Raw genomic sequence first — 115,343 nt, forward strand, 5'->3', positions numbered from 1 at the left:
CCCTCTCTATGAGGGTACTACTTTTTTTTCATAACTTTCAATGAATTAATTACACAATACTTAAAGGTAGTGAATAGTGATTTAACGATCTCTTGAAGCTACCTTTAGGTTTAGTTCAACAGGCTATAAAAATAATATTCTAAAAAAACACTATTTTTATAGCTATCGTTGTGCTTAATTGTACAAAAAATAGAAATTAATGATAATTGGACATACGTTAAAAGGCATAAAAAACTTCAAACCATTTTCAATAATTGGATTTATTATAGCATATTTTGCTCTTAAAACATATTTTACCCAGAATTATAAAGAAAAAGATTTCACAGAAATAAGTGGAATAATAAAAACTAGTAAATTAGTAATTAAACCTAATTTGAGTTGACGTTTAAAAACGATTATGATAAAACTTACGAAATTAGTGGTACGAAACTTAATTTTATTGAAAACTATGAGAATTTATCAAACTAAATTTCAAGAAGTAATCAAATAACGATTAAAGTTTTAAAAGATAAAAAAAAATTGGATGACATAATTCAAGTATTTTATTTACAATCTGATGAAAAAGTTTTACTAAACCTTAAAGAATCAATTGCATATACAAATTCTAACCGACAAGCTGCTCTATGGGTTGGAATAGCATTCATTCTAATATCATTATTTATATTAACAGGCATAAATATTATCATTGATAGAAATGGAGTTACTATAACAAAAAATAACTAAGCACGATCGAGTGGATGGCTCCGCCATCGAATGACGGAGTACACCCCTCACACCACCTTGATAATTTACTTTCTCAATTGACTGATGTAAAAGGAGAAATACAAAACTGGGGAACCATTCTGTTTACTCTTTATTACCACAACATCATTTACAATTCAATAAAATCTGACAATGAAGAACAATGGTTAGAATATTTAAGACGGATTTTTTTTACGAGAAGTTTGAAATACAAGCTATACATAACATAAAAAAGGAAATTGAATTGCTTTGATAATGCTTAAATTGAAATAAAGCACATAAACTTTTAGGATGGGACAAAATAAATTAAAAAAGGCTTCACATTTCTGTGAAGCCTTGTCGTTACTAGTAGCGGGAACTGGACTCGAACCAGTGACCTTCGGGTTATGATTTTCAGGGGATTACGGAGGTGAGCAATATATGTATGCCGATTAGTACGCCTCGGACTTATTTTCGACTATCAATTGACAACTTCTGTTGTTTTTAATAAGTACCTGGAGAATGATTAAATGATTGGAGATATTCCCTAGGATTGAATTTATTTGTGTGTAATGACAGAGTTCAAATTCAAAGATGACTCTCATAAGAATTTCACCGTTATATTGGAGAACAACATTTTTTGAAAGCGGAATTCCGAATAGAGCTACAAAATCATTTTTTATGTATTCGTAATTCTCATATTCTAACCCATTTTCAAAAGTTGAACCTATGGATTGTAAATTAAACTCATTGAGTTCATATTGTTCTCCAATTTGAAACCTTAACTCTTTAAATAGTGATTCATGCATTCTATTTTAAAAAGAATATGTCTGTTCATCTATTGAAAAAGTATTGTCATTAACATTATAGGTAAAAGTAACTTCGTATCTGGAATCAGTACAATAATACAATTCTCCTAATCCTTCATTTAGAATTACTTCTCCCTGTTCATTCTCAATAGAAACATTGATGTCATAGATATCTATATCTTTATTTAAAATTTGAGGGTCGAAATCTGTTAACTCTAGTTTTACTGATACTAAATCTCCTGAAACAGTTTGTTCTTCATCTATTTGATAACCTGGAGGCATAGAGTAATTAAAGTCATTAACTATTTCTCCATCTGATGAAAATGTAAGTTTTGTGTTGATATTTTCTGTGCTAGATGATAATCCATAGCAAGAAGAACCCCAACTGGAATTCATTACGTTTCCTGTGTCTATTATGATTGTTAATTCATCATTATTGCTTTCGTTCACTTCTCCTTCTCTAAAATAGTCTCCTACATAAGCTGTTGACCCCGAAATGTCTGTTTCTTGGAATTCCACTATGTTTTCAGAAATAAATACAACTTTTTGGATAAAAGTTAGAGTAACACCTTCTGGAAAGGTCATTGTCATAATATCTCCATCAAAACTGTATGAGCCATCCTCACTAATATAAGATTCAGAATTTGGATTCCAATTTGTATAGGTTACTGTACCATTAGATGTGAATGTGAAAGAATTATTATGCTCTGGATTAGTACTAGGATTTTCAAAATACCATTTTCCTATTAATTGAGATTGTATTTCACTTAGAACGCTATCATCATCACTTGAACAAGCTACTATTGACAAAAACGCTATTAATGCTAAAAAGTTTTTCTTCATGATATAAATTTTATTGGTTTACTATGTATGTTCTTAGAAAGGCAAATCGTCATCACCTGGAATTTCAATAAAGCTGAGACCTTGGTGTTCTACTGTGGTTTCTTTCGCAGCTTTTGGGCTGTCTAAGGATTGAATTCTCCAACCTTGAATGGAATTGAAATACTTAGGAACTCCTTCTGGATTTATCCATTCTCTTCCTTTTAAGTTGATGTCAATTTTAACTAATTGGCCAACTGCGTAAGCATCTAGCATATCACATTGGTCTTTTATAAATTCCACAAGTATTTTTTGGGAATATTGTTCTTCTGTTGCAATAACTACTTCTCTTTTTTGAAAACCATTATTACCTATAATCTGTGTTTGGTTTAAGACTTTTATCTTTCCTGTTAATTCCATGTTTAATATTTTATGGCACTAAAAACCTTATCAAGATTCACTAATTTGTGAGTGTTACCTTGCTCTCTTAAATAGTCTGAAACTTCATCTAGCTTTTCATAAAGTTTGATAAATTCATAGTTTTTTTTGAATGTTCTGTCTTCTTTTAAAATATCCTTGGGAAATTCTGATTCCAGAATATTGAGAGTTTTCATGCAGGCGTGATACCTTCTTTCTTCTTTAAGTAACCACCAATCTATTTTTCCTCTAGTGTAGAATCCGTTTACTGATAATGATTTTAGCTCGTTGACTAAATCAATAAATTTCACTTTAAATAAGGTTTTGATTAGCTTTTTTCTTCCTGTTGAAAATAAGATATAGAATATTTATCCATGCTAATAATAGCATTGGTAATAAGATTAGAATGATGATTCTCATTTAATGATTTTTATAATTGAAATAGTTCAAAGATTAATATTGCTATCATCAATATTGATAATAACACGTAGGAGATAATTGTTTTTGGATAGGGATTAACTAAATGCTTTAATACTTTATTAGGTAATAGAAGTGAAAGTAATTTTATGACAATAGAAGGAACTAATATAAGTCCAATTAAAAATGAAATGATTGCATAAATCCAATATGTTTTAAGAAAGAGATTGATAGCTAATAAGATGTAACCTATAAAAGGAGTCGTTCTTAAAAGCAAGCTTAAAAATGTATTATAGTCAGCCGTTATTGTTCCTTCTTTAATCCTTGATGAAATTGAGTTATGAATTCCAAAGATTATGAAAGACAACAAGAATAGAGCGTAATAGTGTTTCATAGTAATGGTGTTTAATCTTGATTTACTTTAACAAACATACTTATTTTATCATATATGATAACCAGTTCAGGTTGTTTAATTATCATTTTTGATAACTATTCAATTAGTTATTTAAATGAGCAATAAAGAGCAACTACAGTTAGCAATTGGTAAGCGAATTAAGATGTTGAGAGAATCAAAAAAGATAACTCAACAAGACCTTGCTGCTAAGTGTAATATAGAAAAATCTAACTTTAGTCGCTTAGAAGCTGGAGGTACAAATCCTACTTTGTATACTCTTAAAATTATTGCCGATAATCTGGGGGTAAGTCTTTGTGATATTGTAAGTATGGAAGATACTAAATAAAAATTTAGCTATTAATACTAATCTGTACTTTTTCATTCTTTTATAAAAACTTCAAAAAACAGGGCATTCACATTCGTATGTAAACGAGTTAAGAATAAAAAGTCCTACTTTTTCCATTCTACTATATAGTTAAAAAGAAAAAATAGGATTTTTCTATAGCATCCCTTCATCTGCAAAGCTTAGATAATTGTCTTTACTGAGTATGATGTGGTCAAGTAGTTTAATATCTAAAAAATCAGCAGCACTTTTTAATCTTCGTGTTAAGGTTCTATCTGCTTCGCTTGACTTTAAATTTCCACTAGGATGATTGTGAGCTAAAATTATGGCAGAAGCATTACATTTGAGAGCTACACTAAAAACTAATTTAGCATCTACCAATGTTCCAGATACACCACCTTTTGATAGGGGATAGATGCCTAAAACTTGACTACCTCTGTTCAGCATAAGAATTTTAAATTCTTCCTGTAGCTCAATAGTTCCATCATTCCAACAAGCTCTTAGAATCTCATAAGAATGTCTACTACTTTTTATTTTTAAGCAACTATTGTTATTATTTGAGTACGAAACGTTTATTTCAGAAATTTCCATTTTAATACGATTTTTTCTATTGATTATGTCAAAAAATTTATATAACTTTGCTCAAAGAAAGTTTCTTTCGAAACACTTCGGAGAAATTCTTTCATCAAATTTTATATGATATAGGAGAAGGGAATAGTCTAAAGTTTCTTTCTTTTTGGTACTTTTTCTTTCTTTAGCAAAATTCAAAAACCCTTATTTAGATTATATTATTACCTATCCAGGTACAATACTAATTTTAAAAGACCTGGATAAAAAGAAGCCTAATCCATATTATTATAGATTAGGCTTTTTTATCTAAATAGAGTGTTCTAAAACACCATTGTTAGAGAATACTTCAGCTTTAGCTTTTACATTATTCTCCTCTCTAGGTTTTTGTTTTTGCTGAACAACTTCATCTGTAACATATACCCAAGTGTGATACAGTGTAATTTCTTCACCAGTCTCCTTGATAACGTAGTCAAAAGGCTCACACTCTTCTTTAATGATGCTTCCAGACATTTCTGTTCCCACTAGGGCAGAACAAGTCTGTTCGTCAAATGTAGAGGGGATAAATGCCCTTTTTGCAGTAGCGTAGAACTTCCCGGTAACTTTGCTCATTACCATTTCTATGCCTCCTTGCAGTTCCAGAACAAAGAATGATGTTCCATCCTCTTTCTGTCTTTCTTTGTAGTTAATGATTCTAACCATTTCTTTAAATTTTTGAGTTGAAGTACACCACGTAGCAGTTTAAAAAGACCTGGAGAAAAATAAATATCAACTATCACCTTGAATTTAATATTCCTGCCAACAAAATTTTCACGCTATATATTGTGGTGGGGGAGTTTCTCTTCCCAGAAATGGGTGGGGGTCTCCGAGATAGGTAGGTCAAGCGCTCACTTTAGGCTAGCTCCAAAAAATTTCGGAAAATTTTTTTAGCTTGTTGAAATTAACTGTACTTTTAGACAAGTTTTGACAAACTAGAAGATACCCCACTCATGACCCTATCACAATTATTAAAACACAAAAGGGAGACCAAAGGTTTACTTTTACGTGAAGTAGCATCTATAGTAACTGTAGACACGGCTTTGATTAGTAAACTTGAAAAGGGAGATAGGAAACCTACAAGAGAGCAATTAAAAAAGTTGGCCATAGCTTTAGAGATAGAGCATGTTCATCTTTTAAAGTTGTGGTTGAGTGAAAAAGTATATGAAGGTGTTAAAGGAGAAGATGTTGCTGTGGATGCTGTAGAATTAGCGCTTAAAAGATTAAAAGAACAAGGAGAATAACCTATGAATAGCAAAGAGATTCAACAGAATGTACAGGTATTGCTAGACAACTTTACCGAAGAAGAGTTTATCTATGATTTTTTGATTGCTTATGGCACCTCAAAATCAGTTACTACAAGACTTAAAAAGGGAGATTTTAATCTTTCAAAAGTTGATGGAGAAGTATTATATAAAAAGAAGATATTTTTTAAAGTAGAAGAAACTAGTAAACTTTTAAGTTCAATAGATACTATTTCTAAGGATGAAAGGATTTTAAAGCATAAACCACGTTTTGCTATTTTAACAGATTATGACCAGCTTGTAGCTAAAGACCTGAGATTAGGAACTACTAGAGATATTAAACTTAAAGAGTTAGTTAATCATTTCGATTTCTTTTTACCTCTAGCTGGTAGCGAAGTTTATAATTCTAGTAATGATAATCAGGCTGATAGAGATGCAGCTTACAAGATGGCTTTATTATATGATTATCTTCGAGAAGAAAACCCTGATATTTATAAGTCAAAGGAAAGTATTCATAACTTAAATATCTTCCTCTCAAGGTTGTTGTTTTGCTTTTTTGCAGAAGATACAGAGATTTTTGAGGAGGAGAGTATTTTTACAGATACTTTAGCGCAACACACCAATGGAAATGGTAGTGATACTCATGATTTTTTAAATGACTTATTTAAAAGGCTTAATACTAAAAAAGCTGATGGTTTTCCTGCTTATTTGCAAAAGTTCCCTTATGTAAATGGGGGGTTGTTTAATGATACCATAAGCTCTCCTCATTTTTCTGCAAAGGCTAGAAAAATTTTAATTGAGTTAGGTGAGCTTCAATGGAAAGATATTAACCCGGATATTTTCGGGTCTATGATTCAGGCAGTGGTAATAGATGAGTACCGTAGTGACTTAGGAATGCACTATACTTCGGTGCCAAATATATTAAAGCTTATTAAACCGTTGTTCTTAGATGAGTTGTATGAAGAGTTTGAAAAGTATGAAAACAATGTTTCTCAGTTAAGAAAACTAATAAATAGAATTTCTAAAATTAAATTTTTTGACCCTGCCTGTGGTAGTGGTAATTTCTTAATTATTACCTATAAGGAAATAAGAGTTTTAGAAATTAAAATTTTAAAACAAATAATTGATTTAACTCCAAACCCACAATTGGAGTTTACTCAGATTCGTTTATCACAGTTTTATGGTATAGAAATAGATGACTTTGCACATGAAATGGCAATACTTGCCTTGTGGTTAGCGGAGCACCAAATGAATAGAATATTCGAAGAGCAATTATTTGATTATGGTAAATCTGAACCAATCCTACCTTTAAAACAAGCAGGGCAAATTCAACAAGGGAATGCTACCAGAGTAGATTGGAAAGAAGTTTGTCCATCCAGAAGTAATGATGAAATATATATTGTTGGAAACCCTCCTTATTATGGTAGCAGAAAACAAAATGAGGAACAAAAAGATGACTTAAAGCTTATTTTTAAAACTAACTATAAAAGTTTAGACTATATCTCTGCATGGTTTTATAAGGGAGCCAACTACATTAATGGTTTTAACGCTAAATGTGCTTTTGTGTCGACTAATTCAATCTGCCAAGGATTATTAGTTTCTATAACTTGGAATAGAATTCTCACAGAAAAAATAGAAATAGACTTCGCTCATCAATCTTTTAAATGGACTAATAATGCTAAAGGTAATGCAGGAGTAACCGTAATTATTGTTGGCTTGAGAAATAGCTCTAGTAAACCAAAACATTTGTTTACAGGTAACTTAAAAAAGGAAGTTAAAAACATTAACCCTTATCTAGTTGAAGCTTCAAATATAGTTGTTACCAAAAGAGAAAAAACTCTGTCTAAGTTTCCAGAAATGAATTTTGGAAATATGCCTGCTGATGGAGGAAATCTATTATTTACTCAAGAAGAAAAGAATGAGTTTTTAAATAAAGAGCCTAATGCTGAAAAATGGATAAAACCAATAATTTCTGCTCATGAATTTTTGAATGGAAACAATAGGTATTGTTTATGGTTAGAAGACATAAAGGAAGATGAATACTCAAAACTGCCTTTGGTAAAAGAAAGAGTTGATAATAATTATAATGTAAGAATAAAATCTTCTAGACCACAGCTTGCTGAAGTGCCTCATTTATTTGCTCAAATAACACAACCTCGAAATAAAAGCTTTATTTTAATACCAAGACACTCTTCAGAAAATAGAGATTACATTCCTATTGGTTTTTTTGATTCATCATATAAAGCTGGTGATTCAAATTTAATAATAGCTACTGAAGAGCCTTGGCTTTTTGCTGTAATTACGAGTAGAATACATATGGTATGGGTTGATGCTGTTGGCGGTAAGCTAGAAACAAGGTACAGATATTCTGCTAAACTTTGCTATAATACATTCCCATTTCCAGAAATTTCTGAAAAACAAAAAGAAACTTTGAACCAATATGTGTTTGATGTACTTGATGAACGAGCCAACTTTCCTGAGAAAACAATGGCTTGGTTATACAACCCAGACACCATGCCTAAAGGCTTAAAACAAGCTCACAAAAACCTGGATGAAGCTGTGGAAAAATGCTACAGACTCCAAGAATTTAAAAACGACACAGAGCGTTTAGAGTATCTTTTTAAATTGTATGAGGAGATGGTGAAAAAAGATACCTTATTTGCAAAAGAGAAAAAAAGGAAAACAACTAAGAGTAAAAAATAAGTTATGCCTAATCTTATAGAAGTTACATATAAACAAACGGGGAAGAGTAAAAAAACAAATGAGTTAGGTATGCGTGAAATGCAGGCAGAAGCATTTAAAGCAAATTCAGCTCAGTATTTACTAATTAAAGCACCACCAGCTTCAGGTAAGTCTAGGGCTTTAATGTTTATAGCTTTAGAGAAGTTATATAAACAAGGAATTAAAAAGGTTATTGTTGCAGTGCCAGAAAAGTCTATTGGAGCCTCTTTTGGCACTACAGAATTGAAAAAGTTTGGTTTTTTTACGGATTGGGAACCAAACCCGAGATATAATCTTTGTACACCTGGACCCGAAAAAAGTAAAGTATCAGCATTTTTAGAGTTTCTAGACAATAATGAGCAAATTCTTATTTGCACGCATGCTACATTACGTTTTGCTTTTCAAGGGTTAGACGAAAAAAAATTAGACAACACATTGGTAGCCATAGATGAGTTTCACCATGTATCTGCTGAGGGAGATAATAGGTTGGGTGAAGTTTTAAAAAGCGTTATGGCTAAGTCTAATGCTCATATTATAGCAATGACAGGCTCTTATTTTAGAGGCGATAATATACCGGTTCTTATGCCGGAAGATGAGGCTAAATTTACTAAGGTTACTTATAACTATTACCAGCAATTAAATGGTTATGAGTTTTTAAAATCTTTAGGTATAGGCTACCATTTCTATACAGGGAGATATTTTAAAAAGCAACCAGACAAAAATATGTCTGCATTGGAAGAGGTTTTAGATGTTAACAAGAAAACAATAATTCATATACCAAGTGTAAACTCTGCGGAATCTTCTAGAGAAAAATTTGAAGAAGTAGGCCATGTAATAGATGTTTTAGGAGAAATTGACTATCAGGATGAACATACCGGAGTAATTTATGTTAAAAGTAAAAAAGCAGGACGAACATTAAAAGTAGCAGACTTAGTAAATGATGACCCAAAATCTAGAGACAAAATTGCAAATTATTTAAGAGGGGTTAAATCTCCTGATGATATTGATATTATTATAGCTCTAGGTATGGCCAAAGAAGGTTTTGATTGGCCTTACTGTCAACATGCTTTAACAATAGGTTACAGAGGTTCACTTACTGAAATTATACAGATTATAGGTAGAGCCACTAGAGATAGTTCTAATAAAACTCATGCACAGTTCACCAACTTGGTAGCAGAACCAGATGCAGAAAATGATGATGTAAAAGTTGCTGTAAATAATATGCTCAAAGCTATAACGGCATCTTTATTAATGGAACAAGTACTTGCTCCTAATTTTAAGTTTAAGCTTAAAAGAGATGATGAGGATGAAAGTGAAGATGATGACGATACAATAAGAATTAGGGAGTTTAAACTTCCTACTTCTCAAAGAGCAAAGGATATTATAGAAACAGATTTAAATGACCTTAAAGCACGAATTCTGCAAGATGACCAAATGCTTAAAGCTATGCCGGGTAATTTAGATGCAGAAACTATAAATACAGTGTTAATACCCAAAATAATACGTGAAGTATATCCTGATTTAGATGATGAAGATGTTGAAGCTGTTAGGCAACATGTTGTTGTAGATTCTGTTATAAAAAATGCTACTATAGAAGAGCAAGGAGACAAAAAATTTATTAGAATGGCTAATAGTTTTGTGAATATTGACGATATTCATATAGATTTAATTGACCAAGTAAACCCATTTCAAAAGGCATTTGAAATATTGTCAAAGGCTGTAACAGCACAAACGCTTAAATTAATAGATGAACATATTCAATCTACAAAGATTGCAATGACAGAGGATGAGGCTATTTTGTTATGGCCAAAGATTAAGGAGTGGGTGACAAAGACAGGGGAACAACCAAGTTTACAGGCTTTTGACCATAAAGAAAAGAGAATGGCGGAGGCAATTATATTTTTGAGAGAATTAAAACGTCAGAGAGATTTAAATGGATAAGAAGAAAACGACATTAGATGATATTTTTAATGATGATGAGTTTGGGTTGTTAGAATCTAAACCGAAAGTTTCTACCATAAAATCAGAGGAAGATAGGCTAATAGATTCATTTGAAGAAGTTAATGTATTTATAGATAAAAATAATAGAGAGCCAGGCAGGGGTAGTATGTCTGAATATGGACTACAGGCTAAGCTTAAAAATTTTAGACAAGACGAAGAAAAGAAGAAGTTGTTGAAACCTTTTGATAGGCATAATTTATTAGGTTATGTTGAGATTGATAACCCTAGTTTAGATGATATATTGAATGATGATGACTTAGGATTATTAGAAACAGATAAAGATTTATCTATTTTTCAATTTAAGCATACACCTAAACAAGAAGACAGAGCTGAAACTGACTTTGTTGCTCAAAGACAACCTTTGTCTGAAAATGAATTTGAATTATATGAAAAAATGTTTCATAAGGTTCATCAGGAAATTAAGGAAGGAAAGCGAGAAATTAAGGAGTTCCGTAACATAGAGAAGAATCTTCATGTCGGAAATTTTTATGTTATGGATGGAATTCTACTCTATTTGGAGTCTGCTGACCTAGAAAAAACAGAGTGGGAGCAAAAGTCCGGTAACAGGGTTAGGATTGAAGGTAGGACAAGAACCATTTTTGAGAATGGAACTTTTAGTAATATGTTGTATAGGTCTTTAGGAAAACAAATTCAGAAGAATGGAAAACTTATTACCAACTCTAATGAATATACAGAGAATCAGCTTTTTGTTAACTCAGGTTTAGTACAAGAAGAGGATATACAGACTGGGTGGATTTATGTATTGAAATCCAGGTCAACAGACCCTAGAATATCAGGTATAGAAGATTTACATAAAATAGGATTTTCTAGTACAAGTGTAGATGATAGAATAAAAAATGCTAAAAGGGAAGCTACCTATCTCTATTCCGATGTGAAAAAAGTGGCAACCTATAAGGTTTATAATAGAAATGCAGACAAGCTAGAGGCTTTACTCCATAGGTTCTTTGCATCGGTTTGTTTAGATGTTGAGTTCACCAATAGCAAAGGACAGAGACTTAATCCTAGAGAATGGTTTGTAGTACCCTTCGAAGTAATTGAAGAAGCCATTCAACTAATTTTAAATGGCAGTGTAGTTGATTATATGTATGACTCAGAAAGTAAGATTATTAAATTAAGAAATAGATAGTTAATAGTATAGAATAATGGCTACCGATTTGCATATTGTAAGTAATTCTAGGTCTTTCTCTAAAGTACAAATTGAGCAACTTAAAGATGAAATTTTAGAGAAACTAAAGTCTTTAAATCTTGAACCTATTGTGGTTATTGGTGTAGGTAAATTAGAAGGAGATTGGAGTTATGAGTTTCCTGAATATTACAATGCAGAGTTAGATTTATTTGAGCCAGATGAAAACGCACAGGAGCTAATTTCTTTTAATAGTCCTTTTGTATTCAACATAAGAGTTTATGAAAATTGTATTGAATTAATTACTATTTATAAGTATCGATTTTTATATGAAGATGAAAAGATTGATAATTTTAATCAATTCCGAAAAAATATCTATGATATAATTTCAATTTTTGGAGGTACTGAAATTATCTATCTGGCAGACAATAGTTGCAATAAACTTAGTGACTATTTAGAGTTACGGCTATGGGAACAAGGAGCTTCCTATGAAGATATTAAACAAGAAATTATAAATAAAGAATTACCATTTGTTTCTGATTATGGCAGATTGAAGTTAAATAATCTAAATTATAGAAGCATTAAAGAAGTGGTTTTTGACGAGTTTAAAGACATTTAATAATTATGGATGTAACAGAAATGTATAGTAGTTTAGAAGAAGTAAAAGCTGATTTTTCATTGTTGAATGAAGAGTTTGAAAAAATCAAAAGTAAAGAAGGAGTGTTTAAATATCCTGACTACACTAATGACAGATTCGCAGAGATAAATAATTTGATAAATAATTCTGATTTTGAAGAACCTGTTCGAATCAACAAAGCATGGTCTTTAATGAAAGAAATAAGAAAAATTCATTTTACAGGAAAACTAAGTGTAAAACATATCTTAACTTTTGCTAATTCTTCAGAGGTTTTACTAAGATTTTCAAAATATTGTACGGAATTAGATGATGAAGAATACTGGAGAGGTCTTGCAGATGCGTACATAACTCAAGATTATGAAAGTATCTCTTACGAAATTATAAGAAGCCTTTTTTGTGCTAACAGGAATAAAAAGGAGTGTTTAATGAATGAGGAAGAAAGTAGCTTTTTTAAAAGTCTACCCCAAAAAATAAAAGTTTATAGAGCAATGACTTTAAAAGAAAGTGAAAGTGGTAAATTTAGATTTAGTTGGACTTTAGATGAAGAAATTGCTGAAAATTTTTTAGAAAGAAATTCAATGATTTATGATGAAGAGATGACCATTCATGAAATGGAAATTGATAAGTCAGACGCTTTAGCATATTTTAAAAGTAGAAATGAAGAGGAAATTATTTATTTAAAAAAGTAAAAAATAAAGCTTTAATAAAGTGTTTGATACTAAAACAATTGAAAAATTAGGTTATTATGTTTATGCTTTGGTTCATCCGCAAACTAATGTTCCTTTTTACATAGGTAAAGGGCTTGGGAATAGAGTGTTTGAGCATAAGACACTGGCAATTTCTACAAAGGAAGATAGCCTTAAACTTGATTTAATTAGAGGTTTAATTTCAAAAGGGTTGGAAGTTAACCATGTAATTATTCGGCATGGATTAAGTGAGGCTGAGGCATTTGAAATTGAAGCGTCATTAATAGATTTTGGAAATTTTTTAGGGTTAAACCTAAGTAATTTGGTGGATGGCCATCATGTTAATTTTAAAGGATTAATGACCACCAATGAAATTATAAGGTTGCATAATTCACCTCCTCTACTTGAATTATTACACCCAGTAATTATAATAAATATTAATAAAAAATATAACAGAGGTATTAAGACTGATACTATTTACGCTGCCACAAAAGAAGCTTGGGTGGTAGGACAACATAAGCGAAATACTGTAAAATATGCTTTATCCGAATATTCAGGTATTATAATTGAAGTCTTTGAAATTATGGAATGGTATCCTGTGCCCATTACTAATGCTAATATTAGATGGGGGTTTCATGGTAAGGTGGCTGAAGATGATGTAAGAAGCCTTTATATTAATAAATCAATTGCACATACTAAGAAAAAAGGAGCGGCTAATCCTATTAGATATATTCTTTGACTTTAATTAGAAGTATTAAAATGAACTAATATACAACTCCGATTAATCATACATAAAATTTAATTTAAACATGCAAATAGAAGAGCTCAAGCTAATGTGGATATCTTCATTAATTATAACAGATAAGAGTAGCATTGTCTCAACTGAAACATTTCAAGATTTAGCCAATTACACTATAGAAAAAACAACCTTAAATATTAATATTTTGAGTAAAGATTTTTATCTTAATGAGGTTGATTTTAAGTCTTTTATAATAGATGAAATTACTAAGAAAATAATTTCTAGTGGTTTGGATTATGAACATAGTATTGATAATTTCAATTTAAGGTGTGAAAAAGATATAATTATTAGGGCCGACTTATAAGTCAGCCCTAATTTTTCAACTCAAAAACCAATGGCGGTTAGTATCACCACTGATAGCTTTTCCTAAGCCTTTAGAAAATTCAAAGGCATTCACATTTCTTGCAAGAAAAGAGTCGATATAAGAGCTCTTATTAGCTCCTGTAAACAAGTTGTATACTTTCCATAGATTGATGTTTCCATACTCATCTTTACAAAAGCTGTTATCTAAATAAAAGTCTTTTGCCACTGTAGAAATTTGTCCGTCATTGAGTAGTAATTCAGGGACTTGAGATTTCTCTTGTTTGGGTAGATAATTGTATAATCTGGCTCTACCTATGAGTTGAGCAAATTGGTTTTCGGTAATGCTTTGCTGAGATAGTTTTCTCATATCTTTCAAATGCTCCTTTGCATTGTAGTTTTCCAAAAGATTCAAAATTTTAGATTGCAGCTCTGTTTTACTTCCTGCTCTTATTTCATCTTGAAATCCATCTGTAGAGATGCATAAATTACAGCACACCATATTTTGAAAACCGACGAAGAACTTAAATTTTTCATAGCTCTTTCTATTGTACAAGTTTTCTTGGTTATAAGCTCTTACGCCACCAATGGTAAGAGCAACCTCATTACCGTTAATAGTTTCCGTAATAGAAGGGACACGTACAATAAATGCCATTCTTTCAAAATACTGAGTCTTTTCATGTTCTAGGAGCTCTTTTACCGGCTTGTAAATAGCATCGGCAGTTCTACCTTTAATTTGGTGAGATACTCTTATTTCAGGAGTTTGGATAGTATGATTAGAGAATGTTTGTGCTATACAGTCCTGAGCAACCTCAATAAATTCTTGATGTGCTAAAGTCTTCTCGTTGTCTTTTGAAAACACGGGAATGATACAATCATTTTGTAAACAAGAAAGGCTAACCTCTTTCGTGTTAGCCTCTATAAATGGATTGCTCTCATATATTTTATGCTCTCCAGGTACTTTAAGATTTGAAATAAATTCGACATTACCTGGAATGGAATTAACTATTCCGTGATGTGGCTTACTAAGCTCTGTTGTTGACATTGTTTCCATTATGTGAAAAGTTTTGTGGGTTAACTAATTTTTCTAATTGGACTTTTTTTGCTTGATATAAAGCTTGGAGTGGCATCTGAAAACTTGGATGCTTTCTGTAGAGTTCCATTAATTGACTAACCGATAAGCATTCTTCAATTTGTTGTTTTACCTCTTCTTCCTTAATTGGAGATACACACCATTCAAGGATACGTTTTCCTGTAGCTGAGTTAATCATAAATTCAGGTTTACCCGAAAATAGATTAGTTCTGTCTTTGCTTGCTCTGGCAAAATGCTTGGTGTCAATATCAAAGACAATGGTAAATTCATAAGAAACATCGTTTCTCTGTATAGCCTTCAATCCAACCTTTTCTGGTATATATTTACCATCTTTTTGTTGTAGAACGTAATCTTGCTTAGTCCTCATTGTTGCTATAACGTGAGTATTACATTGAAGTATTTTATCAATAAATGCCTTTTGTCTTGGAGTTACCTTATTCCAATTACTAAATGAGTTTCCAGGTAATTTCGAATGAAAATCTAAAAGCTCATCCCATACGTGAGAAATTGAATCTAGTATGATTACATCCATCTCAGCATTTTCACAAACTTCTATTGCTTGTATAAACTTCTCTGGTGTATAAGGTGGTTGCAATGGTAAAACATTATAGTTACCCAAATGAGCATAAAGGTCTGCTGAACCATTTTCAGTGTCGATAACAGCAACTTTGGAGAGTTGCTCTTTAGTGAGTCCCTTAGCAAGCAAAAGAGAGCTTAAAGTCTTTCCTGCTCCTGATGAACCTTGCAAAGCCATTTTAATTTTGGCTTGTTTTCTTTCGGATTGTCTTAACTGCATAGTATTAAGTATTAAGAGTTAAATATTAATGTGAAGTGTTTAAGATGAATCTGAATTGATTCGCTATAAAATGAAAAGACCCACATAAATGTGAGTCTTTTTGATATGGTTTAAAAAATCCTATTTTTTCAAATACACTATATATAGAAAAGGAAAAATAAGGACTTTAAAGTACAACCTCGGGTAAAGGCTTATAGAGTAGATTAGGTATAGAATCATAATTTCTATTTTCTACTTCATAATAAGATATTTTCTTTCCATCCTTTGATGTCTGTCTAGAAGTTGAATTATAATAAGTTTTGATACATAGTCTATAAAATGATTCAATTGTATCTTTTCTTTTTATAGATTTCTGAATTGTATTTTTAAATTGAAATATGTCAGTGCTTAGTAAGGTTTCATTTGCTATTAAATACTCCAGGTCTTCTTTAAAATAGAGGTTTTGAAACTCAATTTTAAACTCATCAGTGGGAGTTGTTGGTAGCCTATATCTCTCTTTAACTTCGTTTTTGTTTTTTTCAAGAATATCTAACAAAGAATTCCATTTCTTAAAAATTAGAATACACCTAGCTTCTACTTTGTTTATGCTGTCTTTTTTATTTGGATAATATTTACTGTGATGTAAACAGGAGCTTAGATAGAGTGTAAACATCTTTAATTTAGCCTCTCTTGATTTAAAATCCTCAACACCGCCAAAGGTGTAAGCCATCATCATTAATAAAACATTATTGTTTTCTATTGGAGAGGCTTTTTCATTATTAATGTATAAATCTGCATTATGATGAAAATCTTTTATGAATTCTAATTTTTCGTAATGAGAAAAGCTATCAAATAGATTAAATTCATGAGAAAGGCTATTTATTATTTCAATTTCACTGTCGATTAAATCCTTGGTGTCTGAATATAAATTTTCCCTTTCTAAATTTATTTTAGAACTAGTTTCTATAGTTTTCAATTTACAGTTGAGAAATTGGTTTGTGATAGCAGCCCAAAAAATATAGGTAGGTAAACTTCCTCCGAAATATTCTTTTGAGAGATATTTTTCTCCTTGTGATATCGTAAATATTTCTTTTGTTGGATATAGCAATCTATTTAATCCAGTTCTATTTACATTATTTATATTTTCCAAAGCCTCTTTAGATTCACTAATTAATTTTTTATAAGTGTTATCTAATACGTTCTTCTGTTTGTTTAGATTCGTGTAATCAACGTGTTTGTGATAATCTTTTTTGTAGGTTGTAAATATAGATTGTATTCTTTCTTTTATATCATCGTTGTATGGTAGAGATTCCTTATTTAATATTTCTGGATTAGGAGAAAAAATGTGGATGTCTCCTTCTTTTCTTTGCCTCGCTAGTGCTTGTATTATGGTGTTAGCTCCATTAGTAAAGACACCCTTGTTATTAACGTAATCAAGTCCTAATTCCCTAGGTAATAATATGATGAGATTGTGGTCTTTTTCTTTTATGTTAATTCCAGTGCTAAAATTAGTTCCAATGTTAATGATATTAGAATGGCTGTTATATTTTTTGTTGGCTGTAGGATTAAATGGATTTGAGTAGCATTTATTTATTCTATGTATATGCGGTTTAAGTAATTCTGGAATGTTTTTTACTTTAGAAATATCTTTCTTCTTTGGGTTAGTCAATTTTTCAGCTAAAGTTTTAGAATAGACTAGGATATCGAATGGGCTACTTTTTTCTAATAGGCTTTCTACTAAGTGAGTAAAACTAGAGTCTCTTTCCAGCTTTGGACTAGAATAGAAATTAATGTGTAAGTTGCTTTGTTTTTCAGGGCAAGGAATCCTTTCTGACTCGATGATAAATATTTTTTTATCTGTGAATTCAGAAATATACTTTATTACCTCTTTGGATGCTTCATTAAAAGTAGCACTAATGATATAGCTTTTGTGTATTAATCCATGATATTTCCAGAGATTGACAATTAGATGTTCCTTAAAATTATGGATGCTGTCATGTATCTCATCAAATAGCCAAATGATTTTTTTGTTATCATTTTTGGCATGATTTCTCAGAGTATTAAAATATTCATTTCTTAATTTGGCTGTAAATAAATTATCTTCTCCAGGGTTTTCTAATAATGCATTGGTAGTAATTACATGGACTTTGTAGTTAGGTATTCTTTTAGAAATAGGAATCATTTCTTCGTCACTTGTAAAGCCCCATTCACTTTTTTTATTTGATTTGCTGTCTGGTTTTTTATGATGTTCTGTGTAGTTGAGTAGGTTAAATATTTTTTCTTTTGGAACGTAAGAACTACACTCATCAACGTATTGCTCAATAAGACTGTTGTAAGGAACGGCAATAATAACAACATAGTCTGATAGTTTAGAATATTTGCCGATAACATTTAAAATAGCTCTTGTTTTACCTTGGCCAACACCGGCATTGATTATAGTAGTGTTTTTATTTTCCAGGTCTGCTTCTAATATTGGTGATAGAGAAGCCTTGATAAAACCCTTTTTGTCTGGGGTAATTATTTGTTTTGGAGGTACATTGTAATATTCTTTGTCAAAATCTTTTGGGTTAATTTCTTTGAACTCTATTGGGATTCCTTCTATGGGAATATCTTTTATTATCATCGTGAAAATTTAACTGTGCTATAAAATTATTATAACACAGTTACTAATCACCTCTTTTTATTCAATTTTTTATTGAGTTTGCTCATTTGAGAGCTTACCCTTTGCTGAACAACCTTTGCGTAATGTCTCTGAGTTATGGTGATACTAGAGTGTCCTAGTAGCTCTGAAACAATTTCTATAGGAATATTGTTGTAGAGTAGAACAGTGGTAGCAAATGTTTTTCTAGCAATATGATGAGTGAGCCTTTTTTTTATATTCACTACAACAGCAATCTCTTTTAAGTAGGAATTGAACTTTTGATTACTTATAATGGGGAGAAGTTGTTCCTCATTTTTGTATTTATCTATAATTTTAGCGGCTTTAGGAAGTAGAGGAATAGAAACTGCTGACTTAGTTTTTTGTCTCATCATTTGAATCCATATGCCTCCATCAAAGCCCTTTACTAAATGCTCTTCTTTTAGGGAAGCCATTTCTTGATAGGCAAGACCTGTGTAACAACAGAAGATGAACATATCTTTTACCTGATTAAGTCTATCTTGTTTAAAAGTGTGTTGTTCTAGCTTTTGTAGTTCTTTGTGGTTAAGATACACTACAATATTGTCATGCTTTTTTGGCTTATAGAGAATGAACGGGTCTCTTTTTAAATATCCTTGAGCAATGGATAGCTTAATAATCTTTCTTACACGTTGTATACTCTTGTTAATAGTAATTTGTTTTTGATTCCTTTGAGATTTCAGATAGAAATCAAACTCACTAAGAAAGTTTGGAGTAATAGATTCTAGTAGAATATCATTTTTCTTGTATTGGAATTTTAAAAAACGAGAAATGTGATTTTTGGCTTCTTTGAATTTAGTGTAGGTAGATTTTGTGTATTCAATGCCAATGAGTTTTTCCATTCTTTCATTATGGAGAGAGAACACTTCAAGTAAAGTTTTGTTAGCCTTTATATTTTTCCCTGTGTACTGTAGATAAATATCATCTACATCAAAATTTTCTTGGTTGACATTGAGCAATAAAAAAGCCTGGTTAATTTTATTCTTAATCAGGCTTAGTTGTGAGTTGTATACAGATTCGTTCTTCTCTGGTTTTAGTACTTTCTGTTTTTCATTATTCCAATAATCAGGGTGTACTTTAACACCTGTAGAGAACTGTTTTCTTTTCTTATTATATGTGATTCTACAGAAAATGGGTGCCTCGCTATTCTTTTTTGTTCTGTTTAAGGCTATGATAAATCGTATGTGTAAAGTGAATTTTTCCATTGATTTCGAGTGTGTTAGTGTGTTGAAAATTGATGCCTCGAAGTTGAAAATTGATACCTTAAAGTGCACCTCGAAAACTAATATTTAATATTATCCAGGTTTTTTAAATAATCAACTAAAAAACCTAATCCTCTAAAAATCTTCAATTTACTCCAAAAAAAAAGAGTAACCATTGCTGATTACTCTTACTTAGTAGCGGGAACTGGACTCGAACCAGTGACCTTCGGGTTATGAGTGTTTTTCCATACTGCAACAACAATAAACAAAAACATTGATTTTCATTGTTTTAATTAAATTTAAATAGTATTTACAATCAAATAATATCAATTAAATACACAAAATGTTGTACCTATGTTGTACCTGTTTTTATTATCTTTATAATCTAAAAACATTTACTATGGCAACCGTTAAGGCAGTACTCCGAAAAAAAAGGAATCCTGAAGGTCAGTATCCAATCGCTGTCAGAATTACAAAAGATAGAAAAAGCTCTTACATAGGAACTGGTCAATATATTGAAGAAAAATATTGGGACGAGAAAAATAGATGCGTTAGGAAATCTCATCCTAACGCGAATATCATTAATAACTTTTTACTTACTAAAGTTGCCGAAGCAAATAAAAAGGTTTTAGAAGCTGAAAATAATTCTGATTACCAAACAGTAAAAACGATCAAGAAAAATATTATGCAGAACAAAAAAGTCAACTTTTTTGTAGTTGCAGATATGCATCTGAAAAACCTAAAGGACAGAGAAAAACATCATCAATACGATACCGAGCTTGGTCGTCTTAAAAAATTTAAGAGTTTTCTAAAAAAAAACGAGTTATCGTTTAATGAACTTAATGTACCCCTTCTCAGGAAATTTGAAACACATTTACTCCACAATAAAAAACGCTCGCCAAGAACAGTTGTAAATTATTTGATCTTAATAAGAACTATTTATAACCTCGCCATATCTGAATCTCTAGTTGATCGAGGAAGATACCCTTTTGGAAAAGGGAAAATACAGATACGAATTCCTGAATCACAAAAAATTGGACTAAACCGCAAAGAAATTATGAAATTAGAGAGCAGTACAGATTTGACAGAGGCTCAGCAAAAAGCAGTTGATATATGGCTCATTAGTTTTTATTTTGCTGGTATAAGAGTAGGTGATGTTTTGAAACTAAAATGGTCTGATTTTTATGATGGTAGATTAAGATACCGGATGAATAAAAACAGTAAGCTTGTAACGCTAAAAACACCTGATAAGGCTATTTCAATTTTTAAAAAATATCGACAAAACAGTTCATTAAATAATGATTTAATTTTCGATTATTTAACAGGAACAGATTTGAATGACACTCAAAAGGTTTCTATACGAACACAAACTGTAACTCGAAACCTGAATAGACATTTGAAAAAAGTTGCTAATAAACTAGGCATTACCAAAAGAATGAGTATGCATATTGCTAGACATAGTTTTGGAAATATTTCAGGTGATAAAATTCCAATTCAGATGCTTCAGAAACTTTATCGCCATTCTTCGGTTACCACTACGATAAATTATCAAGCTAACTTTATTCACAAAGATGCGGATGAGGCACTAGATAGTGTAATTAATTTTTAACTCATCAACTGTATGAAAAAAAGAATTCTATGAAAAACGAATGCTGTAATATAAACGAAATTGTACAAGAATTTTATGAATTCTTGAAAGCTTATATCATAAAGAAAACAAACGATATAAACCTTGCTGAAGATATTGTTCAAGAGGTGATGCTCAAATTGGTAGAGTCTCATAAAAAAAACATAGAAGTTAATAATATCAAAGCTTGGTTGTTTCAAGTAACTCGCAATACCATTGCGGACTATTATAAGGACTATTATAATAAAAACAAAATTGAATTTAATTTTAATGAAGATTGGAAAGAACATAGTATTTCCAGTGAAAATATTTCTTCCATTTTAGAGTCTGATTTTATCATCCCTATGATTGGTTTGCTGCCAGAAAAATATGCGAAGCCATTACATCTAAGCGATATTGAAAATATCCCTCAAAAAGAGATTGCTCTACAACTTAACCTTGGTTTATCCGCAACAAAAATGAGAATACAGCGAGGTAGAGAAAAATTAAAATCCCTATTTATAGAATGTTGTGATATTCAATATGACAAATCAGGTAATTTTTCGTCGTGCACAATAAAACCTCACTGTACACCATTACAAGAAATAGAAAAAAAAATAACTAATTAACCATTGATACATAGTTGGTTATGAGTAATCTCTCAAAAAAATACTTTTTTTTGTTCCTAAAAATGTGTCTTTTTTAAAAGATTTCAGACTTCGTAATAAAGTTTAATAATTAAAAACATTTATTATGAACACTGAAGTTAAAATTTTACACTCTTCTTGTTGTGCAAAAGGTTCCCCTATTAAGGAACAATTAGAAAAATTAGCACAAGAAAACAATCTGTCAATTACTATTGAGGAACTCTCAGAAATGCAAGACACTATGGTCTATGGTACAATGTCTTTTCCTTCATTAGTAATTAACGGTAAGGTTCACGCTTATAAATCATTTAATTCTGATGCAGAACTTCTTGCAGCACTAAAAGCAGCATAATATGGAGAAGTTGACAGAATTATTATCTAGTTTTTCAGACTATATAGTGTTTGAATTATTAGGTTTAGACCAATCAGGGCTGTTTGCAACAGCCCTTCAATACTTTATTGCCACGTTTATTTTAATAGCTTTTTTGGTTGTGATAGTAACCTACGTTATGGGTATCATCACCAGTTATTTACCAATGGATAAAATACGTGACTATTTAGAACGCAATAAAAAATCAGGTTTAGGAAACATATTAGCCTCTTTGTTGGGAGCTATTACCCCTTTTTGTTCGTGCTCATCAATTCCATTATTTGTAGGAATGATGCAAGCTAGAATTCCATTGGGTATTGCATTATCTTTCTTAATAACCTCACCTTTAGTAAACGAAATAGCTATTGTATTATTTTGGGTGTCTTATGGTTGGAAGGTTACTGTAATTTATATTTTATCTGGTATTGTTTTAGGTGTTATAGGTGGGATTATTCTTGATAAAATGGGAATGTCAGCTCATATTGCAGAATGGTTAAAACAATTGCATTCTAAAACTGAAAAAACTATTGAAGATAAAAGGTCTTTAAAACAGAAGTTTCCAGAAATACATAAAGAAGCCTTAAGTACATTAAAAAAATTAGTGCCATACATCTTTATTGGTATTGGAATAGGTTCTTTTATTCACGGTTATGTGCCTCAATCCTTTTTTGAAGAATATATTTCAGAAAGTAACCTTTTTGCTGTACCTATTGCAGTGATTATGGGAATTCCACTTTATATTGATGCTGTAGGTGTATTGCCAGTGGTAGAAACTTTGGTGGATAAAGGTGTACCATTAGGTACGGCTATTGCCTTTATGATGGGATCTATTGGTTTATCGCTTCCCGAAGCTTTACTCTTGAAAAAAGTGATGCAAAAAAAACTAATCATTGCTTTCTTTTCAGTCATCGGAATAGGAATGATTATCTCAGGTTATGTTTTTAATTTAATATTTTAATTTATGAAATCAATTTTATCATCCATAAGTGCTGTATTTGTAGCATTAGTCGCTTGCACTTGTTGTGTTGTCCATTAATGGCTTTTGCAGGAATGTTAGGAGCAATTGTTTCTCAATTGGTATGGCTAGCAACAATAAAACCGTATCTTATAGCATTCAGTTTAATAGCAGTTTCTTACAATTTATATAGAGCATATTTTCCTAAAAAAGAACAAGCTTGCTGCACCATAGAAAGTCAAGAGACAATAAGTAAACTAGATACTAAACAAAAGAAATCATTATCATTTCTACAATCAAAAACGTTTTTATGGTGCATTGCCATTATAACATTAATCATATTAATTCTACCATATATTTAAAAATTTAATAATTATTAAATCAATAACATCTCTTATATTAACACTAGTATTTGCTACAAATATTTTAGCTTTTACCCATAATAACGATACAAATATTCATCAGAAAATTGAAGGAAACATTGTTATCTCTGATACTGTTAAAAAAACGTATCAATTAGAAAAATTCACCCAATCTTGTTGTACAGGAATTGTAGAATATTCATTAAAGAAAAACGTTAAAGGTTTTATTAAAGCTGTTTCTAACACTAAAAAAGGTCAAATAACCGTTTGGTACGATAGTACAAAATCTACCGATAAAGAAGTAAAAGAAGCCATTAACAAAACCCCTTATAAAGTAATTAAAGAAATTAAGTAAGGGCTTATTATGGCAATACCTAATAAAATATTTGATTGTATAATAATAGGTGGCGGGCAGGCAGGCTTGTCCGTTGCTTATTTTTTAAAAAGAAGTAAACTAAATTATTTAATTCTAGATGCAGAAGGTAATTCCGGTGGTTCTTGGTTACATACTTGGGATAGTTTAAAATTATTTTCACCTTCTCAATATAGCTCACTTTCTGGTTGGCAAATGCCAGAAAGTAAAAATGAATATCCCTGTAGGCAAGAGTTTATTGACTATCTCAAAGCCTATGAGAAACGTTATAATTTTTCCATACAGAGAAATACAAAAGTAACTAAAGTTAAAAATAAAGATGGTATTTTTAAAATAGAGACCAATCAAGGAAATTTCGCTGAGACTGTAGTAAGTGCGACAGGAACAGCTAAAAACCCTTTTATACCCAGTTTTCCTAAGCGAAAGGATTATCAAGGAGTACAATTACATTCGGTGGACTATCGTAATACAAAAAAGTTTAAAGGAAAAAAGATTCTTGTTATTGGAGGCGGAAACTCCGGGGCGCAGATTTTGGCAGAATTATCTAAAGTAGCTCAAACGAAGTGGGTAACATTAGAAGAACCTACTTTTCTTCCAGAAGAAATAGATGGTCGCTATTTATTTCAGCAAGCTAACTCTAGTTACTTTAATGAAAAGAAACAAACTGAAGAAAAGGAGGTTTCATTAAGTGACATTGTTCAAGTGGAAATTGTCAAAAATGGTCTAAAAAGAAATATTTACGATGCATTAAGACCGTTTGACTCTTTTTACAAAGATGGTGTTATTTGGCAAGATGGAGAAAAGGAAACTTTTGATGCTGTAATATGGTGTACAGGTTTTAATGCTAATCTCAAACATTTAAATCCATTAGGCATTATTAAGAACGGACATATCGAAACCAAAAATACCCGCTCGATAAAATATCCGAAGTTATGGTTAGTGGGCTATGGTAATTGGACGGGTTTTGCATCTGCCACAATATATGGTGTTGGAAAGACTGCAAGAAATACGGCTAAGGAAATAAAAGCGCATTTTGATGTTTAAGTTTTTTAAAACACTTAAATAGCATTTCACGTAGTGCATAATTAAAGCTAGTTGGAAAAATACTAACCATAAAATCAATACTCTTTTTGCAAAAATCGATTAAGAATATACTCAAATCATATCAAGAAGATATCAACGAGATCGGAAATTTAGATCTCGATGATTTTAAAAATGTTGAAAAAGGTCTGCAATCCTCCCGATATTTCTTACAAAAATTAAGAATTGTTGTTAGAACTGGAGAATTTAAAAACAAAGAGGAGGAGATAAAGTTCTTCAAAAAACAAAAGCCTTTTATTTATGGAAATTTGAAATTCTTTGTAAAGCTATATAAACACCTTTTGTTAAAACCCAAGGGTTCAAATAAAATAAAGAAGATCTTTATTGAAGAAGAGATTCACAAACTTCAAACCTATTATACTCAAAATATAGATTTTATACGATACTATCGACAAAATTCTAGCAGTTTGGATGAGTATTATTTTTTGAGAGGCAATGATAATATAGGGCTAATTTCAGACACGTCCCATTTCTACACAGATGCCGAATTTTCGACTAGTCACGATAATTCAGTTGCCAAAATTATAGCCTATGATCTACTATTTACGCACTATCTAAATGAATTAAAGAAATTGGAGTGTCAAAAAAGCAATATCAATATTCCAGTTAAAAGGCGCTTTAAGCGATTAGATCTGGGATGGACGGCAAATAAAATTGATCTGGTCGAGCTAATTTACGCTCTTCAAGCATCCGGAGCAATTACAGGAGGGAAAGCCGGAATCAAAGATATGGCAATAGCCTGTGAAGAGATTTTTGACTTGGATTTGGGTAACTACTATAGAAAATTTCTAGAAATAAGAGCTCGAAAAATTGAACCTACCAAGTTTATAGATAGAATGAAATCAAGTCTTTTAAAACGGATGCAGGACGCAGATGAATAGACTAGTGAGTCACACAACTTGTGCTGACGTTTTTATGTTTCATTTTTCATTTTAATTGTATCGAAGTGGTACTCCCTAAAACTTCAATAAAGTCTATTTTCACACAATTTAACTCATTGAAAATTAGTATATAAAAACACACAACTTGGGTGTTTCTTGTGAATAAAATCCAATAAACCTATTCAAATTTGTAGAACGAAAGTCAAATCAGGTTAAGGGCTATCAATTAAAAATTCCCGATAGCCCTTTTCCATAAATCGTTCTATTATGCCAACAAGTATTATTACCACCGACGATCTTCGAGAATTCAAAATGGAATTACTCGATGATATCAAAAACCTTCTAGCCAAACAAGCTTCTGGAAAAATCAAGAAATATCTTAAATCTTCCGAAGTGATGGAATTGCTCCAGGTCAGTCCGGGAACACTTCAAAACCTTCGCGTCAATGGCACGTTGCCGTACACCAAAGTGGGAGGTATCATTTACTACGATGCCGAAGAAATCCAGAACGTGATGACAGAAAACCGTGTTCATCACAAATTTGATTCGTAAGGCAATGAATTATATAAAGCTACTCAATGCGGCTTTTGAAAAATTCTTCTTCGACGACCGCTTGAATCCGACCCATATTAGTCTATATATGGCGCTGTTCCAAGAATGGAACAGCAGCCGCTTCGCCTATGAATTTTATGTGAACCGTAGAGATTTGATGCGCGCAGCCAAGATTGGTTCTAAATCTACTTATCATCGTTGCATAACTGACCTTGACTGGTGGAATTATCTCACCTACTTTCCATCGAATAATCCCTACAAAGGCAGTAAAATCAAGATGTCCATTATCAGGACAAGTGATGAACCGGTTACGGGACACTACGATCCCAAATTAGAACAACTTGCGGAACAGTACCATCCCGTACGTGAACCGGTAGTGAACCAGCACCGTCCCTCCAGTGGACAAGCATTGGTATCTACTATAAACAATAACAAACAAGTAAACAATACTAAACAGCCAAAGGCCAGGCAGGCCGTCTTAGATTTTTTTATTAAAAAAAATTTTAATGCGGATGAAGGAAAAAAATTCTTTGCCCATTATCAAACCAATGATTGGAAAACGAGCGACGGAGAACCGATACGTGACTGGCAAGCATTGGCCGTTAACTGGATGGATCGAGCTGAATTGTTTGATCAGGAAAACAAACCAAGCAAAAAACAAGCGTCCCTTAAAGAGGACAACTTGCGAACCACTAAAACCAAAGACTATGGACAACCCCTCTAAAATAACCGAAGGTGGCGTGGAATATTCGCTAGGTGAATTTGACGGTAAAAACGTAACATACGATTTTCCGAAAATCTTGATTTACCTGGATGCAAAGGGGAAACTAATTTTCGGAAAAAGATTCAGGATTTATGAAGAGGATAAAAAGATAATTTTGAAATTATGCTCTTATTTTATCAAAGACCGTGAGTCTTGCGACAAATTTAATATAGATTTAGAAAAAGGGATTCTCCTTTCCGGTCCGGTAGGATGTGGCAAAACCAGTTTAATGAAACTTCTTCGTCATATAGTTCCTTTTCGACGCCCCTATGAAATGATCCCTTGCCGTAATGTAAGTTTTAGCTTTAATCATTTAGGTTTTAAAACTATTGAAGAATATGGCAATACTAAGTTCTTCTGCTTTGACGATTTGGGGGTAGAACCAGCCGGTAGGTTTTACGGAAAAGATTTAAACGTTATGGGCGAAGTGCTTTTATCGCGTTATGATCTGTACTTGCAAACCAAACATAAAATTAAGACTCACGCTACCACCAACCTAAATGCTGAAGAATTGGAAGAACGCTATGGCAACCGTGTCCGTAGCAGAATGCGGGAACTTTTTAACTTGATTGCTTTTGATGAGCGAGCTGGGGATAAACGGAAGTGAATTATGCTCTGGATTTTTGTCAATTTAGAACTTCGGTTTTGCCATAATATTTTTTTCGCAACCAAAAGGAAACCCTAACCAATAAGATCAATGCAGGAACTTCTACCAAAGGGCCAATTACCCCTGTAAAGGCCTGTCCCGAATTCAACCCAAAAACAGCAATAGCTACCGCAATGGCCAATTCAAAATTGTTTCCAGCTGCCGTAAAGGCTACAGAAGCCGTTTTATCGTATTCAATTCCCATCGCTTTAGAGAAAAAGAAACCTATAATAAACATTACGGTAAAGTATAAAAGTAATGGTAAGGCAATAATCAGTACATCCATTGGGATTTCCACGATTAATTCACCTTTTAACGAGAACATCACCACGATGGTAAACAAAAGTGCAATCAAAGTCATCGGTGAAATCTTAGGTATAAATACGTTCTCATACCAGTCTTTCCCCTTTAGTTCAACTAAAATCAAGCGGCTTAAAATCCCCATTAAAAACGGAATCCCCAAATATATTGCTACACTTTCCGCAATCGTACCTATAGAAATATCTATAATAGCACTTTCAAAACCAAAGTAAGGAGGGAGCACCGTAATAAAAATCCAAGCATAAAAACTATACGCAAAAACCTGAAATATACTGTTCAGAGCTACCAGCCCCGCACCGTATTCGCTACTTCCCTCGGCCAGGTCGTTCCAGACCAATACCATAGCCACACAGCGGGCCAGGCCAATGAGAATGAGGCCAACCATATATTCCGGGTAATCTCGTAAAAAAGTAATTGCAAGGACAAACATCAAAGCGGGACCGATTATCCAGTTTAATAAAAGGGAAATACCCAGAATTCTTGTGTCTTTAAAAACCTTTGGCAACAACGAATAATTTACTTTTGCCAGTGGTGGGTACATCATTAATATCAGGCCGATTGCTATCGGGATATTGGTTGTTCCGCTACTGAACGAATTTATGATATTTGGAAAGGTAGGAATGAAATATCCAGTTCCAACTCCTATTGCCATTGCAATAAATATCCAAAGTGTCAGATTTTTATCAAGAAAACTTAGTTTTTTATTAGTCATCTTATTTTTCGATTTTTTTTTGATATTCGGCTTCGCTCAAAAGGTTTGATAGTTCTTCCAAATCCTTAATTTCTATTTTAACCATCCAACCTTCCACAAAAGGTTTTTCGTTTACAAGTGTGGGGCTGTCAAGCAAATCCTCGTTGATAGCCGTCACTTCCCCCGTCAGGGGCATAAACAAATCGCTAACTGTCTTTAACGCCTCAACGGAGCCAAAGACTTCGTCTTGGTTGAACTCGTCGCCAACGCTGGGCAGGTCAACATAAACTATTTCGCCGAGCTCGCTTTGAGCGAAAGTGGTAATCCCCACAGTTCCTGTTTTATTTTCTATTCTAATCCACGTGTGTTCTTTGGAAAAATAGATATCATTAGTGTTTTTCATTCCTTCTAATTTTAAAATCCATTTCTTAAATTTTCGGCATAGTCGTTTGGTAGGATACTCTCTTCAATTGCCTTGGCAGCTTTTTCAATATCATATTCAAATTTTACAAATTGTACCGAAATACTGTCTTTGTCCAAAACAGAAGCATTTTCGTTGATTTCCAGAATCACGTAACTACCCCGATTATCGTTGTCTTTTGGTTTACCTACTGAACCTATATTGATAGCGTGTCTAAAATATGGTGTGTTTTCATCTGCTGAATTGAAAGTTCTGTGATATGGCTTGTGTGTATGACCAAAACACATAATGTCCGCATCGGCTTGTTCCATAATGCGTATCATACTCTTTTCGGCCCTGTCCTCAAAAAGGTATTCGTTTATTTTCCTTGGGCTGCCGTGAACCAACAACACATTCAATTGATCGTCATTCAGTTTAAATTCAATCTTGATATGTGCAGGAAGGGTTCTCAAATAAACTCTATTGTCATCATTTATCAATTCATTGGTCAACGAAATAGAAACCGCTCCATTGGCTTTTTCTTCGTCTGTTTTGTAGGCACAACCACAATCATCACTACTTCTTCCGATACCAAAATCGTAGTTTCCAGCTATGGTCGGTATTTTTCGTTTCTTGATTTCTTCGATGACCTCGTTTGGCCAAATATTGTAGCCCACTAAATCGCCGAGACAATAGATGGCGTCTGCATCCCTTTCCTCCACATCGTTAAAAAAGGCCTGCAACGCAGGTAAGTTTGAGTGAATATCACTAAACAGGATAATTTTCATAATTAGTATTATTTTTAAGTTTAACAGCAACCGCTTCCCGGTGCGCAAGAAGTTTCGGTTTGAATTTCGGATAATTTCATTTTAGGTTTTTCTGAAGGAATGCCACATTGCTCTTTAGCCAAACAGTCGGTTTGTTTGGATGTCAGCAAGAAATTCTTTCCGTCAAAGTCAAGTCCGAATTTCCCAATCGTATCTGCTTGATATTCCACTTCGATTTCCAAATCGCCTAATTCCAGTACTTTTTCGGAAAGCTCGATGATGCTCAACAGTTTTTCGGGATGCAATCTGTGATCATAATCGTTGGCATTCCAAAGTTGGAAGTTTACTACTTCTTCAGTTCTTTCGGTTCCGCCACAGTCAATAAAATGCTTTGTGATCTTACCGACTTCGGTAACGTGGAAATGGTTGGGAACCAGTTCCCCATTTGGTAGTTGGAAGGCGATTTCTTCCAATTGGTTCAGTTTGTTCTTTACTTCTAGGAGTTTCATATTTATTGTTTTATTGCGATTATACGATTAATATGTTTAAATTTTTTTAACAACAATCTGGTTTTGGAATGTCCTGATCTAAAAAACGAATCATAACTTCTTTCATTTTGACCCAATTTTCAGTGTTGATACAATAGCATACACTTGTCCCTTCCACATTCCCTTTAATTAAGCCTAAATGCTTCAATTCTTTTAGGTGTTGTGAAATGGTCGGCTGGGCAAGTCCAATTTCGTTGACCAAATCACCACAGACACAATGGTCGATTTTAAAAAGGTATTCTAAGATCGCTATCCTTGCCGGATGTCCAAAGACTTTTGCGAACAAAGAAATTTCGTTTTGTTCGTCGGTAAACATTTCTGTTTTGGCTAATCCCATTTTTTTTATTGCTTATTTGTTAATTGCAATATTACGATTAATATATAAACAACCAAAATATTTCATCGTATTAAATTCCAAAACTCTTTAAAGTATATAGTTGTGAGTTGTTGAATGCTATTGATAATTTCGATAAACAGTTCAATCATAACCTAATTTTTTAATTTCTAAACCTTTTAAAATAGTCAGCACAATGGCGAGGACATTTTTTTCTTTCATCAGATATCGTGCTTCATCCCAATTACTCAAAAATCCCAATTCAACCAGTACCGAAGGAAAATCATTAATCGTTTCCCGCAATACCTGAAAATCTGCAAACTTCACGCCCCTACTTTCAAAACCAAGTTTCTTGTTAAGGTCTGCCTGTAGTTGAAAAGCTAACCAAATGGCTTCTTCGGAAAACCCAGAACTTTGATTAGCCACGTAAGCTTCCACTCCTCTTGCGTTGGGATTATCGGAATGATTACAATGCAATGACAAAAACAAATCCGCCTTTATGGCTTTTGCCAACGTGATCCTATCGCATAATGAAATAAGCGTATCAGTATATCGAGTTAAGTAGATATCCAGAGGTTCATCCAACTTCTTATTCAGTTTTAAAATAACTTCAGCAATGTCCAATACCACATCCTTTTCCTGGATGCCATTTATTCCGATAGCACCTGATTCTTTTCCACCGTGCCCAGGGTCAATTACAATTACCTTTTTTGCATCCAAATCCTGACTCAAAAACAAGCAACTTTTGAGTAGAAAAATCATAAAACTGACGTTTTTGAGCACTTTTTTCATTTTCAATTTTCGAGTTATTAACAACCTCTCTTCCAAATTCCATAGAATTTGATATTAAATAACAGCATCGAAATCCAAATCAATCCGAATAATATTTTATTAACAATTATTTGATTTACAGGTATTTAAATAAGTAAATTATTACTTTTCTCATAACGAAAACGAATCAAAAATTTAAACCGTTCCGTTATGAAAAAATCATATTATTTGGCCAGCGTTCTTTCGCTGCTATCCACTTCTCTTTTCGCACAAATTGGTGGTATTGAAGATTCCGTTGATGATGTATCCAATACCATTAGAACAATTTTCCCCATCATCCTGGGGGTCATTTTCTTAATCGGCTTTCTTTTTAATGCCGGCCATTTCTTCGGGGAAAATGCCGACCTTAAAAAAGGGATTACCCGTGTGCTGGTCTTTGTCCTTATTGCCGGCGCCGTAGTAGGCATTTTCACCTACCTCATTGGAATCGTAGTCTAAGTCGCCAAGCGACATTTGGAAGTTAATAAATCTGTTATGAAGAAGTTCGAGGTCTATAAAAACATCAGAAAAAGGGCAGTCATTTTTGGATTGCCCCTTTCCCTCTTTGCGGTGATGATGATATCCATCATAGCTTCTTTGCTCATTATTATTTTCTCGTTCAGTTTTGGAGTGATCATCAGCGTAATGGTTTTTAATGCAGTCCTATATGTCGCTCTGATACGAATCATCAACAATCCTCAGATTTTTCAGCTGACAAGAATCTTCCCCAAAAGCATCAGTAACAAACGAAATTCCGGTCTTGATTATGAACACGATTAATCTTTCTACTTATCAGCCCATTGCGGATATCCGTAACAACATACTATTTGCCAATAATGGCAATGTAGTAGTATGCTATAAAGGAAACCTACCTGAAATTTATTCCTTATCGGAAAAGGACTTTGAGGATATGCACGGGGCCTGGTTTCAGGCATTGAAATCATTGCCTGTTGGTACTGTAGTCCACAAGCAAGATGTCTACCTCAAAAAGCATTATACTGCTGACGAGCTTCCCAATACCACATTTTTGGAAAAAGCTACTAGCGATCATTTTAAAGGTCGCGAATTTATGGATCACAACTGCTATCTCTTTTTTACACTAACCAAAAATAAAGCGCTGAACAACACTAAATATGTCAATCCTTTCCGCAAGGTTTCAAAAACGATAATACAGGAATTGGATGACAATGTTCAACATTTTATAAATGCCGTAAATGATTCCGTCTCCTTTATCAATAACAGTCGGAAAATTGAATTTATTCCACTTGATGCTAAGGAGATTGAGATCATAACTAAACAGTATTTCAATGGCTTCAATGAGGGTTTTGACACCGATATCATACTGGACAAGAAAAACGTCAACATCGGCGAAAACTATTTTGATGCCCTGGCCATCAACAGCGAACTGTGCTTTGGCGAAAGTGTACAGACTAGCAAAACCAATGATAAATTCACTTCTGACGATTTTGTATTTCATCAAGGGTTTATTGATGGTTTAGGGCTTACGCTAAACGAAAACCATATCGTTAACCAAATCCTATACCTGGACGACAAGCACAAGTGGCGCAAGTTGCTTGATAAGAAAGTGGAAGAGCTTAACAAAAGCTCCAATTTCGGTTCGCAAAACAAAGTGATACTGGGTAAAATCCAGCACATCCTGGATCAGATCAATGCCGATGATAATGCCCGGATTATACGCGGACACTTAAACATCATTTTCTGGGACCGGGAAGCCCGGAACCTGGATAGAATTGCTTCCAAAATAAAAACGGAATTTAAAGAGCTTGATATTATTCCCTACTATCCACGGGGCGAAGAGCGGAAAAATTATATCCTGAACAGCTACTGCGGTTTTTCTTCTAATTTCTCCAATAATGATTTGTATGTAACGGATCTGAAACACGCACTTTGCCTGCTTATCAATAACAGCAATTACAAATCAGATTCTACTGGAATCATCTTCAATGACCGGGAACATAATATACCTGTGCTCAAAGATGTCTGGGACGAGGAAAAAAAACGCATCAAAGCACGAAACTTTGCCATTTTTGCACCAACCGGTGAAGGGAAATCCTTTTTGGCCAATAACATTCTGCGCCAGTATTTTGAAAGCGGAGTTCGCCTGGTCATTATTGATTTGGGTGGTTCCTATACCAAATTTGCTAAGCTTTATCCTGAGAAGTACACCTTACTCCGTTATGAAAGTGGAAAAAACTTGGGCATCAATCCATTTTACATCAGCGACACCAATGACCTAAGCCCGGAACGCCTGGAGGATTTATCTGTATTTCTCTTTGAACTATTTGCTTCTGATTTAAAGGTAACCAAGGCACAATCGGTTTCCGTAAAAAAGATATTACGCCATTATTACCATAGTGTTTCTGAAAATCACTCACTGAATGGCTTTTACAATTTTATTGAGAGCAATCAAAAAGATCTCTTAAGGCAACTTAAAATCCATCCCGACTACTTCAACGTTACCAGCTTTTTACACGTAATGTCTGAATACGTCGGCGATGGTCTATATAGCTTCCTTTTTGAAGTCAGCGAAGACCAGACTTATAAAATCGAAGATAAGCGTCTTATTGTATTTGAACTGGACGAAGTAAAGGACAATAAAGAAATACTCTCCGTAATGCTCAAGCTGATTAAATCGGCCATTCAACGAACCATTTGGAAAAACCGTGCTGAAAAAGGCATCATCCTTTTTGATGAGTTCGCCAAGCAACTGAAGTTTGAAAACGTACTCGAAAGTGTGGAATTTTACTACCAAGCTATCCGAAAACAAAATGGTGCAATCGGCATCATTCTGCAATCCATTAATCAACTTCCCAACAATTCCACCTCTGCAAGCATATTGGAAAATACACAGGTCATTTATAGCCTGAACAATGAAAAGGGCTACGATGAATTGGTCAAGCGCCTCAATCTGTCCAGTCACGACCTGAACCAGTTAAAATCTATAAAAAACAATCTTACCGGCCAAAGAAAGTATACCGAAATGTTTATCAAAATTGGAAAGGAAAGCAACATTTTCCGCTTGGAAGTTCCGAAAGAAGTATATGCCGCTTACCTCACCGATGGACAAGAAAATGAGACCATAATGTCCCTTTATAAAAAGACCCAGGATATGGAAAAAGCTATCAAGGAATTCATCGCTAAAACATAATACTATGAAGACAAAAATTTTAATCGTTGCAATAGCCCTGATTTTTATAGTGCACAGCCGTGCTACGGCCCAGGGAATGCCCGTTTATGACAATACCAATTTTGTAAGTCTGGTAAAACAACTTGTAGAATCCGGGAAGCAGACCGCTCAACTTATCAAGTCCGTGAAATTCCTCAAAGAGGCAAAAGAAAGGATTGAAAAAGTTTCTAACGTGGTACGGCAACTTAGGGCTGTACAAGAGATTGGGCAAAACAATCATAGGCTTATTAGCGTAATGCAAAATGATTTACAGGATATCTTAAACTCCCCGTATATCAAGCCGGCAGAAATTTCCCGTGTCACAGCATCTTTTGAAAACATTGTTCAAAATTCTTTGGATACAATGGATTTTATTGATCAAATCTTATCCAGCGATTACCTAAAAATGAGCGACGCTGAACGTGCTACCATATTAAAGCAGAAAGAAATGGAATCGAAGGAAATGGTCTCCGCTATTAGGGTAAAAACCAAACGCTACCGTGACATTATTTCCTTTCGAAAAATGCAGGATAAAATCAATAACAGGGAAACAGAATATTGATTATGAATGCAGTAATTATTTTAAGTTTTGGTCTTGAATATGTAGATACTGTTTTTCAGACCATTCAAGACAGTGATTTCTCCCAGTATACCATTGGCGGAATGAAAACCCTTGCAGTGCTTTTCTTCCTGATTAATATTCTAAAAAAATATAATGAGGGAGTGGCTGACAAAGACGGTTACACTTGGGGTTTAAGCCCGGGGGAACTCGTCAAGAATTTTGCGGTAGTTATCCTCGTTATATTCTCCACACAGGTATTGGGCTTTTTTGACAGTATTCTTGTTTCCATTGAAAGCCAATATCGGGACACCGCTCCTGCTTTGCTCCCCTTGCAGATGCAGGATATTCCTATCGAAGAAGAGGTCAACCTTATAGATGCTGCTAAAAATGCAATGACATTGCTTTATGAAGCTTTGGTTACCCCGCTTTACGGATTCAAGATACTTGCCTTTATTGGAGGGGTCATTTTGTGGATTCTAGATTTATTTATCTATCCGTTGTTCTTAGCGGAACGTTTTTTCCTTCTCGGTATAATGCAAGCGTTTTTTCCGCTGGTGATTAGCCTGTCCGTATTTGAAAAGTTCCGTTCCCTGGCCTATACCTTTTTCAAACTATATGCTGCCGTTTATATGTTGGTGCCGGCGTTCTTCTTGGTCAATGTTTTTGTTAATGCACTCTATACAGAGATCAATACCAACTTTTGGACAAATCTATTCGGTACCGATACGGGAAGCGGATTTTTTGCCCCGGTGGTACAGCTTGGAACCATAGGGTTTATTGTTTTTCTGAAGTTCAAACTGTACCGACGTGCCACCTCTTTCACTTTACGATTATTTACCGCCTAAAACAGCTATGATGAAAACACCTTACAAGAATATTTACGCCATCCTTAAAACAAATAGGTTCATTGTTTTAGCCGTTGTGATCTGCTGCTTACTCTCCAGCTTTTTTGCCATTTGGATGGTATTCAACATCAACAAAAAAGCCCTGAACAATGCTTTTGCCATTAATACCGATGGTAGTATCATTCCCTTAAAGCTCGTTAGCCAGAAAGAAAATTTTAAAGTGGAGACTTTGGCGCATTTAGAGCTTTTCCACAATTATTTCTACAATATTGATGCAAGTAATTATGAAAAGAATTTAGAAAAGGCACTGTGGCTGGGCAATAGCACAGTGGATGATTTATATCGTCAAAAAAAGGCAGATGGTGTTTACAATCGGCTATTACAATATTCCTTAGTTCAAAAAGTATTGAGTATCGATTCTCAAGTCGAAGAACAAAATGGAACTTATTCCTTCAAAACGATTACTGTTTTTGAGATCAACAGGGGTTCGATCATCGACACCTATCAATTAATTTCTACCGGAAACCTGATGACCGTCGACCGAAACTTTCCCAACAATCCGCACGGATTACTCATCACCGATTATTTCGAAAAATCTCTTAAAAAATTGAATAATGAAGATAGAAAAAAATAAAATAGTCTTTGCGTCAGTATTCGCTGTCGTGATCATTTTCCTGATTTCCTATTCTATTATGGTAATGGGTAATGATGAAAGTGAACCTACAAACCTTAAGGAAACTTCGGTTCCCGCACTGGAAGAAGACCAAAAAGAATATGATTCCAAACTGGATGCCATTAACGATCTAAAAGAAGTCCGAGAAACTAATGCGCCCAGCATCTATGACGAAAAACTGATCGATTCGCTTGGCTTTTATGATGAAAATCTACCCGAACGGGAAAAAGAACGTATCGTGGACAGTATCTACGCCACAGGTAGAATTAAATATTCCCAAAGAAATTATCAGCATATGAGTGCTAGCGAAGCTGAAACCAAAGTGGAAAGGGTAATTGATTCTCACGAAATAAAAATGGAACAAAAAATTGCGGCTAAAGAAATGGGGCTGGAACATCAATTGTTCTTTGCCTCAGATCCGAAAGAAAATGAAATTTCAGTTTCTGGTACTACCGATGACTTCATTTATGCCGTGGTGGATGGCGACCAAGTGGTCAAAGCCAATTCCCGTTTACGGATGCGCCTGTCCAAAGCCGCTACCATTAACAGGAAACACCTTCCAAAAAATACGCCTATTTACGGTTTTATCAGTTTTCAGCCCAACCGGGTATTGATCGAAATCGAAAATATTAAGCATCATCCAACGAATTTAAAAGCCTTTGACCTTCAGGATGGCAGTGAGGGTATCTATGTGGAAAACAACTTCCGTGCCCAGGTTTCCACCGAGGTCATTGGGGATATGGTGGATGATATCAATATCGCCGGTATACCACAGGTCAGTGGTTTCAAAAAGATATTTCAGCGTAATAACCGCAATATTAAGGTCACCGTGCTCAACAATTACAGGCTCATCCTGAAGCCTAAGTTATAGACTCAAAAACAAAACTTAAAACTTATTTTTATGAAGCATTTAATTTTTATCTCACTATCCCTGCTTGTTACTGTTATGATGACAGCACAAACATCTTTTCACCTTGATACCATTTATGCGAACGATCAAAAAAATGTAGCACTATTCTTCCCAGAACCGATCCGTCAGGGAATAACAGGCTCTGAAAATTTTGTCTTTACCTATAATCGTGAGAAAGGGCAATATTTCGGATTGCTTCAGGCAAAGCCCGGAAAAGAAAGCAATCTTTTGGTAGTCAACAAAAACGGTGCTGTTTTTTCGTATATTGTAAAGTATAGGAAAAAGCTGGATCGGCTGAATTACTTTATACCGTCATCTAAAAGCATCGGTAATGAAAAGCCTATTGTTGCTGATTCAACTACTATTGTCAAACGTGAAGACACAATAGATAACAAAACCTATTATTACAATAAATTTTGTTCTTATCTAATTGATCGAAAACAACGCATTGGCCGACTCAAAAAAAGGAATGAGGGTATCGTATTGCGTGTAGAGAATATTGTTTTTGACAAGAAGGAGCTGTATTTCGTGATTCAGATTGAAAATAAATCTTCGTTGGATTATGACCTCAATTTTCTGAAATTATCGGTAGAAACAAGAAAAAAGGGCAAAAAGAAATCTTTACAACGGCTTTATCAAGAACCGGTTTTTAAATATGATTTACCTTCAAAAGTAAAAGAAAACGAAACTGTGAGATTGATTTATGTACTGCCAAAATTTTCGATAAGCAATGACCGAAGAACGGTTTTTGAGCTCAATGAAAAGAACGGGGAACGAAACTTAAAATTAAAGATATCGCATAGATTCATCAATAACCCAGATTAACATCATTATGAAAAAAATAGCCGTTTTTTCGTTAGTAGTATTATTTCTCTCTTGTACCAGAAAACAAGATTTATTTCCTTCAGAAACCGCTAAAATCGTCGCTAAAAGTTTTTATCACGGTGATAAGACAACTTTAAAGGAATATACTACAGAATCCGGGTATGCAAATCTTTCCAGTATACAAGAAATGTTTACCGAGGATAAAAATTCCGAACCTCATTTTAAGGTCGTGGATGAACAAAAAGAAGGTACGGTAACCTGGATTAAATATTCAACATCCTACGACCCCAAACCCGGTATTTTTAAATTAGTCAAGGAAGATGGCGTATGGAAGGTTACACATAATGGGCCGAAAGATACAGGACCGTTTTTGAGAAAGTAGTCCTATGATAGGCTATCGCTAAAACTTGCAAAATTTTCACTATTACAATATAGTATCCTAACAAGCAGTATTATCAAATGTTATCTGGATGTATGAAGACTAAATTGTCTTTTTTAGTTATTTCATCCATTAAACTTTCTTTCAAATCACTTCCCTCTTCATTTGATAGTTTTAATGTTATTTGTTTAGATTTCGGGTCTTCTGTTGCCTTATATGGGAAGTCGTTAATCTTATCTCCTTGATGAAAATTAGTTAAAGCTGTATGATGAATATAAATATTTATAGCAGAATCGGTTCTATATAATATTACCGAATATATTTCTTCTGGAAGTTCAACATCATCAGCTAAATCAAAGCATAATAATTTTTTCTTAAGTACTTCACTACATTCACAACGTATCGTAGTACCTAGCAGTAATTTTTTATTCTTTTTTGCTATTTCATTAAAAATAAAATCTTGGGCAAAATCATCGATAACATCGTCTTCAATATCTCCTGTTAGATTATGTGTAGTAGCTCCACTTGGGCTTTTGATTTTTTTAATATTTGAAGTTTCTGGGAGTGTTAAATCATTATCTTGAAAGACATCATCAATTGAGGACATTCTATAATTTCCACCTCCACAAAAAGCTTTATAAAATTGGTCATCGTTAGTCAGAAAAATAGTATGTTCCTCTTTTAAAAATTCTTGTGGATAAACACTGGACAGTAGAACTAAGCTATCTTCTTTAGAAAGACGTGATGACAACACTAAATCTTGATGTGGAAGCCAAAGTGCTTGATGTAAAATGTTTTCATCATAAATAATCTCGAAATCATCATTGAGCTTTTTCAATTCTTCCTCAATAGTATTTTTGATATCAGAGTAGCATTCCGAATAGTCTAGTTCTGGAGCCTTAAATTCATTGCGATATTTAAGAGCAGAACTAAAATTCATATTCCCTTTTGTGGATTTATAGAGTGTTCTCAGATAGTGTTCTAACTTCCTAATTCCAATATATTCATAAGTGACAAATCTTGAACACACAATATCTACAAAAGGAGAGTTAGTAAGGTTTTTAAAAAATCTCGTAAAACTCGGATAACTATCATCTATTAGGTATGCTAATAATTGAGTATCTACCGCAATTTTAATTTTGAAAACTGGATCTACATAAGGTTGGTTTGACATAATATTACTGAAGATTAGCTTCTACAAATTTCACATCTATCTCGTTAATAGATTCAGAGTCAGCTGCTCTTTCTAATAAAAAGTAAAGTTTTCGAAGAGCTAATCTTGGCAATTCTCCTGTAATCTTATTCACCATTTGAATTGCTTCTTCAGTAAAAGGAGTGAGCGAATCACTATTTTCTCTACTTAAGTTAAGATAGTTTAATACTAAAATTTTCATTTGTGCAGTAGATAATCTTTCTATATTAATCTCCCGATCAGTAAGACGATCAGCAAGAGGAGGTGAAATTTTTTGGATATCCTCTAAGGCTGTACGGGTCAAAGCGATTAAAAGACACCACCTTCTTTCCTTATCAATTAAAGCTCTTAGATTGTATGCATAAGTATCACTCTCTTTTTTTGTTAAACGCCCTGAGGTAATATCTTCAAATTCATCAACTAATAAATAAAATCTTTCAAAACCCTGCTCCTGTACAATATCAATGATTGCATTAAGTAATTTAACTACTTTGTTGTTTAGGTATTTACCACTCCCTGATGTTATCGTTTCCCAAGTTTTACTTATACCGAAATCTTCAGAGATTAAATTATAGAAGTAATCGGCTATAACCGCATCTTGATTCCTTTCTTCTAGTATACTTAGAATTATATGTTTTAATGTATTATTCAATTCAGCCCTCTTCGACCTGCTATTTATTTGCTTGATAAATGCATCCAAAAAAGCTTTATGGTTAGCTTCATTTTCAATAGAAAATGGATCATTAGATTTTCCGAACATATCACCTTGAGGACTTGCGAGGAACTTTTCAAGATCAGCTTTATATGTATTCTTTGGTTTTTTAATTTCATCAAGAACCTGAGTCCAAAGATATTTTTTAAATTGCTCCTGCCCGATTTTTTCAATTATAGATCCTATAAGTTGCGGTAAATTTGTTCCAGGATTATTAATGTAAATAGCAAAAGCTTTTTTACTTTCGTTCTGAATTATTGATTTTGCATATAATAATAATTGAGTTTTCCCTGTACCATAATCTCCCGTTATCGTTCCAATTAATTTTTGATCTTTTTTAGAACTTGCATATAGCGAATCAGCAATATAATTAACAATTTCTTTATGTACTTTTTCATCTATTGGAGCAAGTGCGACTGTTTGATCAGATGATTCGTTGATATTTGCAGTTCCAGATTTAGGAAAGGGATTGGATTTAAGTCCGAACTTAGAATAACGGTCTTTTTGAGACTGTTGAGCTCTATCTTTCAAAATTTTATTTACGTCTATACTCATTTTCTTACTATAATATGTGACACATAACTATTATCTATTAATGGATATAGATATGTAGCCGATTTTATTTGTTCACTTTTATTCTTGCCTTTAACGATAAATACCGCTGACGTTCTTTCATAAGTAAATTTATCATTGAATTGAATTTCATTAATTAGAAAAGATTTTATCTCATCTACTGCATAGTGAAAATTTTGACATATACTAAAAATTAGTTCTGGTAAAGAAATTTGTCTTTGATACTGGAAATGCTTTTGAATAAACTTCATTAAATCGAAATTCTTGAAAGGCCTTATAAAGTAAGTACAAGTGATTTCTCTATTTTCAAAAGTTTTAATATTTACTGAATTTAGATTAAATTTTTCAATGAAGTTAAGTGTTGTACCCCATTTATAAAAAACTTCAATAAACCGCATTAGATGAGAGTCTTTTGGAGGAATCACATATACTTTCGACACATCCTCTAGAGAGAATAAGAATTTATTAAAAAATTTATCTTCCTTTATAGCATACATAAGACGGGACTTTTCTATTAAGTCCGGAATAGTTACCTCATTAATATCTAATTGTTTTTTAGAATCGGAAATTAGATACCAAGTGGCTATCTCTTTAAACCTAAAAAACTCAAAAAATATGTCTTTGAAATCTTGCAAATCTTCATCGGATAATTCATTTCCTAAAGCAGAATTAATGAAAATATTTTTCTGGACTTTATAATTTCCATCAATGAGTCCAAAATTTTTTATTGCATTGACATATTCTAATATTTTTCTTTCAGACCATTCTTTGCTTAGATCTTTAGTTATTTTAAGATATTCATACCTTATAAACTTATTATTTAAATCTTCAGTTTTATTTTTTTTTATTATAAGATAAATATCCCTTATGGGTTTTAAATAGTAGATATTTGAAAATGACCATCCTTTATTATAATACTGATATACTTCTTTATCAGTAAGAAATGGTAAAACTTCCTCGGGAAATAAGCTAATATTAGGTAATCTTTTAATCAAGTATCAATATGTTTTCTGACAATTTAATATTATGTCTATAAGTAAGTGACTGCCACTTAGTGCCTCTTTCTCTAATTTTAATTATTTCATAACCTTTAAAACCGCAATTCTTAGCAATTTCTCCCAAAATTTTAGTTGTATCTATAAAAATACCGTATGGTGCCGAATCTCCTAAAACCAAATATGCCTTACTACCTTCTTTCAAAACTCGTCGCATTTCTAAAAATACTTTGTACATATCTTGAAAGTAATACAAGGCAAGGATATGAAAACTTTTCCTTCCCTTTCTAGTTTTACTAATTTCTTCAATTTTTTTAATATCGGGTAATAGTTTATCAATGATACTTTTATTTTTAATATAAAAATCACTACTTTTCCACTGTTCCAAATCGAATTCGGATTCTTTGTAATGTGTTGTAGCGCCTGTCACCAATTCCTTTCTAACCTTTTCAGTAATTTCATTCCAGTCATTGGTATAACCGAAAAAATGAGAACAAACCTTAGAAACCTCTCCATAATCTAAATTATTTAAATACGGCGGAGAAGTAATTGATATTGAACAGCTATCAGTTTCAATTTTTTCATTTCTCTTGCGAGAGTCGTGTCTATAAATATTCGTACAATTACTCATCCCATCTACTGTTGCTAAATCCTCTATCATTTTAAAAACAGTATTTTTGAAAGTATCATAAGCAGTAAGATTACCACTTAACATTTTACTTCTTGATATATAAGGGATTGCAATAGGATGAATACTTACTTTATGTAATGTTTGGGTTAATGCTAAGTTTAAAAAAACTTTACAATTATTTTCCAGTTTACTATCAGTAATGAAATCTCTAATATAATATAATTGAAATAAGTTGCTATCTGTGTAAAGCGTTTTAAGCAGTTGGTGGTAAGGCTTTTCGTAGGTTCCATTTTCTATAGACAACTCTATTTTCAACATAAACTGCTTCAAGGAATTTATGTTTACAGACCAATCCAATTTTGCTTTTATTACATTGTATAATAATTCTTGACCTTCATTACCTACAGCAGGAATACCATTTTTCTGAGCAGAAACTAATGTTGTCCCACACCCTGCAAAACATTCATATATACAGTCTTTATCTCCTAGTTCTTCCAATTCTATTATTTTCTGAACTAATTTATATGAAAATCCTGCCGTAAATCTATACCAATCGTGTATTGGATTATTCCTATTATCCTTTGCAGTTCCAATATTTTTATGTAATTCTTTAAGATCCATCTAGTTAAATTAGTTTTCAAAGATAAAATCGCATATACAAATTTTATTTGAATTCACAAATATATTTAACTAATTCCACACTTTTTGCTTATTATCAGTTTATTTAATCAATTTTCAGATAGGTAAAGGTTTAATAATTTGGATTCTAGTAATATTAACAGTTGAAAATCGATCTTGCCTCCTCATAAATCCGCTCAAAATTAGTCTCCAGATCAGTTTGAGAAAACTGCTTTAAATTCTCTGGTAAACCCCTTTGAATCTTTGCTAATTTAAACTGCACTTTTTTGTCAGTCCCATCTGCATAAGTAATAAACTCCCCCTGCTTTAAACGAAAGAAAACATCCGCCCTGATTTTTGGAATTTCCTTTTCCCCTGTGGTTATACGGGTATCAAAATCGAGGTTATGGCCACGGCTTATACTTTTAGTCGGGTCTTTAATGATTTCAAAAAAACGTTCATAATATTTTGCGGTGTCCGGGTCGTTGACCTTTCCAAAAAACTGATAGGAAAGATTGCTCAATATCGCCTTGCTTGCCTTATCTCCATACATCATATCGTTCTGGATCTTATCCTGCATCACATAGACCGTAGAAATATTATAGCTCCGCAATGTTGCCGGAATACGATGCATATTCAATAATCGAATAGTCGGCGCTTCTTCCATTAACAGGAATGAAGGGTTGGAATTCCGTACGCTCATTTGTTTGGTAATGGTATGGACAATGGTAGCAATCACCGGAGAATACGAGCTTTCAAACTTGGGATTATTGACGATTGAAATTACCGCAGGATTTTCTTTACTATTGATATTAAGCGGCACTTCATCTGCCGACAACGCAATAAAGATCCGTTGCGTACTGATACGCTTGAGTGCATTGGCCAAGGTACTTTTTACCCCAGCGGTCTGCCGTTCCGAATCCTTACCACTAATAAATGCATCTGCCATAGCCCGTGAGGTGGTATTTGTTTCCAAAAACTGTATCAGGCTGTCGGTGTCCAGATATTGATAAATAGAAATTAAATGTGGAAGGGTACAGAATTGGGGATAGGTCGTTTTCAGTTTCCAAATGAGTCCACCAATTAATCCTTCCGCAGCATCATTGAAAAATTTAGTAGTTCCGGTGGTGCCAGCTTCCCTTTGCTCCAATAGGTTCTCGATAAGTACCCGTGAAACCTCATTCACACTTTCCTCATTCTCTAAATAGCGTGGAGCAATGGGATTAACCCGATGGATTATTTTATCAAAGGAAATCACCTTAAACGGAATATCCCCATCCTTAAAAAGTGGATACGCCATTTCCGTCAGTTCAAAATCCTTATAATCGTGAATAATTCCACAAAAACCTTCTTTTTGGAAATGTTTTAGGAATCCATAGACCACACTTTCGGTTTTTCCGCTTCCCGCAGAACCGATGATGGATGCCCCACGTTTAATATTGTCCAGTTTGAAACTTCCGTTGGTTGTGGCAAAATCAACCTGATACCTATGGTCACTATTTTTTGAGTTTTCCCTTTTATGCAGGAAAACATACAATGCCGTGTTGATTAGCAAAAGCGGACAGACCACATTTAACAATACCAAAATCAAATTATTGGAAGATTGTAAACAATAAGACAATGCAAACAATAACAGGTTGTTTACCCAAAATGCATAGTTGGATATCTTATACCCACCAAAAAACAACGCACTGGTCAGCCCTATGATGGAAAGAACGGTAAAGAGATGATCTACAAACATACTATTAGAATTAAATTAAATACCTATGGAACTTGATTTGATAGCTACTTCCACGCCGCGGCGTAGGCGGTTAAAAGCTTTCATTGCTAATTGCGCTTGAGAAACCGGAATGCTGGGCAGCATCGGAACACCACTTTCTTTTATCATTTTAAAGGCAATCGCTTTTTCATTGGTGGGCAGTTTCATCAGCGATGCAAAATAGGCTTTCGGGTTTTTAATGAAATCCTTTCGAGCTTTGTAGGTCTCAGCGAAGTTCCGTTGATAGCCAAAAGTTTTATCAAAAGTCTTCTCCGCCCGCTGGAAAAACCCATCACGGTCAAAGCCTCGTTTTACTTTCTTCCCGTGCATCTCGACTTCCGATGCCTTATGCTTGCTCCCCGGGGAAAGGCTAAAGGTATTGGAGGCATCCTTTCGGCTTACGATGATATGGATATGGCTTTGTTTTCCGGATTTTGGCATTCCCTGAACGATACGCTTTCCATCCTGCTGATGGGGCGCTTCCCTTTCTAATTTGGAGATCCCTCGTTGCAGGGATTTAATTTCCCCTTCCCTACTTTGTGCTTTCAATTGTCGGATCTCATTTTTAAGCTGAAGGATTTGAGTAGCATAAGGCTGGTTTTCTTTAATCTGCCAATCGGTCCCTTTAAAACTACGCTGGTGTTCTATTTTTGCATAATACTTAATATCTTCAATACGAATAGGTCGTCCGTTGATTTCACGGTTGAACGATGCCACATAATCCTTCATCAGTTCCCGGGTGTATCTTTTTAAATCTTCGCTACTATTCTGTAATCGGTTCAGTTCGTATTTGGAAGGGCTGACCGTAATGGAATAAAATTTGGGTTCGGTCTTTTTGAGTTTAGCAGCGTTGCCATCAATTTCTTTGACGACTTCTTCAGCGGAAATCTGATCATCATATTGATTGAAAAAATCTTCCATTTCAGAAGGCTCCAAGCCTTCGTTTTCTTTTTCCAGGTAACCCACAAAATCGCCTGAACTTTGTGAATAATTGCCTCCCAGTTTTTGAGGTGTGATCGTGATGTACATAGCTCAAAAATTTAGTGTTCGTTATGATGATTTTGCTTTTCCTGAAACCTTACTTTAGGTTGTTCTTCGGCATATTTCTTTTCCACAATCAAGGGTTTCTTTTTGGGTTCTTCTATTTCAAACAGTGATTGAATCATTGCCGCAGTCGGTTTGGTTTGTGTCTTTTCCACGTCCCGCATTATGGCGATAACGGCATTAATCCTTTTTAAAAGTTTCGCTTCTATTGTTCTTCCGGTAGGCCCTAATTTTTCTTTTGGGGAGATCTCATTGTAGAAGAAAAAGTTGAGCATTGTTTCCAATGCTTCGGTGTGTGATTTGAAGTGTGTTCTTGAAAATTCCTGAAAACGTTTTGCCGTTTCCTTTTTGAACCTGATGCCGATAAATGAATCCATAATTCGCCGATTTGTCGCAAATCCTTCCCTAAAAATGGGCGTTCACAGGGCATTTGTCGCAAATTGTAGGAGGTCGAGAATTTTGTCTTTTTACAAATTACTGAATATCAGATATTTGAAAATCAAAAGGAGTACTAAACATCGCATCGCGTGTTACCCTCTTGCTACTCCTTTTCGTCCCGCCCAGCGGGACAAAATTCCGTACAATTTGGCTAAAAGCCAATTGCCAGTTTCAGGGAAATAATTTCCTGTTATGTGATTTTTCGATAGGTACGGTTATCGGCGAAAGTCAAAAAATGGATAACCCTACGTAAAATTGAATGCTGAATTTCAGCGAAATAAAGATAGTGATTTTTATTGAATTGGAATTAATCAAGCAAAAAAACACCTCCAAAAATTCAGAGGTGCTTGACTTGACTATAAAGTTTAGAAAATCAGATATTGAATACAAACGTATAGGAATACAAATTCCGTAATGCTTCTTCTTCTATCATCGTTTCAAAACAAGTATAATTTTCCCTTACGTATTTGCGGATGTCCTCCCCAAATTTTCGTTCCACATCCTTTTTAGAATTCTCCAAAAGTCGGTTTTGAGTCTCTTCGCTCAAGTCGGTAAAATTTAGATAAATCATAAGCGTGATTTTAAAGGATTCCGTTATCTGCAAAACTGTAATAGTCGCCATCGGGAGAAATTATCAAATGGTCTAGAACTTTAATATCAAGTAACTCTCCTGCTTTTTTAATTTTTTGGGTCAGGCGTTTATCCGCTTCACTTGGTTTTAAGGTTCCACTCGGATGGTTATGTAATAAAATTACTGCGGTAGTGAGACTCTTTAAGAGTACGGCAAATAAGATGCGCACATCTACTAAAGTGCCGGTAATCCCCCCGTTGGAAACCTCATAAATCCCTTTTACCTTATTGGCATTATTGAGCAATAGTATTTTAAAGGTTTCGTGTAGTTCGATTGTTTCTTTGTTCCAATGGCTATAGGCTAAATCTGCCGCACTTTGGGAACAGGTGATCTTGGGAAGTAAATTTGCTTTGGTGCTTCCGCTGTAACTTATGGCTATTTCATTAACTTTGCTTTTCATTATTAGCTTATTTAGAAGGTTAATAATTAAAAGAGGGCGAAACTTTCGACGATGACGCCCTCTTTGCTTTTTAGAATTAATTGTTTTTGCTTCCTAGTAATAGGATTTCATTGGCTTCCACCTCGGTTACATAGCGTTGGTTTCCCTCTTCGGTGGTATAGCTTCGTGTTCGTAGTTTTCCCGTTAGGGCTATTTCTTTTCCTTTACCTACATAATTTTCGATAATCTCGGCTGTCTTGCCCCAAGCTACAACGGTGTGCCAGTCGGTGGACTGTACTTTTTCGCCCTTGTTGTTTTTGTAGTGTTCATTGGTAGCGATTGATAAACGGGCTACTTTTTTTCCGCTTTCAAGGTTGGTAATGGTTGGTTCCTGTCCAACGTTTCCGATTAACTGTACGTGATTTTTTAAAGTACTCATAATAAAATATTTAAAGATTAATAATGCTATCTGAACCATTCAGACAGTTTGCGTTTCTATTTTTTTGAAGTGATTTACTTATTATATCTTGAGCGTTTTCCTTTTTTGTTTTTTTTGGTGCCGCTTCCTTTTTGATGTTTTGTATGATTTCATAAGATTCATTTTAGATTTACTTCCCATAGCGCCCTCGCTGTTACCTTTTTTTGTTGCTGATACAGTTTCAATATTTGGAATTGATAAGGATTTATAAAAAAGAGGCACGACTGGCTTATGCAATCCGTTCAACTTCCAAATGTTGGTATTTTGCTATCAAAAAAAGGGAGGGACAGTGAGGGTGCGGGAGTAGACCTAAAGGCTTTTGTGAAGTACCAATACATAGGAAGTGGCACCAAATGATTAAATGGAATTCCGATGGGGCGGACTTCGTTCACGATTTCGGATGGGAATGCAGTGTTCCTTCCCAGAGCATCGGGAAGGGTCAACGGAATGGAAAGGAGAAATTGTGGATGGTGTCCAAGACTTTTTAGGGAAGCTTTTTTGCCGAAATGTAGCTTTTCGCGGAATGGAGGGGCAATGTGCTGAACGGTATTTTAAATAATGGAAGTGTTTTTAGTTAAAACACAGTACACTAATACAGATTAGCTAAATCTAAACCTGAAATTATTGTTTATTAATTCCAAATCCATCAAAATCTTTCAATGAATAATCAGAATTACTAGATTGTAAAGAATTTTTGAAATATCCAAGTTCTTTTTGAATCTCTTTAGCGTGCTTAACAAAATCATCAGAAACCTCAGGAATGTAGTGGTAACAAATATCATAGACGCTCTCATCCTTTCCGTTGGATCCAAAAGCTAGTCCAATAACTGTAATTACAGATGGGTTTAAGTATCGAGCGACAATGCATCTCAACTCTAATTCTCTCTCTTTCCCTTCCCAATTTTTTTGTGTTAGAGGCATAAATACATACATATGATTGGCACCTGGCTGTGGGAGAAGCATTCTACCAATTGACTTTTTTTTAATAGCATCATCAAGAGCTAAACCTAATTCAGTTCTATTTATCCTGTCCTCTAGATTTATTATTCGGATTGCATTTTCTAAATCTTGAATTTGCTGATCATTTGTTTCATCTTTTATGTGATAAGCGTGTAATTGGTTTATCATATAATCCCAAATAAAACTAGGTGCAATTCTTTTTCTCCAATCACTATAATCTTCTGACTTAATGTAACTTTCCCAAAGCCCACCAGAACCAGCAATTGAATCTACTGGATAATCGAACTCAAGTCCTGTCTGAATATAAAGAGCAAAGAAATCCGTTTCCTCTGGAAGTAACATATGATTTGAACTAAGAAATTTTTCTTTTGCTGTTAGATATCTTGTAAAATCTGTTATTGTGTCAAGTTCACTGATAATAGTAGCTGTTGATTGTTCATCAAATATGTGTACAAAACCCTTATTATTCATTCCCATAGGCAATGGAAAATCATAATCACTTCCAAAAGCAATAGCGATTCTATAAATGGTTCGTTCATTTTTATCTGGTAGAGCAACCTTCGTGGTCCGATTCTTTAATGTTACGTCATCAACATTTTTCAAGAATCTTTCTGCTCCATAAAGCTGTTGAATTGAATCGTCCACAGCCTTTTTAACCCATCTTGAGTATTGGATGCTTTTATCTTTGTGGCTAGATACTTGTATATCTTTAACAGAAATCAAAAGGATTGTGCTACCGCATACAACGAGCACATCGCATAATTCTTTGTCCTTCTTGCCTAAAGGGTTGGGAAAACTCCAAAATGGTAAAAAAGATTTTTCACATAAATCTGCTACATATTTTTCTGATGGTGTCATTATATTTTAATTAATTGGAAAGAATTATTTGATGTAAAGACTGGTTGCCGAACAATTTAAATCACCATTTTAACTCTCGGATTTGTTTCTGGAGTTTATTAAGCCTTTCCGTCAATTCTTTCCAAGAAAGGGTATTACCCGAGAACATACTTTCTTTCATCTCATTATAATCGTCTTCGTAATGTTTAATAACATTGTCAGGTGGTAAAATGCAAATAGCCTTTGGCTGATGATCTTCATAATCTACTCCTTTCACAGCTGAGAATTTACTTCTGTGGTCAATGATGTGAAAATACAAATCCTTATCATTCAAAGCTTTTTTGCCAAACTTAGTATCCATTAAGCGTTCTAAGTCATATAAGTGTCTGCTAAGACGATCAACTCTAATTACTTCCTTTTGCCATTCCTCGTGAAGCAAAAAAACTTTTTCTAAAAATGTTCGTTGGGGTTGTACTGTTCTTACTGGAAATGTTGGGTTGGTAAATGTCGTATCTGGATATTCCTGATCCACTAAAGAATTAATGGGCACTTCTTCAAAAGGCTCTATCAATGATCTACAGCTTATCTCAAGTAAAATTCTCGGAGTAACATATTTGTTCTTTTCCGTCAGAGGTTCATACGTAATATAAATTCTTAACGGGTCAGTGTCAGATGCTTCATATGGCTCCACCCCAATAGAGGTAATTGGAAGTTCTTTCTTTGCGATTTCTTCTGTTAAGTGCTCAATCAATTCTGTACTAATAAATTTAGAGTTCTTCTTTCGTAATTTCTTAATTTGGGTTCTTGATAATTCACCAGGCATATCAAAAAATGTACGATCAATCGCTAAATCAATGTCTTCGGAAAAACGTCTTATCAAATTATACCCCTTACTTAAAGAAGTACCTCCCTTAAACACAAAAGCTTCAGCATAGGGAAGTGAGAAAACTATCCTCATAATTTCCGTAACCCACCAATCTTTTTCTACCGCATAGGATGGAAGACCTGTTCTAACAGCAGTCTGACTAAAAATTAATGCCTTTCTATCATTATCAAATTGTAAAAAATCACTCATAATAATACATCAGTAAATCACCAAAAATGTTTGCAATCCAAGATGGAGCAAGCTTCATATCGTGATATAACAATTCCGGTTCTTCCTTTTTAAGTTGTTCTTTAATTTTGGCAATTTCTTCTTTGGTTACTTTTTCTTTTCCAATCTCTTTTAATGCCTGTATTGCAAGACCGCTCAACCTACCCTTGGCAGCTAAATTTTTTGGGCTGGCTTTTTTGAATTTTATTTTTCTCTTACCAATTTTAATGGTGCGAGGCGAACCATCGGTTAAAAAAACCACATTCAATGGAACTTGTGTTGAAAGCCCTAGTAAATTCAAAGCTTGTAGTCCAGTCGGAATAATGCGAGCGTTATCACGCAGTGCAATTTCTTCTGCGATAGTTTCGATATCCGGATACAGTACACCCAATAACTCATCTCTTTCAGGGTATAGATAAATACCACGTGCTAAACGTTCTAAAAACCCTTCATTGGTAAGGCGCAATAAGGATTTTTTCGTGTTTTCTACCCCATACTTTATTTCAAAGTCTGATGGCAACACTATCTTACCTTTATTTCCAAGTTGGATATCGCTCTTTATTTTTTCTTTTACAGACTTCACTGTTTTAATTTGTCCCAAAAATATACTTTTTTTGGGACATTTTAAAATGAAAAAACCAACAAAATTCTTCAAAAAACACACAATTAAATAAAATTTTACATTTTTGTGTGTGTAATAAATTTTTCGTATTTTTGTAAAAATGTTGAACTAACACGTTTAAAAAATGGAACTTGGAAAAAGAATAAAACAGTTAAGGCAAGATGCAGGGCTATCCCAGCAAGAATTTGCTGATTACACAGGATTTTCAGTTTCATATATCCAAAAGTTTGAAGAAGGAAAACGAGAAATGAAAACCAATCATTTAATACGCTTTTCTAAAGTTTTAAATTTGAAACCATTCGATATAATAAATACTGAAAGCACAAACTTAGAATACAATCCGACCAACAAGTCTGCATTCTCGATGACTAATATTGAATATAGGGAAAAGCAAGACTCACACAAAATTTTTGAAAATGAAATCATAGAAACCATTTCAAATGATTTCTTCAACATCATTGAGCTTGAAAACATAATGGACGATAAAATCAAGTTCAAAAATCCAGTTGAAGATATTGTGATAACCAATGGTGATGATATTGAAGATGCAGTCAAGGTTATTCGCAAAAAATGGAAACTTGGAAAAAACCCTATATACGATGTTATCCACCTATTGGAAAACAAGGGTATCAAAATATTTGAGGTAGAAAAACCTAATAGCTTTGTTGCTTTTTCTGGTTGGGCTGGAGAAGTACCAATTATCGTACTCAACGCTGTAAATCCAGACATTGCACGAAGGCGCTTTACAACTTTGCACGAGTTGGCCCACCTGATACTTGACTTTGACATTGACGACCACAATAAGATTGAACGTTTTTGCAATCACTTTGCAGGTGCAATGTTGCTTTTTGAAGATGTCCTGTTTGACCACTTCAATAATCAAAGAAACGGTATCACACTAGAAGAACTAAAGAGCATTAAATCTGCCTATGGCATATCCATTTGGGCTATTATAATGCGCGCCCTAACTCTCGGCATTATCAATTGGGACACTTATCACTCTTGGAAAGAGAACTATGACCAATGGCGAGAAAATGAAACCTCTTTTGGCGAGTATCGCGGTGTAGAAAAACCAAAACGATTTTTCAGCCTATTGGCAAAAGGATTGAATATCGATAATAGGGAAGGTAAATCTTTACTTTCCCATACAAGGGCGGCGGAACTATCAAATATGACAGTAAAAGATATTAAAGCTAGGTTTGGTGGTAAAAACTTTATGAGAAACTAGATGTATATATTCAGTGACATAGAATTATTGCTTCTCTTGGATAGTCTAAGGATATTGGACAATTCAACAGATTGTTTTTATGTAACTGAAATGGCACTTGAATCACCTTGTTATGATTATGTAGAACAAAATCGTCTGAAACGCTTGGTAGAAGAAGGTAAAATAAAAACATACTCGCTGGAAGGCGATTTTTTTAAGTTCTCTTGTAAGGAAAGTATAAAGTTCAACGGGTTGCACATTATGGATTTTGCAGCTATTTATTATTGCAAAACAATAAATGGATGCCTTGTGGAAAGAAACGATGTGATAAAGGAATGCGCCTCAACTAATGGAGTCAATGCCTTATCAGTCGATGAAATATTGAGTAGTATTGTTAAAGAAAAAAAGTATATGGAATTTATAAAAGCACTATAAAAAAAGCTGACATCTAGATATCAGCTCTATTATTTACTTTAAGATAAGATTGGAATATTATCTGTAAAGACTTTGTTTTTGGCGAAACAAATATACCGTTTATTTCGGTATTTACAAGTCCCTCACACATAATCTTCCCTTTTCAATTAGAGTAATAATCCGCTACCATAATGGTGGCAAGAAATATTTGTTTAATTACTCAAAATAAACCTGTTATGGCAAAGAACAAACCGTATGGTGACAATGCTAGAAAAGGGGCAGTTAAAAACCGTTCCCAAGTATTTAATCCCAAAACTGGGCTTTACGTTAAAAGAGATTCCGACTCAGGAAAATTTATGGATGTAAAAACCAGCGGCGGAAAATTTAAGGGTGTTACCGATAAAAGTAAGTAACGCTTCAGCGAAACCCAAATGCTGTGAACTTGGGCAAATTTAAATTTTGACTATGAATTATTCATTTCAAAATGACAGGTTGAGTCTTTGTGAAAAAGACACCTGTTTACATTTAAAAGGAAATAACGCTAAAGTTATTTCTACAATTCTTACTGTGGTAACTTTTGTTGCGGCTGTTTCAGCCATTGCAAAGACTATTAAGTAATCAACTAGGCTGGTTCTTAGGATTCAGCCTAGTTAATAATTTAACTCTCTATGGAAAAAGAAAGATTGGAATATACCGTGAGTCGCCTAGATCATTATTACGATAGCGTTAACAACAAAACAGCAGTTTATATTGCCATAAATACCTTTATCACAGGTGGTGCAATTACGCTATTAACCCAAATTCAGGAATTCTTTGATAAAGAAATATGGCTCTTAATATTTTTAGCAGCGATTATTCTATTTGGCGTTGGCAGCCTCATACTGCTGGCATTAGCAAGTATGCCTTATTTCTCACCTAAGTCAGATGTGGAATCGCTATACTATTTCGCCAGTATCGCTCAGAAAGACAAAAAAGAATTTTTCGAGCTTTCAAAAAAGCAAGATAAAAAAGAGAATGTAAAAGATTTGAGAAATCAAGTTTTTGTTCTTTCACAAGGCTTGAAATCAAAATTCAAAAAACTAAAGTGGGCTTGTCGCCTATTAATCGTACAATTTATGCTATTGACACCCTTAACCTGCATATTAATTAAAATAACCTCTTAAATGAACTTATTTGAAGACTACAAAAACGTAATTAAAAAAGCGGTCGAGAACGACCCTACAAAATCAAACAAAATCTACGGATTAAGCGAACCTTTGTTGGAAAGCAACCGTGAATACCTTAAATCGTTGAGAAACGAACTTCCAGGTCGAGAGCTATCCCACGAAATGAAATTATTTGCGAAAGGGATGGGTGTGCCCGAGACTTTTGATTATCAGCCGTTGGGAAGTCATCCAGACTTTGCGCACTTAAAGGGTACAGACCTAGTTGAAGAACATTGGATAATTTCCGGCTTCATAGATGTTAAGAAAAGCACTAAACTCTTCAACAATTTCACAAAAGCAACTGTAAGGTTGATTACAGAAAGTATCATCCGAGCATCAATATTTGCAGTAAACCTATGCGGTGGCTACGTGCATCGCATACAGGGCGATGGTTTAATGGTATATTTCGGCGGAAAAAAGAAAGAAAAGCTAAAAGCCGTAGAAGATGCCTTAAAGTCCTTCTCTATGATATCCTATTTCGTGAAAAATGATCTTAAAGAGTTTTTTGAAGATAATGGTATTCAAGACATACATACAAGAGCAGGATTGGATTTGGGTCATTCCAAACAAGTGGATTGGTTCTATTCCGGCATTGGTGAATCAGGCGAAGTTACTACTTGCAGTCTTCATACGAGTCTTGCACCTAAAATGCAAAGTAACGCAAAAAACAGTGGCATAGTTGTAGGTCACAATGTGACAACACAACTTAGAAAGGACAAGTATTTTGAGCAACGAAGCAAAGAAATACACGATTATGAGGATGGAAGAAAATATTACCAATACAACTTTGATTGGGAACGCTATTTGGTAGATAACAACCTAGCTGTTCAAAATGATATGGGTGTCTTGGTATTGACAATTAACACCTTTCCTGATCCCAACAGGAATAGCCGTGATTTGTATCCAATCGCTTCTAAAAGTAAACCTTACTTCAACTATGGGTAAAAAAGGCCTCAGTACTGATATTGAAAATTTTCTGGACAAATATTTTGCCTTTGAGAAAGTTGAAAGCCCTAAAACCGGATATTTAGCTCTGGAAGGCAAAATAAGTGTCTTAGACAAAAGTGATAAGCTCTGGGGGCACTTTAAAATCCTAATTCTTATAAACGAAGCTGAATACCCATATACCGTTCCTATGGTAATCGAGAAAACTCAAATTATCAATAGAGATTGGGACTTTCATATTTCCAAGAAAGGGGAATGTTGTTTGGACATTCCGCATAAGCTAATGAAAAGAAAAGGGAGAGGTATCGTTTTTGAAGAGTTTTACAGAGAAGTTATATATCCTTTTTTTGCCAATTATCATTATAAAGAATCCACAGGGGGTTATGCGAATGGGGAATACAAGCACCACTTTGATGGTATCGCACAATTTTACCAAGAAGAATTTGGACTATCTGATTTAAAAAATATTGTTTCCTTATTGGAAACGGCCATTAATGGCATCAAATATCACCCCAATAAAGAATGTCCATTATGTGGCGGGCCTAAATACAAGAAATGTTGCCGGAAGAAAATCTATGATTTGAAAGGGTATGGCTTGCAACAATTAAAATTTGATTTGGCACTTTTTAGGAAATACAAACCTCAACTCAATATAGAACAAGTTTCGAACTGAAACTATAACCAAAATAAGATATAAGTACAATTGACATCAATTCTCTTCAAATTAAAATTCTTGAAGAAAAAATTTAAAATGTTGTACCTATGTTGTACCCAGTCTATAAAAAAAGGCTTCACATTTCTGTGAAGCCCTGTCTTTGCTAGTAGCGGGAACTGGACTCGAACCAGTGACCTTCGGGTTATGAGCCCGACGAGCTACCTACTGCTCTATCCCGCGATATATATTGTATAATATCTTATTTCAGTATGTCTTGATATCGCTTATTGCGTTATCGGGATGCAAATATACAACGCTTTTTCACTTCTCCAAAACTTTTTTCAGAAAAATATTTAGCAATTCAACTAAATATTAAAATTCGATATTTAAGAGACTTATTTTGTAAAAAGTATCCTCTAGACAAAAGCCTTAAAATCAAAGAATTTCAGGGAAAAATTCAAAATGACTGGTTAATTGATATTTTCTCAGTAACTAAAAAAATAATCAGATTTCTTTCTAATGTGAAGAAATAGCTGCGAACAGATTTTAATAGAGCCCAAAAAAGACATTCAACATCAATGCATCTGATTACTGCTCGATACTTTCTGCTGCAAACTCCATTAATTCGCCATCCTGAAAAGAGACCGTAAATTCTATTGGATTACAGCAATTCTCGCAATCTTCAATATAAGTTTGGCGGCTTACTGAAGGGTCTAAAAGTACCGAGATTTCTTCCCAGCAATAAGGACATTGAAAAAAATGTTCAAACATATCAAAACTCAATATTTAGCAACTGGCCGGTTAATTGTAATAATTGCAGTTCGGCCAATTTTGCATCGTACTTCGCTAAGTTCAGACTCGTCTTGGCGTCCAGCAAATTAATCTGTGCCTGCCTAAACTCAATCGAAGAAATTTGTCCTAAACGATATTGCTCTTCAGATCGGTTAAAATTATCCTCGTTGGTGAGTACATTTTCTTCCTGAACGCGATAGATGTATAGCTTATTCTCATAATTGCCTAAGGCATTGGCAATATCTCGCTCTACTTCTAATGCGATCTGTTTTTTCTGAAGTTGTTGATTTTCTTTATTGATTTTCGCATTCTGAATAGCCACACTGGTTTGCCCGCCGTCAAATAGATCCCAGGATAAATTCACTCCCGCTGAAAGACCATCTGTAGTTGTGGTAGATCCCGGAAAAAAAGCGGTAGCCGCACTAATATTCCGGTTCCAGCCATAAGACCCTGTAAGCCCAACCGTAGGCAGATATCCCGATTTGCTTACTTTAATATCGTAATCGCTAATCATGATATTACTTTGCGCCTGCAACAAACTCACATTATTTTGAGCTGACTGTGCTAAAAAAGATTCGATTTGTAATTGCGGAATAAAATCGACTAAAGTATCGACCTGAAATTCTCGATTATTGATATCCCTATTAAGAATCACATTTAAATCCCGTTTGGTATTTTGTAATTGCTGTCGGGTTTCAATAAGATTAATACTATCGGTATTCACATCGACTCTTGCATTGAGGACTACCAAATTATTGGATTGTCCATATTCAAATTGATACTGTGCCCTTTTTACTCTCTCCTGTGAAATCTGAAGGGTTTCCTCTAAAACCTCCATATTCTGGCTTAACCTCGCTACTTCGTAATACACGCTTAACAGCTGAAGTATTGTATTTTCTATCGTTTCCCGGGCTTCTAATTGAGAGAGATTATATTGTTCTTTTAAGCTCTTATAATTATAAAGCCTTCCCAATCCATCAAAAAGCGTATAATCTAAATTGATTGAAGCATTGTATGATTTCCCTTCAATTCCCTTCTGATCCACAACATCACCATCCTCGGGTTCTGTAAGTCGGTCGTTAAGATTATACGTATAACCGCCATTTCCACGTAAAGACGGTAAGTAACCCGAATTTAAAATACCCTGATTATTTTCTGCTATTTCGACATTATTATTGGCCATTTTGATACCATAATTACTTTCCAGAGCTCTGGCGATAACTTCTTCTTTAGTAAGCAGAGAATCTTTTACCGTTTCTTGCGCGTTTACTGAAAAAGAAAGCAACACGAAGAAAAAGATCGTAATATGTATCACCTTAGTATTCATCTCTATTTTTTTCAGCTTCATGTAATTCTTTAATTGTTCGCTCTACAGACTCCCTTTCTACCCGCTCTCCAGTAGCAAGCCACTTACTCCCTACTTTTATGCCATTGGTGATCGATAATAGCAATGGCAGCAAGAAAAGTGTTAATAAAGTAGCAATCGCTATCCCGTAACTAATAGAAATTGCCATAGGTTTTAAAAATTGCGCCTGTCTGCTCTTTTCTAAAAGCAAGGGTGCCATACCTGCAATAGTCGTTAAAGAAGTTAAGAAAATAGCTCTAAAACGTGATTTTCCGGCTTCGTAGATTGCCTCTTTAAATTTCAATCCGTCCCGTAAATTCCCATTGTATTTTCCTATAAGGACGAGTCCGTCGTTTACCATAATTCCCACCAGAGCAATAATTCCCAATGCTGAAAGCATATTGATAGGAAAGTCATGGATCCAATGTCCCCAGGCTACGCCAATTACACTAAAAGGAATCATAATCATTAAAAGGAAGGGCTGACTGTAACTTCTGAAAGTAAACGCAATGGTTGCATAAATAAGGAAAAGAATAACCGGCAAAACGGTACTTGCCGAACTTACCAGTTTTCCTGCTTCACGATTCTGCCCTTCATAAGAAACACTCAAACTAGGATATTTTGCCAATAAATCTGGCATCACATTTTCCTGAATATCTGCTAAAATATCGGTAGAACTCCCGTTAGGATCTTCCATATCGGCACTTACCCTAATTTCACGCATTCCATCAAGATGACTTATCGATTCGGTTCCCCGGATAATTTCATAATTGGCGATTTCATCAAAAGGCACACGATTACCGCTAGGGGTCATGATACGCATATCGTCTAAATCGTTGATCGAGGATCTATTTTCCAGGTCGTAACGTACCCAAACTCTAATTTCGTCCTGCCCACGCTGAAAACGTTGTGCCTGTGTCCCAAAAAATCCATTTCTAACCTGTCGCATCACATCGGCCAGATCTAAACCTAAAGCATAGGCATTATCTTTTAAATGAATATTAATCTCTTTTATCCCTTTTGGATCACTATCACTAACATCCTTTAATAAAGGATTGTTCTCAAAAATTGTTTTCAGTTCTTCCTTGGCCGCTTCAAGTTCATCCAGATTATTTCCTAATAAGGAAACAGATACCGGAGAGCCACCAAAGTTCCCTCCCGATCCAAAGGTTAAGTTTTCTACTCCGTAAACGGGCCCAACTTCATCTCGTATGGCATTGGTGATTTCAGGTGCTCCAAAATCTCGTTCTTCCCCCGGCAACAGGTTCACCTGTATAGAGGCTTTATTGTTTCCCGGCCCTACTCTTTTAATCGTGTTTTCGATAACCGACAGGTTTCCTGTCTGCCGTTCTGTAAAATCCTTGTTTACCCGCCAGGCCGCTTCCTCTACCATCGTAATAATCGAGTCGGTTCTTTCGGGATTAACGCCTTCAGGCATTAAAAGATCAATAGAAATCCGGTCACTGGCGACACTTGGGAATAATGTAATTCTAATAATATTCCCTCCAATCGCTCCAAAAGTCAGAATTAAAACAGCCAGTAAAATCCCGATACTCAGGATTTGTTGTTTCAGTATAAAATCTAAAGTAGGAGCGTATAATCTATCACGAAGAAAAAGCATAATCCGGTCCCCCACTTTATTGATATCCCTCATTTTTCCAAAGAACTTTCCAACCGCTGTTTTTGGCTTTGGCGCATTACGCATTAAGGCTTTAGAATGTGCAATGTGTGCCGGCAAAATGATTAAGGCTTCAATTAAGGAAACCACGAGCGTTAACATCACCACAGTAGAGACTTCACCAAAAAATTCACCTATCCGACTATCCAGAAAAAGAAAGCTGGCAAAGGCCAAAATCGTAGTAATGATTGCTGAAATAATGGGAGGCACTACTTCCATCGTTCCATCTAAAGCTGCTTTGATGGGATTTTTACCCATCTCGAAATGCTGATAGATATTTTCTGAAATCACAATCCCATCATCCACCAGTATTCCAATAACGATGATCATCCCAAAAAGCGAAAGCACATTGATAGTTACGCCAAATTGTTCCGCAAAAATAAACATGCCTAAAAATGCTACGGGTAACCCAAAAGCTACCCAAAAGGCCAATCGTGTATTTAAAAACAGGGAAAGGAAAAATAGCACCAGTACAATCCCCATGATTCCGTTTTCTACAAGCAATTGTGTTCTTTCCTGTAATCGAATAGACGAATCGAAAATCACGTCTAACTGCACATTACTGCTTTTACGATTGTAATCTTCAATATATTCGTTTACCTGCTCGGCAGCGGCAAGTAAATCTTCAGAGTTGGTATTACTGATCGTAATATTTACACTCTGATTTCCGTTAAAAAAAGAGGCGTTTGGTGTTTCTGAAAATTGATCTGAAACCCTGGCAACATCAGATAATCTTATAATTTCTCCACTGGTTGTAGATTTTAAAACCAGATCCTGTAAATCTTCAGCATAATAAGCTCGATTATTGGCCCTAATTAGATAATCTTCACTACTGGTTTTAATCGTTCCTCCTGTGGTCAATATATTGGCTCCCGAAACGGCCTGAGCCACCTCTTCGAACGTAAGGTTATAGGCCAAAAGATCGTTTTCCCTAACCGCAATTTCAATCTCTTCTTCAGGGAAACCATCGATTTCGATCTGCGAAATCCCCTCCATCATTCGCAAATCATTTTCAATTTGCTCGCTAATCCTTTTTAAGGTCACTAACGGAATTTTATCTCCGCTAATCGCAAACCGAATCGTAGGTCGTATCGATTCTTCTTTAGCAACAATTAAAGGTTCCATTCCTGTGGGAAATGTAGGCACTCGATCTACCGCGTTTTTTACCTCGGTAAGCATCACATCGATATTCTCATCACGCTCAATCTCTACAGTGATTGAGCCTCCACTTTCTCGTGCTACAGAGGTAACCCGTTCTATTCCTTCTAAACCTTTTAAATTATCTTCTATTTTTAGAATGATCCCTTCTTCAATTTCCTCGGGTGCCGATCCCGGATAAGTAACATTAATATTTATCATTCGGCTTTCTTCTAATGGGAAAAAAGAAGATTTTAAGGTAAATGCTCCCAGGGCTCCAAACAAAAGGAAAGCTATAATTACGATATTTACCGCAACTTCGTACTTAATAAAGTAACTAATTAGTTTTCTCAAAGCTATTCGTTTTTTGCGGTGTCTTGTACTTCTTCAGCATTTACTAATTGCCCGGCATAAGCTCCAGGCACCGATGCAGCAAGTATTCTGGTTCCATCTTCCAGACCTTTTACCACAACCGTTTCTGTACTAAAATATACCGGCTCTACGCTTACAAGATCTAACACGCTATCTCTAACCACATAAACTTTAGAGCGTTCTACAAGTAATTCCCTCGGAATTTCGAGCGCATTGGGTTCTTCCTTTGCATCGAGCATGGCCTCTAAATACATTCCTTCCTGAATATTTTGTCCTTCTACGCGAATAAATACCTGAATGGTTTGTGTTTCCAGATTTACCCTACCGTTAATTCGGCTTACTGTACCGGTGTATTTTTGAGTCCTATCAAGGTTTTGGAGCTTTACTTCTTTCCCTACACTTAGTAAATCACTAAATTTTTTAGCTATAGAAACCTGCAATTCGTACACTGAAGGATCGATAAACTCCCCTAATTTTTGCCCAGATCTAATTAGTGTTCCTTCTTTAACCAAAGCTTCGGTAAGAATACCATCAAAAGGTGCGATATGAGTATATTTCCTTAACCGCTCTTCCAGGTTTTTAATATTATAATAGGCGGAAACAATGCCACGCCCACTAATAAAATATTTTTCTTTATCGGTTTCAATTTCCGGAAGTGAAGGAACCGATCTGTTGATATCGAAATTGTTTAAATATTCCTGCCATTTTTCAAATACTTCAGGATAATCTAAACGCAAATCGGGCATTATCGCGGTGATACTATTATACAAATCACTTTTGGCCGATTGCACACTGGCAGCATATTCCGCTGCATCGATATTCAGTAAAACCTGACCTCTTTTATATTTTTGCCCGGGTAGGAAATTATGCGAACTACTTCTAAAAATGCCCTGAACTTCTGAGTATAATTCAACTTTGCGTAAAGCCGAAACGTTTCCGTTAGCTGGAATGCTGATGGGAACCGTATCGTTTTTTACGGTTTTTACAAATACATTTTTTACAACTTTCTGTATTTCAGGATCCTTTTTCACATTACTGTCAATGATCCATTTTGCTGCAAATATGGCTCCCACGATAAGTAAGAGTCCAAGAGCTGAGAGAATTATCTTGCGTATATCCATAATTATTTACTTGGACTCTTAAAACTCGTTAAAGTTTAATCGAATATTTTAATTTTTTAAGAATTTAGCTAATATCTTCTATTTCCAACTGCACATCTTCCCATTCCTGCATTAATTTTTTCAGGTGTTTCTTTTTATCATTGTAGCTATCCAGAAAATTGGGCTGGGCTATAGTCTTCTCATAATTCGTGGCCAGCTCCTGATCTTTTTTCTTAAGATCTTTTTCGATTTTAGTGATTTTAGACTCTACTTTACTCAGCTTATTCTGTAGCGATTTTAATTTTTTCTGGTCTTCGTAAGATTGCTTCTCTGAAGTTTCTTTTTTTACCGCAGCTTTCGGAGTTTTATCTCTTTTTTCTACAGCACGCATGTCTTCCAATTTGCGCTGCTCCAAATAATAGTCGATATCGCCTAAATATTCCTTTATCTTTTTATTTCTGAATTCGTAAACGGTACTTGTTAACCCTTGAAGGAAATCCCTGTCGTGAGAAACAATAATCAAAGTGCCTTCAAAATTCTTACAGGCTTCTTTTAAGACATTCTTGGATTTTATATCCAGGTGGTTGGTAGGCTCATCCATCACCAAAACGTTAAAAGGCTGCAAGAGCATTTTACAAAGCGCCAGCCTGTTTCGTTCTCCCCCAGATAATACTTTTACCTTTTTATCTACATCGTCACCACGGAATAAAAATGATCCCAACATATCGCGAACTTTAGCGCGATTACTCTCATTCGCAGCGTCGACCATGGTATCGTAAATACTTTTTTCTCCTTCTAAATAATCTGCCTGATTTTGTGCAAAATACCCCAGCTGAACATTATGTCCCAATTTTAGGTTTCCGGAGTGAGAAATTTCATCGATGATAATTTTTGCCAGCGTGGTTTTTCCCTGTCCGTTTTGCCCCACAAAGGCGATTTTACTACCACGTTCGATCAGTAAATTGATATCTTCCAGCACCTGATGTTCTCCATAAGCTTTCCCTACATGCTCGGCTTCTACCACTACTTTACCGGGTTGTACCGAAACCGGAAAACTTATGTTCATCACCGCATTATCATCTTCATCTACTTCTATACGATTAACTTTATCCAGTTTTTTGATTAAAGACTGTGCCATTGAAGCTTTAGAGGCCTTTGCCCTAAATTTTTCGATAAGCTTTTCTGTCTGTTCAATTTCTTTTTGCTGATTTTTTTGCGCTGCTAACTGCTGTGATCTTAGCTCTCCGCGAAGTTCCAGATATTTTGAATACGGTTTTTTATAATCGTATATTCTACCTAAAGAAATTTCTATGGTTCGGTTCGTTACATTATCTAAAAACATCTTATCGTGAGAAACAAGGATCACACAACCAGGATAAGAATTAAGAAAACTCTCTAACCAGATAATACTTTCGATATCCAGGTGGTTGGTAGGCTCATCGAGCAGTAAAATGTCGTTATTTTGAAGTAAAAGCTTAGCAAGTTCTATCCTCATTCGCCATCCTCCCGAAAAGGTATCGGTTAGTTTTTCAAAATCTTCCCGCTTAAAACCAAGGCCCAGCAACACTTTTTCGGTATCACCTTCATAATTATAACCACCAATAATTTCGTATTGATGGGTTACATCGGTGAGCTCCTGAATCAATTCTGTATACGAATCGCTTTCATAATCGGTACGCGTGACTAATTGATGATTTATTTCGTTCATTTTAGCCTCTAAACGCTTAATTTCCTCAAAAGCCTGATACGCTTCATCCAAAACCGTACGCCCCTGTACAAAATCGATATCCTGTTTAAGGAAACCAATCCTTAAATCCTTATCCTTGGCTATCTGACCGCTATCATATTCCTGTTCGCCAGCAATAATTTTTAGCATGGTAGATTTCCCGGCTCCATTTTTACCAATAAGACCTATACGATCACCGGCACCTAAACGAAAACTAATTTCCTGAAATAAATATTCTCCTTGAAAAGAGACTGAAAGATTATGTATGTTGAGCATTATTGTAACGAATGTAACTTAAGATTCGTGCAAAGATGATTAAATTTGTAATGCAAAAAAAATATTATGAAATTCTTAAAAGGCACCAAGTTATACAGCATTTTTACAGGCACCTGTCCTGTATGCCAGGAGGAAAGCATGTATAAGGAAAAAAATCCCTTTAAATTAAGCAAAGTTTACGAAATGCATGATCGTTGCTCGCATTGCGGAACAAAGTATAAAATTGAGCCTTCTTTCTTTTATGGTGCAATGTATGTAAGCTATGCCGTTGGTGTTGCCTTTGCAGTTGCCGCTTTTATTATTGCTCATTATTTTTTAGGTGGCGGACTACTCACCTCATTTTTTGCAATTGCAGGTACTCTAATTGTTTTTATGCCTATTATTATGCGACTTTCAAGGAATATCTGGATTAATTTTTTCCTTAATTACGATAAAAATGCAGCTTCTAAAGCGAAGCATCAAAACGAAGATTTATAAAATTTCTTCTGAAAACGTGCAATATCGACTTCTGGCGGTAAAGGGATATCGTCCTCAATAAAGTTTAGAAGTTTTTCTGAAAGTAAAGGAGCTATCAAAACACCACGACTACCAAAGCCATTACAAATAAAAAGTCGGGGATGTTCTGGATGATTCCCTACTAAAGGTCTACGATCTGAAGTGGCAGGCCTTATCCCGGCAACCTGATCTACAATTTCGTATGTACAGGTAATTAGTTGATCTAAATCCCGCTGTAATTTTTCTTTTGCCTGTAAAGTTGGCTCCTGCGTTTTATCCTCATGATTATAAGTCGCACCAACCTTATATAAATCATTTCCTAATGGAAGGATAAAAACTGAAGATTTCACCGCTTGTTTTAGTTGTAGATCCTCCGATTTAATCACCAGATACTCGCCTTTATTTCCTCGTAGCGGCAAATAATTAAAATAAGGATTTTTCACTACGCCAAAGCCTTCACAAAAAAGAATATTCTTTGCTTCTACGCCATCATAAGAAACTGAATCTTCCTTCAATTTCAATTTTGTATAATCGAAACGTTCATTTTTTAATAGTTGGTGACTTTGAAGATATTTTTTATAGGAATTCACCAATAAATCAGTATCTAAAGCACCGGTTTTATCCACTTTTCCAAAAGAAAAATCACTAGGAATAAATGAATTAACTTCTCTGATCAGTTGTGTGTTTAAAAATGGAGATAGTCTAAAATTATCGGCAGCTTCAAACCAGTTATTTTGCTCTTCAACCGAATGAAATCTGCGATAAATATTAAAAGAATTTAATAAATCCTCTCCCAGCTTTTTCTCGAGTTTCTCATAAAACGGAATCGAATAATTTATTTGCTTATCGGCTTCCCAGGCAAGTGTAAAGCGCTTTAAAATAACCGGATTATAAATACCTCCTGCTACTTTTGTAGAAGTTTGAGAATCGTCTTCAAAAACAACAAAACTTCGCTTCCTTGCTTCTAAATGATTAGAAAGTGCAATACCACTAAGCCCTAATCCAACAACTATATAATCCAGCATAAATACATTTTAGTACTACAAATTAAGAATAAAAAAAGCGCCCTTAAAAGGCGCTTTCCAATTATTTATTAAGAATCAATTTTTAATAATTCCACATATCTTGTTCAAAATTGCGGATTTGCTCTTTAATTCTTTCCGACTCTAAAAGCTGCATAAAACTATTATCAACAATATAATCATTGATTTGGCGATCTCCCTGCACGTTATCTTCTTTATAGATTACAGAATTAAACCTTCTTGAATTTAAAAGCTGATCGTAAGAAACCGTAGTATTATTGCCAATATAAGCTTTAGCTTTATAAAGCACTTCTCTAGCATCTGGATACCAAACCCAGAAAAGGTCTACAAGATCATTTAGCTCTGAATCGTCGATAAAGTTAACATCGGGAGCTCTTGGTGCAATACCTAAAATTCGATATTTAAGCTCTGCCTGTCGCTTATCAAAATACCAGATGCCGCGAATTTTATATTCCTGGATGTCTGCCGCACTTAAATCTCTACGATCAATAAACTGCTCTTCTACTTCCTGGCCGGCATTATACTGCTCAATTCCGTAATCTGTAGTATCCACTCTTGATAGGGTGGCGCGAATATCTTTTAAAGTCCGTTTTTCAGTAAAATAAGAATCTGCATAAATATTTTCAATCTTACCCTCTTTAATGGCTCGAACTAGAACATCGTAAAGAGACCTTCTATTGGCAGAAATATTTAAAGTATCCACAGGATAATATAAAGGGAAATTCACACGTTCATCCAAATCGATAATCTCCCAGGTACCTTTAGACCAAAGCACATCACGATCATCTACATAACCATATTCCAGAGGGCCATCGTTTGCAGCATCTACAAGTTCTGCTTCTGATGGTTTTCCTATATCCTCTGGCTTTTCTGCATTTAAAATATTAGCTGTTTGCGCTAAGCTGGAAAAGCCAACTAACAGAAACAAACTATATATTATATATTTCCCTTTCATAATATTTTACTTTTCTTCTTAATTCGTAAGTTCTATAAATACCGGAGCGATCTTTTTAAGCTTATAACCACTATTGGTAGTTAATGAAGCATCGATATCAAATATCTGAACAGTTTCACCTCTACCAGCTCTTCGCAATGCAGCCTTCGCAGCATTATCCAATCGGTTTCCACGAACTGTTACTGTTGGTTGTCCAGAAACTTTAAAACTAAATCCGGTAACCCTTAAGCCAATATCGAAATCGAAATCTGGTAACTCAGCACCAACTTCAGAGGCTTCCAAACTGTTTCGTTGCATTTTAACCGATCCCGTTTCTCTTCGTATTGATCCAACAGGACTTGGAATATCTTTAATTCTGAACGTCGAACTAGACGGGTAACTTTTTCCATCTATGGTTCCTGTTACGTTGATCTTAACCTCTCTTTGCTGAAGCGTGGTCACATCCATAATGTAACTACTTCCGGAAGCTCTAGATAAACCTGGAGCGCTAGCCTGAACATTATTATCTGGAACACCAGCCATAGAAATAGTCAATGGGTTTTTAACACCACGGTATAACACATTCATTTTATCAGCAGAAATTGTTGCTGAATTTGGCTTTGGAATCACAGCAAATTTCTGGTTGACCGAAACCTCTATAGGCTCCTCCCCTTCATTAAATATAAGCTGTCCTGTAATGCTATGATCTCCTGCATTTCCTGCCGGAACATTTAGCACAACTTTACCACCCTGAAGGGAATAATCACTTTCAGAAAGTGTTCTGCCATCTAATTTTAATTCAATTTTATTCGGCTTTGTGGTTTCGTCACTTCTCCCCAGAACAATTGCTCCATCAAAAGTTTCTCCCTGATAATAAGCAGACTTCTCAGTTTCTAATATCGTAGTATAATTACTCATAGAAACTTCATCACTTAATTGATCTTGTAACATTGCAGATAAAACATCATTCTCTGTTGTTTTTACATCAGATTGTAATTGCGTTAACTGCGTAATAGAGGCGATTAAAGGAAATCCTTCGAAATTGTAAGTTAACCACGGCTTTTTAGTGCCTTCACTATCTTCTATTTCACCGGTATTAAATTTACGTTCGATTTCACTATTTAATGAAGTAAAATCTTCGCCTAAAGTATTAATGAGCCCCTCACGATAAGTGTCTATTTTAGCTACAAATTCCTGCCCTGCTGGAGTTATTTTCCCTCCTGCAAAAAATTTTTCATCTAAAATATCAGGCTTATCCATAGACTGGTAATCCTCTGGATCATCTAACTCCGCAGTTAAATCATTTTTAACTCCTGCGATGTATGCGTCTAAATCTTGAGAAAGTTGATTAATAGTCTCTGCTTTTTGAGCCAATTCGGCATATTTCGCTGCCTGTTCATTTGCTTTAGACTTTAATCCCTGCATTGCCGCAGCATTTCTCTGCTCGGTAGTGGCGTTAGATTCCTCTAACTTTTCATTCATAGAGCCAAAGGCTACCAAAACCTCTTTCGACATATTAAGTGCCATCATTGCGATGAACACCAAATACATCAGGTTAATCATTTTCTGCCTTGGGCTTTGTTTTCCTGATGCCATTTATTTTATATTCTAATTAGTTAATATATAAAGTCTAAAAATTACGCTCTTCTTTGCCCGTGCATAGCGGTTAACATACCTCCATACACACCGTTTAAAGAAGCCAGGTTCTGTGTTAACGAATCCATTTCAGCTTTAAGCTTACCGGCATTCTCAGCCACAGCTTTATTAACCTCAGCTTGTCTTGCAGCAGATTCTACCTGAACTTTATATATACTATTTAGAGTTTCCATTTGTGTAGCAGCAGTAGTTAACTCCTGGCTGTATTTTTTCTGAGAAGCCATTGCATCCACCGTTGGGGCGATACCTTTAGCGGCACCTTCAAAATTTCTTATGCTATCACCAAGACTTGTCATTAATGCCGCATCAACTTTTGCATCACGCAACATCTCGTCTAGCTTTTTAGAAAGCATTCCCTGGGCGTCCTTAGTTTCTTCGATCACTACTTCTTTCCTTTTTGGAGAAGTAATCGCTGCGCTTCCCTGTGCTAATTCTGGATAAACAAGTGACCAGTCGTAACCCTCATCTACAGGTTCGAAAGCAGAAACGATAAATACTAAAGCTTCTGTTATAAGACCTGCAATCAACATTTCATTACCAAAGGGCCAGTGCATAATTTTAAAAAGCGCTCCAAGGATAACTACGGCCGCACCAAGACCGTACACCATATTCATAACTTTTGCTCTAGTTTTTGATTGTGCCATAATAAATAAAAATTAAGTTTTAAAGGTTGTTATTTAGGGGTTGTTGGTTATTTTATTTTGAAGGAGTTGGCTGGTTTAAAGGAACATCGTTACCTAAGTAATCCTGTACTGTTCTAAAACCAATATAACTTCTTGCTGAATCAGCATATTCATAATCTCTTGACGAAACCTGTAAAAAGTAAGCCACATCTTTCCATGAGCCACCTCTCACTACTTTTCTAGGATCTTCGTAATTATTCACCGTTGGGTTCATGGAAGACATATAATCGTAAGATGCCGCATCATAAGAAGAGTTCACCCATTCTGCAACGTTACCAGCCATATTATACAAACCGTAACCATTAGGGTCGAAAGATTTAGCTTCTACCGTATAAAGTGCCTGATCTGCAGCATAATCACCTCTTAATGGCTTAAAGTTCGCCATAAAACAGCCACGATCATTTTTAGTATAAGGCCCACCCCAAGGATACGTTCCTCCTTCTAGACCACCACGAGCAGCATATTCCCATTCTGCTTCAGTAGGCAATCGGTAATGAGGCACATTACTATCTCCTCTGGTTTTACGAAAATCATTATTGTATTTTGTTCGCCATTGTGCGAAGGCTCTGGCTTGTTTCCAGGTTACCCCCACTACCGGATAATCATCAAAAGCACTATGCCAAAAATAATCATTATGCATAGGCTCATTATAGGAATAATTAAAATCTTTAATCCAAACCGCTGTATCTGGATATACTTCAACCACTTCGGTTTTCATATAATTACGACGCTCACCTTTTCCTCTTGCCGCCGCTTCAATATCTAGCCAGCTATACTTAAACTTTAAGTTTTTAACATCTATCGTCCTAACTCCATTGTAAGCATCTTCCTGCGGAATATACAATTGGTCCATCACCCTTGCATAAGCCACATCCGGATAATCCTCTGTATCCCAAATAATATCTACATCTTTATTAAGCTTACGGTTTTCATAAGCATCCATTTCACCGCCTGTCCCATAAGTTTCAAGCATGTATTGCTGATATGGGGTAAGATCTGATTCGTCTGCATCTGCAAATGCATACTCTCCAATTCCTTCTGCACCGGGAGTTGCTCCTTCAAGCTCAGCTTCCATCGCAAGCATTACACGTACTACAGAGTCCTTCACATAATTTACAAATTGGCGATATTCTGCGTTGGTGATTTCGGTTTCATCCATGTAGAATGAGTTGACTGTAACCGTTTTTGGTGGGGCATTTAGTTGTCCTGCTATATCATCATCAGATTTCCCCATAATAAACGATCCTCCGGGGACTAAAACCATCCCAAAAGGCTCTTCAGGGTTCCATCTTTTTCCTTCCGCACCTACAAGCTGTCCTCTGTCATTACTCCCACAACTGTAGATTAAAGCAAGAACAGCAACTAGCGAAACAATTTTCTTCATAATACTTTTTAGGTTAAGACATCTCAATTTAAGGCAGTAAACCTATCTAATTATTTTCTAAAAAACAATAGTTTTAAGAAAATTACAATATAACCAGGCCTTGCCAAACTTTATTAAACTTCGTTTTTTCTTTTTGCTTTATACCATCTTTCTGGAATAACCTGATTACAGGCCTCCAGATAATCTTCTTCACTACAAGGTAATAACGTACTCCTTTTCAATTTAGTATTGCGATTAGCTACGTAGGGGATTTCAATCCACCAACGACCGCTAAGCGGACTTTTAAAAAAGACCAGCACATCATCATCGATAGGTACCTGGTACTTAACAAACTCTTGCTTAGCCGCTAATGTATTTTCGTTATTCCTATAATTCACACCTTCAGCAAAATACCAAATCATCTGCGCTAAAAGCATATTAGATAATTCTCCTAATGCTGAATGATACTCGAAAATCCCAAAAGAACTTACCTTATCACTAAGTCCGGCATATCGTGAAATTGCACAAATCTCCTTACCGTTAAAGCCGTTTGGTGATTTAAAAAACGAACTTCCCAAAGCGCCCGCATCGATACAATTTAAATCAATACTAATCAGGTTTGCCGCTCTCATGATAGGTTCGATTAAAGAAATATCATTACTAATCTCTCCCAACCGATAAGCGTCGAAAAACAGTCTATCCATCAACTCTATTTCTTCCTGAGAGTTAAAATAGGTTTGATACCCAATATTGGAATAATTAAATAGGTTATAAGGTTCGTTAACGATAATCTTTGAAACATACGATTTATTAGAGATCACCTGCTCTGCATCACCAAGATCGAAACGTGCATCCACATTTACAAGATTCACCATTTCATCTAATGTATCATAAGCCCGGTATTGCGCATAAATAAGATCCTGTGATCCTCCAAGAATCACCGGGATTATATCCATTTTCACCAACGCAGCTACTGTTTTCTCTACAGCAAAATAGGTGTCTTTCACGGTATCGCCTTGCTGTATATCTCCCAAATCTGCGATATTCACCTGCCAATTCCCAGGAAACAAGCTATAAAAGGCCTTTCTTATTCCGTCAAAATTGAGCAAATCATCTTCGTAAGATTCCGCTAAACGGTTCTCCCGAATTCCGATAATAGCAATTTGCACATCGCCAAGCTCTGGAATACCGTTTAATAACGAATTAAATTTTGCTTTTGCTCCTATGCTATGCTGACTCAAACTTTCTGCATAAGCAATCAACTCTTCACTTACAGGACTTAAAAAATCCAATTCCATTCAGTTACTTTTTCGATGTTTTTTTAGTTGCTTTTTTAGCCGTAGTTTTCTTTTTGGTCGTTTTTTTGGCCGCTTTTTTCTTAGGTGCTTTTTTGGCAATTATATCTTTGGCCTCTTCTAAGGTAATTTTTGTGGCATCTACTGTTTTAGGCAATTCTACTTTGGTTTTGCCTTTTATCACATTAGATCTTCCCCATCTGGCTTTTTCAACTCTAATCCCTTCTTCTTCCCAATGATGAATAATTTTTTCGCGTTCTTTACGCTTCTTATCTTCAATAAGTTCTACAATATCTTCATCTGAAAGATTATCGAAATCGTATTTTTTGTTCACATTAATAAAAATACCATTCCATTTTAGGTAAGGACCAAAACGCCCCACTCCTTTTTGAACCGGCTTATCCTCGTATTCATAAATAGGAGCATCGGCTTTTTCTTTTTCTTTAATAAGTTCCATCGCTCGATCAAAATCCACACTCATAGGATCTTCACCTTTTTCTAAAGAAACATATTTTTTACCGAATTTCACGTAGGGCCCAAAACGCCCGTTATTTACCTCAACTGTTTCTCCTTTATATTCTCCCAATTCTTTTGGAAGTTGAAAAAGATCCATCGCTTCCTCGTAAGTAATGGTATCTAAGGTTTGATCTGGTCCTAAACTTGCAAATTTTGGCTTTTCATCATCTTCTACAGATCCTATCTGAACCATTGGTCCAAATTTCCCTAAACGTACACTTACCGGTTTACCGGTTTCTGGATCTTCTCCTAAAATTCGTTCTCCAACTTCACGATCGGCATTCTTGGCAACATCCTGAACATGGGGATGAAAATCGGTATAAAAATCTTTCATCATTTTTGTCCATTCCTCATTACCCTCAGCAATATCATCAAAGCTTTGCTCTACTTTTGCGGTAAAATTATAATCAAGAATGTTTGAGAAATGATTCACTAAAAAGTCATTTACGACCTTCCCTACTGCAGTTGGCACTAATTTCCCTTTATCGCTTCCTACAGTTTCGGTTAATTTTTTTTCAGAAATATTCCCATTTTCCAGCGTAAACTGTGTGTATTCACGTTCGGTGCCGTCAATAGAACCTTTTTCTATGTAATTCCTATTCTGAATGGTAGAGATCGTAGGCGCATAGGTTGACGGTCTACCAATTCCTAACTCTTCTAACTTCTTCACCAAAGATGCTTCAGTATATCTATAAGGTGGACGAGTAAATCGTTCGGTTGCTTGAATAAAAATATTCTGAAGCGCTTCGTTCACTTTCATATCTGGTAACATTCCGCTTTGCTCTTCAGAGTCTTCGTCATCGCTACCTTCTAAATACACTTTTAAAAATCCGTCGAATTTAAGCACTTCACCATTCGCCGTAAACACTTTATCATGCTTATTGGCTTCGATCTTAACATTGGTGCGCTCTAATTGCGCTTCAGACATTTGAGAAGCGATAGCACGCTTCCAGATCAAGTCGTATAAACGTTGCTCATCACGATCTGCCTTTACACTATGACTGGCAAAATTTGTAGGACGTATAGCTTCGTGAGCTTCTTGCGCTCCTTTGGTTTTACCTTTAAATTGTCTTGATTTTGCGTACTCTTCACCGTAGGCTTTCAGGATTTCACGATGAGCACCTTTACGGGCATCGTCAGAAAGGTTCACGCTATCGGTTCTCATATAAGTAATATGTCCCGCCTCATAAAGACGCTGCGCTAAAGTCATGGTTTTACTTACCGAAAAATATAACTTCCTGGAGGCTTCCTGTTGTAATGTTGAAGTGGTAAAGGGTGGTGCCGGAGATTTTTTCGCCGGTTTTTTAGTTAGATCGGCTACTTTAAATTCGGCTCCCAGATTATCTTTTAAAAAGGCTTCAGCCTCTTCTTTAGTATCAAAATTCTTAGGCAGTTTAGCTTTAAAGGTTTTACCCTCTGCGTTAGCAAATTCGGCATCTATTCTATAAGAAGCTTCAGCCGTAAAATCCTCAATCTCACGCTCTCTTTCTACGATAAGCCTTACCGAAACACTTTGCACCCTTCCGGCAGAAAGACCTCCTTTAACTTTTCTCCATAACACCGGAGAAAGCTCATAACCCACAAGTCGGTCTAAAACTCGTCTTGCCTGTTGTGCATTAACAAGATTATAATTAATCCCTCTTGGGTTTTCGATTGCATTTAAAATGGCAGATTTTGTGATCTCGTGAAAAACGATCCTTTTTGTACGGTCGTCTTTTAATTTAAGTTCTTCTGCTAAGTGCCAGGCAATAGCTTCTCCTTCGCGATCCTCATCACTTGCCAGCCATATTGTTTCGGCGTCCTTAGCTAAACCTTTAAGTTTTCTAACGACATCCCTTTTATCCTTAGAGACGATATACTTAGGAGAAAAATCTCCTTCGGTATCTACACCTAATTCTTTTGTTGGAAGGTCTGCTATATGTCCAAAGCTAGAAGCCACCTTATAATCTTTCCCCAAAAACTTTTCAATGGTTTTTGCTTTGGCAGGAGACTCCACGATCACTAAATTTTTTGCCATAGTTTACAATTTTGTAAGTGCAAAAGTATATCAATTTTTTTTGAACCTGGTAAATGAAATATTAAATAGGTTAAAAAACAGGCATATCACAAGCGGCTAACCCCTTATTTTATAAGCATTTTACACTAAAATCACATGCCCGCAAAATTGCGGGCATGCAAAAATAAACCAAACATAAATAACAATCGTAATTAAGAAACTTAATAGATTGATTTTATTATCTTTACGCCAAACTAAAACTAGTGTTTACCCCCGATCGGCAATAGTCATTCATTAGGCAGAGTTATTTCATAGGTGTTATATTCTTTTTATTGGCTTTGTTATCAATGATCGGGGTTTTAAAGCTATTTTTCCTTTTTCAGAACATTAACCCCTTCCTCTATTTTTCCAGAAAATCAATACTTTTCATCTAGAAAAACAACTTTTCCATTGTCATTTTCCATCTTTTAGATGCATCTTTTTAAAAAAGGTTGCGTTAATATTTCAAAAAAAATAACTGCCACTTTGTCACAATAAGCGTAAAACGTATCTTTGCAAATTAATTACCTAAGCTTAGTAGAGCATTATGGAGAAGATTATTGATGAAAAGCAACAGGGGAACTCCCTGGTTATGGAACCAAAGAGAGAAAATAAGCGCAAGCTTTTTATAGAATCTTATGGTTGCCAGATGAATTTTAGTGATAGTGAAATTGTCGCTTCTATACTTTCTAAAGAAGGTTACAATACTACCCAAAAACTGGAGGAAGCTGATTTGGTTTTGGTAAACACCTGCTCGATCAGAGAAAAGGCTGAACAAACTGTTAGAAAACGTCTTGAAAAATATAACGCCGTAAAACGTATAAACCCGAATATGAAAGTTGGGGTTTTAGGCTGTATGGCCGAACGATTAAAAAGTAAATTCTTAGAAGAAGAAAAAATCGTTGATCTTGTAGTAGGCCCAGATGCTTACAAAGACCTCCCTAACCTAATTAATGAAGTGGAAGAAGGTAGAAATGCCGTAAACGTTATTCTTTCTAAAGAAGAAACCTATGGAGATATCTCCCCTGTACGTTTACAAACCAATGGCGTTTCTGCATTTGTATCGATCACCCGTGGCTGCGATAATATGTGTACCTTTTGTGTGGTTCCTTTTACAAGGGGTAGAGAGCGTAGCCGTGATCCGCAAAGTATTATCGAAGAAGTAAATGATCTTGCTGCAAAGGGCTATAAAGAAGTTACTTTATTAGGGCAAAATGTAGATAGTTACCTTTGGTATGGCGGCGGACTAAAAAAAGATTTTAAAGACGCCTCGCCAATGCAAAAAGCAACCGCAACAGATTTTGCAACGCTTTTAAAAATGGTTGCTGAAGCGCAGCCAAAAATGAGACTTCGGTTTTCTACATCTAATCCTCAGGATATGACCTTAGATGTAATTGAAGTGATGGCCGCTCACCGCAACATCTGTAATTACATTCATTTACCCGTGCAAAGTGGTAGCGACCGAATGCTTAAAAAGATGAATCGCCTACATACGCGCGAAGAATATTTTACGCTAATCGACAATATCAAAAAACTAATCCCAGATTGTGGAATTTCACATGATATTATTACCGGTTTCCCAACTGAAACCGAAGAAGATCATCAGGACACCCTTTCTTTAATGGAATATGTAAAATATGATTTCGGATTTATGTTTGCTTATTCTGAAAGACCGGGAACTATGGCCGCCAGAAAATTTGAAGATGATGTTCCGGAAGAAACGAAAAAAAGAAGACTTACCGAGATTGTAAATCTTCAGCAGGAACATAGCAAATATAGAACCGCACAATTTATAGGAAAAACAGTTGAAGTTCTTATTGAAAAATCGTCTAAAAAATCTGATGCTCATTGGAGCGGTAGAAATACGCAAAACACCGTAGTCGTTTTCCCTAAAGAAAATTATAAAATTGGTGATTTTGTAAATGTAAAAATCAACGACTGTACCAGTGCAACTTTAATAGGTGAACCGGTAGGATACAGTGACAATAATTAAAAAGGTTTTTGTTTCAGCTTAACAGCTATTCAACAACATTTAATACCGCATAACTTTAAATGGAATCAGTACAGGCCATAAAACAACGTTTTGGAATTATAGGAGACGATCCAAAACTAAACAGGGCAATAGAAAAAGCAATACAGGTTGCGCCTACAGATATTTCGGTATTAGTTACCGGGGAAAGTGGTGTTGGTAAAGAAAGTATCCCTAAAATTGTACATTCGTTATCCCATCGCAAACATGGTAAATATATCGCTGTAAACTGTGGTGCGATTCCTGAAGGAACCATAGACAGTGAACTTTTTGGGCACGAAAAAGGAGCTTTTACCGGGGCAACACAAACCCGTAGCGGTTATTTTGAAGTAGCCGACGGGGGAACTATTTTCCTGGACGAAGTAGGTGAATTACCACTACCCACACAGGTTAGACTTTTAAGGGTTTTGGAAAATGGCGAGTTTATTAAAGTAGGATCTTCTAAAGTCCAAAAAACCAACGTTCGTATTGTGGCAGCGACCAACATCAATATGTTCGAGTCGATCAAAAAAGAAAAATTTAGGGAAGATCTTTATTATCGTTTAAGCACGGTTGAAATTCACTTACCACCGCTACGCGAGCGTAAGGGCGATATTCATTTATTATTTAGAAAATTTGCTTCAGATTTTGCTTTAAAATACAAAATGCCCACCATAAGGCTAGAAGACGATGCGGTACTTTTAATGCAAAAATATCACTGGGGCGGGAATATTCGTCAACTTCGAAATATTGCTGAACAAATTTCGGTGTTAGAAAAAGATCGCTCTATAAATGGTAAAGAGCTTAAAGAGTATTTACCAGATATGGGCAGTAATTTGCCTGCCGTAATTTCAGACAAGAAAAAAGATTCTGATTTCAGCAATGAACGAGAAATCCTTTATAAGGTACTTTTTGATATGAAAAACGACCTCAACGATCTTAAAAAACTTACCTTAAAATTAATGCAGGAAGGTAATTCTAAAGAAGTTCGTGATGAAAATGAAGGTCTTATTCAGAAAATATACGGGAACGGCGACGATGATGCTGAAGATTTTAATGTAGAGGATATAGATGGTGACAATCTTGAAGTACTCCAAATCCCTCAACAAAGCAGCCGAAGTGAATACGAGCCACAGCCCGAAACGCTGTCTGAAAAAGACAAATATCACTTTGCCGAAGAAATCCAGGAAGAAGAAACGCTTTCGCTTCAGGATAAAGAACTAGAACTGATTAAAAAATCGCTGGAACGCCATAACGGTAAACGTAAAGCGGCGGCTGAAGAACTGGGAATTAGTGAAAGAACACTTTATCGCAAAATCAAACAATACAATTTGTAATTATAGCATTTCGTTTCTTATAAAACGAAATTCACGATCCATACGCATGAAGAAATTAGGCCTTATTTTATCGATTTTCAGTGTTTTAACGCTTGTTTCCTGTGGGATTTATTCCTTTACGGGTGCCAGCACAGGAGATGCCAAAAGTTTTCAGGTAAATAACTTTCAGAACACCTCAGATTTGATAGAACCTGGAATAGAAAGAACCTTTAAACTAAACTTGCAGGATTTAATTCAGAATCAAACCAATCTTACGTTAACCAATAATAATGCTGACCTTATTTTTGAAGGTGAAATTATCGATTATTATATTTCGCCTATGACGGCGACTGCGCAAAACACTGCCGCGCAAAACCGGCTAACCATTGCGGTGCAGGTTAGGTATTATAATACATTAGAGCCAGAAAAAGATTTTGACAGGCGTTTTTCTTTTTATTATGATTATGACGCAAGGACACAATTAGTTGGAGGTGAATTAAATACGGCTATTGAAGAAATTTACAACAGGATTACCCAGGATATTTTTAATGCAGCTTTAACCGACTGGTAAAATTAGTGATGGATTTAAAGAATTTCACATATTTGTTAGAACATCCCGAGGAAGTTTCCCCGCAGGAAACCCGCGAGTTGGAAGATATTCTAATGAATGCTCCTTATTTTCAGGCAGCACGTGCAATTCGGTTAAAAGGTTTAAAAGATGCCGATAGCCCTTCTTATAATTCGGCTTTACGAAAAACAGCGGCTTTTACTACCGACCGTGAAATCCTTTTTGAATATATAAGCTCTGTCGATTTTAATCAAAACCGCATCGCCCATCAGATTAAAAAACAAGAGGAAAAACTCAACAATATCGAGGTTTACGAGCCTATAGAGGTGTTAGGTAAAAAAAGTATGGCTATGGGTGAAGCCATACAAATGAAGCAGGATGAATCTGAAAAAGTGATGGATCCTGAACTTTTTGAGCGCTTCAAAAATAAAAACAGGAAAAAAGAGGAAGAATTACCTGAGGAACAGTTGAAGATTGGTAAACCTTTACAATTCAACAATTCTGAATCCCATAGTTTTTCAGAATGGCTTAGGCTCACTTCAGCAAAACCTCTGAAGCAGCAAAAAACTGCTGAAAAAGAACAGGAAGCTCCAGAAGATATTCAGAAGAAATTTGACCTTATAGACCGCTTTATTTCCAAGAACCCCAAAATAAAACCTTCTAAATCTTCGTCCAGGGCCAGTGCTCCAGACCTCTCTACCCCAGCCCCTGAAGCCTTGATGACAGAGACTTTAGCGCGTGTTTACCTGGAACAGAAAAACTACAAAAAAGCAATTCAGGCCTATAAAATTTTAATTTTGAAAAATCCCGAAAAAAGTGGTTTCTTTGCAGACCAAATTCGGGCAATCGAAAAATTACAGGAAAATAATACAGATAAAGAATGAGCACATTCACAATTTTTTTAGTTTTAATAGTTATCGTAGCATTTTTGCTAGTGGTAGTGATCATGGTGCAAAACCCTAAAGGCGGAGGTTTATCCTCTTCTCTTGGAGGCGGTGGTCAACAAATTGGTGGTGTACAAAAAACAAACGACTTTTTAGATAAAAGTACCTGGACACTGGCAACCGTTTTATTAGTACTTATCCTTATTAGTAATGTTTCTATAATGGATGGTAATAATGGTTTCGAAGATTCTAAGATCTTTGATGACGAAGAGGTAGAAAACGCTTTACCGGAAGCCACTCCGGCTCCAGCACAGCAAAATGAGCAAACTGAAACTGCTCCTGCTACAGATAGTGCTCAGTAAAAAAATAGATCTCATTTTATATAGTAAAATGCCAGCTTGTCACAAAGCTGGCATTTTTTATTTATTAATGTCAGCTTTTTTTGAGTGGCATAATTTTAGAATTATTCAAGATCGAATAATTTAAAATTAATTAATCAAAATAAATTTAAAGAAAATGGGACTAAACATTAAACCGCTTTCAGACAGAGTTCTTATCGAGCCTGTAGCAGCTGAAACCAAGACAGCTTCAGGTATCTACATTCCAGAGACAGCTAAAGAAAAACCTCAAAGAGGAAAAGTTGTGGCCGTTGGCAAAGGGACTAAAGACCATGATATGACTGTTAGTGTTGGTGATATGGTTCTTTATGGCAAATACGCCGGTACCGAACTTAAACTAGAAGGTACAGATTATCTTATCATGAGAGAAGACGATATCCTTGCGATCGTATAATTCCTTTCTCAAATTCAATTAATTAAAATTAACCAATTTTTAGCTGAATTTTTCGGCTACTAAAATTTATAATAAAATGGCAAAAGATATAAAATTTGACATCGAAGCACGTGACGGTATTAAGCGCGGTGTAGATGCTTTAGCAAACGCAGTAAAAGTAACTTTAGGACCAAAAGGTCGTAATGTAATCATCAGTAAATCTTTTGGTGCACCAACCGTAACAAAAGACGGTGTTTCTGTAGCTAAAGAAATCGAGCTTGAAGATGAGCTTGAGAACATGGGAGCTCAAATGGTAAAAGAAGTAGCTTCTAAAACTAACGATCTTGCCGGTGATGGTACTACCACAGCTACCGTTCTTGCTCAGGCTATCGTTAAAGAAGGACTTAAAAACGTTGCTGCCGGTGCAAACCCAATGGACCTTAAAAGAGGAATCGATAAAGCGGTAGAAGCTTTAACTAAAAACTTATCTGAGCAAACTCAGGAAGTTGGTGATTCTTCAGAAAAAATTAAGCAGGTAGCTTCAATTTCTGCCAATAACGATGATCTTATTGGTGAATTAATCGCTGAAGCTTTTGGTAAAGTTGGTAAAGAAGGTGTGATCACCGTAGAAGAAGCTAAAGGTACAGATACCTATGTAGACGTGGTAGAAGGAATGCAGTTCGACAGAGGTTATCTTTCTCCTTACTTTGTAACCAACAGCGAGAAAATGACTGCTGATTTAGAAAATCCTTATATCCTTCTTTTCGACAAGAAAATCTCTACCATGAAGGATTTAATGCCAGTTCTAGAGCCGGTAGCACAATCTGGGAAACCCCTTTTAATTATTGCTGAAGATGTAGACGGTGAAGCATTGGCTACTTTGGTAGTAAACAAATTAAGAGGTTCTCTTAAGATCGCTGCAGTAAAAGCTCCAGGATTTGGTGACCGTAGAAAAGCAATGTTAGAAGATATCGCTATCCTTACCGGTGGTACTGTAATTTCTGAAGAAAGAGGTTTCTCTTTAGAAAACGCAACAATCGATATGCTAGGTACTGCAGAGAAGGTAGCGATCGATAAAGATAATACTACTATTGTAAACGGATCTGGTGATGATAACGCAATTAAAGAGCGTGTAAACCAAATTAAAGCACAGATCGAAACTACAACATCAGATTACGACAAAGAAAAATTACAGGAGCGTCTTGCGAAACTAGCAGGTGGTGTTGCTGTTCTTTACGTTGGTGCAGCTTCTGAAGTTGAAATGAAAGAAAAGAAAGACCGTGTAGATGATGCACTTCATGCAACCCGTGCTGCGGTAGAAGAAGGTATCGTTGCTGGTGGTGGTGTTGCCCTTGTTAGAGCAAAAGCGGTTCTTGATGCTGTTGCTACAGAAAATGCAGATGAGGCTACCGGAATCCAAATCGTAGCTCGTGCTATCGAAGCTCCGCTTAGAACAATCGTTTCTAACGCTGGTGGTGAAGGATCTGTAGTTATCAATAAAGTTCTTGAAGGAGATAAAGATTTTGGTTACGACGCCAAAACCGATACTTATGTAGATATGATGAAAGCTGGTATCATTGATCCTAAGAAAGTTACCCGTGTAGCTTTAGAGAATGCAGCTTCTGTATCTGGAATGATTTTAACTACAGAGTGCGCATTAATCGACATTAAAGAAGATAATGGTGGCGGTGGAATGCCACAAGGAATGGGTGGCGGTATGCCAGGAATGATGTAATCCATCACTCATCCAAAAAATTCAAAAGGCTGTCTTATTCATTTAAGACAGCTTTTTTTATGTCTAAATTTAAAATTGAAGATGTTTCTAATAGAAATTAGGAAGCAAGCATACATCATCACAGTTAAATTCCATGAATAGAAAAAATCCCCTATCCCTTTAAACTACAGATAAAAAGTTCCTGAAACCCGAATTGAGATATAATGAAAACTATTGATATAATTCCCTATTAGCAGGAAGCACTTTGGCGTAAATATGATATAATCTACCTGCTGAAATTAACAAGTTTCGTAAAGAAGAAAATTAGTATTTTTTAAGACTGTTCTATTAATGCAAAAAAGCACCCAAAAATCCAGCCTTAAAATCACTCCAATCCATAATTATCTGAAAAACAACGATTGCCAGAATAATTAGAACTGCCATTCTTAATTTCGCCTCTGGTTTTCCTTTCTGTTCAGTATCCATATAAAAAACGTTTGGATTAGCTAAATTATAAAAAAATATTAAAATTCACCAACAATTCGGCGTCCATGATAAGCCTGCGCACCGATATTTTTATGTATTTCGTCTAAATTTTCATTCGTAACCCGTCCCGCAGGCATGATTTCCAGTTTATTACCGGCTATCAACATCATTTTTTTTAATGTTGAAATTCCTTCTTTTGCGGTAGTTTTTCCACCAGAACTTAGAATAGTTGATATTCCATTAATAGCGGTTAATTCTTCAGTAGCCTTTAAAATATCTGGCGTTTCATCTATCGCTTTATGAATAACCACTTTTAGTGGCTTTGAAAGTGCTGCAAGTGCAGCAATGCGTTCTACATCCAGAGTTTTATCCTTATTTAAAATTCCAAAAACCACACCTTCTACCCCAAGTTGCTTGCAATATTCTATATCCTGCTTCATCCCGTCAAATTCGACCTCAGAATATACAAAATCGCCTCCACGAGGGCGAATCATTACTCGAATTGGAATCTTCAGTTGTTGTTTGGCGCTCTCTATTACAGCTCTAGAAGGAGTAATCCCATCCTGTGATAAATCGGCACATAATTCGATCCGATCTGCGCCAAGCTTTCCAGCTATTATGGCTTCTTCTAAAGATTCTACACAGGCTTCTTTAATGAAATTGGTCATTTTAAAAGCTAAATTTTAAAGTGGCCAGCACCTGCGATGGTCGTAATCGATAACTACTCTGCACATAATAATACTCGTTATTGTATGCATTAATAAACGCATCGGTATTCAGGATATTTCGCCAACTAAGGTTTAGATCCATTTTTGGTTTTTCAAAAGTAAACTGATAGCCCAGGTTCACAAAATAATTATCGCCGTTATCGGATAACGAATTTCCGTAATATTCGCCACCGACACTTAAATACTGATTATCTTTTGGATAAAAATAAAGATCAATCGTATGTTGCTGGGTTTCGATTTGTTGAAAATCGCTATCGTCAAAACCTGAAGTATAGGTTGAAAAATTAGCCGAGTAATTAGCAATTAACCAACTGGAAATTTCAGCATCTACACTTCCGCGCAAATTGAAACTTTTAGTATTCACCTCAGCCAGTATATTATTTAAAAGCTGCTGGCGCTTTGATATGTTATAGGAAGCGTTAAGCTTAAGCGTTGTTTTCATTTTCCTAAAATATTTACTTCCTCCTCCTCTAAAGCTATGGTTTTCGAAGTTATTATCGCGAGCTACAGCTTCTAAAATTGTTGTTCCGTTTTCACCAATAGTAGAACTGTACAATAAATTACTTTCAGAAAAATTGTAGCTATACGAAGCATTAAGAAATAACTGTTTTAAGGGATTTCTAAAATTTAACCCGGCGCTATAATTTTGCTGAATTTCTTCGGAAATTGGGGCGTTGTAACGATTTAAATTTCGATAGCCGTTAAGCAAAAATCCGTAATATAATTGCTGAATTTCGCCAAAACCATATTGAAGTCTGGCTGAAACATGGGCTTCCCAATAAGCAGAAAGCTTCCTTTTTACATAAAAATCAGGCTCAAAAATAAAGCGATCCAGATTTCTGGTGTCTTCAAAATTTTCGTCTTCTAGCTGAAAACTTTTAAATTGAAGCGGAGTGCTCAATCTTAAATTCCAGGTTTCCTCGATATTTTTAAAATTAATCGAATTTTTAAAGTAAACCGAACTTTGTAAAAATTCGGTTCTATTTTTAAAATCGGTATCTAGTACCTCCTGCCCGTCTTCCAGAAAAATATCGGTATCTAATTGCTGATTCTGAATCGAAAAGCCAAATTTTGGCGATATGGTGAATTTACCGAGTGCTTTGGTAAACCCGGCTGAGTTATCGGTATATATTTTCCTTGAAGAAACTCGTTGTTTAATTTCAGCATAAGGATCACCATTATTAAACACCTCTTCAAACTGTCCCGGTTGCACCAATAAATCCTGATTGCTTTCTGTAAACCCGGTATTCGAAGTAAAAGTGATCAATTGTTTTCCTACAGTTCTAAGCAGGCGTAAATCGTTTCTAATTCCCAAGAAAGGGTGAGCCAGCTGCTGCTTAATTTGTGCATCAGGCCGATCGATAAAACCGCGATTAGCATTCCAAGAACCATTAAATTCCAATTGATTTTTAAAGTAATTTTTATCGGCATTATTTTCTAAAGTGAGCTCTCCTTCTAACTTACTTACAAAGATATTATTATTGGTTTTTTCAATCACATCAATCGTATCTGTAGGCGTAAAATAGCGTGTTTGGGTACTCCCGTCCTGCTGCTGATAATCATTGAGATAAGAAATATTAAGTTTTAGATCCATATCTTTTTTAACGCGCTGTAAAATATTGGCCGAACCTAAATGTACATTATTATCCAACCAACGTTCTGCCGAAAATGGAGGTTCGGATACATTCTGAATAGAAAGCCAATCGGTTTTATCGATATTAAAGTTTTCGCCAAAATATTTAATTGAAAAATTACGAATTTCGCCAGACACATCGCTCCCAGTATTATTGCTTTGATAGGTAACAATCGCCTGGCGTTTTTTAGTAAAGATCATAGGCGTTAGCTTTGTTTGCCAAAGCAAGGGCGCTGTACCCATTCCGGCAGTGGCCGTGCCACTAACAGTAACATCTTTTTTTAGCTTGATATTTATTGAAGCGCGCTCTGAAAATTCCAGACTATCCAAAACTTTTACCGGCTGGTGATTTTCCAAAATCTCGACTTTAGAAACGGCATCGGCAGAAAGGTTATTATTCGCTAAATTATAGCGACCTTCCAACAAATCCAAACCTTCGATATAATATTTCTGAATGGGTTCATCTTTATAAAAAATCTGCCCGTTTGGCCGAATATCGATTCCAGGCAGCTTTTTTAAAATATCAGCAATTACACGATCATTTTTGCCTTTAAAAGCCGCCACAGAGAAACTAAGCGTATCGCCACGTTGTTGCAAAATTTCAGATTTTACTATTACTTCTTTTAGAGATTCTGAAGAAGGCGAAAGTTGCACTTCTAAGGCCTGAGATGTATTCTGAATAAACTTGCCAAAAGTAGCAAAACCGATATAGGAAACTTTTAAAAACAACGAATTGCTCTCACTTTTGACTTTTACTTTAAATCTTCCGTTCGCATCTGAAATTCCATAAGCCAAAATCGAGGAAACCGAATCTTTACTGATCATCACCGTCGCCCCGCTTAGATTTTTATTATGATCATCAAAAACCTGCCCCGAAATGTCAGTTTGAGAATATCCTTCAAAAACACCTAATATCAAGATTAATAAAAAAGATACCTTTTTCATACTATTCCAGTTCTATCGGATTATTTTCTTTCTCCAGCATTTTGGTAAAGGCGGCTACCATTTTTTTATGCCATTCGGGATCCACCTTACGATGAGTGTTAATCCCTTGCGCCCGCACATAGGTAGGAGGGTCTCGACGATACTCATGTAATATTTCTGCAATATCTTCTTGGGTAGTTTTAATATATTGATTAAAATTTATCTTATAGGTAAGCGCAGGTGTTATCTTCTCCAATCCTATAAAAGAAAAAACGTAATCGTTCCCAGTGTCGGCAATTTCTAAAATCAAGCCAGGCAAGCCATTAAATTTATAAGGGCCGTCTGAAACTGGAATCTCTGTAGTAAACCAGGCCATATAATCTCGACCTGCAAATGATGTAGTAGCTTTTTGAACTTTATAATCTTTGATTATTTTTGTTTCTGAATGAATTTCCCAGTCAAAAAGACGTAATTCCTGCACGTAGAAAAAATCGGTCATTGGAACAAAAACCGAATTATACATTTTCGATGCTCCCTGATCTTTGATCGTTTTGGTAAAGAATTTTGTAACCGCCGCACGCGATGTGCTTCCGTTATTTCCTCTTCTAACAATTGGATTTGCCAAAACATAAGCTCTACTGGAAAATTGAGAAATATCATCACCTAAATACAGGATCATGTATTCTGATCTTTTTTCTGCTGAAGTAGAATCCAATTTAAAATCAAGCTTATAAGTGACCTTATAATTGAATTTTTCTTTCAATTCTTCTTGTGCTAAAATATTAACAGAGAAGAATATCAATAGCATAAATAGCTTTAGCTTCATAATGATTTTTGATTGATGATGATAAATTATGGCTGAAGTTCGATAGGATTATTTCGTCGCTTATACTTTTCGCTCAACATTTTCTTTGTTTCAGCTTCAACCTCTTTGCTATTAAAACCAAATTTAACACCTGCATTTCTCATTGCGGCAAGTGGATCACGATCATTATCGTCTCTAAATTGATCGAGTTCTTTTTGAGAAACCATTTTATAATTATCCAAATTCAATAGTTTTTCTATTGGTTTTTTTAATTCCTGAAATCCGCTTAAAGTAAAATGATAGTGATTTTTAAGATCAGATATCTCTAAGATAAGCCCCGGTAAACCGTTAAACTTATAAGGTCCGTCCGAAAATGGTAGCTCTGGCGCAAACCAGACGATATAATTTCGACCGGCAAAAGCACCTGTAGCTTTCTGAACGCTGAAGCCTAAAATTTCTCTATTTTCCGAATGAATTTTCCAATCAATCATTTTTAAGGCTTGTGAATATTTATACTTATATCGGTCTGCCGTAATTTTTTCAGCTAAAATAAGCTGATCCTCTCTGTAATTCTTATAAATCTTATAATGAAAATCGGTTTCCGGGGCGTTAAATCCTCCAATAGAATCTTCTACCGCTTTCCCTAAACTGGAATATAGAGAATGACCTTTCCCTAAATAAAGCACAACGGTTTCAGATAATATCGAATTCTCATCGGTAGAATCTTCCTGATATTCGAGTTGATAGGTAGCTTTATAATCGAATTCTTTCTTTGCTTTTTCCTGTGCTGAAATTTTAAAATAGAAAAATATCAGCATAAAAAATAGATTTAATTTCATCATATTTTTTTGATTGACGATTATTAATTAAGGCTGAAGTTCAATAGGATTATTTCGTCGCTTATACTTTTTAGTTAATTCTTTTCTTTGTTTAGCTTCCTCCTCTTCGTTCCAGCCAAATACAACCCCTGCCTTTTCCATTGTACCAATCGGATCGCGGTTATAATCGTCTCGAACCTGATCAAGTTCATCCTGAGAAACCGCTTTATACTTATCCAAATTCAATAATTTATCCTGCGGTTTTTCTAATTCCTGAAATCCAGTGAGAGTAAAATGATAATGATTTTTTAGATCTGAAATCTCTAAAATAAGCCCCGGCAAACCATTAAATTTATAAGGGCCATCAGAGAATGGTAGCTCTGGAGCAAACCAAGCGATATAATTTCTACCGGCAAAAGAGCTCGTTGCTTTCTGAACGCTGAAGCCTAAAATTTCTTTATTCTCCGGTTTAATTTCCCAATCAATTATATTTAAATCTTGCTTATATTTTAATTCATATTGAAAAACCTTTTCGGCTAAAATAAGTTGGTTCTCCTTGTAATTTTTAAAGATTTTATATTTGAAATCGGTCATTTGATTATACTGGTCCATCCTCATCCCTTTAGGATTAGGCATATTCTCTAAAGAATCTTTAACCGCTTTACCTAAGCTGGAATACCGGGATTGAACATCGCCTAAATAGAGTACACCCGTTTCAGATTTCACGGAATTTTCATCGGTAGAATCTTGCTGATATTCCAGTTGATAAGCCGCCTTATAGGAATATTGAACATCGCCCTTCTGAGCATAAAACATCACAGAAAAACATAAGAAAAAAGGCATCAGGATAGCTTTCATAAACTGAAATTTTCTCTAAGATGCCTATAAAAAACTTTCCAAGCAAGAAATCAACTATTTTTTTAGTAATGAAATTAAAAAATCAAGTTAATTAACCGGTATTAGCATTCGGTCTGTATTCCAGCCTTCTATCGATATTTGAAGATTTTTCACTTTACTTTCTGGTGATTCCAACCTAATCTCTTTTGTTGCGCCTGGCACTATAGAGAAATAATTATTATCATAAAAGGTTGGGAGAATCCGCTCACCGGTTTCCGCATTTTCTAAAGAAATCCGGTTAAAAAAGGAAACCGTATTTTCTTCAGGATTGGTGATCTTTAGTTTAAATTTATTTTCAGCTACGGTCTCAACTTCAGCTTTAACTGTAGTTTTTGCTAAATGCTGTAATCCAGAATACGTTCCTGTACTATCTGGCAACCAATAGAAATTTTCATCTAAAACTTCCTGATTCCGATCTTTAATTTCTAATTTTAAAAACAAGCCTTCTTGCGCAGCAAGGGTATCTAATGGCTTTTTAAGCGAAAACATCTTTTTAACGCTAGCGCCTTCGATATACGAAAATACCTGAGTCAACCGCTTCTCTTCACCTTCCATATTATAGATTTTCACCCCAAGCATTAAATCATATTCGGCTCCAAAGCCATTATTTACCAAATATACATCGCTGCTCACCGGGTTATACATGATATGTAATGGCTTACTACCTTCCCTGAGTCCAAATAAACAAGCATTAGGATCCAGATAGTAATCGTACATCTGCCCACGTAAAGCCGTCCATGGATTTTGGGTTTTCCAGATAATCGATCCTGTGTACCAGTCCCACATGTGTGCGCTAAAACCTTCCATTAACGCACGATATTGATCATAATTTACCAACTGTGCTTTTTTCGCAAAATCTTCCATATTCTCTGGCGTGCCATAAGGCTCTAAAGAATTGCCGTAATCGATATATTTATGATAGGTCCAAACGGGATCTTTTACCGCTTCAGTTCCTTCATATTCTATAGGCACGGTATAATTCTCCTTCGGCAGGAAACGCTTCAGACTCACCGCATCACCTACACCAACCGAACCCACTTCCGAATTAAAAGGCCAGGTACGCTCTTCCCAAAAAGTAGAAATTTCCTGAATTCCATAAGGGCCATCACCATTACCACCCTTAAAATTATAGGACATTTCATCTGAATTTGAATAGTCGATAAACCATCGTGTTCCATCCAATTCAGGTAAAATCTCATCTTTAATGGCATGTAAAATATCTTGTGGCGGTGTAATCTCGTTACCACCACACCAAATGGCCAGCGAGGCATGGTTACGTAACATCTTGACTGCATCTGCGGCAGACTTAATAAACAACTGGTGATCGTCTGGATATTGCCTGCGCGTCCACTGGTCGTCTTTTTTCTTAGGATCTACCCAACGTCCATTACAATCGCCAGACATCCAAAAATCCTGAATCACCAACATCCCATATTTGTCACAGGCTTCGTAAAACTCGGGTCGCTCTGGCAAAGCACCACCCCAAATCCTAATAAGGTTTAAATTCATATCCCTGTGAAAACGAATTTCAGCATCATAGCGTTCTTTGGTGAAACGGAGCATAGCATCTGAAATAATCCAGTTTCCACCCTTTATAAAAATTGGCTGCCCGTTAACGAATATCTGCTTACTTCGAGTGTGCGCATTCCATTCGGTTTGAATTTCGCGGATTCCCACTTTTAAGGATTCTTTATCTGAAGTTTTATTTTTTATTCGGAATTCTACCTTAGCGTCATATAAATTTTGCTCACCATAACCTGAAGGCCACCAAAGTTTTGGATTTTTAACTTCGAATTCTGGAAGCGCTACTAAACTTTCAGCATGCGCAGCAACATTTACCTCTTTTTCGATAATTTGATCTGCGATTTTAAAAGAAAGTATTCCTTCCACCGCTTTTGAAGTTGGGTTCTCAACTTCCGCGGTAAAAATAATTGTTGCCGGCTCCTGCTTTTCTCCCGGAAGCCTTTTTCCAGGCACTTTAGTAACTACATGCGGATGTTTAAGATTTATAGCACCGGTTTTTTCGATAATTACTTTGTCCCAAATCCCGGTATTTCGATCTCGAATTGGCTGAATCCAATCCCAGCCGGCAACATATTGATGTGCCACGCCGCGTGCAATCGTGCCGTCGCCGCCCTGTCCGCCGTTTGGATTTCCAACATGCGGCGCAGGATAAACGATCACCGCCAGTCGATTTTGGCCATTTTCAGCAAGAAATTTTGTGATATTAAAACGTTTACGAAGAAACATCCCTTTATATTCTTCCTGGTTGACTTTCTTTCCGTTTAGGAAAATAGCTACACTATAGTTTATTCCGCGGAAATTCAACCAAACCTGCTCATCTTTCTTGGCGCTCTCCTTAAAATCTTTTACAAACCAATAGGTATAATAATCACGACCAACATCGTAGATATCGGGAATTTGTTCATTATTCATCCCAAAAAAAGGATCGGGGATTTCACCATTATTAAGCTGAGTGGTTAGGATCGTACCGGGAACAGTGGCATTTTTCCAGTTTTCTATGGAAAAGGATCTTTTTGAAAGTTCTTCTCCTTTGGCATCTACCTCACCAATAGAAAGGGTTTTCCAACCTGAATTCAGTTCGTAATTTTGCTGAGAAAACCCCAAAAATCTTACTAAACTTAAGGTTACAAAAAGGAAGGTAATTTTATTGCGCATAAAAGTTAGAGTTTAAGAACTTTCAAATTGCTTAATAAATTAAAAAACCTAAACTTTTTTCGACAAACAGCGGCTTAGAAAAGCTATACGATTCTCACTTTTTTAAGAAAAGTGCTTCGCATTACTTAAAAATAAAATCATTCTAATTCTATAGGATTGTTCTTTTTAGCTAATTCTTCATGGTATTTTTTAAGGTAATTCTTTTTTTCATCACCTTCTAAACCAATAATAATCGTTTTTCCCCCTTCACCTACATAATTATTCACATAACTAATTGGATCGCTTTCATAAGTGGCTAGTAAATCCAAAAGTTCTTTCTTTTTAATCTGTTTGTATTTATTAGGAATAATCTGATATTCTAAAGGATTAGCTAGTTCTTCAAAACCAGCGAATTCAAAAACATATTCGGCTTCAGTATCCTGTATTTCTAAAATCAAACCGGGTAAGCCGGCAAATTTATAAGGCCCGTCTGAAAGCGGAATTTCTGGGGTAAACCACGCCACATAATCTCTCCCTCCAAAACTTGTAGTTGCCTTTTGTACCTGATAACCCGCGATTTCTTTAGCATCTGGCTGTATTTCCCATTGTATATCATCTAAAGATTCCAGGTAATAAAGTTTATCACTTAAAAGTTTAATGCCGTAACCCATTTTATTTTCTGCCTTGTTCTTAAAGACCCGATAATTAAATTCACTCTTAGTCGCTTTCATTTTACTTTTCCACCTTTCAGAACCAACGTCCACAGCATTTTTAATCACTGCCATAGAATCTTTTAAAGCGACCCCTCTACTTAAAAATAAAGAAGATTCTCTATTTGCAAAAAGCCACATCGTCTCTGATTTACTGGACTCCAGACCCGTAGAATCTAGTTTAAAAGTAAGTGTATAGGTGACGCGATAATTCAGTTTATTTTGAGCATTCAGCGGAATAACATAAAGTATAAAAAGAGAGAAAACGAAGATGATCTTATTTTCCATGGGTAATATTTAATGGATTTCGCCACAATATCCCATTAAAACCATAATTAAACAAGAAAAACAACTATATTTTTAGTAACAAAACTATTTTAATAGTAACTAATGAGGATTGCCGCCTGTTTAGAAAATATTTATCTTTCCACTTGATAATAAATTATAAATGAACAATAGCCTTAAACGTATCATCTTAACTGCCGGCCCATTAATTTTTGTCATATTTCAATTTTTACAGCCACCGGCAGATATGTCCCCACAGGCTTTTAATGTGCTAGCCGTAACGATCTGGATGGCGATTTGGTGGGTTACCGAGGTTATTCCTATTGCTGCAACCGCACTACTGCCTATTGTTCTTTTTCCCTTAAGCGGTGCTTTGGATATTGGACTTACTACCGCTTCTTACGGGCATAAGTATGTGTTTTTATACATGGGTGGTTTTTTTATCGCCGTAGCTATTGAAAAATGGAATTTACATCGCCGAATTGCCCTTAATATCATTAACCTCATTGGCACTAACATCAAGTTTATTATCCTTGGTTTTATGGTGGCCACCGCATTTTTATCGATGTGGATCTCGAATACAGCAACATCGGTAATGATGCTCCCTATAGGGACGGCAATTATTACGCAATTAAAAGACAACCCAAAAACCAGTGAAAACGAAAATAAAACCTTTGGCAAAGCCCTGATGCTAGCTATTGCTTACAGCGCCTCTATTGGCGGAATTGGAACGTTAATTGGAACGCCTCCCAACCTTGTTTTTGCCGGAATCGTAGAAGAATTATATGGTATTGAAATTAGTTTTGTAAAATGGGCGCTTTTAGGAATGCCCATCTCTATCCTGCTTTTATTTTTTTGCTGGAAATACATTACCAGTTTCGCCTTTAAATTTAACCAAACAGAATTTCCCGGCGGAAAAACAGAAATCAAAAGATTGCTTACCGAACTGGGCAACATAAGCATACAGGAAAAACGTGTTCTTATTATTTTTGTGCTTACCGCCCTTTGCTGGATTACGCGCTCATTTTTTCTTGAAAAGTTTTTACCAAATATAGACGATACCATTATCGCGATGATGGCCGGGATAGCCTTATTCTTAGTTCCATCTGGTAAAAATAAAGAGAAACAAAAGCATTTATTAAGCTGGGAAGAAGCAGTTAAAATTCCATGGGGGATCATATTGCTTTTTGGAGGCGGTATGGCTCTTGCTAAGGCATTTAGTGATACAGGATTAGCCAACTGGATTGGGGAACAATTGGTAAACCTGGAAAATTTACCGCTATTTTTACTCATCCTGATCTTAGTAGCCTCGGTAAACTTTTTAACTGAAGTAACTTCTAACCTTGCGACTACCGCCATGCTTTTACCCATACTGGCACCAATGGCGCTGGCCCTTAACCTTCATCCTTATTTTTTAATGGTTGCCGCAACTTTAGCCGCCAGCTGTGCTTTTATGCTCCCTGTGGCCACACCTCCCAATGCTGTGGTTTTTGGATCTGGCTATTTAAAAATTGCCGATATGATGAAAACAGGCTTTTGGTTAAATATTATTTCCATTTTAATAATTAGCCTTATCATTTATTTTGCTTTACCGCTTATCTGGGACTTTGATCCGTATACCATCCCAAAGGTTTTTAAATAACTAACTGGTGCGTTTCAATCTAAAATACTTAATCTTTTCCCTGTCGTAAGTATAGGTAATATGAATTTCGCCATTTTTAGTCTGCATTATAGCGGGATAGCTAAACTCGCCTTCTTCTTTATTTTCCAGTTGCAGTACATCCTGCCAATGCTCAGCATCATTAGAATACGCGAGATAAAGCTTACTCCTACCTTCCCACCAGGCCTCCCCACTGGCCAGAGGATTGTAAACCATCAAAAATCCGCCGTTTTTTAGACCAACCGCATCAATGCCCGAGTTTGGATTTGCCAGCTCTGATCTACTAAAATCACTCCAGGTGTCTCCCTGATCTTTGCTGAAACTTTCTAAAACGACATCCTGATCACTTCTGAAAAAAGCTTTTAAATCACCATTTTTTAACTGAACTATTGTAGGCTGAATTACTTTATAATCGGAATCCTGATTCACAGGAACAATTCTCCAGGTTTCCCCTAAATCATCTGAAATTTCCATGTGCGCGTGCCACACCTCGCCATCCTGAAGCTCTACACTAGACGGACTTACAATGCGGCCATTTTCTAACTGTATGGGCTTATTTTTTATAGGTCCTAAAATACCTTTAGGCAGTAATTTCTTATCACTCCAGGTTTCTCCGCGATCTTTAGAAATTTTATAAGCACCCCACCAGGTGGAAGGTGATGGCCCAATTTTATAGAATAAGAATAATTTATTTCGAATATTGAACAACACCGGGTTCCAGGTTGGATAACTTAGGGTATCATTTTCGAAACCATCGGCTACTTTTTTAGGAGAAGACCAGCCAGCTTCAGTTTTTACACTGGTATAAATACTTACATCGGGATGTCGCTCATGTGTCCCCCCAAACCATGCTGCAATAAGATTCCCGTTTTCCATTTCTTCAATAGTTGAAGCATGGGCACTGGGAAAATTGGCTTCGGTATAAATAAAACCTGAATCTAAAACTTCAAATTTCATGTTTTGCTGTGCCATTATATTCAGACTGGAAAACACAATTAAAATAGTCAATTTCGCTTTCATACTTCAGAAAAAGTAAATTTCCCCACGACAATGAGGTATGATTAGAAAATTATTTTTTATTTCGACGTATCCCGATCCTGGTGGCTATCAGGAAGGGTATGCAACACTTAATCTTGATGATCAAGTAAAAAAGGGGAAGCAGTAAACTACTCCTCTCCCCCTACAATGTATGAAACAAACTAAAACTTACTTGAACTATTAAATACTCCTCAATTAGAGATCTTTTAAAACGCATTAAAAAGGAAGGAGGATGGCGGTCCTCCTTCCGTTGTCAAACAAACTATTCACTTTTAAGTGAACATAACATGAAGACTTATTGAGACAAGCTGTCCAAAATCGGTTGTTCTAAACCTGAGATTGCAGATTTTGGGTCTTCATTCAGCTGCTCTAAAATTGTAATCGTATTTCCTTTTTCTTTTAACCAGCATCCCGGTAAATACAGTGTTTGCTGTGGGCCAACTTTCCAATACCGGCCAAGATGATGACCATTTACAAAAACGATACCCTTACCCCACTTTCGCATATCTAAAAAGGTATCTCCTATATTTTCTACATCAAAATGACCTGAGTATAATACCGGTAAGCCTTCTTTAACTTCGCTTACTCCTTCTAACTTAGGGACTGCATCAAATGGCGCTTTATACATTTCCCAACCACCAGATATTTCGTAGTCGTTAATACTTACTGCGTTTATAATTCCTTTTTTGTTTTCGGTCATTTTTGCACCGTAATTAATGCGCCCCATATTCTCTACCAGAATCTCTAAAGTCCCATTAAAAGGGATTTTCACATCGATCTCGTATTGGTTATACATACGATTTAGCTTTCCTACATATTTACCATTTACATAAACTGTGGCATAATCGCGCAACCCGGGAATTTGTAATTTTCCATTAATAGGCTGTGTAAACTTTTTACGATATAACACATAACCATAGCCCTGATTAAGTGCTTCAAAACTCATTGGTGCATCTGCCACAATAGGTTTAGATGACTTTATATATTCGAGAGCACTTTGTTTTTTATCGAGCGTAATTCCTGGGATCGATATTACCGGAATTTGCTTTGGAATTTCAGGAATATCATAATCTACATATTCCTTCATCAATTTCCTTATCGCGTTATATTTTGGTGTTGCCCATCCTGCTTCAGAAATTGGCGCATCATAATCATAACTGGTAATATCTGGCTGGATATCGTGATCGTCGTTATAATTGGCACCACTGGTAAACCCAAAATTGGTTCCGCCGTGCACCATATAAAAATTAAAATCTACATCGTTCTTAAGATATACCTCCGTTTGTTTGGCAATTGCCTCTGCTCCGATCTTATTAAACGGTTCTGCCCAGTGATCCAGCCATCCCGGGTAAAATTCGGCCACCATATAAGGTCCCTCCCCGTTGTGGTATTTGTTTACCGCTTTTTTAAGATTGGCGACATTATTTTCCCCGTTTGCAGTTGGTAAAACACCTTCTATTGCTCCTCCGTTAAACAGCCACGTGCCATCTGAAGTGAAAAACGGGCCTTCCAGACCAGAATCCTTCAGCATTTCAAAGATCTTTTGTTTGTAGGCTTTATGATCTTCTGCTGAAATATCCTCTCGTTGTGCCACGAAAGATCCAAATTCATTTTCAGCCTGAATCATAATTACATTCCCTCCTTTACTTGCCTGAAGCGGTTTTACCTGCGAAGCAAGTTCGTTGATATAGGTACGGCATGAATCTAAAAATGCCTTATTATTTTGACGAATTTTAAGATCAGGGTTCTTTTGAAGCCACCACGGGTAGCCTCCAAATTCCCATTCGGCACAGGCATAAGGTCCGGGACGAAGAATTACAAAAAGACCTTCTTCTTCGGCCATTTTTATAAATTCTGGTAGGTTTTTATTTCCTGAATTCCAATCCCATTCTCCCGGTACTGTATTATGATAGTTCCAGAAAACATAGGTATTCACAGCATTTAAGCCCAACGCTTTTATCATTTGTAGTCGATGGCGCCAATAGGCTTTTGGGATTCTGGCATAATGCATTTCTCCAGCATAAATGTGAATGGGCTGGCCTTTATATTTAAAATCGCCACCTTCTATTTTAAAAACCTCATCCTGGGCCTGTACAGTACTAACAGCAATGCAAATAAGAAGAATGAGTTTTGCTAAAATTCGCATCGATTTTAATAAATTTCAAGATTACTAATTACAGGGCTGGCTTTTGCTGCCTCGAACTCAATTTTTATCGCCGTGGTTTTTACGGAAGGAATTTCAAGTATTCTTTTGTAACCAATCGTCGTACCTTCAGCCACCTGCTTCCAGTTACCATCGACCATTGCTGCAATATGAAACTTTTCTACACGTTGTCCTAATGCTATATTTTCCTGTAATAGTACAAAATTAACCGTTTTAGCAGCATCAAACTTAATTTCTACAGAAGACTCGATTACTCCCTCATCGGTTACCCAATACGAGTCGGTATTTCCATCAATTAAATTGGTCGGGGCATAATCATCCAAGTTGCCTCTATAGTTACTGGCCGATATTTGTACATTCTCGGCTAAATTTTTAGCAAAAACGCTATCAATAATTTTACGCATCCCCAATAATGAAGCCACATCATTTTCATGAAACTGCCCTCTTCGATCTGGCGGAACATTTAATAACAGCGTAGAACCTCTACCTACAGATTGCAAATAGGTAGTAAATAATTCTTCTGGTGATTTCACTAAAGAATCCTCTTCTTTATGATAAAACCACCCGGGACGGATAGAGGTATTTACCTCAGCCGGAATCCAATCTGTACCATCTTCAGCCCCTGTTTGCAAAAGATCTCCTATTCCTGCTTTTCCGGCATAAAGGGTATCTGGAGTGATGGTGTTCCAGTTTGTTGTTCCTCCCACTCCGTCTTCGTTACCTACCCAACGTAAATCTGGGCCGGCATCGCTAAAAAATAATACAGCAGGCTGCATTTCTTTAACCATTGCTAAAGTTGTTGGCCAATCGTAATAATTTTGTTTATCGATCCTGCGCTCTTCATTGGCACCACCATAATATCCATCACCGCCATTAGCGCCATCAAACCACATCTCGAAGATATCACCATAGTTGGTGAAAATTTCTTTTAACTGATTGCGATAATATTCTACATAAGACTCTTCTCCGTAATCTGCACGATTACGATCCCAGGGCGAAAGATAAACTCCGAATTTTAATCCATGTGCCCGGGCAGATTCGGCTACTTCATTTACCAAATCTCCTTTACCATCTTTGTATGGTGAATTGGCAATATCATGCTCGGTATATGCTGAAGGAAAAAGAGCAAAACCATCATGATGCTTTGCGGTTAGAATCACCCCTTTAAAACCGGCCTTTTGTAAAGTTTCCATCCATTGATCTACATCAATGTCTGTTGGATTAAAAATCTCTGGTGATTCGTCTCCAAATCCCCATTCTTTACCGGTAAACGTATTGGTTGTAAAATGAATAAACGCATTCATTTCCATATCATGCCAGGCCAATTGTTCTTTTGTTGGCGTTGGCCCCACGGCCTGTGGCGCTTTCGCCTCCTGCTTTTCGTTACAGGCAAATAAAAGACTGGCAATACCAATAGCTGCAATAGTTTTATTTAGATTTTGGAACATATCTTTATTAGTTTTCTATTGAAAATGCAATTCCTGAGCTATTCTTTTTTGAACGGATTTCCTGTGGAAGGCTAATTTCTGCTTTACCATCTTTAAGTTTAAAATCAACTTTCTTTCCTGTTTCCAGTAGTTTGATTTTAGCATTTTCTGAAGGTATATTTTTACTAAAACTTATCGTTTTTGGTAATTTCTCGCCATCATCAAACATTACTATAGCAAATAGTTTCTTAGCATTCTCTGTAAAATAAATATTGTCTTCCTGATAATCATCAATGGCATGCGTATCATAGATCGCTTCCCCATTTTTATCTAGCCATTTACCTATTTCTTCTAATTTCTCTACGACTTCAAGCGGTAAAGTTCCGTCGGGTTGTGGCCCTACCCCCAAAAGCATGTTTCCGCCTTTGGCCACTACTTCTACAAGATTATGGATAACTTCTGTAGAGGATTTGAAAGGATCGTTAGGTACATATCCCCAGTTATTACCCAATGGTAAGCAGCTTTCCCATGGATTATCTAATTTGGTTTCAGGGATTTTACGCTCTGGTGTTTGGTAGTTTTCATAAGGGCCATGAACTGTACGATCTGCAAAGATAATTCCCGGTTGCTTTTCACGGGCCATTGCGGCGATTTTAGGCATATCGATCTCCTGACTAAAATCTGGAATTGGTGCGCCCCAGGCTCTAACTTCATCGTTTACGGTTTCTTTTGGACGTACCCAACCACCATCTAACCAAAGAATATCTACACTGCCGTAATCGGTCATTAACTCTTCAATCTGGTTATAAGTGAATTCTTTAAACTTGTTCCAACGCCAATCGTATTTTTCGATATCGTAATTTGCATTTCTATTGGGCGTCGCGTATTTATCCCACCAGAAATACTGTGAATGCCAATCGGGTTTAGAATAGTAGGCCCCAATCATAAAATCTTTCTTTCTAAAAGCGTCAAAAACATATTTTGCCACATTCGCTTTAGGATGATTTTGGAAAGGACCGTTAGTGATTTTATAATCGGTTTGCTGCGTATCAAACATATTAAACCCATCGTGATGCTTAGTGGTGAACACGACATACTTCATCCCGGCAGCTTCTGCAGCATCTGCCCAGCTATCGGGATCAAAATTTACCGGGTTAAAGATTTTATCCAAATTCCAGTACCATTTTTTATAGTCGTTATAGGCAATGGTGCTATCGCGGTCTATCCAGGCTTCAGAGCATAAATTCCAGCTCTCCATAATTCCTGGTACAGAATACACCCCCCAATGGATGAGCATCCCAAATTTTTGATTACCCCATTTATCTAATTTCTCCAAGACCTGAGGATCTGTGGGGGCAACATATTCTTCAGATCGACCATGTACACCATGCTCATCTTCTTCTTGCGTTTGGCCTTGCAGCGCCTGTACACTTATTAGAACCGCCAGTACTAAAAAAGATTTTAATGTATTGAATTTCAACATCTGTGAGTTTATTTTTTTATTTAGAAAGTATAATTGTTTCAGGAATTTCAAAGCTTGTTTCCAGTTTTATATCTTCAGAAGAAGTGCCAATCATTAACTTAAATTCTCCTGCTTCAACTTTTTGCTTCATTTCTGTATCAAACAGAGACAATTCCTTCGGAAGTAATTCAAATTGAACCGTTTTTGTTTCCCCGGCTTTTATGGAAACACGCTCAAATGCACGTAACTGTTTTACCGGACTAAGCACGCTACTTACCATATCACGAATGTAAAGCTGAACAACTTCATCTCCATCTACTTTACTAGTATTGGATACTTTTAAGCTGATGTTGACTTTGGTATTTTTCCTTTTTCCTGAAGTCGCTACTTTTAAATCTGAATATTCAAATTCAGAATAACTTAAACCAAATCCGAACGGAAATAATGGTTTAGCATCGGTCTCTACGTAATCTCTTCTCTTTGGAAACCAGTAATTATAATAGACCGGAATTTGTCCTAAAGATTTTGGTACTGAAACCGGTAATCTTCCTGCCGGATTAAAATCACCAAAAAGAACATCGGCAATAGCATTACCACCTTCCTGACCGGGATACCAGGCATCCAAAATGGCAGGAACATTTTCTGCAGGCCAGTTTAGCAATAATGGTCGACCTTTTATTAAAACCAATACGGTTGGCGTACCCGTTGCAACCACTGCCTGAAGCAACTCTAACTGTTTTCCCATTAAATTAAGGGTAGAACGATCGAAGCCTTCACCGCTTTCCATATCTCCAAGAATTTCATCTTCTTTTGAAGAAACAGTAGCGGCACCGGTTTCCAGATATTCGGTTTTAAAATCCCTGGCACTGGAACCTCCTAAAACCACAATTGCGACCTCTGCACTTTTAGCAGCTTCTACCGCAGCAGGAATATCGGTTTGTGTCGTATCACGAACAGCGGTACCTTTTATGTAGTCTATTGTTGCGTCTGGTAATTTATGCTGAATACCTTCCAGGGCGGTAACAATATTATCTTCGGCCTGTGGTGCGGTATAATCTCCCAATTGATTGTACTGCATATCTGCATTTGCTCCAATTACTGCTATACGCTTTAAATCTTTACTTAACGGAAGTAAGTGATCTTCATTTTTAAGCATTGTAATGGATTGTCGAGCTACCTCCCTGGCCAGTTCGATATGCGCCGCATTCCGCACTATTTTATCAGCTTCTTTTTCATTGGTATAAGGATCTTCAAAAAGCCCTAATTTGAATTTTACGGTAAGAATTCGTCTTACAGCTTCATCAATTCGTTGCTTAGCAACTTTTCCGGCGCTCACCGCATCAAGCAAAGCATCATCAAAGCCGTTTCCTCCCAGATCTACATCTACACCGGCATTCATAGCGATCGCTGCGGCATCCTCTTCGGTATCGACAATATGATGATCCCCTAAAAGACCTTCTATACTTGCCAAATCTGAGATTACAAAACCCTCAAATCCCCATTTTTCTTTAAGAGTATTGGTCAATAAACTTTTATGGGCCGTACTGGGAATCCCATCAATAGAACTATAGGCAGTCATTACCGATAAAACTCCGTTATCCACAGCTTCCTTTACCGGATACATATAATTCTGAAATAAATCACGTTGTCCTATATGCACTGCCGCTCCATTATGACCTCCTTCTGAAACTCCATAAGCTGCAAAGTGTTTTAAAGTAGCGGCAACATGCTTTTTAGATTTTAAATCACTTTCATGGTCTCCCTGAAAACCTTTTACAATAGCTTTTCCCATTTGGGCGATTAGATAAGGATCTTCACCAAAAGTCTCTTCTACACGAGACCACCTTGGTTCTCTGGCAATATCGATAATTGGCCCGTAAGCGGTATTACTTCCCTGTACTCTAATTTCCGCTGCAATAGTTTGAGCCATCTCTTTAACCAGATCAGGATTCCAGGTGCTCGCCTGACCTATCGCAGTTGGAAATACTGTAGTCCCAACTGCCATATGCCCGTGCATCGCTTCTTCTTCAAGTAATAATGGAATTCCTAAACGGCTATTTTCAATAGCGTATTTTTGTACTGCATTGGTAATCTTTGCGGCTTCTTTTGGATGTAAGCCAGTTTCTAAAGTTTTTTGCGTCCAGGGATCTGCTCTTAGCAATCCCCATAATCCCCCAATATGCCTATTTTTAATTTCTTCTTTATACAATTCACTTAAGCTCGCCTTGCTTCCTGCTTCTTTACTGTACATTTTCCAACCCAATGGAGTGGTTAGCTGACCAATTTTTTCTTCAAGCGTCATTAAAGAAATTAAATTCTCTACTCGTTCATTTACGCTTAACTCACTGTTTTTGTAAGGCGCATTTTTAAGATCCTGAGCGACCAGGAAATTTGAAATTAGTAAAAAACAAAGGCAAATCTTTTTCATCTAAATTATTTTAAACATTTAATAGGAAAACTGGTTGACTATTCGCCAACCAGTTTTCACCTAACTAAACAGAAACAATCGAATGGTTGTTTTATTTTTAGAAGTTGCTCGCTCCAGTATCCCACCAAACTCTGGTACCTCCATTATCTGGACCACCAAGAAGATCAACACCGGTTTGTACACCTTCATTATGTGTATTGTATTCTACTGTTGGGAATGGAGTTCTTCTAACAAATTCATCTGTATCGATCAATCCACCACTATAGTTCACCACAACAGGTATTAACCTTGGATATCCTGTTCTTCTAAATTCAGACCATGCTTCCTGACCATTAGGGAATAAAGAAATCCATTTTTGAGTGATTATTCTCTCTAATTTACGCTCGTTTGAAACTGCATCGTCCCAAGCAACAGTAATATCACTAGAGGCAGAGAAATCATTTTCAGGATTTTTAGGATCTGTATAATCTGCAAAAGTACTGGTCGCATCAGCAAGATAATCTGCTACTCCTGCTGCACCAAACTCTTCAAAAGATAATTGCACGCCCATCTTATAGAAGTCTTCTGCAGATCCTCCCATATTCCAACCTCTTAAAGCACCTTCCGCTCTTAAGAAAGCAACTTCAGAAGCGGTCATGATTTTCACATTTTCGGCAGTACTAAACATTTTTCCTATAGGCGAAAAATTCACATAAGTATTTTTTGATGCGATCGCTATACCCTGTCTAATCCCTTTATAATCTCCAGATACATCTTCATCTGAAGCAGGCTGAAAATAAATTGGTAAACGAGGATCATCATAACCTCCTAAAACAGATTCCATCGTAGCAGACATTCGAGTATCTTGCCAGCTATTACTAAACATCCAAAGAGGGTGCATATTACCTTGCAGAGACATCATCAAATTATCACTATTATTTTCCATCACTCCATACTGGTTTGCAATAGCTTTTTCTGCTTCTTGTTGTGCTAGTGATGGATTGGCTTTCACAATTCTCATGGCTAAACGCAGCCTTAAAGAATTCGCGGCTTTTATCCATAATGAAACATCTCCTTTTAGCGTTGATGTATCAAATTGAACAAAGTCAGTATTATCTACATAGGTTTCTAATGTTGAAACCGCAAGATCCAATTCTGCAAAAAACTGGTTATATACTTCTTCCTGACTATCATAAGGAACAAAACTAGGAGAAGAATTATATTGGCTATACATTATAGGCCCATAATTATCGGTCACTTTATGCATGGCAAATACCTTATGAATAAGACCCCACGAGAAAAAATTTGGATAATTTTCCTGCACATTATTTGTTTCGAATCTACCCATATAAGACATAATGTTATTATACTTAAGATTCATCTGTCTATCATACCAAGTGAAATTGTACGTAACGTTATTTCGATTGGAAACAAAAGGCGTTGGCGGAACTAAAAATTGGGAAAAAGCATCACCTGTTAAGTTTTCCTCTACTTGCAAACCTGCATCAATAGTTCTTACATAGGCTTGCATGGCTCTAACAAAACCACCGATATTATTACCATCCTGTTCTGCCGACTCGTCTGTAATACCATAAGGATCTGTATTGATTTCTTCGAAATTATCTGTACAGTTCGTCAAAGTAAGTATTGCGGTCGCTGCTAATATTGTATTAAAAATTCTTTTCATCATGTTCTTTAATTAAAAGTTAGCAGATAAGTTTAAACCAAAGTTTCTAGAAATAGGTGGTCCAAAGTTAGTTACTGCCTGAGTCCCATTACCCGTACTAATTGCAAAATCTGGGTCGGTTGGAGCATCATTATAAAAGAAGAATAAATTATTTCCTACCAGAGAAACATTTAGATTTTTCATAAAACTATCCTCTCCAAAACCAAATCTATATCCTAAAGAAAATTGTCTTAGTCTAATATTAGTTGCATCGTAAACATATCGCTCTTTAATCCCATTTCTACCACCAACACCTGTGTAATAACTTTTTGCATCTACTATACCACTAAACGGAGTACCGTCATTTAAAACTCCGTCTACCTGAACTCCACCTGCATCTCTAGCCGCCGCAGTAGCTTCTGTTGCCCCCAAAGCATCTAAATAAGCTTCTGTTTGTGAAACAAATTTCCCACCAACTCTAGAGTCAATAAGAAAACTTAAACTAAAATTTTTAAATTTCATAGAGTTATTCCAACCTAACATAAAATCTGGATTGGCATTACCTACTAGTTTCATCCCATCTGTAGTATTTGCATTTACAGGAATTCCATCTTCAGAAACAACGATGTTTCCATTTTCATCTCTGGTATATGCATTAACGTAGATATCACCTAAAGAACCTCCCTGTACGATATAAGTTTCATAGCCTTCACCGCCACCACCAACAATACTATTTCTTTGACCATTTAATTCTTCATTTAGATCTATAATCTCATTATCATTATGAGTAAAGTTGAATGTAGAATTCCATGTGAAATTATCATTCTTAAATACGTCTGCTCCTAGTGTTAATTCAACGCCATAATTTCTTACATGACCCGCATTAACAAAATAGGTTTCCCAAACCGTTCCAAGAATTGCCTGTAAAGGTAAAAACTGGTCTCTACTATCAATTTGATAATAGGTTGCACTTAAATTAACTCTGTTTTTAAAGAATCTAAAATCTGCACCAAATTCCCAGTTATCCTGAATCTCTGGCTTTAGCTCTGTGAATGGCTGAGTAGTATTAAAATCGATTTGGTTGTATGCTGCATCATTTATAGGATTTGTTCTAAAAGCTGGAACCTCGTTAGCTACCTGAGCAAATGAAGCTCTTACTTTAGCATAAGAAATAAATTCTGGAAGCTCAAATGCTTCACTTGGTAAAAACGTAATACCCGCTGCAGGATATAAATACGAAGAGTTATCTGTAAATGACAATGTTGAAGCCCAGTCGTTTCTAGCCGAAACATCTAAAAATACCATATCCTTAAAACCTATAGAAGCATTAGCAAAAATAGATTGTTTAATTAATCCCGAGCTTACTTGCTGAGCATTAGTAAATGACTGTAAACCAGAAATATTTTGAATAGTAAATTCGTTTGGCGCGTATAACCCGTAAGTATTACTATCTACAGATAATCCATCTCCAATAATTCTTTTTTGATAAGCTGCCCCTACCAATCCATGAAAATCCCAATCTTCTCCAAATTGCTGATCATAAGTTAAGATCATATCAGCATATGCTTGCCAACTCTCTATATTAGAATAAACATATCGTCCATTATCACTAGATACTACAGGACTAGATCCCGCCATAACTTTTTGCTCATATATTTGACGAGTAAAATCGTAGCTACCTCTACCTGATAAAGTTAATGCTTCTGAAATACTATACTCAATAGATGCATTTCCTATAAAACGTTTAGTTCTTTCAATATTTGGTGTATTATGTAAAATCCAATATGGATTCATATTGGCCTCACTGTTTCCTAAAATTGGCCAGTTTTGCACCATTAAATTTCTTTGTGGATCTAAAACCTGATAATTTTTAGCATAATCGTCAAAGTCTAAACCTCTAGGGAATGTATACAATCCTAGTAATGGATTAAAATAATACCCATTTAGCGTTTTATTATCTACTTTTTGATCTGTCAATAAAACATTTGAAGATACCTTTACCTTATCATCAAAAAACTTAGATGTTTGCTTAAAAGTAAGGTTATTTTTATTGAACTCATTTGTTGGCATAGTTCCCTTGGCATACGTATTTGCATAAGAGAAATAAGTGGTAGTCTTATTATTACCTCCGCTTAAGGAAATAGCATTTTGCAAAGTAATCCCTGTATCAAAAAAGTCGTCGACATGATTCTTATATCTTCCAGGTGCTCCCCAGCTTGAATCTGCACCTGGCTCATCTGTTGCTCCATATCTAAATTGAAGATCTGGATAATCATAAACTCTTTGAACCTGAGTAGTAGAACTAACATTGATTCTTGTTTTTCCAGCTTCTCCCTGTTTAGTTGTAATAAGAATTACACCATTGGCCCCCTGGCTACCATAAAGTGCCGCAGCATTTGCTCCTCTTAATACAGTGACACTTTCAATATCCTCTGGGTTGATATTCGATAAACCATCACCACTATCACGGCCACCATAGAAACCACTAGCATCTGAGGTCTGATAGTTTGCCATAGGGATACCATCAATAACAAATAAAGGTTGATTGGAAGAAGTAATATTTTTTGAACCCCTAAGCTGGATTTTTGTTGAACTACCAGCCCCTGCTGTTCCTTGTCTAATTTCTACTCCGGCAACTTTTCCGCTAAGTCCCTGAGTAAAGTTTACGTTCTTACCTTGTGTAATCTCTTCTGAACCCAAAGTTTGAGAAGCATAAGTTAGTGCCTTAGACTCCCTTTTAATCCCTAAAGCCGTTACCACAACCTCATCTAGTGCCTCTGTATCGGTTTGCATTTCTACATTAATTTCATCAGATGATACTGGAATCTCCTGAGTAGCATAACCAATCATCGATAAAACCAATGTAGCGTTATCTCCTACTGTTAAGGAAAAATTTCCATCAAAATCTGTAGAAGTTCCATTGGAAGTACCCTTTTCCATAACCGTCACACCGGGCAAAGGCATTCCTGTCTCTGCTTCAATAATGGTCCCACTTACTGTTTGCGACTGCGAAAAAGCAATTTGAGTTAGTCCCATTACAAGCAGAAACGAAAAAATAATTCTTTTAAACATACTTGTATTTAATTTTAGTTAGTACCGTAATTAGTAGTAGGCAACTACTAATTTTATCTTAAATGTTATAAATAAGTTAAGCTTCATAAAATAAAATCGACGGACAACTACTATAAATAGACAAACAACTTAATAATAAATTTAAGTTTCATTTATGATTTACAAACAATTTTAATAAAAGTTTTAACACTAGATCAATTTTTTTCATTTTAATTTAAATTATCTATATAGGTTAATCGATTAATCTATTTTCAAAATAAACTATCCATCTTAATGAAAACGTTTGAGTTCTTTTAACCTACATAATCCGTACTTTTCCACTATACTTTAAAAAGAAATATTGTCTCAATCTCTTTAAAAAAGAAAAACCAGAACATAAAAATTCTGGTTTTTTACTAAAACTGAAAAATGAAGCGCTCTTGCCTCAACTAAATTTTATTTACAGGTTCCAGATAAAGTCTCCGTTTTTAATAGACCAATCGTTTCCAAAAAAGCCACTAAACTTTACGCCAGAAAGACCTTGTTTTGGCATTTCGTCATCAAAAACCACAATATCTGGAAAAAAAGTTCCGTTTTCTAGATAATCATTTGCATAGGCTGCATGCATACCCTCAATACCAGTGGCACTAATCACCCCGATACTTGTACCAGGATTGTCTTCTTTTGGGTAAATAAAATAGGTGCCATATTGAGAACCTTTTAAAGTTTTCTCTCCTACCTGCATTTTGTCTTTAGAAACCTGAATTGGTGAATGTTTTAATAATTTCTTCCAAGCTGTATTATTCGATCTATTCCCATATAAAATAATATTGCGGTCTCGGTATTCCGAAACTTTAAAGTCGGTATCTTTTACTAATTCAATATTTCCATTTGCCCGATACCAGAATTTCTCGGCATCAAACTTAGCCCGGTTGTAATACCACTCATTTTCTTCTTCGCTCCCTTTACTGGCATAGACAAAAACCATATTATTTTTAAAGGCATCTTTAAAGCCTCCGTATCGAAGTGGACTTTTTTCAGATGCATCTGGCCTTGATGTAATTCCCCATTCATCAGAAGCTTTTGACAAATACACCTTATCTGAAGAAGGTAAAGCAATGGACTCTCCATCTATAGAAACTTCAGATAATGTATCCTGCGCCATGGCTTTTAAATCTATCGAAAGTATTTTTATATTTGAAGTGGTTAATTGAAATCCGGTATCAGTTCGCTGAAACTTAAAATTACTGATCTCAAAAGGATGTTCTTGCTGTAGAATACTTACAAAATGAGAGCCTTTAGAGACACCTGGCGAAGCTGTGGTAAAGTTGATATTGTTAATTTCACTATCCTTTTTTATCTTCCTTCTGCTGAAGAAATAAAATATTGGTGGCCAATCTACACTCTCATCACCAAACCAGTGCTCACCTCCCGGATATTCATAATACGCGAAATCATTATGGTATTTCCCTAATCTTTCCCGCATCTCCCTGGCTAAAAAAGTGGGTACCACATTATCTGAATCTCCGTGTAAAATATAAACCCCAAAATGCAGGTAATTTTCTTTTAGCTTTAAGGTTCTGCTGGTATTCCCCGCACGCTTAATAATTTCGTTTAATTGCTCCTGATTAGTATTATTAAATTTTGGACTAATTTTTTTCTCAAAATCGACCAAATCCATACCAAATCTTTGTTGAGCTTCTGCATCATTCAAATTTCTGGTAAAACTATGTCTATATTCCAGTAAATCCGGATATCCGGCCGCAGGTGCTATAGCTGCAAATTTATCTGGATAGGTAGCTCCAAGATACCAGGTCCCATGACCTCCCATAGAATGACCGGTTAAATAGGTTTGCTGCGAATTGGTTTTGTACAAATCTGATGCATGTTTTAATACTTCTAATGCATCTAATCTTCCCCAATCTTCCCAGGCAAAACCAAATGGTCTTCTATTGGTAGCTGCAACTACGTGTCCCCAATCTTTTTGTTTGTAAGCATTCGCCTGATTTACCGCCTCTACAGATGCGCCGTGAACAGAGAGAAACATGGCCTGATGGTACTGATCTTTAGTTAAAGATGGCGCCACGCTATAATATTGTACGCTGTGATCTATATCGCTTAAAAAAGTATTTTTATGATGTTTGTATGTAGACTTTACATCTAAACTAATGCTTGCGGTATCAATTACAACATTGTTTTTGTCTTTTAAATAAAGAGTGGCCGTAACCGACTCTCCTTCTTTTAAATTTGTTGGATTTGGAATAAGAAAAGGAACTTTCCTTACATATTTTGGAGCTATAGCTGGTATTTCTATTGCTTCTGATGTTCCATTTATCTTTACTTGAATCGAGCCTTTTTGAAAAAATTTATCTTGAGTATTAATAATTCTTATGGCTCCCCAAAGTGATTCACTACCTTCTGAAATTAAATCTGGTAAGGTGAGGTCTCGTGTTGTAAATTCTACCGGCTTATAAGTAGCTAATAAGCGAGCTCTGATTTTCGGAAATCTTCCCCCGGAAAGCAGAAATGTATTTTTACCTTTTTTTAGAGTTATCGGAATTAAATTCCATCCAAAATCATAATGGTCGCCTTCATGAGGCAATCCATTTATTAGAACTTGCGTATGCCCGGAAGCTTCAAAAAGAACTGCTTTTTCTTCTTCTGAAGTATATTCCAGATATAAGTACCCATTACGTCTTAAAAACGGATTATTAAATTCACCATTTTCGACTATACTTATTTTTTCCCATTTTACAGATTTTTCCTGAAAACTATCATACACTTCTTTTCCCTCAGAAATTTCTGAACCAGGAGTTTCGTTTAAAAAATCTGCAAAAACGATATCATATTCTACAGAAGCATTACTAAAAGGAATGCCTGTAGTTTTTAATAGTAATCCTTTTTTAAATAAATGAATCACCTCTCCCTCACTAACATCGTTTACTTTTTCCTTACCAAAATATTCTACGATATTTCCTTCCCTATTTTGAGCAGAAAATTTAGTCGTTGTAATAACTAAGCAGGCAATAAATAAGTTTTTAAAAAATCTCATCTTGTTAGTTAAGAAAGAGGTGATCAAAAATTTTAATTTTCTATTATTCTATGTCCCAGAAAATTTTTGTGTTTCGGGTATCTTCCGATGCCACTTCTTGATAATTAGAATTATTATAAGTTGCTTCATCAGCCGGATATAATAATCTTACTGGTGGGTCTTGATAGCCTGATAAAGTTGCTTCCGGAAACTCCAGTTCAGGCACACCAGTTCTACGATATAGAGACCAAGCTTCTATAGATTGTAAAAATCCATAATGCAACCATTTCTGCTCCCATACTTTTTTTAATTTACTACTCATATCTCCTATATAAGAAACTCTGGGATTTTCTAAAAAGGAATTGATCTGTTCGCTAGAAGGAGAAGATTCAACAACTAATCCAGTAGTATTTAATTTATTTAAGTAATAGTAAAATGTGATAGATTGTTTTACAGCGGTCTCATAAGCTTCCTGTGCATTTCCGCCTCCCCATTTTTCAAAGGCTTCTGCTTTATTAAAATTAACTTCAGCGGCCGTCATCAAAATACCAGGTAAAGCCGGATTTTGTAAAAATGTAGTCGAATCTACGATAGCGTATTTTGCAAACTCAGATTCTTGCTGTCCAGAAGTAAAAGTAATGGGCATAGCTTTGAAATCTTCATTCTGTACAAACTTACCCTCAACTGTTCTTCCATATTTATCAAAAAGAACCTTTGTTCTTGGATCTTCAGAAGGCACCAATAATTTATTTAGCATAAAATCTGGCGCATAGTGACTAGGTAGCTCGGTTAAAGCATTTGTAAGATTATCGGTATAGGTGGTCAATGGCTCTAACAAAACATCTGTAGAAGAAGGATTATAGTCTGCACTATTATTACCATCTATTAATGGATATGATGAATTATCTACAAGCATCTCATTCACTTTGGCCTTAGCTGTACCTTCATCTGCATCAGATATTCTCATTAAATATCTTAATTTTAAAGAATTCGCATATTTCTGCCACATCTCTACATCTCCGCTCAACAAAATATCATATTTTGAAAAAGATGAATTAGTTGCTACCGAACTAAAATAATTTGCAGCGCTTTCTAAATCACTAATAAAGCTTTGATAAAGTTCTTGTTGATCATCAAACTTCGCATTGCTTATAGCACTTGAAGTTTCTAAACTACCTGCTTCGGAATATGGAATATCTCCCCACATATCAACCATTTTTGCAGCTTGTTCTACTAAAACAACTTTTGCAGCTTCCAAGAAAATTCGATTTATTTCTTTTTCAGCATCTGAAAGTTGATCAAACGTTACCTGCATCGCTCTATATGTACTTAGTACTCCACTACCGTTACTATTATTCACATAGAAATTATTCCAATACTGCTGAGCATAGCTACCATTTTGCTGATACATAGAATTACTATTCATAAAAAATGCAGTCTGACTATAAACAGCCGTTTGTGGTAATAAGAAAGTTCTTACATTCCAATAATTCGGTCTAACCCTATCATTATTCAGCATTGCTGTAAAGAAACCAGGGATACTAGGCTCTGTAGATTTTTCCGGATTATAATATTTATCTTCCAGCTCATCTTCACAACTTATTAAAGACAAAATTGCTATAAGTAAGATGAATATATTAGTTAATTTATTTTTCATAGTCCTTTATTTAAAAACTTGCATTTAACGAAAAACCAAAACTCCTTGAAGCTGCTGTAGACCCTACATCAACTCCCTGAGACCACCATTTATTACCTAAAGGCGCTTCTGGATCAATATTTTCTAGCGTTCTCCAGAAATAGAATAAATTTCTACCTACTAATGACAAGCTAAGTCGGTTCAATTTTATCTTTTCTGCTATCTCGGAAGGAAATCTATAAGTTAGACTAGCTTCCCTCATTTTTATGTAGCTATTATCATATATAGCTCCTTCTCTACTCCAAGAATCATTACCCCAATTAAAAGTGTTCATATAATAAGTAGCTGCATCAATAACTTGAGAATTTGGCTCTCCAGTATTTTGGTTTACTCCATCTAAAAGCACCCCATCATTATAAGTTTTACCATTTTCTGTATAAGACAAACCTCCATGAGCAGCATCTCTATATTTCATGGTATTTTCAAGCATACCAGCTCCCATCATGTACTTAGTATTCGGAGACACCATTTGCCCACCAATTCTATAATCTACATTTAAATTCAAAGAGAAATTTTTATAAGAAAAAGTATTCGACCATCCTCCAACAGCCTTAGGCATTATGTTGCCTGCTTTCACGTAGGAGTCTTTATCCATTACATATAATCCATCGTCATTAATCAAATTATTACCCTCATCATCTTTAGCTATCGGATTCACATAGATATTACCTAACCTTTCGCCTACACCAGCTACAATCTTTATAGTGTTTTGCTCTGCAGTATAAAACACCAGCTCATCTACTCCTGGCATTAAAGAATTAACTTTAGTTTTATTTACTGAAAAGTTAAATCTTGTATCCCATTTAAAACCATCTGTACCTGTAAATATTGGTGTGGCATTTAAAGCAAGTTCAAATCCCTCACTGCCAATCTCTCCAATATTTACAATTTGACTGGTTGCCCCTACTGAAGCTGCTGTCTGTAAACCTAGTATTTGATTCTTTACTTTATTATTATAATAACTCACATCTAAACCTAAACGATTTTTCAAAAACTGTAATTCTAACCCAAATTCGGCCTCATACTTTTTTTCAGGTTTTAAGTTTTCATTTCCATAGGCTGCACTTAACGTAAGCGCAGGAACAGATCCGTTAATTGTCTGTAATGATGTTTGGCTATATGAAATATTCGACTCATACATAGGTGGAGCATTACCTACAACTCCGTATGAAGCTCTAATTTTACCATAATTCATAAAATCTGGCACGTTTAGAACATCATCAAATACAAAACTTCCGTTTACAGATGGATAGAAATAACTATTATTCTTTACAGGTAAAGTTGAAGCATATTCCTGTCGAGCTGTACCTTCTAAGAACAAGAAATCTTTATAACTAATATTAGCAAGCCCTAAAAAAGCATACTTCAAAAGTTCTTTTCGATTATAACTAGTTGAAAGAATTCCGTAAGAGTTATTAAGACTAAACCAGTTTTCGGTAACTAAACCATTGGTAGTATTTGATTGTTGATCTTTATAATCTTCAGATCTTGATTGGAAACCTCCACTTACTGAAAACTCAAAATCATCGGTTATTTTATCTGCATATGACAATAACAGATCTGTATATACAATAGAATACTTTCCAGAACTAGCTGAAAAAGATCCTGTACTACTCGAACTAGAATTAAATTGAACCGGATATTCATTATACTGTTTATTTTCTGCATTTAAACTAGTATAATCGCTTCCCACTCGACCTCTAAAAGTCAAATTATCGGTCACGTCCCAATTTAAAGTAGCACTTGAAATCAATCGATTCTCAGTCTCATCATAACTGTTACGCATCTGCTGCCAGAAAAAGTCTAATAAATTGGTTGCTCTAATATTATATAAAAAAGCTTCATCAGATCTTTCGGGATAATTATAAGTTACGTATTTATAGCCATCTGATGTCTTAAATTTATCTTTCATCAAAGACATATCTTCTGTTCTGCTAAAATATCCGCCAAAGGAGCCTAGAACTTGCCCTAACTGATAGGGTCTATTATGAGTTAGCGTATTTATATAATTAGCGGTAACATCTAAACGAATATCATCGTTTAATTTAATAGAACTATTAAGTCCCAAGGTATTCTTCTCTTGATCACTTCCTTCTTGAGTTCCCTCATAGTCCAAGCGCGAAGCCGTAAACCTATAATTCAATTTTTCAGTATTCTCAGAAACGGCCACATTAACATTAGAACTATATCCGGTTCTATAAACATCTTTGTAGTTATTCTTTCTAGCAGAATAACTTCTAACTTTACCATCCCACCATAAAACATCTTGTCCTTCCATCTTTGGACCAAAATTACCGTATGCCCTAAAGTTTGGACGCAAACCAGTAGGTGAATCAGGTTCTTCTATCCATCCCTCTTCATTAGCTCCTACTGCTAAATTTGTTTCACGGTCATAACCAGGACCATATACATTTTGAAATTTTGGTAAAAATGCTACTTCTTCTACAGTTCCAGTAAAATTAACATCTACTCCTAAACCTTTACTTTTAGTTCCTTTTTTTGTAGTAATCACCACTACTCCACTTGATGCATCAGATCCATATAATGCTGTAGCACTAGCTCCTTTTAGGATACTTAGAGTCTCTATATCATTAGGATTGATATCAAGAATCCCATTCCCTCTAATTCGTTGGTCACCCCAATAATTATTATTGTTTGCTCCCGAGGCACCATTCTGCTGATCGTTTCTGATAACAACTCCATCAACTACATATAAAGGTTGTTGGTCATAATTCAATGAGTTTACTCCTCGTATTTGCACATTCACCGCACTACTTGCCCCTCCAGGAGCAGTAGTTATCTTTACTCCAGAAGCTTTCCCATACATTGCTGAAGCAAAATTAGTATTCCCACTTTCTGTAAGTTGTTCCGAAGAAATTTCACTTACAGCGTACCCTAAAGCTTTTTCTTTTCTTTTAATCCCCAATGCTGTCACAACGACCTCGTCTAAGGCTTCGGTATCAGTTTCCATTTTAATATTCACCTCTCCTGAAGTGACAGCCACCTCCTGAGTTGCATACCCCACCATTGAAAAAACCAATGTGGCGCCATTATCTACTTTAATAGAAAAATTTCCATCAAAATCTGTAGATGTTCCATTGGATGTACCTTTTTCCATGACATTAACTCCGGGTAAAGGCATTCCTGTTTCAGCTTCTGTAATGACACCACTCACATTTTGCTTTTGTGCGATTGCAAATTGAGTTAGTCCCAGTACAAGCAAAAACGAAAAAATAATTTTCTTAACCATACTTGTAATTAAATTTAGTTAGTACATGATAGATGATTAGCAGGCTTAGTTTACTAATCTTAAATTAAATGTTATAAATAAGTTAATTCTTAAGAAATAAAATCGACAGACAACATCGTTCAATAGCTAAACAACTTATAATG

The 115,343-nt window shown here is 35.5% G+C and carries 102 protein-coding genes and 1 tRNA gene; 43 read left to right on the forward strand and 60 right to left on the reverse strand.

Annotated features, from left to right (window positions below; genetic code table 11):
* Window positions 1-1,535: 1,535 nt before the first annotated feature.
* The 3 genes from L1967_RS09760 to L1967_RS09770 are packed head-to-tail and all read right to left on the reverse strand — an operon-like array spanning window position 1,536 to window position 3,076.
* Window positions 1,536-2,372: a hypothetical protein gene (locus tag L1967_RS09760; protein WP_249601476.1), complete on the reverse strand. Its 837-nt coding sequence runs from the start codon at window positions 2,370-2,372 to the stop codon at window positions 1,536-1,538.
* A 33-nt stretch (window positions 2,373-2,405) separates the two neighbouring features.
* Window positions 2,406-2,768, reverse strand: coding sequence for a DUF3127 domain-containing protein (locus L1967_RS09765; RefSeq protein WP_249601477.1), 363 nt, complete (start codon window positions 2,766-2,768; stop codon window positions 2,406-2,408).
* Between the two features lie 2 nt (window positions 2,769-2,770).
* Window positions 2,771-3,076, reverse strand: a complete 306-nt coding sequence (locus L1967_RS09770; RefSeq protein ID WP_249601478.1) for a hypothetical protein — start codon at window positions 3,074-3,076, stop codon at window positions 2,771-2,773.
* 615 nt (window positions 3,077-3,691) lie between these two features.
* Between L1967_RS09770 and L1967_RS09775 the strand changes: the two genes are divergently transcribed.
* The gene (locus L1967_RS09775; protein WP_249601479.1) at window positions 3,692-3,922 is read left to right on the forward strand and encodes a helix-turn-helix domain-containing protein; all 231 of its coding nucleotides are present in this window, start codon (window positions 3,692-3,694) and stop codon (window positions 3,920-3,922) included.
* 153 nt (window positions 3,923-4,075) lie between these two features.
* Here L1967_RS09775 and L1967_RS09780 read toward each other — a convergent pair whose 3' ends face one another.
* Together L1967_RS09780 and L1967_RS09785 are read right to left on the reverse strand one after the other, a co-directional pair.
* Window positions 4,076-4,510: a JAB domain-containing protein gene (locus tag L1967_RS09780; RefSeq protein ID WP_249601480.1), complete on the reverse strand. Its 435-nt coding sequence runs from the start codon at window positions 4,508-4,510 to the stop codon at window positions 4,076-4,078.
* Between the two features lie 285 nt (window positions 4,511-4,795).
* On the reverse strand, window positions 4,796-5,188 hold the full coding sequence (locus L1967_RS09785) for a hypothetical protein (protein WP_249601481.1): 393 nt from the start codon (window positions 5,186-5,188) through the stop codon (window positions 4,796-4,798).
* A 287-nt stretch (window positions 5,189-5,475) separates the two neighbouring features.
* Between L1967_RS09785 and L1967_RS09790 the strand changes: the two genes are divergently transcribed.
* From L1967_RS09790 to L1967_RS09825, 8 genes are all read left to right on the forward strand, one after another.
* Window positions 5,476-5,766: a helix-turn-helix domain-containing protein gene (locus tag L1967_RS09790; RefSeq protein WP_249601482.1), complete on the forward strand. Its 291-nt coding sequence runs from the start codon at window positions 5,476-5,478 to the stop codon at window positions 5,764-5,766.
* Window positions 5,767-5,769: 3 nt separating this feature from the next.
* Window positions 5,770-8,469 (forward strand): class I SAM-dependent DNA methyltransferase, encoded by a 2,700-nt coding sequence (locus L1967_RS09795; protein ID WP_249601483.1) that lies wholly within the window; start codon window positions 5,770-5,772, stop codon window positions 8,467-8,469.
* Between the two features lie 3 nt (window positions 8,470-8,472).
* A complete protein-coding gene (locus L1967_RS09800; protein WP_249601484.1) occupies window positions 8,473-10,428 on the forward strand; it encodes a DEAD/DEAH box helicase in 1,956 nt (651 codons plus the stop codon).
* Window positions 10,421-11,635: a GIY-YIG nuclease family protein gene (locus tag L1967_RS09805; protein ID WP_249601485.1), complete on the forward strand. Its 1,215-nt coding sequence runs from the start codon at window positions 10,421-10,423 to the stop codon at window positions 11,633-11,635. The genes L1967_RS09800 and L1967_RS09805 overlap by 8 nt, the downstream gene beginning before the upstream one ends.
* 16 nt (window positions 11,636-11,651) lie before the next feature.
* Window positions 11,652-12,251, forward strand: a complete 600-nt coding sequence (locus L1967_RS09810) for a hypothetical protein (protein WP_249601486.1) — start codon at window positions 11,652-11,654, stop codon at window positions 12,249-12,251.
* Window positions 12,252-12,256: 5 nt separating this feature from the next.
* Complete coding sequence (locus L1967_RS09815) at window positions 12,257-12,958, forward strand: hypothetical protein (protein WP_249601487.1); 702 nt, start codon at window positions 12,257-12,259, stop codon at window positions 12,956-12,958.
* A 19-nt stretch (window positions 12,959-12,977) separates the two neighbouring features.
* Window positions 12,978-13,694, forward strand: coding sequence for an LEM-3-like GIY-YIG domain-containing protein (locus L1967_RS09820; protein ID WP_249601488.1), 717 nt, complete (start codon window positions 12,978-12,980; stop codon window positions 13,692-13,694).
* Window positions 13,695-13,764: 70 nt separating this feature from the next.
* Window positions 13,765-14,058, forward strand: a complete 294-nt coding sequence (locus tag L1967_RS09825) for a hypothetical protein (protein ID WP_249601489.1) — start codon at window positions 13,765-13,767, stop codon at window positions 14,056-14,058.
* Window positions 14,059-14,073: 15 nt separating this feature from the next.
* Here L1967_RS09825 and L1967_RS09830 read toward each other — a convergent pair whose 3' ends face one another.
* The 4 genes from L1967_RS09830 to L1967_RS09845 form a co-directional block, all read right to left on the reverse strand.
* A complete protein-coding gene (locus L1967_RS09830; protein ID WP_249601490.1) occupies window positions 14,074-15,108 on the reverse strand; it encodes a DUF3871 family protein in 1,035 nt (344 codons plus the stop codon).
* Entirely contained in the window at window positions 15,080-15,943 is an 864-nt protein-coding gene (locus L1967_RS09835; protein WP_249601491.1) for an AAA family ATPase, read from the reverse strand. The genes L1967_RS09830 and L1967_RS09835 overlap by 29 nt, the downstream gene beginning before the upstream one ends.
* 166 nt (window positions 15,944-16,109) lie before the next feature.
* Window positions 16,110-18,545, reverse strand: a complete 2,436-nt coding sequence (locus L1967_RS09840; RefSeq protein WP_249601492.1) for a DEAD/DEAH box helicase family protein — start codon at window positions 18,543-18,545, stop codon at window positions 16,110-16,112.
* A gap of 47 nt (window positions 18,546-18,592) precedes the next feature.
* Window positions 18,593-19,804 (reverse strand): site-specific integrase, encoded by a 1,212-nt coding sequence (locus tag L1967_RS09845; RefSeq protein WP_249601493.1) that lies wholly within the window; start codon window positions 19,802-19,804, stop codon window positions 18,593-18,595.
* 397 nt (window positions 19,805-20,201) lie between these two features.
* Here L1967_RS09845 and L1967_RS09850 point away from each other — a divergent pair, with 397 nt between their 5' ends.
* The 9 genes from L1967_RS09850 to L1967_RS09890 all read left to right on the forward strand — a co-directional run bounded on the left by L1967_RS09850 (window position 20,202) and on the right by L1967_RS09890 (window position 28,018).
* The gene (locus L1967_RS09850) at window positions 20,202-21,410 is read left to right on the forward strand and encodes a phage integrase SAM-like domain-containing protein (protein ID WP_249601494.1); all 1,209 of its coding nucleotides are present in this window, start codon (window positions 20,202-20,204) and stop codon (window positions 21,408-21,410) included.
* A gap of 29 nt (window positions 21,411-21,439) precedes the next feature.
* On the forward strand, window positions 21,440-22,036 hold the full coding sequence (locus L1967_RS09855) for a sigma-70 family RNA polymerase sigma factor (RefSeq protein WP_249601495.1): 597 nt from the start codon (window positions 21,440-21,442) through the stop codon (window positions 22,034-22,036).
* A 124-nt stretch (window positions 22,037-22,160) separates the two neighbouring features.
* On the forward strand, window positions 22,161-22,406 hold the full coding sequence (locus tag L1967_RS09860; RefSeq protein ID WP_225573212.1) for a thioredoxin family protein: 246 nt from the start codon (window positions 22,161-22,163) through the stop codon (window positions 22,404-22,406).
* A 1-nt stretch (window position 22,407) separates the two neighbouring features.
* On the forward strand, window positions 22,408-23,382 hold the full coding sequence (locus tag L1967_RS09865) for a permease (RefSeq protein ID WP_225573213.1): 975 nt from the start codon (window positions 22,408-22,410) through the stop codon (window positions 23,380-23,382).
* Between the two features lie 723 nt (window positions 23,383-24,105).
* Window positions 24,106-25,158: an ArsO family NAD(P)H-dependent flavin-containing monooxygenase gene (locus L1967_RS09870; RefSeq protein WP_249601496.1), complete on the forward strand. Its 1,053-nt coding sequence runs from the start codon at window positions 24,106-24,108 to the stop codon at window positions 25,156-25,158.
* An 86-nt stretch (window positions 25,159-25,244) separates the two neighbouring features.
* On the forward strand, window positions 25,245-26,096 hold the full coding sequence (locus L1967_RS09875) for an RteC domain-containing protein (RefSeq protein ID WP_225573215.1): 852 nt from the start codon (window positions 25,245-25,247) through the stop codon (window positions 26,094-26,096).
* 267 nt (window positions 26,097-26,363) lie between these two features.
* Complete coding sequence (locus L1967_RS09880) at window positions 26,364-26,648, forward strand: helix-turn-helix domain-containing protein (protein WP_225573216.1); 285 nt, start codon at window positions 26,364-26,366, stop codon at window positions 26,646-26,648.
* Between the two features lie 4 nt (window positions 26,649-26,652).
* The gene (locus L1967_RS09885) at window positions 26,653-27,372 is read left to right on the forward strand and encodes a hypothetical protein (protein ID WP_225573217.1); all 720 of its coding nucleotides are present in this window, start codon (window positions 26,653-26,655) and stop codon (window positions 27,370-27,372) included.
* Window positions 27,356-28,018, forward strand: coding sequence for a P-loop NTPase family protein (locus L1967_RS09890; protein WP_225573218.1), 663 nt, complete (start codon window positions 27,356-27,358; stop codon window positions 28,016-28,018). The genes L1967_RS09885 and L1967_RS09890 overlap by 17 nt, the downstream gene beginning before the upstream one ends.
* Before the next feature lie 19 nt (window positions 28,019-28,037).
* On the opposite strand, the gene arsB is transcribed toward L1967_RS09890, so the two are convergent.
* The 6 genes from arsB to L1967_RS09920 form a co-directional block, all read right to left on the reverse strand.
* Window positions 28,038-29,090, reverse strand: a complete 1,053-nt coding sequence (gene arsB, locus L1967_RS09895) for an ACR3 family arsenite efflux transporter (RefSeq protein WP_225573219.1) — start codon at window positions 29,088-29,090, stop codon at window positions 28,038-28,040.
* 1 nt (window position 29,091) lies between these two features.
* Window positions 29,092-29,472, reverse strand: coding sequence for a glycine cleavage system protein GcvH (gene gcvH, locus L1967_RS09900; protein ID WP_225573220.1), 381 nt, complete (start codon window positions 29,470-29,472; stop codon window positions 29,092-29,094).
* An 11-nt stretch (window positions 29,473-29,483) separates the two neighbouring features.
* Window positions 29,484-30,257, reverse strand: a complete 774-nt coding sequence (locus tag L1967_RS09905) for a metallophosphoesterase family protein (RefSeq protein WP_225573221.1) — start codon at window positions 30,255-30,257, stop codon at window positions 29,484-29,486.
* Window positions 30,258-30,277: 20 nt separating this feature from the next.
* Complete coding sequence (locus L1967_RS09910) at window positions 30,278-30,745, reverse strand: DUF6428 family protein (RefSeq protein WP_225573222.1); 468 nt, start codon at window positions 30,743-30,745, stop codon at window positions 30,278-30,280.
* A 46-nt stretch (window positions 30,746-30,791) separates the two neighbouring features.
* Entirely contained in the window at window positions 30,792-31,121 is a 330-nt protein-coding gene (locus tag L1967_RS09915; RefSeq protein ID WP_225573223.1) for an ArsR/SmtB family transcription factor, read from the reverse strand.
* A 141-nt stretch (window positions 31,122-31,262) separates the two neighbouring features.
* Window positions 31,263-31,910, reverse strand: coding sequence for an N-acetylmuramoyl-L-alanine amidase family protein (locus L1967_RS09920; RefSeq protein WP_225573224.1), 648 nt, complete (start codon window positions 31,908-31,910; stop codon window positions 31,263-31,265).
* Between the two features lie 189 nt (window positions 31,911-32,099).
* On the opposite strand from L1967_RS09920, the gene L1967_RS09925 reads away from it, so the two are divergent.
* On the forward strand, window positions 32,100-32,387 hold the full coding sequence (locus tag L1967_RS09925) for a hypothetical protein (protein ID WP_225573225.1): 288 nt from the start codon (window positions 32,100-32,102) through the stop codon (window positions 32,385-32,387).
* Window positions 32,388-32,440: 53 nt separating this feature from the next.
* Here L1967_RS09925 and L1967_RS22395 read toward each other — a convergent pair whose 3' ends face one another.
* The gene (locus L1967_RS22395) at window positions 32,441-32,617 is read right to left on the reverse strand and encodes a hypothetical protein (RefSeq protein ID WP_317197737.1); all 177 of its coding nucleotides are present in this window, start codon (window positions 32,615-32,617) and stop codon (window positions 32,441-32,443) included.
* Between the two features lie 77 nt (window positions 32,618-32,694).
* Here L1967_RS22395 and L1967_RS09935 point away from each other — a divergent pair, with 77 nt between their 5' ends.
* The 7 genes from L1967_RS09935 to L1967_RS09965 are packed head-to-tail and all read left to right on the forward strand — an operon-like array spanning window position 32,695 to window position 39,312.
* Window positions 32,695-35,097: a TraG family conjugative transposon ATPase gene (locus L1967_RS09935; protein ID WP_249601497.1), complete on the forward strand. Its 2,403-nt coding sequence runs from the start codon at window positions 32,695-32,697 to the stop codon at window positions 35,095-35,097.
* A 4-nt stretch (window positions 35,098-35,101) separates the two neighbouring features.
* Entirely contained in the window at window positions 35,102-35,677 is a 576-nt protein-coding gene (locus tag L1967_RS09940; protein ID WP_225573228.1) for a conjugal transfer protein, read from the forward strand.
* A 2-nt stretch (window positions 35,678-35,679) separates the two neighbouring features.
* Window positions 35,680-36,522, forward strand: a complete 843-nt coding sequence (locus tag L1967_RS09945; protein WP_225573229.1) for a hypothetical protein — start codon at window positions 35,680-35,682, stop codon at window positions 36,520-36,522.
* A gap of 10 nt (window positions 36,523-36,532) precedes the next feature.
* Window positions 36,533-37,156, forward strand: coding sequence for a conjugal transfer protein TraK (locus L1967_RS09950; protein ID WP_225574128.1), 624 nt, complete (start codon window positions 36,533-36,535; stop codon window positions 37,154-37,156).
* On the forward strand, window positions 37,137-38,066 hold the full coding sequence (gene traM, locus L1967_RS09955; RefSeq protein ID WP_225573230.1) for a conjugative transposon protein TraM: 930 nt from the start codon (window positions 37,137-37,139) through the stop codon (window positions 38,064-38,066). The genes L1967_RS09950 and traM overlap by 20 nt, the downstream gene beginning before the upstream one ends.
* A gap of 30 nt (window positions 38,067-38,096) precedes the next feature.
* On the forward strand, window positions 38,097-38,930 hold the full coding sequence (locus tag L1967_RS09960) for a DUF4138 domain-containing protein (RefSeq protein WP_225573231.1): 834 nt from the start codon (window positions 38,097-38,099) through the stop codon (window positions 38,928-38,930).
* A gap of 7 nt (window positions 38,931-38,937) precedes the next feature.
* Window positions 38,938-39,312 (forward strand): hypothetical protein, encoded by a 375-nt coding sequence (locus L1967_RS09965; protein ID WP_225573232.1) that lies wholly within the window; start codon window positions 38,938-38,940, stop codon window positions 39,310-39,312.
* A 73-nt stretch (window positions 39,313-39,385) separates the two neighbouring features.
* On the opposite strand, the gene L1967_RS09970 is transcribed toward L1967_RS09965, so the two are convergent.
* The 10 genes from L1967_RS09970 to L1967_RS10015 all read right to left on the reverse strand — a co-directional run bounded on the left by L1967_RS09970 (window position 39,386) and on the right by L1967_RS10015 (window position 48,720).
* A complete protein-coding gene (locus L1967_RS09970) occupies window positions 39,386-40,483 on the reverse strand; it encodes a hypothetical protein (RefSeq protein ID WP_225573233.1) in 1,098 nt (365 codons plus the stop codon).
* 4 nt (window positions 40,484-40,487) lie between these two features.
* The gene (locus L1967_RS09975) at window positions 40,488-41,768 is read right to left on the reverse strand and encodes a BREX system ATP-binding domain-containing protein (RefSeq protein ID WP_225573234.1); all 1,281 of its coding nucleotides are present in this window, start codon (window positions 41,766-41,768) and stop codon (window positions 40,488-40,490) included.
* The gene (locus L1967_RS09980; protein ID WP_225573235.1) at window positions 41,765-42,781 is read right to left on the reverse strand and encodes a hypothetical protein; all 1,017 of its coding nucleotides are present in this window, start codon (window positions 42,779-42,781) and stop codon (window positions 41,765-41,767) included. Before L1967_RS09980 ends, L1967_RS09975 begins: the two co-directional genes overlap by 4 nt.
* Complete coding sequence (locus tag L1967_RS09985) at window positions 42,774-44,033, reverse strand: methyltransferase (protein ID WP_225573236.1); 1,260 nt, start codon at window positions 44,031-44,033, stop codon at window positions 42,774-42,776. The genes L1967_RS09980 and L1967_RS09985 overlap by 8 nt, the downstream gene beginning before the upstream one ends.
* A 154-nt stretch (window positions 44,034-44,187) precedes the next feature.
* Window positions 44,188-45,771: a type IV secretory system conjugative DNA transfer family protein gene (locus L1967_RS09990; protein WP_249601498.1), complete on the reverse strand. Its 1,584-nt coding sequence runs from the start codon at window positions 45,769-45,771 to the stop codon at window positions 44,188-44,190.
* 15 nt (window positions 45,772-45,786) lie between these two features.
* On the reverse strand, window positions 45,787-46,818 hold the full coding sequence (mobB, locus tag L1967_RS09995; protein ID WP_249601499.1) for a MobB family relaxase: 1,032 nt from the start codon (window positions 46,816-46,818) through the stop codon (window positions 45,787-45,789).
* 11 nt (window positions 46,819-46,829) lie between these two features.
* Complete coding sequence (locus L1967_RS10000) at window positions 46,830-47,210, reverse strand: BfmA/BtgA family mobilization protein (protein ID WP_249601500.1); 381 nt, start codon at window positions 47,208-47,210, stop codon at window positions 46,830-46,832.
* Window positions 47,211-47,644: 434 nt separating this feature from the next.
* Window positions 47,645-47,842 carry a hypothetical protein gene (locus tag L1967_RS10005; RefSeq protein WP_228249457.1) on the reverse strand — a complete coding sequence of 66 codons (198 nt, stop codon included), beginning with the start codon at window positions 47,840-47,842 and terminating at the stop codon, window positions 47,645-47,647.
* 10 nt (window positions 47,843-47,852) lie between these two features.
* Window positions 47,853-48,302, reverse strand: coding sequence for a JAB domain-containing protein (locus L1967_RS10010; RefSeq protein WP_225573241.1), 450 nt, complete (start codon window positions 48,300-48,302; stop codon window positions 47,853-47,855).
* A gap of 76 nt (window positions 48,303-48,378) precedes the next feature.
* Complete coding sequence (locus tag L1967_RS10015; RefSeq protein WP_228249456.1) at window positions 48,379-48,720, reverse strand: single-stranded DNA-binding protein; 342 nt, start codon at window positions 48,718-48,720, stop codon at window positions 48,379-48,381.
* A gap of 400 nt (window positions 48,721-49,120) precedes the next feature.
* Between L1967_RS10015 and L1967_RS10020 the strand changes: the two genes are divergently transcribed.
* A complete protein-coding gene (locus L1967_RS10020; RefSeq protein ID WP_228249455.1) occupies window positions 49,121-49,318 on the forward strand; it encodes a hypothetical protein in 198 nt (65 codons plus the stop codon).
* Between the two features lie 62 nt (window positions 49,319-49,380).
* On the opposite strand, the gene L1967_RS10025 is transcribed toward L1967_RS10020, so the two are convergent.
* From L1967_RS10025 to L1967_RS10035, 3 genes are all read right to left on the reverse strand, one after another.
* Entirely contained in the window at window positions 49,381-50,577 is a 1,197-nt protein-coding gene (locus L1967_RS10025) for a hypothetical protein (protein WP_249601501.1), read from the reverse strand.
* Window positions 50,578-50,638: 61 nt separating this feature from the next.
* Entirely contained in the window at window positions 50,639-51,631 is a 993-nt protein-coding gene (locus tag L1967_RS10030; RefSeq protein ID WP_225573244.1) for a nucleotidyl transferase AbiEii/AbiGii toxin family protein, read from the reverse strand.
* Window positions 51,624-52,304, reverse strand: coding sequence for a DUF6088 family protein (locus L1967_RS10035; RefSeq protein ID WP_225573245.1), 681 nt, complete (start codon window positions 52,302-52,304; stop codon window positions 51,624-51,626). The genes L1967_RS10030 and L1967_RS10035 overlap by 8 nt, the downstream gene beginning before the upstream one ends.
* 91 nt (window positions 52,305-52,395) lie before the next feature.
* Between L1967_RS10035 and L1967_RS10040 the strand changes: the two genes are divergently transcribed.
* The 7 genes from L1967_RS10040 to L1967_RS10070 all read left to right on the forward strand — a co-directional run bounded on the left by L1967_RS10040 (window position 52,396) and on the right by L1967_RS10070 (window position 56,715).
* A complete protein-coding gene (locus tag L1967_RS10040; protein ID WP_225573246.1) occupies window positions 52,396-53,499 on the forward strand; it encodes a helix-turn-helix domain-containing protein in 1,104 nt (367 codons plus the stop codon).
* Between the two features lie 90 nt (window positions 53,500-53,589).
* Window positions 53,590-53,913, forward strand: coding sequence for a hypothetical protein (locus L1967_RS10045; RefSeq protein WP_143159172.1), 324 nt, complete (start codon window positions 53,590-53,592; stop codon window positions 53,911-53,913).
* A 215-nt stretch (window positions 53,914-54,128) separates the two neighbouring features.
* On the forward strand, window positions 54,129-54,305 hold the full coding sequence (locus tag L1967_RS10050; RefSeq protein ID WP_200799133.1) for a hypothetical protein: 177 nt from the start codon (window positions 54,129-54,131) through the stop codon (window positions 54,303-54,305).
* Window positions 54,306-54,357: 52 nt separating this feature from the next.
* Window positions 54,358-54,510, forward strand: coding sequence for a hypothetical protein (locus L1967_RS10055; RefSeq protein ID WP_175545957.1), 153 nt, complete (start codon window positions 54,358-54,360; stop codon window positions 54,508-54,510).
* Between the two features lie 50 nt (window positions 54,511-54,560).
* Complete coding sequence (locus L1967_RS10060; protein ID WP_225573247.1) at window positions 54,561-55,055, forward strand: Pycsar system effector family protein; 495 nt, start codon at window positions 54,561-54,563, stop codon at window positions 55,053-55,055.
* A complete protein-coding gene (locus tag L1967_RS10065) occupies window positions 55,056-56,042 on the forward strand; it encodes a hypothetical protein (protein WP_225573248.1) in 987 nt (328 codons plus the stop codon).
* Window positions 56,035-56,715, forward strand: a complete 681-nt coding sequence (locus tag L1967_RS10070; protein WP_225573249.1) for a hypothetical protein — start codon at window positions 56,035-56,037, stop codon at window positions 56,713-56,715. Before L1967_RS10065 ends, L1967_RS10070 begins: the two co-directional genes overlap by 8 nt.
* Before the next feature lie 149 nt (window positions 56,716-56,864).
* On the opposite strand, the gene L1967_RS10075 is transcribed toward L1967_RS10070, so the two are convergent.
* The 6 genes from L1967_RS10075 to L1967_RS10100 all read right to left on the reverse strand — a co-directional run bounded on the left by L1967_RS10075 (window position 56,865) and on the right by L1967_RS10100 (window position 65,123).
* Window positions 56,865-56,937, reverse strand: a tRNA-Met gene (locus L1967_RS10075).
* Between the two features lie 348 nt (window positions 56,938-57,285).
* Window positions 57,286-57,468: a CPXCG motif-containing cysteine-rich protein gene (locus tag L1967_RS10080; protein WP_249601502.1), complete on the reverse strand. Its 183-nt coding sequence runs from the start codon at window positions 57,466-57,468 to the stop codon at window positions 57,286-57,288.
* Window position 57,469: 1 nt separating this feature from the next.
* The gene (locus L1967_RS10085; RefSeq protein WP_249601503.1) at window positions 57,470-58,816 is read right to left on the reverse strand and encodes a TolC family protein; all 1,347 of its coding nucleotides are present in this window, start codon (window positions 58,814-58,816) and stop codon (window positions 57,470-57,472) included.
* Window positions 58,806-62,003 (reverse strand): efflux RND transporter permease subunit, encoded by a 3,198-nt coding sequence (locus tag L1967_RS10090; protein ID WP_249601504.1) that lies wholly within the window; start codon window positions 62,001-62,003, stop codon window positions 58,806-58,808. The genes L1967_RS10085 and L1967_RS10090 overlap by 11 nt, the downstream gene beginning before the upstream one ends.
* 2 nt (window positions 62,004-62,005) lie before the next feature.
* The gene (locus tag L1967_RS10095) at window positions 62,006-63,142 is read right to left on the reverse strand and encodes an efflux RND transporter periplasmic adaptor subunit (RefSeq protein WP_249601505.1); all 1,137 of its coding nucleotides are present in this window, start codon (window positions 63,140-63,142) and stop codon (window positions 62,006-62,008) included.
* Between the two features lie 64 nt (window positions 63,143-63,206).
* Complete coding sequence (locus tag L1967_RS10100) at window positions 63,207-65,123, reverse strand: ATP-binding cassette domain-containing protein (RefSeq protein WP_249601506.1); 1,917 nt, start codon at window positions 65,121-65,123, stop codon at window positions 63,207-63,209.
* Between the two features lie 66 nt (window positions 65,124-65,189).
* Here L1967_RS10100 and L1967_RS10105 point away from each other — a divergent pair, with 66 nt between their 5' ends.
* Window positions 65,190-65,600 (forward strand): DUF983 domain-containing protein, encoded by a 411-nt coding sequence (locus L1967_RS10105; RefSeq protein WP_249601507.1) that lies wholly within the window; start codon window positions 65,190-65,192, stop codon window positions 65,598-65,600.
* On the opposite strand, the gene L1967_RS10110 is transcribed toward L1967_RS10105, so the two are convergent.
* The 7 genes from L1967_RS10110 to topA form a co-directional block, all read right to left on the reverse strand.
* Window positions 65,582-66,643, reverse strand: a complete 1,062-nt coding sequence (locus tag L1967_RS10110) for an NAD(P)/FAD-dependent oxidoreductase (protein WP_249601508.1) — start codon at window positions 66,641-66,643, stop codon at window positions 65,582-65,584. The two genes, L1967_RS10105 and L1967_RS10110, sit on opposite strands and share 19 nt — an antisense overlap.
* Window positions 66,644-66,725: 82 nt before the next feature.
* On the reverse strand, window positions 66,726-67,616 hold the full coding sequence (porN, locus tag L1967_RS10115; protein ID WP_249601509.1) for a type IX secretion system ring subunit PorN/GldN: 891 nt from the start codon (window positions 67,614-67,616) through the stop codon (window positions 66,726-66,728).
* 18 nt (window positions 67,617-67,634) lie between these two features.
* Window positions 67,635-69,191, reverse strand: coding sequence for a type IX secretion system motor protein PorM/GldM (gene porM / locus L1967_RS10120; protein WP_249601510.1), 1,557 nt, complete (start codon window positions 69,189-69,191; stop codon window positions 67,635-67,637).
* Window positions 69,192-69,232: 41 nt separating this feature from the next.
* Window positions 69,233-69,895, reverse strand: coding sequence for a type IX secretion system motor protein PorL/GldL (gene porL / locus L1967_RS10125; RefSeq protein WP_249601511.1), 663 nt, complete (start codon window positions 69,893-69,895; stop codon window positions 69,233-69,235).
* Window positions 69,896-69,947: 52 nt separating this feature from the next.
* Window positions 69,948-71,318, reverse strand: a complete 1,371-nt coding sequence (gene porK, locus L1967_RS10130) for a T9SS ring complex lipoprotein PorK/GldK (protein WP_249601512.1) — start codon at window positions 71,316-71,318, stop codon at window positions 69,948-69,950.
* Between the two features lie 113 nt (window positions 71,319-71,431).
* Window positions 71,432-72,595 (reverse strand): formimidoylglutamase, encoded by a 1,164-nt coding sequence (locus tag L1967_RS10135; protein WP_249601513.1) that lies wholly within the window; start codon window positions 72,593-72,595, stop codon window positions 71,432-71,434.
* 4 nt (window positions 72,596-72,599) lie between these two features.
* Complete coding sequence (gene topA / locus L1967_RS10140; RefSeq protein WP_249601514.1) at window positions 72,600-75,125, reverse strand: type I DNA topoisomerase; 2,526 nt, start codon at window positions 75,123-75,125, stop codon at window positions 72,600-72,602.
* A 565-nt stretch (window positions 75,126-75,690) separates the two neighbouring features.
* Between topA and miaB the strand changes: the two genes are divergently transcribed.
* From miaB to groL, 7 genes are all read left to right on the forward strand, one after another.
* A complete protein-coding gene (gene miaB / locus L1967_RS10145) occupies window positions 75,691-77,136 on the forward strand; it encodes a tRNA (N6-isopentenyl adenosine(37)-C2)-methylthiotransferase MiaB (RefSeq protein WP_249601515.1) in 1,446 nt (481 codons plus the stop codon).
* A 59-nt stretch (window positions 77,137-77,195) separates the two neighbouring features.
* Window positions 77,196-78,488, forward strand: a complete 1,293-nt coding sequence (locus L1967_RS10150) for a sigma 54-interacting transcriptional regulator (protein ID WP_249601516.1) — start codon at window positions 77,196-77,198, stop codon at window positions 78,486-78,488.
* 46 nt (window positions 78,489-78,534) lie between these two features.
* Entirely contained in the window at window positions 78,535-79,038 is a 504-nt protein-coding gene (locus L1967_RS10155; RefSeq protein WP_249601517.1) for an LptE family protein, read from the forward strand.
* A gap of 8 nt (window positions 79,039-79,046) precedes the next feature.
* On the forward strand, window positions 79,047-79,919 hold the full coding sequence (locus L1967_RS10160) for a hypothetical protein (protein WP_249601518.1): 873 nt from the start codon (window positions 79,047-79,049) through the stop codon (window positions 79,917-79,919).
* Window positions 79,916-80,281, forward strand: coding sequence for a preprotein translocase subunit SecG (gene secG / locus L1967_RS10165; RefSeq protein WP_249601519.1), 366 nt, complete (start codon window positions 79,916-79,918; stop codon window positions 80,279-80,281). Before L1967_RS10160 ends, secG begins: the two co-directional genes overlap by 4 nt.
* A 154-nt stretch (window positions 80,282-80,435) precedes the next feature.
* Entirely contained in the window at window positions 80,436-80,711 is a 276-nt protein-coding gene (locus tag L1967_RS10170) for a co-chaperone GroES (protein WP_092540257.1), read from the forward strand.
* A 76-nt stretch (window positions 80,712-80,787) separates the two neighbouring features.
* On the forward strand, window positions 80,788-82,425 hold the full coding sequence (gene groL / locus L1967_RS10175; protein ID WP_249601520.1) for a chaperonin GroEL: 1,638 nt from the start codon (window positions 80,788-80,790) through the stop codon (window positions 82,423-82,425).
* A gap of 327 nt (window positions 82,426-82,752) precedes the next feature.
* Here groL and L1967_RS10180 read toward each other — a convergent pair whose 3' ends face one another.
* From L1967_RS10180 to L1967_RS10215, 8 genes are all read right to left on the reverse strand, one after another.
* The gene (locus L1967_RS10180) at window positions 82,753-82,890 is read right to left on the reverse strand and encodes a hypothetical protein (protein ID WP_249601521.1); all 138 of its coding nucleotides are present in this window, start codon (window positions 82,888-82,890) and stop codon (window positions 82,753-82,755) included.
* A gap of 38 nt (window positions 82,891-82,928) precedes the next feature.
* The gene (locus L1967_RS10185) at window positions 82,929-83,558 is read right to left on the reverse strand and encodes a copper homeostasis protein CutC (RefSeq protein WP_249601522.1); all 630 of its coding nucleotides are present in this window, start codon (window positions 83,556-83,558) and stop codon (window positions 82,929-82,931) included.
* A 1-nt stretch (window position 83,559) separates the two neighbouring features.
* Complete coding sequence (locus L1967_RS10190) at window positions 83,560-86,196, reverse strand: carboxypeptidase-like regulatory domain-containing protein (protein ID WP_249601523.1); 2,637 nt, start codon at window positions 86,194-86,196, stop codon at window positions 83,560-83,562.
* 1 nt (window position 86,197) lies between these two features.
* Window positions 86,198-87,001 (reverse strand): GLPGLI family protein, encoded by an 804-nt coding sequence (locus tag L1967_RS10195; RefSeq protein ID WP_249601524.1) that lies wholly within the window; start codon window positions 86,999-87,001, stop codon window positions 86,198-86,200.
* A 26-nt stretch (window positions 87,002-87,027) separates the two neighbouring features.
* Window positions 87,028-87,822 carry a GLPGLI family protein gene (locus tag L1967_RS10200; protein ID WP_338063533.1) on the reverse strand — a complete coding sequence of 265 codons (795 nt, stop codon included), beginning with the start codon at window positions 87,820-87,822 and terminating at the stop codon, window positions 87,028-87,030.
* Window positions 87,823-87,846: 24 nt separating this feature from the next.
* Complete coding sequence (locus tag L1967_RS10205) at window positions 87,847-88,656, reverse strand: GLPGLI family protein (RefSeq protein ID WP_249601526.1); 810 nt, start codon at window positions 88,654-88,656, stop codon at window positions 87,847-87,849.
* Window positions 88,657-88,743: 87 nt separating this feature from the next.
* The gene (locus tag L1967_RS10210) at window positions 88,744-91,374 is read right to left on the reverse strand and encodes a glycoside hydrolase family 2 protein (RefSeq protein WP_249601527.1); all 2,631 of its coding nucleotides are present in this window, start codon (window positions 91,372-91,374) and stop codon (window positions 88,744-88,746) included.
* A gap of 137 nt (window positions 91,375-91,511) precedes the next feature.
* Window positions 91,512-92,351, reverse strand: a complete 840-nt coding sequence (locus L1967_RS10215) for a GLPGLI family protein (RefSeq protein ID WP_249601528.1) — start codon at window positions 92,349-92,351, stop codon at window positions 91,512-91,514.
* A gap of 160 nt (window positions 92,352-92,511) precedes the next feature.
* Here L1967_RS10215 and L1967_RS10220 point away from each other — a divergent pair, with 160 nt between their 5' ends.
* Window positions 92,512-93,990 carry an SLC13 family permease gene (locus tag L1967_RS10220; protein WP_249601529.1) on the forward strand — a complete coding sequence of 493 codons (1,479 nt, stop codon included), beginning with the start codon at window positions 92,512-92,514 and terminating at the stop codon, window positions 93,988-93,990.
* Here the strand turns inward: L1967_RS10220 and L1967_RS10225 are convergent, their stop codons facing one another.
* From L1967_RS10225 to L1967_RS10270, 10 genes are all read right to left on the reverse strand, one after another.
* A complete protein-coding gene (locus L1967_RS10225) occupies window positions 93,991-95,028 on the reverse strand; it encodes a sialidase family protein (RefSeq protein ID WP_249601530.1) in 1,038 nt (345 codons plus the stop codon). It lies immediately after the preceding gene.
* A gap of 313 nt (window positions 95,029-95,341) precedes the next feature.
* Complete coding sequence (locus tag L1967_RS10230; protein WP_249601531.1) at window positions 95,342-97,192, reverse strand: beta-galactosidase; 1,851 nt, start codon at window positions 97,190-97,192, stop codon at window positions 95,342-95,344.
* 5 nt (window positions 97,193-97,197) lie between these two features.
* Window positions 97,198-98,658: an alpha-L-fucosidase gene (locus tag L1967_RS10235; protein WP_249601532.1), complete on the reverse strand. Its 1,461-nt coding sequence runs from the start codon at window positions 98,656-98,658 to the stop codon at window positions 97,198-97,200.
* Window positions 98,659-98,665: 7 nt separating this feature from the next.
* Window positions 98,666-100,120: an alpha-L-fucosidase gene (locus tag L1967_RS10240; RefSeq protein ID WP_249601533.1), complete on the reverse strand. Its 1,455-nt coding sequence runs from the start codon at window positions 100,118-100,120 to the stop codon at window positions 98,666-98,668.
* A 16-nt stretch (window positions 100,121-100,136) separates the two neighbouring features.
* Window positions 100,137-102,527, reverse strand: coding sequence for a glycoside hydrolase family 3 N-terminal domain-containing protein (locus tag L1967_RS10245; RefSeq protein ID WP_249601534.1), 2,391 nt, complete (start codon window positions 102,525-102,527; stop codon window positions 100,137-100,139).
* 97 nt (window positions 102,528-102,624) lie between these two features.
* Window positions 102,625-104,196 carry a RagB/SusD family nutrient uptake outer membrane protein gene (locus tag L1967_RS10250; protein WP_249601535.1) on the reverse strand — a complete coding sequence of 524 codons (1,572 nt, stop codon included), beginning with the start codon at window positions 104,194-104,196 and terminating at the stop codon, window positions 102,625-102,627.
* 9 nt (window positions 104,197-104,205) lie between these two features.
* Window positions 104,206-107,244: a SusC/RagA family TonB-linked outer membrane protein gene (locus tag L1967_RS10255; protein WP_249601536.1), complete on the reverse strand. Its 3,039-nt coding sequence runs from the start codon at window positions 107,242-107,244 to the stop codon at window positions 104,206-104,208.
* A 439-nt stretch (window positions 107,245-107,683) separates the two neighbouring features.
* The gene (locus L1967_RS10260) at window positions 107,684-110,275 is read right to left on the reverse strand and encodes a prolyl oligopeptidase family serine peptidase (RefSeq protein WP_249601537.1); all 2,592 of its coding nucleotides are present in this window, start codon (window positions 110,273-110,275) and stop codon (window positions 107,684-107,686) included.
* 43 nt (window positions 110,276-110,318) lie between these two features.
* Entirely contained in the window at window positions 110,319-111,911 is a 1,593-nt protein-coding gene (locus tag L1967_RS10265) for a SusD/RagB family nutrient-binding outer membrane lipoprotein (RefSeq protein WP_249601538.1), read from the reverse strand.
* A 10-nt stretch (window positions 111,912-111,921) separates the two neighbouring features.
* Entirely contained in the window at window positions 111,922-115,200 is a 3,279-nt protein-coding gene (locus L1967_RS10270) for a SusC/RagA family TonB-linked outer membrane protein (RefSeq protein ID WP_249601539.1), read from the reverse strand.
* Between the last annotated feature and the right edge of the window lie 143 nt (window positions 115,201-115,343).

This window comes from Zunongwangia pacifica (assembly GCF_023499215.1).
GTDB classification, from domain to species: Bacteria; Bacteroidota; Bacteroidia; order Flavobacteriales; family Flavobacteriaceae; genus Zunongwangia; species Zunongwangia pacifica.

Coding starts and splice junctions, on each gene's coding strand:
- L1967_RS10005 (WP_228249457.1), bottom strand. CDS start 47,842: ATGATTTATCTAAATTTTACCGACTTGAGCGAAGAGACTCAAAACCGA.
- L1967_RS09790 (WP_249601482.1), top strand. CDS start 5,476: ATGACCCTATCACAATTATTAAAACACAAAAGGGAGACCAAAGGTTTA.
- L1967_RS09780 (WP_249601480.1), bottom strand. CDS start 4,510: ATGGAAATTTCTGAAATAAACGTTTCGTACTCAAATAATAACAATAGT.
- L1967_RS09805 (WP_249601485.1), top strand. CDS start 10,421: ATGGATAAGAAGAAAACGACATTAGATGATATTTTTAATGATGATGAG.
- L1967_RS09920 (WP_225573224.1), bottom strand. CDS start 31,910: ATGAAAAAAGTGCTCAAAAACGTCAGTTTTATGATTTTTCTACTCAAA.
- L1967_RS10195 (WP_249601524.1), bottom strand. CDS start 87,001: ATGAAGCTAAAGCTATTTATGCTATTGATATTCTTCTCTGTTAATATT.
- porN (WP_249601509.1), bottom strand. CDS start 67,616: ATGAAAGGGAAATATATAATATATAGTTTGTTTCTGTTAGTTGGCTTT.
- L1967_RS10270 (WP_249601539.1), bottom strand. CDS start 115,200: ATGGTTAAGAAAATTATTTTTTCGTTTTTGCTTGTACTGGGACTAACT.
- L1967_RS09825 (WP_249601489.1), top strand. CDS start 13,765: ATGCAAATAGAAGAGCTCAAGCTAATGTGGATATCTTCATTAATTATA.
- L1967_RS10050 (WP_200799133.1), top strand. CDS start 54,129: ATGGCAAAGAACAAACCGTATGGTGACAATGCTAGAAAAGGGGCAGTT.
- L1967_RS10200 (WP_338063533.1), bottom strand. CDS start 87,822: ATGATGAAATTAAATCTATTTTTTATGCTGATATTTTTCTATTTTAAA.
- L1967_RS09880 (WP_225573216.1), top strand. CDS start 26,364: ATGCCAACAAGTATTATTACCACCGACGATCTTCGAGAATTCAAAATG.
- L1967_RS10080 (WP_249601502.1), bottom strand. CDS start 57,468: ATGTTTGAACATTTTTTTCAATGTCCTTATTGCTGGGAAGAAATCTCG.
- L1967_RS10255 (WP_249601536.1), bottom strand. CDS start 107,244: ATGTTTAAAAGAATTATTTTTTCGTTTCTGCTTGTAATGGGACTAACT.
- L1967_RS09905 (WP_225573221.1), bottom strand. CDS start 30,257: ATGAAAATTATCCTGTTTAGTGATATTCACTCAAACTTACCTGCGTTG.
- L1967_RS10020 (WP_228249455.1), top strand. CDS start 49,121: ATGGAATTCCGATGGGGCGGACTTCGTTCACGATTTCGGATGGGAATG.
- L1967_RS09890 (WP_225573218.1), top strand. CDS start 27,356: ATGGACAACCCCTCTAAAATAACCGAAGGTGGCGTGGAATATTCGCTA.
- L1967_RS10030 (WP_225573244.1), bottom strand. CDS start 51,631: ATGAGTGATTTTTTACAATTTGATAATGATAGAAAGGCATTAATTTTT.
- L1967_RS09945 (WP_225573229.1), top strand. CDS start 35,680: ATGAATGCAGTAATTATTTTAAGTTTTGGTCTTGAATATGTAGATACT.
- L1967_RS10150 (WP_249601516.1), top strand. CDS start 77,196: ATGGAATCAGTACAGGCCATAAAACAACGTTTTGGAATTATAGGAGAC.
- L1967_RS09975 (WP_225573234.1), bottom strand. CDS start 41,768: ATGAGTATAGACGTAAATAAAATTTTGAAAGATAGAGCTCAACAGTCT.
- L1967_RS10010 (WP_225573241.1), bottom strand. CDS start 48,302: ATGAAAAGCAAAGTTAATGAAATAGCCATAAGTTACAGCGGAAGCACC.
- L1967_RS10045 (WP_143159172.1), top strand. CDS start 53,590: ATGGCACTTGAATCACCTTGTTATGATTATGTAGAACAAAATCGTCTG.
- arsB (WP_225573219.1), bottom strand. CDS start 29,090: ATGACTAATAAAAAACTAAGTTTTCTTGATAAAAATCTGACACTTTGG.
- L1967_RS10210 (WP_249601527.1), bottom strand. CDS start 91,374: ATGCGCAATAAAATTACCTTCCTTTTTGTAACCTTAAGTTTAGTAAGA.
- L1967_RS10135 (WP_249601513.1), bottom strand. CDS start 72,595: ATGGAATTGGATTTTTTAAGTCCTGTAAGTGAAGAGTTGATTGCTTAT.
- L1967_RS09865 (WP_225573213.1), top strand. CDS start 22,408: ATGGAGAAGTTGACAGAATTATTATCTAGTTTTTCAGACTATATAGTG.
- L1967_RS10060 (WP_225573247.1), top strand. CDS start 54,561: ATGGAAAAAGAAAGATTGGAATATACCGTGAGTCGCCTAGATCATTAT.
- L1967_RS09925 (WP_225573225.1), top strand. CDS start 32,100: ATGAAAAAATCATATTATTTGGCCAGCGTTCTTTCGCTGCTATCCACT.
- porL (WP_249601511.1), bottom strand. CDS start 69,895: ATGGCACAATCAAAAACTAGAGCAAAAGTTATGAATATGGTGTACGGT.
- L1967_RS09990 (WP_249601498.1), bottom strand. CDS start 45,771: ATGTTTGTAGATCATCTCTTTACCGTTCTTTCCATCATAGGGCTGACC.
- L1967_RS09870 (WP_249601496.1), top strand. CDS start 24,106: ATGGCAATACCTAATAAAATATTTGATTGTATAATAATAGGTGGCGGG.
- topA (WP_249601514.1), bottom strand. CDS start 75,125: ATGGCAAAAAATTTAGTGATCGTGGAGTCTCCTGCCAAAGCAAAAACC.
- gcvH (WP_225573220.1), bottom strand. CDS start 29,472: ATGAAAAACACTAATGATATCTATTTTTCCAAAGAACACACGTGGATT.
- L1967_RS09800 (WP_249601484.1), top strand. CDS start 8,473: ATGCCTAATCTTATAGAAGTTACATATAAACAAACGGGGAAGAGTAAA.
- L1967_RS10055 (WP_175545957.1), top strand. CDS start 54,358: ATGAATTATTCATTTCAAAATGACAGGTTGAGTCTTTGTGAAAAAGAC.
- L1967_RS09850 (WP_249601494.1), top strand. CDS start 20,202: ATGGCAACCGTTAAGGCAGTACTCCGAAAAAAAAGGAATCCTGAAGGT.
- L1967_RS09810 (WP_249601486.1), top strand. CDS start 11,652: ATGGCTACCGATTTGCATATTGTAAGTAATTCTAGGTCTTTCTCTAAA.
- L1967_RS10205 (WP_249601526.1), bottom strand. CDS start 88,656: ATGAAAGCTATCCTGATGCCTTTTTTCTTATGTTTTTCTGTGATGTTT.
- L1967_RS09950 (WP_225574128.1), top strand. CDS start 36,533: ATGAAAACACCTTACAAGAATATTTACGCCATCCTTAAAACAAATAGG.
- L1967_RS10085 (WP_249601503.1), bottom strand. CDS start 58,816: ATGAATACTAAGGTGATACATATTACGATCTTTTTCTTCGTGTTGCTT.
- L1967_RS09915 (WP_225573223.1), bottom strand. CDS start 31,121: ATGGGATTAGCCAAAACAGAAATGTTTACCGACGAACAAAACGAAATT.
- L1967_RS10160 (WP_249601518.1), top strand. CDS start 79,047: ATGGATTTAAAGAATTTCACATATTTGTTAGAACATCCCGAGGAAGTT.
- L1967_RS10215 (WP_249601528.1), bottom strand. CDS start 92,351: ATGGAAAATAAGATCATCTTCGTTTTCTCTCTTTTTATACTTTATGTT.
- L1967_RS10180 (WP_249601521.1), bottom strand. CDS start 82,890: ATGGATACTGAACAGAAAGGAAAACCAGAGGCGAAATTAAGAATGGCA.
- L1967_RS10025 (WP_249601501.1), bottom strand. CDS start 50,577: ATGACACCATCAGAAAAATATGTAGCAGATTTATGTGAAAAATCTTTT.
- secG (WP_249601519.1), top strand. CDS start 79,916: ATGAGCACATTCACAATTTTTTTAGTTTTAATAGTTATCGTAGCATTT.
- L1967_RS10100 (WP_249601506.1), bottom strand. CDS start 65,123: ATGCTCAACATACATAATCTTTCAGTCTCTTTTCAAGGAGAATATTTA.
- L1967_RS10065 (WP_225573248.1), top strand. CDS start 55,056: ATGAACTTATTTGAAGACTACAAAAACGTAATTAAAAAAGCGGTCGAG.
- L1967_RS09840 (WP_249601492.1), bottom strand. CDS start 18,545: ATGATAATAAAAGATATTCCCATAGAAGGAATCCCAATAGAGTTCAAA.
- L1967_RS09985 (WP_225573236.1), bottom strand. CDS start 44,033: ATGGATCTTAAAGAATTACATAAAAATATTGGAACTGCAAAGGATAAT.
- mobB (WP_249601499.1), bottom strand. CDS start 46,818: ATGTACATCACGATCACACCTCAAAAACTGGGAGGCAATTATTCACAA.
- L1967_RS09855 (WP_249601495.1), top strand. CDS start 21,440: ATGAAAAACGAATGCTGTAATATAAACGAAATTGTACAAGAATTTTAT.
- L1967_RS09830 (WP_249601490.1), bottom strand. CDS start 15,108: ATGGAAACAATGTCAACAACAGAGCTTAGTAAGCCACATCACGGAATA.
- L1967_RS10015 (WP_228249456.1), bottom strand. CDS start 48,720: ATGAGTACTTTAAAAAATCACGTACAGTTAATCGGAAACGTTGGACAG.
- L1967_RS10110 (WP_249601508.1), bottom strand. CDS start 66,643: ATGCTGGATTATATAGTTGTTGGATTAGGGCTTAGTGGTATTGCACTT.
- L1967_RS10190 (WP_249601523.1), bottom strand. CDS start 86,196: ATGAAAAAGGTATCTTTTTTATTAATCTTGATATTAGGTGTTTTTGAA.
- L1967_RS10040 (WP_225573246.1), top strand. CDS start 52,396: ATGGAACTTGGAAAAAGAATAAAACAGTTAAGGCAAGATGCAGGGCTA.
- L1967_RS09785 (WP_249601481.1), bottom strand. CDS start 5,188: ATGGTTAGAATCATTAACTACAAAGAAAGACAGAAAGAGGATGGAACA.
- porM (WP_249601510.1), bottom strand. CDS start 69,191: ATGGCATCAGGAAAACAAAGCCCAAGGCAGAAAATGATTAACCTGATG.
- L1967_RS22395 (WP_317197737.1), bottom strand. CDS start 32,617: ATGATTCGTATCAGAGCGACATATAGGACTGCATTAAAAACCATTACG.
- traM (WP_225573230.1), top strand. CDS start 37,137: ATGAAGATAGAAAAAAATAAAATAGTCTTTGCGTCAGTATTCGCTGTC.
- L1967_RS09970 (WP_225573233.1), bottom strand. CDS start 40,483: ATGTCAAACCAACCTTATGTAGATCCAGTTTTCAAAATTAAAATTGCG.
- L1967_RS09935 (WP_249601497.1), top strand. CDS start 32,695: ATGAACACGATTAATCTTTCTACTTATCAGCCCATTGCGGATATCCGT.
- L1967_RS10070 (WP_225573249.1), top strand. CDS start 56,035: ATGGGTAAAAAAGGCCTCAGTACTGATATTGAAAATTTTCTGGACAAA.
- L1967_RS10260 (WP_249601537.1), bottom strand. CDS start 110,275: ATGAGATTTTTTAAAAACTTATTTATTGCCTGCTTAGTTATTACAACG.
- L1967_RS09885 (WP_225573217.1), top strand. CDS start 26,653: ATGAATTATATAAAGCTACTCAATGCGGCTTTTGAAAAATTCTTCTTC.
- L1967_RS09760 (WP_249601476.1), bottom strand. CDS start 2,372: ATGAAGAAAAACTTTTTAGCATTAATAGCGTTTTTGTCAATAGTAGCT.
- L1967_RS10185 (WP_249601522.1), bottom strand. CDS start 83,558: ATGACCAATTTCATTAAAGAAGCCTGTGTAGAATCTTTAGAAGAAGCC.
- L1967_RS09835 (WP_249601491.1), bottom strand. CDS start 15,943: ATGCAGTTAAGACAATCCGAAAGAAAACAAGCCAAAATTAAAATGGCT.
- L1967_RS09860 (WP_225573212.1), top strand. CDS start 22,161: ATGAACACTGAAGTTAAAATTTTACACTCTTCTTGTTGTGCAAAAGGT.
- L1967_RS09765 (WP_249601477.1), bottom strand. CDS start 2,768: ATGGAATTAACAGGAAAGATAAAAGTCTTAAACCAAACACAGATTATA.
- L1967_RS09960 (WP_225573231.1), top strand. CDS start 38,097: ATGAAGCATTTAATTTTTATCTCACTATCCCTGCTTGTTACTGTTATG.
- L1967_RS10235 (WP_249601532.1), bottom strand. CDS start 98,658: ATGTTCCAAAATCTAAATAAAACTATTGCAGCTATTGGTATTGCCAGT.
- L1967_RS09965 (WP_225573232.1), top strand. CDS start 38,938: ATGAAAAAAATAGCCGTTTTTTCGTTAGTAGTATTATTTCTCTCTTGT.
- L1967_RS09815 (WP_249601487.1), top strand. CDS start 12,257: ATGGATGTAACAGAAATGTATAGTAGTTTAGAAGAAGTAAAAGCTGAT.
- L1967_RS09845 (WP_249601493.1), bottom strand. CDS start 19,804: ATGGAAAAATTCACTTTACACATACGATTTATCATAGCCTTAAACAGA.
- L1967_RS10245 (WP_249601534.1), bottom strand. CDS start 102,527: ATGAAAAAGATTTGCCTTTGTTTTTTACTAATTTCAAATTTCCTGGTC.
- L1967_RS10170 (WP_092540257.1), top strand. CDS start 80,436: ATGGGACTAAACATTAAACCGCTTTCAGACAGAGTTCTTATCGAGCCT.
- L1967_RS10225 (WP_249601530.1), bottom strand. CDS start 95,028: ATGAAAGCGAAATTGACTATTTTAATTGTGTTTTCCAGTCTGAATATA.
- L1967_RS10155 (WP_249601517.1), top strand. CDS start 78,535: ATGAAGAAATTAGGCCTTATTTTATCGATTTTCAGTGTTTTAACGCTT.
- porK (WP_249601512.1), bottom strand. CDS start 71,318: ATGAAGAAAATTGTTTCGCTAGTTGCTGTTCTTGCTTTAATCTACAGT.
- groL (WP_249601520.1), top strand. CDS start 80,788: ATGGCAAAAGATATAAAATTTGACATCGAAGCACGTGACGGTATTAAG.
- L1967_RS10265 (WP_249601538.1), bottom strand. CDS start 111,911: ATGAAAAATAAATTAACTAATATATTCATCTTACTTATAGCAATTTTG.
- L1967_RS10095 (WP_249601505.1), bottom strand. CDS start 63,142: ATGGATATACGCAAGATAATTCTCTCAGCTCTTGGACTCTTACTTATC.
- L1967_RS09775 (WP_249601479.1), top strand. CDS start 3,692: ATGAGCAATAAAGAGCAACTACAGTTAGCAATTGGTAAGCGAATTAAG.
- L1967_RS09910 (WP_225573222.1), bottom strand. CDS start 30,745: ATGAAACTCCTAGAAGTAAAGAACAAACTGAACCAATTGGAAGAAATC.
- L1967_RS10250 (WP_249601535.1), bottom strand. CDS start 104,196: ATGATGAAAAGAATTTTTAATACAATATTAGCAGCGACCGCAATACTT.
- L1967_RS10105 (WP_249601507.1), top strand. CDS start 65,190: ATGAAATTCTTAAAAGGCACCAAGTTATACAGCATTTTTACAGGCACC.
- L1967_RS10230 (WP_249601531.1), bottom strand. CDS start 97,192: ATGCGAATTTTAGCAAAACTCATTCTTCTTATTTGCATTGCTGTTAGT.
- L1967_RS09940 (WP_225573228.1), top strand. CDS start 35,102: ATGAAGACAAAAATTTTAATCGTTGCAATAGCCCTGATTTTTATAGTG.
- L1967_RS09795 (WP_249601483.1), top strand. CDS start 5,770: ATGAATAGCAAAGAGATTCAACAGAATGTACAGGTATTGCTAGACAAC.
- L1967_RS10240 (WP_249601533.1), bottom strand. CDS start 100,120: ATGTTGAAATTCAATACATTAAAATCTTTTTTAGTACTGGCGGTTCTA.
- miaB (WP_249601515.1), top strand. CDS start 75,691: ATGGAGAAGATTATTGATGAAAAGCAACAGGGGAACTCCCTGGTTATG.
- L1967_RS10220 (WP_249601529.1), top strand. CDS start 92,512: ATGAACAATAGCCTTAAACGTATCATCTTAACTGCCGGCCCATTAATT.
- L1967_RS10000 (WP_249601500.1), bottom strand. CDS start 47,210: ATGGATTCATTTATCGGCATCAGGTTCAAAAAGGAAACGGCAAAACGT.